Origin of the sequence: Vibrio sp. SCSIO 43155 (genome assembly GCF_023716605.1) — a bacterium.
GTDB lineage: Bacteria > Pseudomonadota > Gammaproteobacteria > Enterobacterales > Vibrionaceae > Vibrio > Vibrio harveyi.
On the sequence record NZ_CP071854.1, the window covers coordinates 55,555 to 164,629 of the forward strand.

General features: G+C 39.8%; 146 protein-coding genes (2 of these 146 running past the window's edge). 28 read left to right on the plus strand and 118 right to left on the minus strand.

The window, feature by feature from the left end; genetic code table 11:
• The 11 genes from J4N44_RS27150 to J4N44_RS27200 all read right to left on the minus strand — a co-directional run.
• A protein-coding gene (locus J4N44_RS27150; protein WP_252045897.1) for a hypothetical protein crosses the window boundary here: on the minus strand, window positions 1-60 show its beginning. 678 nt of this gene lie to the left of the window's left edge; 60 of the gene's 738 nt are visible here — the first part of the coding sequence; its start codon is at window positions 58-60; its stop codon lies beyond the left edge, outside the window.
• A 28-nt stretch (window positions 61-88) separates the two neighbouring features.
• Window positions 89-571, minus strand: coding sequence for a DEAD/DEAH box helicase family protein (locus tag J4N44_RS27155; RefSeq protein ID WP_069218408.1), 483 nt, complete (start codon window positions 569-571; stop codon window positions 89-91).
• Window positions 572-1,148: 577 nt separating this feature from the next.
• Window positions 1,149-2,399 (minus strand): DNA methyltransferase, encoded by a 1,251-nt coding sequence (locus J4N44_RS27160; RefSeq protein ID WP_069218407.1) that lies wholly within the window; start codon window positions 2,397-2,399, stop codon window positions 1,149-1,151.
• Window positions 2,400-2,680: 281 nt separating this feature from the next.
• Window positions 2,681-3,019: a hypothetical protein gene (locus tag J4N44_RS27165; protein WP_069218406.1), complete on the minus strand. Its 339-nt coding sequence runs from the start codon at window positions 3,017-3,019 to the stop codon at window positions 2,681-2,683.
• 516 nt (window positions 3,020-3,535) lie between these two features.
• Entirely contained in the window at window positions 3,536-3,916 is a 381-nt protein-coding gene (locus J4N44_RS27170) for a hypothetical protein (RefSeq protein WP_141698688.1), read from the minus strand.
• A gap of 53 nt (window positions 3,917-3,969) precedes the next feature.
• Window positions 3,970-4,533: a hypothetical protein gene (locus J4N44_RS27175; protein WP_069218404.1), complete on the minus strand. Its 564-nt coding sequence runs from the start codon at window positions 4,531-4,533 to the stop codon at window positions 3,970-3,972.
• Window positions 4,534-4,582: 49 nt separating this feature from the next.
• A complete protein-coding gene (locus J4N44_RS27180; protein WP_069218403.1) occupies window positions 4,583-4,951 on the minus strand; it encodes a hypothetical protein in 369 nt (122 codons plus the stop codon).
• Window positions 4,952-5,069: 118 nt separating this feature from the next.
• The gene (locus J4N44_RS27185) at window positions 5,070-5,618 is read right to left on the minus strand and encodes a hypothetical protein (protein WP_069218402.1); all 549 of its coding nucleotides are present in this window, start codon (window positions 5,616-5,618) and stop codon (window positions 5,070-5,072) included.
• A 172-nt stretch (window positions 5,619-5,790) separates the two neighbouring features.
• A complete protein-coding gene (locus J4N44_RS27190; RefSeq protein ID WP_141698687.1) occupies window positions 5,791-6,075 on the minus strand; it encodes a hypothetical protein in 285 nt (94 codons plus the stop codon).
• A 159-nt stretch (window positions 6,076-6,234) separates the two neighbouring features.
• Window positions 6,235-6,696: an RES family NAD+ phosphorylase gene (locus J4N44_RS27195; protein ID WP_069218401.1), complete on the minus strand. Its 462-nt coding sequence runs from the start codon at window positions 6,694-6,696 to the stop codon at window positions 6,235-6,237.
• Entirely contained in the window at window positions 6,696-7,118 is a 423-nt protein-coding gene (locus J4N44_RS27200) for an Xre family toxin-antitoxin system antitoxin (RefSeq protein WP_069218400.1), read from the minus strand. Before J4N44_RS27200 ends, J4N44_RS27195 begins: the two co-directional genes overlap by 1 nt.
• A gap of 230 nt (window positions 7,119-7,348) precedes the next feature.
• Here J4N44_RS27200 and J4N44_RS27205 point away from each other — a divergent pair, with 230 nt between their 5' ends.
• From J4N44_RS27205 to J4N44_RS27215, 3 genes are all read left to right on the plus strand, one after another.
• Window positions 7,349-7,708 (plus strand): hypothetical protein, encoded by a 360-nt coding sequence (locus J4N44_RS27205; RefSeq protein ID WP_069218399.1) that lies wholly within the window; start codon window positions 7,349-7,351, stop codon window positions 7,706-7,708.
• 175 nt (window positions 7,709-7,883) lie between these two features.
• Window positions 7,884-8,453 (plus strand): phiTE_072 family protein, encoded by a 570-nt coding sequence (locus J4N44_RS27210; RefSeq protein ID WP_069218398.1) that lies wholly within the window; start codon window positions 7,884-7,886, stop codon window positions 8,451-8,453.
• Window positions 8,454-8,499: 46 nt separating this feature from the next.
• Complete coding sequence (locus J4N44_RS27215; protein WP_252045898.1) at window positions 8,500-8,817, plus strand: hypothetical protein; 318 nt, start codon at window positions 8,500-8,502, stop codon at window positions 8,815-8,817.
• A 32-nt stretch (window positions 8,818-8,849) separates the two neighbouring features.
• Here the strand turns inward: J4N44_RS27215 and J4N44_RS27220 are convergent, their stop codons facing one another.
• From J4N44_RS27220 to J4N44_RS27260, 10 genes are all read right to left on the minus strand, one after another.
• A complete protein-coding gene (locus J4N44_RS27220; RefSeq protein ID WP_252045899.1) occupies window positions 8,850-9,362 on the minus strand; it encodes a hypothetical protein in 513 nt (170 codons plus the stop codon).
• Between the two features lie 96 nt (window positions 9,363-9,458).
• Entirely contained in the window at window positions 9,459-10,352 is an 894-nt protein-coding gene (locus J4N44_RS27225; RefSeq protein ID WP_069218395.1) for a DUF4435 domain-containing protein, read from the minus strand.
• A 6-nt stretch (window positions 10,353-10,358) separates the two neighbouring features.
• Window positions 10,359-11,507, minus strand: coding sequence for an AAA family ATPase (locus tag J4N44_RS27230; RefSeq protein WP_069218394.1), 1,149 nt, complete (start codon window positions 11,505-11,507; stop codon window positions 10,359-10,361).
• 360 nt (window positions 11,508-11,867) lie between these two features.
• Window positions 11,868-12,221 (minus strand): hypothetical protein, encoded by a 354-nt coding sequence (locus J4N44_RS27235; RefSeq protein WP_252045900.1) that lies wholly within the window; start codon window positions 12,219-12,221, stop codon window positions 11,868-11,870.
• Between the two features lie 42 nt (window positions 12,222-12,263).
• Window positions 12,264-12,416: a ribosome modulation factor gene (locus J4N44_RS27240; RefSeq protein ID WP_171904764.1), complete on the minus strand. Its 153-nt coding sequence runs from the start codon at window positions 12,414-12,416 to the stop codon at window positions 12,264-12,266.
• Entirely contained in the window at window positions 12,413-13,054 is a 642-nt protein-coding gene (locus J4N44_RS27245) for a hypothetical protein (RefSeq protein ID WP_252045901.1), read from the minus strand. Before J4N44_RS27245 ends, J4N44_RS27240 begins: the two co-directional genes overlap by 4 nt.
• A gap of 362 nt (window positions 13,055-13,416) precedes the next feature.
• A complete protein-coding gene (locus J4N44_RS27250; RefSeq protein ID WP_252045902.1) occupies window positions 13,417-13,944 on the minus strand; it encodes a hypothetical protein in 528 nt (175 codons plus the stop codon).
• Between the two features lie 146 nt (window positions 13,945-14,090).
• Window positions 14,091-14,447, minus strand: a complete 357-nt coding sequence (locus tag J4N44_RS28280) for a hypothetical protein (protein WP_069218389.1) — start codon at window positions 14,445-14,447, stop codon at window positions 14,091-14,093.
• Window positions 14,437-14,928: an HNH endonuclease gene (locus tag J4N44_RS27255; protein ID WP_069218388.1), complete on the minus strand. Its 492-nt coding sequence runs from the start codon at window positions 14,926-14,928 to the stop codon at window positions 14,437-14,439. The genes J4N44_RS28280 and J4N44_RS27255 overlap by 11 nt, the downstream gene beginning before the upstream one ends.
• Before the next feature lie 7 nt (window positions 14,929-14,935).
• On the minus strand, window positions 14,936-15,469 hold the full coding sequence (locus tag J4N44_RS27260) for a hypothetical protein (RefSeq protein WP_141698685.1): 534 nt from the start codon (window positions 15,467-15,469) through the stop codon (window positions 14,936-14,938).
• A 1,129-nt stretch (window positions 15,470-16,598) separates the two neighbouring features.
• Here J4N44_RS27260 and J4N44_RS27265 point away from each other — a divergent pair.
• The 3 genes from J4N44_RS27265 to J4N44_RS27275 are packed head-to-tail and all read left to right on the plus strand — an operon-like array spanning window position 16,599 to window position 17,749.
• Entirely contained in the window at window positions 16,599-16,970 is a 372-nt protein-coding gene (locus J4N44_RS27265) for a hypothetical protein (RefSeq protein ID WP_069218386.1), read from the plus strand.
• Between the two features lie 25 nt (window positions 16,971-16,995).
• A complete protein-coding gene (locus J4N44_RS27270; RefSeq protein ID WP_069218385.1) occupies window positions 16,996-17,295 on the plus strand; it encodes a hypothetical protein in 300 nt (99 codons plus the stop codon).
• 4 nt (window positions 17,296-17,299) lie between these two features.
• Complete coding sequence (locus J4N44_RS27275; protein ID WP_069218384.1) at window positions 17,300-17,749, plus strand: ATP-binding protein; 450 nt, start codon at window positions 17,300-17,302, stop codon at window positions 17,747-17,749.
• Window positions 17,750-18,025: 276 nt separating this feature from the next.
• Here J4N44_RS27275 and J4N44_RS27280 read toward each other — a convergent pair whose 3' ends face one another.
• The 4 genes from J4N44_RS27280 to J4N44_RS27295 all read right to left on the minus strand — a co-directional run bounded on the left by J4N44_RS27280 (window position 18,026) and on the right by J4N44_RS27295 (window position 21,568).
• On the minus strand, window positions 18,026-18,301 hold the full coding sequence (locus J4N44_RS27280; RefSeq protein ID WP_252045903.1) for a class I SAM-dependent methyltransferase: 276 nt from the start codon (window positions 18,299-18,301) through the stop codon (window positions 18,026-18,028).
• Window positions 18,302-18,356: 55 nt separating this feature from the next.
• Window positions 18,357-19,037 (minus strand): hypothetical protein, encoded by a 681-nt coding sequence (locus J4N44_RS27285; protein ID WP_252045904.1) that lies wholly within the window; start codon window positions 19,035-19,037, stop codon window positions 18,357-18,359.
• Between the two features lie 198 nt (window positions 19,038-19,235).
• Window positions 19,236-20,246: a nucleoid-associated protein YejK gene (gene yejK / locus J4N44_RS27290; RefSeq protein ID WP_252045905.1), complete on the minus strand. Its 1,011-nt coding sequence runs from the start codon at window positions 20,244-20,246 to the stop codon at window positions 19,236-19,238.
• 161 nt (window positions 20,247-20,407) lie between these two features.
• Complete coding sequence (locus J4N44_RS27295) at window positions 20,408-21,568, minus strand: GIY-YIG nuclease family protein (protein WP_069218381.1); 1,161 nt, start codon at window positions 21,566-21,568, stop codon at window positions 20,408-20,410.
• Between the two features lie 387 nt (window positions 21,569-21,955).
• Here J4N44_RS27295 and J4N44_RS27300 point away from each other — a divergent pair, with 387 nt between their 5' ends.
• The 5 genes from J4N44_RS27300 to J4N44_RS27320 are packed head-to-tail and all read left to right on the plus strand — an operon-like array spanning window position 21,956 to window position 23,940.
• On the plus strand, window positions 21,956-22,498 hold the full coding sequence (locus J4N44_RS27300) for a DUF262 domain-containing protein (protein ID WP_081324157.1): 543 nt from the start codon (window positions 21,956-21,958) through the stop codon (window positions 22,496-22,498).
• 12 nt (window positions 22,499-22,510) lie between these two features.
• A complete protein-coding gene (locus tag J4N44_RS27305; RefSeq protein ID WP_069218427.1) occupies window positions 22,511-22,690 on the plus strand; it encodes a hypothetical protein in 180 nt (59 codons plus the stop codon).
• A 9-nt stretch (window positions 22,691-22,699) separates the two neighbouring features.
• Window positions 22,700-23,302, plus strand: a complete 603-nt coding sequence (locus J4N44_RS27310; RefSeq protein WP_171904763.1) for a hypothetical protein — start codon at window positions 22,700-22,702, stop codon at window positions 23,300-23,302.
• A 13-nt stretch (window positions 23,303-23,315) separates the two neighbouring features.
• Entirely contained in the window at window positions 23,316-23,672 is a 357-nt protein-coding gene (locus J4N44_RS27315; RefSeq protein ID WP_069218378.1) for a hypothetical protein, read from the plus strand.
• Between the two features lie 10 nt (window positions 23,673-23,682).
• Complete coding sequence (locus tag J4N44_RS27320; protein WP_069218377.1) at window positions 23,683-23,940, plus strand: hypothetical protein; 258 nt, start codon at window positions 23,683-23,685, stop codon at window positions 23,938-23,940.
• Window positions 23,941-24,077: 137 nt separating this feature from the next.
• Here J4N44_RS27320 and J4N44_RS27325 read toward each other — a convergent pair whose 3' ends face one another.
• The 21 genes from J4N44_RS27325 to J4N44_RS27425 all read right to left on the minus strand — a co-directional run bounded on the left by J4N44_RS27325 (window position 24,078) and on the right by J4N44_RS27425 (window position 40,795).
• Complete coding sequence (locus J4N44_RS27325) at window positions 24,078-24,740, minus strand: hypothetical protein (protein WP_252045906.1); 663 nt, start codon at window positions 24,738-24,740, stop codon at window positions 24,078-24,080.
• A gap of 159 nt (window positions 24,741-24,899) precedes the next feature.
• Complete coding sequence (locus tag J4N44_RS27330; protein ID WP_141698683.1) at window positions 24,900-25,232, minus strand: hypothetical protein; 333 nt, start codon at window positions 25,230-25,232, stop codon at window positions 24,900-24,902.
• A gap of 111 nt (window positions 25,233-25,343) precedes the next feature.
• The gene (locus tag J4N44_RS27335; RefSeq protein ID WP_252045907.1) at window positions 25,344-25,673 is read right to left on the minus strand and encodes a hypothetical protein; all 330 of its coding nucleotides are present in this window, start codon (window positions 25,671-25,673) and stop codon (window positions 25,344-25,346) included.
• Between the two features lie 33 nt (window positions 25,674-25,706).
• A complete protein-coding gene (locus tag J4N44_RS27340; RefSeq protein ID WP_069218372.1) occupies window positions 25,707-26,585 on the minus strand; it encodes a DUF4942 domain-containing protein in 879 nt (292 codons plus the stop codon).
• Window positions 26,586-26,712: 127 nt separating this feature from the next.
• Window positions 26,713-27,201, minus strand: a complete 489-nt coding sequence (gene radC / locus J4N44_RS27345) for a RadC family protein (protein WP_252045908.1) — start codon at window positions 27,199-27,201, stop codon at window positions 26,713-26,715.
• A gap of 109 nt (window positions 27,202-27,310) precedes the next feature.
• Window positions 27,311-28,030, minus strand: a complete 720-nt coding sequence (locus tag J4N44_RS27350; protein WP_252045909.1) for an HNH endonuclease family protein — start codon at window positions 28,028-28,030, stop codon at window positions 27,311-27,313.
• Between the two features lie 31 nt (window positions 28,031-28,061).
• Window positions 28,062-28,244, minus strand: coding sequence for a hypothetical protein (locus J4N44_RS27355; RefSeq protein ID WP_069218369.1), 183 nt, complete (start codon window positions 28,242-28,244; stop codon window positions 28,062-28,064).
• Complete coding sequence (locus J4N44_RS27360; RefSeq protein ID WP_069218368.1) at window positions 28,241-28,507, minus strand: hypothetical protein; 267 nt, start codon at window positions 28,505-28,507, stop codon at window positions 28,241-28,243. Before J4N44_RS27360 ends, J4N44_RS27355 begins: the two co-directional genes overlap by 4 nt.
• 19 nt (window positions 28,508-28,526) lie before the next feature.
• Window positions 28,527-28,736: a hypothetical protein gene (locus tag J4N44_RS27365; RefSeq protein WP_081324156.1), complete on the minus strand. Its 210-nt coding sequence runs from the start codon at window positions 28,734-28,736 to the stop codon at window positions 28,527-28,529.
• A gap of 96 nt (window positions 28,737-28,832) precedes the next feature.
• On the minus strand, window positions 28,833-29,531 hold the full coding sequence (locus tag J4N44_RS27370; RefSeq protein WP_069218367.1) for a hypothetical protein: 699 nt from the start codon (window positions 29,529-29,531) through the stop codon (window positions 28,833-28,835).
• Complete coding sequence (locus J4N44_RS27375; RefSeq protein WP_252045910.1) at window positions 29,528-31,216, minus strand: hypothetical protein; 1,689 nt, start codon at window positions 31,214-31,216, stop codon at window positions 29,528-29,530. The genes J4N44_RS27370 and J4N44_RS27375 overlap by 4 nt, the downstream gene beginning before the upstream one ends.
• On the minus strand, window positions 31,209-31,883 hold the full coding sequence (locus J4N44_RS27380; RefSeq protein ID WP_252045911.1) for a hypothetical protein: 675 nt from the start codon (window positions 31,881-31,883) through the stop codon (window positions 31,209-31,211). Before J4N44_RS27380 ends, J4N44_RS27375 begins: the two co-directional genes overlap by 8 nt.
• Window positions 31,884-32,105: 222 nt before the next feature.
• Entirely contained in the window at window positions 32,106-32,297 is a 192-nt protein-coding gene (locus J4N44_RS27385; protein WP_069218362.1) for a hypothetical protein, read from the minus strand.
• Window positions 32,298-32,310: 13 nt separating this feature from the next.
• Window positions 32,311-34,605, minus strand: coding sequence for a conjugative transfer system coupling protein TraD (gene traD, locus J4N44_RS27390; RefSeq protein ID WP_252045912.1), 2,295 nt, complete (start codon window positions 34,603-34,605; stop codon window positions 32,311-32,313).
• A gap of 9 nt (window positions 34,606-34,614) precedes the next feature.
• On the minus strand, window positions 34,615-35,445 hold the full coding sequence (locus J4N44_RS27395; protein WP_069218360.1) for a DUF2859 domain-containing protein: 831 nt from the start codon (window positions 35,443-35,445) through the stop codon (window positions 34,615-34,617).
• Entirely contained in the window at window positions 35,445-36,239 is a 795-nt protein-coding gene (locus J4N44_RS27400) for a hypothetical protein (protein ID WP_069218359.1), read from the minus strand. Before J4N44_RS27400 ends, J4N44_RS27395 begins: the two co-directional genes overlap by 1 nt.
• Before the next feature lie 14 nt (window positions 36,240-36,253).
• Window positions 36,254-37,336 carry a hypothetical protein gene (locus tag J4N44_RS27405; protein ID WP_252045913.1) on the minus strand — a complete coding sequence of 361 codons (1,083 nt, stop codon included), beginning with the start codon at window positions 37,334-37,336 and terminating at the stop codon, window positions 36,254-36,256.
• 10 nt (window positions 37,337-37,346) lie between these two features.
• Complete coding sequence (pilL2, locus tag J4N44_RS27410; protein ID WP_069218357.1) at window positions 37,347-37,775, minus strand: PFGI-1 class ICE element type IV pilus protein PilL2; 429 nt, start codon at window positions 37,773-37,775, stop codon at window positions 37,347-37,349.
• An 874-nt stretch (window positions 37,776-38,649) separates the two neighbouring features.
• On the minus strand, window positions 38,650-39,681 hold the full coding sequence (locus tag J4N44_RS27415; protein WP_069218356.1) for an AcaB family transcriptional regulator: 1,032 nt from the start codon (window positions 39,679-39,681) through the stop codon (window positions 38,650-38,652).
• Between the two features lie 18 nt (window positions 39,682-39,699).
• Window positions 39,700-40,416, minus strand: coding sequence for a hypothetical protein (locus J4N44_RS27420; protein ID WP_069218355.1), 717 nt, complete (start codon window positions 40,414-40,416; stop codon window positions 39,700-39,702).
• 43 nt (window positions 40,417-40,459) lie between these two features.
• Window positions 40,460-40,795 carry a hypothetical protein gene (locus J4N44_RS27425; protein WP_069218354.1) on the minus strand — a complete coding sequence of 112 codons (336 nt, stop codon included), beginning with the start codon at window positions 40,793-40,795 and terminating at the stop codon, window positions 40,460-40,462.
• Between the two features lie 18 nt (window positions 40,796-40,813).
• Here J4N44_RS27425 and J4N44_RS27430 point away from each other — a divergent pair, with 18 nt between their 5' ends.
• Complete coding sequence (locus J4N44_RS27430) at window positions 40,814-43,333, plus strand: TraI domain-containing protein (RefSeq protein ID WP_252045914.1); 2,520 nt, start codon at window positions 40,814-40,816, stop codon at window positions 43,331-43,333.
• Between the two features lie 28 nt (window positions 43,334-43,361).
• Here J4N44_RS27430 and J4N44_RS27435 read toward each other — a convergent pair whose 3' ends face one another.
• Both J4N44_RS27435 and J4N44_RS27440 read right to left on the minus strand, forming a co-directional pair.
• Window positions 43,362-43,880 carry a hypothetical protein gene (locus tag J4N44_RS27435; protein WP_252045915.1) on the minus strand — a complete coding sequence of 173 codons (519 nt, stop codon included), beginning with the start codon at window positions 43,878-43,880 and terminating at the stop codon, window positions 43,362-43,364.
• A gap of 76 nt (window positions 43,881-43,956) precedes the next feature.
• The gene (locus tag J4N44_RS27440; RefSeq protein ID WP_069218351.1) at window positions 43,957-44,433 is read right to left on the minus strand and encodes a hypothetical protein; all 477 of its coding nucleotides are present in this window, start codon (window positions 44,431-44,433) and stop codon (window positions 43,957-43,959) included.
• A gap of 309 nt (window positions 44,434-44,742) precedes the next feature.
• Here J4N44_RS27440 and J4N44_RS27445 point away from each other — a divergent pair, with 309 nt between their 5' ends.
• From J4N44_RS27445 to tusA, 3 genes are all read left to right on the plus strand, one after another.
• Window positions 44,743-45,279 carry a hypothetical protein gene (locus J4N44_RS27445; RefSeq protein WP_069218350.1) on the plus strand — a complete coding sequence of 179 codons (537 nt, stop codon included), beginning with the start codon at window positions 44,743-44,745 and terminating at the stop codon, window positions 45,277-45,279.
• Between the two features lie 533 nt (window positions 45,280-45,812).
• Window positions 45,813-46,073: a hypothetical protein gene (locus J4N44_RS27450; RefSeq protein WP_069218348.1), complete on the plus strand. Its 261-nt coding sequence runs from the start codon at window positions 45,813-45,815 to the stop codon at window positions 46,071-46,073.
• Between the two features lie 56 nt (window positions 46,074-46,129).
• The gene (tusA, locus tag J4N44_RS27455; RefSeq protein ID WP_252045916.1) at window positions 46,130-46,357 is read left to right on the plus strand and encodes a sulfurtransferase TusA; all 228 of its coding nucleotides are present in this window, start codon (window positions 46,130-46,132) and stop codon (window positions 46,355-46,357) included.
• A gap of 69 nt (window positions 46,358-46,426) precedes the next feature.
• Here the strand turns inward: tusA and J4N44_RS27460 are convergent, their stop codons facing one another.
• Window positions 46,427-47,821, minus strand: a complete 1,395-nt coding sequence (locus J4N44_RS27460; RefSeq protein ID WP_069218346.1) for a DNA cytosine methyltransferase — start codon at window positions 47,819-47,821, stop codon at window positions 46,427-46,429.
• Between the two features lie 120 nt (window positions 47,822-47,941).
• On the opposite strand from J4N44_RS27460, the gene J4N44_RS27465 reads away from it, so the two are divergent.
• The 3 genes from J4N44_RS27465 to J4N44_RS27475 all read left to right on the plus strand — a co-directional run bounded on the left by J4N44_RS27465 (window position 47,942) and on the right by J4N44_RS27475 (window position 49,111).
• Complete coding sequence (locus J4N44_RS27465) at window positions 47,942-48,304, plus strand: hypothetical protein (protein WP_252045917.1); 363 nt, start codon at window positions 47,942-47,944, stop codon at window positions 48,302-48,304.
• 80 nt (window positions 48,305-48,384) lie between these two features.
• Window positions 48,385-48,879 carry a hypothetical protein gene (locus J4N44_RS27470; RefSeq protein WP_069218344.1) on the plus strand — a complete coding sequence of 165 codons (495 nt, stop codon included), beginning with the start codon at window positions 48,385-48,387 and terminating at the stop codon, window positions 48,877-48,879.
• A 4-nt stretch (window positions 48,880-48,883) separates the two neighbouring features.
• On the plus strand, window positions 48,884-49,111 hold the full coding sequence (locus J4N44_RS27475) for a hypothetical protein (RefSeq protein ID WP_069218343.1): 228 nt from the start codon (window positions 48,884-48,886) through the stop codon (window positions 49,109-49,111).
• Window positions 49,112-49,340: 229 nt separating this feature from the next.
• On the opposite strand, the gene J4N44_RS27480 is transcribed toward J4N44_RS27475, so the two are convergent.
• Window positions 49,341-49,688 (minus strand): hypothetical protein, encoded by a 348-nt coding sequence (locus J4N44_RS27480; protein WP_141698680.1) that lies wholly within the window; start codon window positions 49,686-49,688, stop codon window positions 49,341-49,343.
• A 681-nt stretch (window positions 49,689-50,369) separates the two neighbouring features.
• Window positions 50,370-50,858 (minus strand): hypothetical protein, encoded by a 489-nt coding sequence (locus J4N44_RS27485; protein ID WP_069218341.1) that lies wholly within the window; start codon window positions 50,856-50,858, stop codon window positions 50,370-50,372.
• Window positions 50,859-51,121: 263 nt separating this feature from the next.
• On the opposite strand from J4N44_RS27485, the gene J4N44_RS27490 reads away from it, so the two are divergent.
• The 3 genes from J4N44_RS27490 (at window position 51,122) to J4N44_RS27500 (ending at window position 52,618) form a co-directional block, all read left to right on the plus strand.
• Window positions 51,122-51,523: a hypothetical protein gene (locus J4N44_RS27490; RefSeq protein WP_069218340.1), complete on the plus strand. Its 402-nt coding sequence runs from the start codon at window positions 51,122-51,124 to the stop codon at window positions 51,521-51,523.
• Window positions 51,524-51,533: 10 nt separating this feature from the next.
• Entirely contained in the window at window positions 51,534-51,734 is a 201-nt protein-coding gene (locus tag J4N44_RS27495; RefSeq protein ID WP_069218339.1) for a hypothetical protein, read from the plus strand.
• A 128-nt stretch (window positions 51,735-51,862) separates the two neighbouring features.
• Window positions 51,863-52,618, plus strand: a complete 756-nt coding sequence (locus J4N44_RS27500; RefSeq protein WP_252045918.1) for a hypothetical protein — start codon at window positions 51,863-51,865, stop codon at window positions 52,616-52,618.
• 140 nt (window positions 52,619-52,758) lie between these two features.
• Here J4N44_RS27500 and J4N44_RS27505 read toward each other — a convergent pair whose 3' ends face one another.
• Window positions 52,759-55,788 (minus strand): Tn3 family transposase, encoded by a 3,030-nt coding sequence (locus J4N44_RS27505; RefSeq protein WP_252045919.1) that lies wholly within the window; start codon window positions 55,786-55,788, stop codon window positions 52,759-52,761.
• Between the two features lie 153 nt (window positions 55,789-55,941).
• Between J4N44_RS27505 and J4N44_RS27510 the strand changes: the two genes are divergently transcribed.
• Complete coding sequence (locus tag J4N44_RS27510) at window positions 55,942-56,556, plus strand: recombinase family protein (protein ID WP_252045920.1); 615 nt, start codon at window positions 55,942-55,944, stop codon at window positions 56,554-56,556.
• A gap of 91 nt (window positions 56,557-56,647) precedes the next feature.
• The gene (locus tag J4N44_RS27515) at window positions 56,648-57,760 is read left to right on the plus strand and encodes a tyrosine-type recombinase/integrase (protein ID WP_069218337.1); all 1,113 of its coding nucleotides are present in this window, start codon (window positions 56,648-56,650) and stop codon (window positions 57,758-57,760) included.
• A 49-nt stretch (window positions 57,761-57,809) separates the two neighbouring features.
• Here J4N44_RS27515 and J4N44_RS27520 read toward each other — a convergent pair whose 3' ends face one another.
• The 9 genes from J4N44_RS27520 to J4N44_RS27560 all read right to left on the minus strand — a co-directional run bounded on the left by J4N44_RS27520 (window position 57,810) and on the right by J4N44_RS27560 (window position 66,770).
• Entirely contained in the window at window positions 57,810-58,238 is a 429-nt protein-coding gene (locus tag J4N44_RS27520) for a hypothetical protein (protein WP_141698679.1), read from the minus strand.
• Between the two features lie 17 nt (window positions 58,239-58,255).
• Window positions 58,256-58,534, minus strand: coding sequence for a hypothetical protein (locus J4N44_RS27525; RefSeq protein ID WP_252045921.1), 279 nt, complete (start codon window positions 58,532-58,534; stop codon window positions 58,256-58,258).
• Window positions 58,535-58,633: 99 nt separating this feature from the next.
• On the minus strand, window positions 58,634-59,095 hold the full coding sequence (locus J4N44_RS27530) for a hypothetical protein (RefSeq protein ID WP_252045922.1): 462 nt from the start codon (window positions 59,093-59,095) through the stop codon (window positions 58,634-58,636).
• Window positions 59,096-59,187: 92 nt separating this feature from the next.
• The gene (locus J4N44_RS27535) at window positions 59,188-59,862 is read right to left on the minus strand and encodes a hypothetical protein (protein ID WP_252045923.1); all 675 of its coding nucleotides are present in this window, start codon (window positions 59,860-59,862) and stop codon (window positions 59,188-59,190) included.
• A gap of 677 nt (window positions 59,863-60,539) precedes the next feature.
• Window positions 60,540-61,742, minus strand: a complete 1,203-nt coding sequence (locus J4N44_RS27540) for a coiled-coil domain-containing protein (protein ID WP_069218332.1) — start codon at window positions 61,740-61,742, stop codon at window positions 60,540-60,542.
• Between the two features lie 242 nt (window positions 61,743-61,984).
• On the minus strand, window positions 61,985-63,046 hold the full coding sequence (locus J4N44_RS27545; protein WP_252045806.1) for a coiled-coil domain-containing protein: 1,062 nt from the start codon (window positions 63,044-63,046) through the stop codon (window positions 61,985-61,987).
• A 209-nt stretch (window positions 63,047-63,255) separates the two neighbouring features.
• The gene (locus tag J4N44_RS27550; protein WP_069218330.1) at window positions 63,256-64,644 is read right to left on the minus strand and encodes a GlyGly-CTERM sorting domain-containing protein; all 1,389 of its coding nucleotides are present in this window, start codon (window positions 64,642-64,644) and stop codon (window positions 63,256-63,258) included.
• A 303-nt stretch (window positions 64,645-64,947) separates the two neighbouring features.
• On the minus strand, window positions 64,948-65,790 hold the full coding sequence (locus J4N44_RS27555) for a hypothetical protein (protein ID WP_069218329.1): 843 nt from the start codon (window positions 65,788-65,790) through the stop codon (window positions 64,948-64,950).
• Window positions 65,791-65,825: 35 nt separating this feature from the next.
• Window positions 65,826-66,770, minus strand: coding sequence for a hypothetical protein (locus J4N44_RS27560; RefSeq protein ID WP_252045807.1), 945 nt, complete (start codon window positions 66,768-66,770; stop codon window positions 65,826-65,828).
• Between the two features lie 212 nt (window positions 66,771-66,982).
• Between J4N44_RS27560 and J4N44_RS27565 the strand changes: the two genes are divergently transcribed.
• On the plus strand, window positions 66,983-67,795 hold the full coding sequence (locus tag J4N44_RS27565) for a hypothetical protein (RefSeq protein WP_252045808.1): 813 nt from the start codon (window positions 66,983-66,985) through the stop codon (window positions 67,793-67,795).
• Between the two features lie 153 nt (window positions 67,796-67,948).
• Window positions 67,949-69,415, plus strand: a complete 1,467-nt coding sequence (locus J4N44_RS27570) for a DNA cytosine methyltransferase (protein ID WP_252045809.1) — start codon at window positions 67,949-67,951, stop codon at window positions 69,413-69,415.
• Window positions 69,416-69,521: 106 nt separating this feature from the next.
• Here J4N44_RS27570 and J4N44_RS27575 read toward each other — a convergent pair whose 3' ends face one another.
• Window positions 69,522-70,871, minus strand: a complete 1,350-nt coding sequence (locus J4N44_RS27575) for a hypothetical protein (protein WP_252045810.1) — start codon at window positions 70,869-70,871, stop codon at window positions 69,522-69,524.
• A 164-nt stretch (window positions 70,872-71,035) separates the two neighbouring features.
• On the opposite strand from J4N44_RS27575, the gene J4N44_RS27580 reads away from it, so the two are divergent.
• Together J4N44_RS27580 and J4N44_RS27585 are read left to right on the plus strand one after the other, a co-directional pair.
• Complete coding sequence (locus J4N44_RS27580; protein WP_069218304.1) at window positions 71,036-71,536, plus strand: hypothetical protein; 501 nt, start codon at window positions 71,036-71,038, stop codon at window positions 71,534-71,536.
• A 36-nt stretch (window positions 71,537-71,572) separates the two neighbouring features.
• Window positions 71,573-72,091 (plus strand): ADP-ribosyltransferase-containing protein, encoded by a 519-nt coding sequence (locus J4N44_RS27585; protein WP_069218303.1) that lies wholly within the window; start codon window positions 71,573-71,575, stop codon window positions 72,089-72,091.
• A gap of 57 nt (window positions 72,092-72,148) precedes the next feature.
• Here J4N44_RS27585 and J4N44_RS27590 read toward each other — a convergent pair whose 3' ends face one another.
• The 4 genes from J4N44_RS27590 to J4N44_RS27605 form a co-directional block, all read right to left on the minus strand.
• Window positions 72,149-72,481 (minus strand): hypothetical protein, encoded by a 333-nt coding sequence (locus tag J4N44_RS27590; protein WP_069218302.1) that lies wholly within the window; start codon window positions 72,479-72,481, stop codon window positions 72,149-72,151.
• 59 nt (window positions 72,482-72,540) lie between these two features.
• The gene (locus J4N44_RS27595; RefSeq protein ID WP_069218301.1) at window positions 72,541-73,068 is read right to left on the minus strand and encodes a hypothetical protein; all 528 of its coding nucleotides are present in this window, start codon (window positions 73,066-73,068) and stop codon (window positions 72,541-72,543) included.
• Between the two features lie 85 nt (window positions 73,069-73,153).
• Window positions 73,154-73,621 carry a TetR/AcrR family transcriptional regulator gene (locus tag J4N44_RS27600; protein ID WP_069218300.1) on the minus strand — a complete coding sequence of 156 codons (468 nt, stop codon included), beginning with the start codon at window positions 73,619-73,621 and terminating at the stop codon, window positions 73,154-73,156.
• Window positions 73,622-73,699: 78 nt separating this feature from the next.
• Window positions 73,700-74,491: a hypothetical protein gene (locus tag J4N44_RS27605; protein WP_069218299.1), complete on the minus strand. Its 792-nt coding sequence runs from the start codon at window positions 74,489-74,491 to the stop codon at window positions 73,700-73,702.
• A 273-nt stretch (window positions 74,492-74,764) separates the two neighbouring features.
• Between J4N44_RS27605 and J4N44_RS27610 the strand changes: the two genes are divergently transcribed.
• On the plus strand, window positions 74,765-76,078 hold the full coding sequence (locus J4N44_RS27610) for an EAL and HDOD domain-containing protein (protein WP_081324155.1): 1,314 nt from the start codon (window positions 74,765-74,767) through the stop codon (window positions 76,076-76,078).
• 184 nt (window positions 76,079-76,262) lie between these two features.
• Here the strand turns inward: J4N44_RS27610 and J4N44_RS27615 are convergent, their stop codons facing one another.
• The 52 genes from J4N44_RS27615 to J4N44_RS27870 all read right to left on the minus strand — a co-directional run.
• On the minus strand, window positions 76,263-76,469 hold the full coding sequence (locus J4N44_RS27615) for a hypothetical protein (RefSeq protein ID WP_069218297.1): 207 nt from the start codon (window positions 76,467-76,469) through the stop codon (window positions 76,263-76,265).
• A 9-nt stretch (window positions 76,470-76,478) separates the two neighbouring features.
• The gene (locus tag J4N44_RS27620) at window positions 76,479-76,943 is read right to left on the minus strand and encodes a hypothetical protein (RefSeq protein WP_069218296.1); all 465 of its coding nucleotides are present in this window, start codon (window positions 76,941-76,943) and stop codon (window positions 76,479-76,481) included.
• An 8-nt stretch (window positions 76,944-76,951) separates the two neighbouring features.
• On the minus strand, window positions 76,952-77,524 hold the full coding sequence (locus J4N44_RS27625) for a hypothetical protein (protein ID WP_182039543.1): 573 nt from the start codon (window positions 77,522-77,524) through the stop codon (window positions 76,952-76,954).
• Between the two features lie 9 nt (window positions 77,525-77,533).
• On the minus strand, window positions 77,534-77,830 hold the full coding sequence (locus J4N44_RS27630) for a hypothetical protein (RefSeq protein WP_252045811.1): 297 nt from the start codon (window positions 77,828-77,830) through the stop codon (window positions 77,534-77,536).
• A gap of 11 nt (window positions 77,831-77,841) precedes the next feature.
• Window positions 77,842-78,078, minus strand: a complete 237-nt coding sequence (locus tag J4N44_RS27635; RefSeq protein ID WP_252045812.1) for a hypothetical protein — start codon at window positions 78,076-78,078, stop codon at window positions 77,842-77,844.
• 18 nt (window positions 78,079-78,096) lie between these two features.
• Window positions 78,097-78,585, minus strand: a complete 489-nt coding sequence (locus tag J4N44_RS27640) for a hypothetical protein (RefSeq protein ID WP_252045813.1) — start codon at window positions 78,583-78,585, stop codon at window positions 78,097-78,099.
• 14 nt (window positions 78,586-78,599) lie between these two features.
• Window positions 78,600-79,517, minus strand: a complete 918-nt coding sequence (locus J4N44_RS27645; protein ID WP_252045814.1) for a hypothetical protein — start codon at window positions 79,515-79,517, stop codon at window positions 78,600-78,602.
• A gap of 54 nt (window positions 79,518-79,571) precedes the next feature.
• On the minus strand, window positions 79,572-79,829 hold the full coding sequence (locus J4N44_RS27650; RefSeq protein ID WP_252045815.1) for a hypothetical protein: 258 nt from the start codon (window positions 79,827-79,829) through the stop codon (window positions 79,572-79,574).
• 11 nt (window positions 79,830-79,840) lie between these two features.
• On the minus strand, window positions 79,841-80,209 hold the full coding sequence (locus tag J4N44_RS27655; protein WP_252045816.1) for a hypothetical protein: 369 nt from the start codon (window positions 80,207-80,209) through the stop codon (window positions 79,841-79,843).
• A 245-nt stretch (window positions 80,210-80,454) separates the two neighbouring features.
• On the minus strand, window positions 80,455-80,775 hold the full coding sequence (locus J4N44_RS27660) for a hypothetical protein (RefSeq protein WP_252045817.1): 321 nt from the start codon (window positions 80,773-80,775) through the stop codon (window positions 80,455-80,457).
• A 46-nt stretch (window positions 80,776-80,821) separates the two neighbouring features.
• Window positions 80,822-81,085, minus strand: a complete 264-nt coding sequence (locus J4N44_RS27665; protein ID WP_252045818.1) for a hypothetical protein — start codon at window positions 81,083-81,085, stop codon at window positions 80,822-80,824.
• 17 nt (window positions 81,086-81,102) lie between these two features.
• Window positions 81,103-81,417: a hypothetical protein gene (locus J4N44_RS27670; RefSeq protein WP_252045819.1), complete on the minus strand. Its 315-nt coding sequence runs from the start codon at window positions 81,415-81,417 to the stop codon at window positions 81,103-81,105.
• A gap of 9 nt (window positions 81,418-81,426) precedes the next feature.
• The gene (locus tag J4N44_RS27675) at window positions 81,427-81,993 is read right to left on the minus strand and encodes a hypothetical protein (RefSeq protein ID WP_252045820.1); all 567 of its coding nucleotides are present in this window, start codon (window positions 81,991-81,993) and stop codon (window positions 81,427-81,429) included.
• A 35-nt stretch (window positions 81,994-82,028) separates the two neighbouring features.
• Complete coding sequence (locus J4N44_RS27680; protein WP_252045821.1) at window positions 82,029-82,517, minus strand: hypothetical protein; 489 nt, start codon at window positions 82,515-82,517, stop codon at window positions 82,029-82,031.
• Window positions 82,518-82,795: 278 nt separating this feature from the next.
• Entirely contained in the window at window positions 82,796-83,101 is a 306-nt protein-coding gene (locus tag J4N44_RS27685) for a hypothetical protein (protein WP_252045822.1), read from the minus strand.
• Window positions 83,102-83,464: 363 nt separating this feature from the next.
• On the minus strand, window positions 83,465-83,911 hold the full coding sequence (locus J4N44_RS27690) for a hypothetical protein (protein WP_069218486.1): 447 nt from the start codon (window positions 83,909-83,911) through the stop codon (window positions 83,465-83,467).
• A 407-nt stretch (window positions 83,912-84,318) separates the two neighbouring features.
• Window positions 84,319-84,762 (minus strand): hypothetical protein, encoded by a 444-nt coding sequence (locus J4N44_RS27695; RefSeq protein WP_252045823.1) that lies wholly within the window; start codon window positions 84,760-84,762, stop codon window positions 84,319-84,321.
• Between the two features lie 17 nt (window positions 84,763-84,779).
• The gene (locus tag J4N44_RS27700; RefSeq protein ID WP_069218483.1) at window positions 84,780-85,004 is read right to left on the minus strand and encodes a hypothetical protein; all 225 of its coding nucleotides are present in this window, start codon (window positions 85,002-85,004) and stop codon (window positions 84,780-84,782) included.
• 55 nt (window positions 85,005-85,059) lie between these two features.
• Window positions 85,060-85,374, minus strand: a complete 315-nt coding sequence (locus J4N44_RS27705; RefSeq protein ID WP_069218482.1) for a hypothetical protein — start codon at window positions 85,372-85,374, stop codon at window positions 85,060-85,062.
• 9 nt (window positions 85,375-85,383) lie between these two features.
• Window positions 85,384-85,836 carry a hypothetical protein gene (locus J4N44_RS27710; protein ID WP_069218481.1) on the minus strand — a complete coding sequence of 151 codons (453 nt, stop codon included), beginning with the start codon at window positions 85,834-85,836 and terminating at the stop codon, window positions 85,384-85,386.
• 88 nt (window positions 85,837-85,924) lie between these two features.
• Window positions 85,925-86,245, minus strand: coding sequence for a hypothetical protein (locus J4N44_RS27715; protein ID WP_141698694.1), 321 nt, complete (start codon window positions 86,243-86,245; stop codon window positions 85,925-85,927).
• A gap of 812 nt (window positions 86,246-87,057) precedes the next feature.
• Entirely contained in the window at window positions 87,058-87,792 is a 735-nt protein-coding gene (locus tag J4N44_RS27720; protein ID WP_252045824.1) for a hypothetical protein, read from the minus strand.
• 70 nt (window positions 87,793-87,862) lie between these two features.
• Window positions 87,863-88,138 (minus strand): hypothetical protein, encoded by a 276-nt coding sequence (locus tag J4N44_RS27725; protein ID WP_069218476.1) that lies wholly within the window; start codon window positions 88,136-88,138, stop codon window positions 87,863-87,865.
• Between the two features lie 141 nt (window positions 88,139-88,279).
• Window positions 88,280-88,789, minus strand: coding sequence for a Fe3+-citrate ABC transporter substrate-binding protein (locus J4N44_RS27730; RefSeq protein ID WP_252045825.1), 510 nt, complete (start codon window positions 88,787-88,789; stop codon window positions 88,280-88,282).
• A gap of 311 nt (window positions 88,790-89,100) precedes the next feature.
• Window positions 89,101-89,349, minus strand: coding sequence for a hypothetical protein (locus J4N44_RS27735; RefSeq protein WP_069218474.1), 249 nt, complete (start codon window positions 89,347-89,349; stop codon window positions 89,101-89,103).
• Between the two features lie 288 nt (window positions 89,350-89,637).
• Window positions 89,638-89,940 carry a hypothetical protein gene (locus J4N44_RS27740; RefSeq protein ID WP_069218472.1) on the minus strand — a complete coding sequence of 101 codons (303 nt, stop codon included), beginning with the start codon at window positions 89,938-89,940 and terminating at the stop codon, window positions 89,638-89,640.
• A 9-nt stretch (window positions 89,941-89,949) separates the two neighbouring features.
• On the minus strand, window positions 89,950-90,147 hold the full coding sequence (locus J4N44_RS27745; protein ID WP_069218471.1) for a hypothetical protein: 198 nt from the start codon (window positions 90,145-90,147) through the stop codon (window positions 89,950-89,952).
• Window positions 90,147-90,407: a hypothetical protein gene (locus J4N44_RS27750; protein WP_069218470.1), complete on the minus strand. Its 261-nt coding sequence runs from the start codon at window positions 90,405-90,407 to the stop codon at window positions 90,147-90,149. Before J4N44_RS27750 ends, J4N44_RS27745 begins: the two co-directional genes overlap by 1 nt.
• 274 nt (window positions 90,408-90,681) lie before the next feature.
• A complete protein-coding gene (locus J4N44_RS27755; RefSeq protein WP_069218469.1) occupies window positions 90,682-90,960 on the minus strand; it encodes a helix-turn-helix domain-containing protein in 279 nt (92 codons plus the stop codon).
• An 18-nt stretch (window positions 90,961-90,978) separates the two neighbouring features.
• The gene (locus J4N44_RS27760; protein WP_069218468.1) at window positions 90,979-91,332 is read right to left on the minus strand and encodes a hypothetical protein; all 354 of its coding nucleotides are present in this window, start codon (window positions 91,330-91,332) and stop codon (window positions 90,979-90,981) included.
• 57 nt (window positions 91,333-91,389) lie between these two features.
• Window positions 91,390-91,635, minus strand: coding sequence for a hypothetical protein (locus tag J4N44_RS27765; RefSeq protein ID WP_069218467.1), 246 nt, complete (start codon window positions 91,633-91,635; stop codon window positions 91,390-91,392).
• A gap of 19 nt (window positions 91,636-91,654) precedes the next feature.
• Window positions 91,655-92,002: a hypothetical protein gene (locus tag J4N44_RS27770; RefSeq protein ID WP_069218466.1), complete on the minus strand. Its 348-nt coding sequence runs from the start codon at window positions 92,000-92,002 to the stop codon at window positions 91,655-91,657.
• Window positions 92,003-92,275: 273 nt separating this feature from the next.
• Entirely contained in the window at window positions 92,276-93,469 is a 1,194-nt protein-coding gene (locus J4N44_RS27775; RefSeq protein ID WP_069218465.1) for a hypothetical protein, read from the minus strand.
• A gap of 18 nt (window positions 93,470-93,487) precedes the next feature.
• Window positions 93,488-93,652, minus strand: a complete 165-nt coding sequence (locus J4N44_RS27780) for a hypothetical protein (RefSeq protein WP_171904768.1) — start codon at window positions 93,650-93,652, stop codon at window positions 93,488-93,490.
• Window positions 93,653-93,744: 92 nt separating this feature from the next.
• On the minus strand, window positions 93,745-94,770 hold the full coding sequence (locus J4N44_RS27785) for a hypothetical protein (RefSeq protein ID WP_252045826.1): 1,026 nt from the start codon (window positions 94,768-94,770) through the stop codon (window positions 93,745-93,747).
• Between the two features lie 346 nt (window positions 94,771-95,116).
• Window positions 95,117-95,671 (minus strand): porin family protein, encoded by a 555-nt coding sequence (locus J4N44_RS27790; protein WP_069218463.1) that lies wholly within the window; start codon window positions 95,669-95,671, stop codon window positions 95,117-95,119.
• 2 nt (window positions 95,672-95,673) lie between these two features.
• Window positions 95,674-96,219, minus strand: a complete 546-nt coding sequence (locus J4N44_RS27795; protein WP_069218462.1) for a hypothetical protein — start codon at window positions 96,217-96,219, stop codon at window positions 95,674-95,676.
• Window positions 96,219-96,833 (minus strand): YajG family lipoprotein, encoded by a 615-nt coding sequence (locus J4N44_RS27800; protein ID WP_252045827.1) that lies wholly within the window; start codon window positions 96,831-96,833, stop codon window positions 96,219-96,221. Before J4N44_RS27800 ends, J4N44_RS27795 begins: the two co-directional genes overlap by 1 nt.
• 15 nt (window positions 96,834-96,848) lie before the next feature.
• Window positions 96,849-97,610 (minus strand): sigma-70 family RNA polymerase sigma factor, encoded by a 762-nt coding sequence (locus J4N44_RS27805; protein WP_069218460.1) that lies wholly within the window; start codon window positions 97,608-97,610, stop codon window positions 96,849-96,851.
• Entirely contained in the window at window positions 97,607-97,984 is a 378-nt protein-coding gene (locus J4N44_RS27810; RefSeq protein WP_069218459.1) for a PilZ domain-containing protein, read from the minus strand. The genes J4N44_RS27805 and J4N44_RS27810 overlap by 4 nt, the downstream gene beginning before the upstream one ends.
• Before the next feature lie 14 nt (window positions 97,985-97,998).
• Entirely contained in the window at window positions 97,999-98,967 is a 969-nt protein-coding gene (locus J4N44_RS27815) for a hypothetical protein (protein ID WP_069218458.1), read from the minus strand.
• Entirely contained in the window at window positions 98,964-99,488 is a 525-nt protein-coding gene (locus tag J4N44_RS27820; protein WP_069218457.1) for a hypothetical protein, read from the minus strand. The genes J4N44_RS27815 and J4N44_RS27820 overlap by 4 nt, the downstream gene beginning before the upstream one ends.
• A gap of 8 nt (window positions 99,489-99,496) precedes the next feature.
• Window positions 99,497-100,054 (minus strand): type II secretion system protein, encoded by a 558-nt coding sequence (locus tag J4N44_RS27825; protein ID WP_069218456.1) that lies wholly within the window; start codon window positions 100,052-100,054, stop codon window positions 99,497-99,499.
• 216 nt (window positions 100,055-100,270) lie between these two features.
• On the minus strand, window positions 100,271-101,308 hold the full coding sequence (locus tag J4N44_RS27830; RefSeq protein ID WP_069218455.1) for a type II secretion system F family protein: 1,038 nt from the start codon (window positions 101,306-101,308) through the stop codon (window positions 100,271-100,273).
• On the minus strand, window positions 101,308-102,951 hold the full coding sequence (locus J4N44_RS27835; RefSeq protein WP_069218454.1) for a GspE/PulE family protein: 1,644 nt from the start codon (window positions 102,949-102,951) through the stop codon (window positions 101,308-101,310). The genes J4N44_RS27830 and J4N44_RS27835 overlap by 1 nt, the downstream gene beginning before the upstream one ends.
• A 122-nt stretch (window positions 102,952-103,073) precedes the next feature.
• Window positions 103,074-103,952 carry a hypothetical protein gene (locus J4N44_RS27840; protein WP_069218453.1) on the minus strand — a complete coding sequence of 293 codons (879 nt, stop codon included), beginning with the start codon at window positions 103,950-103,952 and terminating at the stop codon, window positions 103,074-103,076.
• Window positions 103,953-105,155, minus strand: coding sequence for a hypothetical protein (locus tag J4N44_RS27845; protein ID WP_069218452.1), 1,203 nt, complete (start codon window positions 105,153-105,155; stop codon window positions 103,953-103,955).
• Complete coding sequence (locus tag J4N44_RS27850) at window positions 105,156-106,655, minus strand: hypothetical protein (protein ID WP_252045828.1); 1,500 nt, start codon at window positions 106,653-106,655, stop codon at window positions 105,156-105,158. It abuts the gene before it with no gap.
• On the minus strand, window positions 106,655-107,782 hold the full coding sequence (locus J4N44_RS27855) for a hypothetical protein (RefSeq protein ID WP_069218450.1): 1,128 nt from the start codon (window positions 107,780-107,782) through the stop codon (window positions 106,655-106,657). The genes J4N44_RS27850 and J4N44_RS27855 overlap by 1 nt, the downstream gene beginning before the upstream one ends.
• Window positions 107,775-108,752 carry a toxin co-regulated pilus biosynthesis Q family protein gene (locus tag J4N44_RS27860; RefSeq protein ID WP_252045829.1) on the minus strand — a complete coding sequence of 326 codons (978 nt, stop codon included), beginning with the start codon at window positions 108,750-108,752 and terminating at the stop codon, window positions 107,775-107,777. The genes J4N44_RS27855 and J4N44_RS27860 overlap by 8 nt, the downstream gene beginning before the upstream one ends.
• Window positions 108,753-108,759: 7 nt before the next feature.
• A complete protein-coding gene (locus J4N44_RS27865) occupies window positions 108,760-109,071 on the minus strand; it encodes a hypothetical protein (RefSeq protein WP_069218448.1) in 312 nt (103 codons plus the stop codon).
• On the minus strand, window positions 109,071-109,075 hold the end of the coding sequence (locus J4N44_RS27870) for a lysozyme family protein (protein WP_069218447.1). It continues 550 nt past the right edge of the window; the window shows 5 of its 555 coding nt (coding positions 551-555); its start codon lies off the right edge, out of view — the gene reads right to left on this strand; it ends in the stop codon at window positions 109,071-109,073. Before J4N44_RS27870 ends, J4N44_RS27865 begins: the two co-directional genes overlap by 1 nt.

Below are 109,075 nucleotides of genomic sequence, written 5' to 3' on the forward strand. Positions count from 1 at the left end.
TTCTAGGCCTTGAGCTGAAATTCGGTCGCGGATGTACTTAGGGAATATATTTTTACTCACATTTTTCTCCTGTAATTTTTAAAAGGCTTTATCGGGCGAGCCTTAACCCTTTTGTGCGATCTAGATTGAGCCATACCCCTTTTTCTGGTTGTTCAACCAAATCAAAGGCGTTTTGCAACAGGCCCACAATAATTGTGCCACACTCGGACAATTCAGCAATACGTTGTAAGCTCATATTATTTATGAATCCAATTTCATCGATTACATATGTTTTATGGGGGTCATTAAGTAGGGGTGTAATATCTATCAGTTTGTCATTTTTAAGTAAATCAAGAGTATTGATGGATATAACATTATTGCCTTCAATACTAAGCAGTTTAGCTAGTCCAGTTTTACCAGAACCGCTCTTACCTTCAATAAATATCGGTATGTTGATGCTTTTTCTTGTATGAGTTTCTACTATTTGATACATCAAACTTAGATGCTGAGAAAAATCGACTTTTATGGGTTGTTTTTCGGGTAAGCTAGGTTCATAGATTACAGAAGTTCCTAGTATAGTCATTGACGTCATTTTGTGTTCCTTACCTAGTTCGGTCCAAAGGGACAATCTCATCAAGAAAAGCCGCTAGCACCCGCCCTATGGGTCTTCACTGAAAGATTTGATACGCAAGCTAACTAATAGTGGTGCCTACTTTAAGTTGGTTCTCTTTCCAACGTGTGGACTTGCAGAGCTTGATGGTTAGGCGTTTTTCATGGTTAAAGATTGTTTGAATCCTTCAGTTCGAATTGCTTTTCTGAGGTTGGTGAAGCTGAATTAAATTACCTAGCGGGAACGTATTGATTGCATGTCCAATATTCATACAAATCCCCCTTTCTGATATGCGACCATTTTAACGATTAAAAATATAAAAAAAGTCAGTAAATACCGAAATGAGACTTCATAGCCAGAAGGATGCGTAATTTGGGGGTTTGTTAGAGAATAACGTACATTTTGGAGGTTGATGACCATGAAAAATGCAATTTATGTTCGTCTTTTTACGGGGTTTTGGGGTGAGAATTAAAGTTCATCACTAATAATAGAGTAAGAATGTTATTACTTACTCTATTTCATTGGGATTATCTCTGTAAGAGAATGGCGTAAATCGTTTTTAAAAGTTCAATCGGTATTTGTCGCCAAGGAAGGACGGATTAAACCAGACGTCGTCGCCAAACTTGCGGAATCGTATGAAGCTTTGTTGAATGTATTCCATAATCATCTCGGACACGATCCACTTTCTTTCTAGATCCTCACTTGCCTCGCCAACAGTGCATGTGCCGCCGAAGGGGTCGTATGCAACCTTTCCAACTGGGCACATGTACTGGATTAGGAAGTGCGCTAGTTGATATGTCATCTTTGCCCCATGAATCGGGACACCGATAGATCGCGCAAACCTGTTAACAAGCTCACCGTGTTTACATTTGTTGCTAAAATACTGTACGTTGCTTGGAATTTTCCCTTTAGATAGGTCTACTTTCGAATAGTCTCCTATCTTTTGACGGTGAGCTCCATCTGAAGTGATTGAGGTTGATCTTGACCCACCGCTAAGAACAAACTTTTTGTAGCTGTCTTTATGTTCTATTCGAACTCGAGAGTTGTCTATCATCAGTTTGAGTGGATTTGTGGTGAAGTGAAGAACGAAGTCATACCCAGCTTTAAGAAGTAGTTTTTTTTTGCAGGCCCACTCAGTAGGGGTTGGTGGTTTGTTCGTTTCGATGACCATTCGGTCGCAAAGAAAAAAACCTTCATCTACCATCATGAGGGTAAGCCTTTCAATATGAGTTTTTCGGGCTGGCATTCCTTGGATGAACGAATCTTGCCCCAGTTGCAGTGCAATAGAGGCTCCATCGGCAAGCTTTGGCTTGATTTTCTTCATTACATTGATGATAAACTCGCACCATTCTTTTTCTTCCGAAATTCCGCCGTACAGACGTGCACGATTAAGAATGTAGGGCGGAGAAGTAATGACTAAGCTTATCTCTTCATTGATTAGTTCATTGTCGAAAACACTTTCGGAGCGAGAGCAAATCATGACCCCCATTCGGGTACTCATTGCAATTACACTTTTGCCTTCTTTGATCGCATGTAACCTGTTTCTGGCCGTTCCAATTAGTTCCCAGCATCCACGCTCTACCCTTCTAAGTATTTTCTGATTCTTCATATCTTGTTGAAGCCAACGGAGTTTGCGGTAGAAAAGGTTTATACCCTTCTTCCCCCCTGTACCGTCGTAATAGTCCATAGGATTAATGCCTAATTTTTCAGCGACCGTTGAATATAGGGTCTGTTGGTCAAGTTCTCCACCAGCTTCTAGGTAGGCTTCTTCTATGGCCGGAAACAATTGTAACTGTCCTAACTCTTTCATAGTGTTAATCCGTTATCGTTAGTATTTGTTTCCTATTGTATGTTCGTGATAGTTATACGCAATTTCGAGTTTGGAAGGGTGATGATTACTTAATTGTTTAGAAAGGTGGGCAGTTAATGAGGGCACTATAGGCGTAACCTGTCGGTGGTTGGCTAATGCATCGGTAATCCATTGAACGGTCAGGCTATCCGATTCTAGTCGGACCCGAGTCAAGGCGCGGTTTGAGCTCCTTCCGAGTTCCTATAGCCTATAGTGCAAATTTGTAGCTTAAGATGTGGTCTTCATTTATCTAGGGACCGAAGTGCCTCCCCTAGTAGTTCTTCGGGAGAAAGGTTAGCTTTTTTATGTTTGATTGTTTCAACTTTTATGGATGTTAAATCTTCTTTAGACCTCCCTTGCCCATCAAAATATTCTTGGCGACGTCCATAAGCAATGTAAATGTTGTTTGAAAGGATTGTCAGTTCCGTCTCAGAAGCCTCAATGGTGCTGAGTTTCTTCTTTAGACCTTCGTACATTGTATCAAGACTTTCGTCATTCTTTGCTTTGGTGAAATGGCTGTAGATTTCTGCGATTGAACTTTGGGTTGATAACTCAAATTTTTTCGGTGTGGTCGATTTCATCTTCTGGTTATGTATGTTGTCCTGATAGTTTCATTTTACATGAAAAAACGGAGTTGTATGTGTCAGAACTTTGTTGTTCTATGCGTGTCATTTCATGCTTTTGACCTAAGCCGGTATTGATATCAAAGGCTGGTGGCTTCTGGGGGCAAGAGTAATTCTAATTGTTATGTGTAGAACATTGGGATGTCGGTTTATTGTATGGTGGCAATTGCACAGCAATATGATGTAGATCTTTCACAAAATGAGGATTAATATCCGAGGTGTGCACTATCTTTTGTGCATAACTAGTTTAAAGCGTCGACTAGTAAATGAGCTACGAGTTTTAGGGGGTTCCTTGGAGCTCTGACTGTTAAAACCTTCCTATATTAGCAGCGGTAGGCTGTAAGCGAATAAAAAGGCTTTGCTATGGATGAATTAGATAAAATTTGTGATGGTTGTGCTCACCCGATGAGTGCATGTACTTGTCCTTACTGTGAAGAGTGTGATGAAAAAGAGCACGAATGTATTTGCGACTAGTTATCGCAACTCTCTCAATGCGTTACAAGCAATTTGGTCAATAGCTCGTTTCGCTTGAGATATTCGCAGTTCAATAAGCGCGTTAAAGTAGGCATCAAATTCAACAGTGAGCTTGGTGCCTAATGTGAAATCCATTCCAGAACCTCCAATATCAATAAGCATGTTGTTCGCTGTTGCGCAAAGATCGAATCGATTATTCGCTTCTTCAATTGTTAAGAACCACTCTAAAAACTCTTCATTTGTACAGTTCGTGCCTTCAATGAAAATCTCAAGACTATCGGGCGTCGTATCAATTATGTAGTTGCCGTCTTCATCAACGAAGCCGTGTGAGTTGGGGCCCAGTTCAATCTGATTCACCACTATTGCTGTTCTCTTTGTCATTTTTCTCTCAGTATTAAAAAAGGTCCCTGGGTGGGACCTTTTGGTGTTAATGGCTACTTCACTTGATTCAAGAAGTCTTCTTGTAACTTCAATTGAATCTGTTCCGATAGACCATTGGTATTGGTGTTGACTAACAGATCGCAAAGTTCTTTTAACTTTTGTTCGCTGTCATTAGTTTCAAGAGTAATCACCAAACAATCCTTATCATGAAAATACTTGTTTACATCGATGTCCACTAATCCGTATTCATCGTTGCAAATGCCAAGGTTTGTTCTGAGAGTGTCTTGTTCCTCATCTTCTTCATCAAATCCGATATAAACGAAGACCGTTGCATCTGATTGGTTTGGCAAACTAAGGCCAGTTATTTCAAACGACGGACACTGATCATTGTGCCAACTCATGTCCTCAAACCTATCTAGAGTTTCAATAAAGGTATTCGGGAGTTTTTTGAAGTAATCAAAACCAAATTCGTACTCCCATTGGCGGCTTGTGTCGCGCAATGCATCTCGAGCGATGTCCCCTTTCTGTTCACTGGATAAGCTTCGAGAACGGCATTTGGTGAGAGCTGTACGTAATTTATTTATGATCACTTCAGTCGATATTGCTTTGTAGGCCATGATATTTTTCCTCTGTAATTAATTAATGGTTAGTTTTTTTCTTGCTAAGTTACTTTACGTAGCGGTTAGCAAAAATTGCTGCCATAGCTTCTTCTTTTGATTTGAAATCTGCACCGATTAGCTTCTGAGTTGATTGAACATTGATAAAGCCAGACCAATACAGATCCCCCTTCGATTTTGATGCAATCCCACAGCACTTTTCATTGTTGAATAAGTAAATAGGACCGCAATCAAAGCTTGGTTCGCTAGTTTTGTAGGCCCAAACAAACTCGTCGTTAGGTTCGACGATAGGGCTCGCTATCGCTGTAAAGGTTTTTGCCTTGAACTGAGAAAAGAACCGCTCTTCAAGTGGACCTCGATCAGCTCCTTCACGGAAGCAATTACCTTGGCAAATGCTTTCAATGCAATTTCCACACATAAATATTTTTCCCCTATAGTTATTTAAAGTAAGACCTTATGGACTAAGTCAAAAGTAACTCTGTTTGTAGATATAGTCAATTTATCGAGCGTGGTTAGTTTGAGGTGTTAATACCAGTTCAATTTACTTGAGGTTCATTGGGCGCATGTTCATTAGTAACAAGCTCGCAATCGTTAATACCTGCCATGCTCATTACTTCAAATAAGGCGTACTTTTCCAAATTGGATAGACATTGATTAATCTCAATATCTATTAATGGTGTGAATATGATTTCTTGCTTGGAACTGCTATCAAGGATTAGCGCGGTGATCTCATTTGTTAGGAGCTTCGAGTCACTGTGTAGACAGTCAATGAAATTCATTTTTACTCGACGCGAAACATTAGCATCACTGCTGTATTGACGTTCAAGCCGTAGTTCAAAGGCGGATTGGCTTGAATAGATCGTGATCTTTATGGTCTCAAGGAACTTGCGATTTTTGAGAACTTTAGACGCAAAGCTTAATCCTATACATGCTAAAGCGATAGAACCTACCATAAGGAGCATCTGGGCACCTACCTCTTCGAATCTTGGTGAAGTAGTGTTCTGGAAAAGGAAGTGTGCGATTTTATCACTAAAGCCTGCGGTAAGAGCAGAAGAAACAAATAGGATTGGTTCATATATCTTCATTACAAAACTAGGTCCCACAAGTGGTTTATGCAACTAAGTTTACAGGTGGTCGTGTTAATTTCTTACTAATGAATTATATATATGAGACATCATAGACGCAGAAGCGCTATTTCAAATTTTATTGAGTGGTAATTATTAAAAGCTCTCTACCATAATGATAGAGAGCTTTTTCTTAGATTATTCCACATTCTCTTGCTTCGTGAGATATAGCGCAGAGAATGTTATGAAGTCCTTTCGAACCTTGATACGGGTTGTGATTACGCGATACGCGAATTGTCGAGATGTCTGAAGACAGTTCAACTAAACGATGTAAACCCTTATGAAGCTGCCCTTTGCCATAAAGGCTTAAAGACTGCTTGATGTATTCTTGAGTCTCTGGTGTCCAAGCCAAAGCTAAAAATACAGTGTCCAAGTCATTAATTAAATAACTTAATGTAGTTGATGGTTGTACGGCCATGTTTTCCCCTTTAATCAATTGATAATGTAACTCTTAGTGAGTGAACGGGTTCATCATAATCATTTGATAGGTTAATAACCAGATAAACTCTCAATTTGATGGGGATATGTATTCGAGTAACCGTATCGGATTGTTTTTCAATCCGATACTTAATGGCTTTTAACGGATCATCTTTTGAATGCGAGAATCGTAGTAGTATTCTTTAGTCTCGACTATAGAAAGGCGATGAAAGTCTTTATGGAGTGGGTTGATAACGTAGTTGTACTCATCACGAATAATTGCGCTTGGGATCTGTAGCAGCAAGTATTCATTGTCGGAATAAAATGACGCACTAAACGTTCTCGCTACACCAGTGTCCGGCAATAAATCCCATCCCTTCGGTAGCTGCGCTTCCGTGTATCGAAGTATAGGCGCATCGTCGGGCACCCAAATCGTCATCATGTTTAGTTTTGGCATATCTTCGATGGACTCATGAACTAGGCGTTCTAATGCTGCTAGGGAGCGAGATGAGGCCGTGTAACATGCTAGAGTTCCCTGAATATGCCAACGGCCTGATCCGAAAAGACCACCTTTACCAGATAGATCCGCATAACTTGCATGTGATAGCCGGTAAATTTCCATTAAGCCACCAAGCCGTATTTTAGTTTGTTGATTTCTTCTAGCACAATGTTAATACCGGTAACGGTATCACACAAAGATAAGGGGGTTGAGTTCCCTAGTGCCGCAGAAGGTCTCATAAACCAACGCTTACGCTTTTCAACATCTTCAAAATACTCATCTGCTTGTCGGATTAACTCAGTCAAGATCAGAGTATGTTCTGAAGACGCAGGGCTTAACGGTGCGTCATTTTTGGATTTTCGCTGAAGAGTGCGAATGCTCTCACCAATGATGACGGCGAATTCTTTTTTGGTAACACCTAGGTATTGGGCGCTCACTTCTAACATACTAGAAGGAATGCCATTCCTAATTAGTTCTAGGCTTTGTGTGACAGTTGACATATCACCTCGGTTCCCGCCTAGAATTTTGTATGCTTGTTCATACATGACCATACCTCCTCTTGGTAAGTACATTAAGAATAAGCGACATTTGTCGTTACTTCAAGTTGCTTTTGGCGCATTAGGGGGTGGTGTGTTTGGTTCAAGCGTTGATAGTTATACCCTGAAAGCGTATTTATTAAGTGCCTTACATATGGTATTTTTCTAAGTCATTGTGCTGTAGCTTTGCACTTTGACCATTAAATAATTACAGGTGAAAACTATAAAGGAGTTTAGCTATGCCTCTAGAAGAGCGCTCGCTAAAAATACAAGCAGAACTTGATATTGAGTTAATCTATATAAGTGAGATTGAGTCTGGGTATGAAGTTTTTATTCAGCTCACTAACGGAGCTCGATACACTAGCGTAAAGACCTTTCTTGAAGCACCCTCTTCCAATATTTCTAAATCCGATGCAATGCAGTTTTGTATTGCGTATGCGACCAAGGTTCGGGATGGGGGTTATGATGCAATGAGTTATGGTGATTGGTACGAACAGTGCCCCGCTCCTGATTCTGAGATAAGTAGGACCTTAATATGTAATGAGTCTTCCCTTATCTTACCTCAAGAGGCTCCAATCTATCACGGTTTGCCCTTTTGATTCTAAAGCCAGCTATTATGCTGGCTTTTTTGTGCTACCCCACTTTAGCCTATCCAACTAGGTTGGCCGTTTAACGAGATGATAAATCCCATATATTTGAGTTGCATATTCAATATCATAGGTATAATTACGAAAAATTATCTACTACCAAATTGGACGCAAGTTAAGGGGAAATATGGAAGTAAATGTTGGTACCTCAGTCAAGATTACTCTTACAAATTTAGATAAATTAGACCCTGTTACAGTTTTTCTCGAAGAGTTTAGTTCAAGGCAAGGTCGTATTGTCATTCACTGTTGGGGGAAGGCGTGGGCAGCTTTTTGGCCGGCTATGGGGGATCGAGGGATTGCCCGTTTTTTTGTAGATTCGGATAATCCATATCTTGTTAAAAATTTAGATAGTGAGCTAAAACAAGAAATTAACGATTATGAAGCACTTCACCTTTTGCTTGTAAAAAAAGTAATAGAGAAGCTTTCAGGTGACGATCTGAGTGAAGACGATGTCTATTACTTTGAATCAGTAAAGTCAGCTCTTAACAATGATAAGGCTACTTTCTGTGATGATCGAGAGGCTGAATTCTGGTGCCATGAGAACACTGAGTATCTTTATAGTCTTCTCGGTGATGAATGGTGGGATCATATCCCCAAAAAATCGAATCACGAGTACCAATACCTTTGTCGTATTATCGACGTAGTACGTGACGGGCTTAAGGAATACATCAAAAGCAAGTCCGATCAACCGATGTAAGAGGACCTGATAACCCTCAATCTAAATGAAGCATAAAGGTAAAGTCATGCGCTATTACTTGGTAACATCTCATAGATACCCTAAGTTCTATGATCTCGCTGGTTCGATAATCGAGGTTGAACTAAATTATGTCGACACTAAAACGATTTCTGAAATTAATGATAGTGGTGAATTGGTTCACCATTCGTTCGGAGGAACGCCACCAGTGGTTAATGGTGTGTGGATGGTTGATTCTGTGGAAAAGGCTTATTCTGAGTTGAGTAGACGTGGAATATATCCTTTTGCAAGCAAAGTCGCTGCTAAGGAACATGCTAAAAGACTTGATTTGAAAACGTTTAAGTATTTGCCTGTTGCAATATGCTAGATGCTTGTAAAAAGCTGAGCTAATGCTCAGCTTTATCTATTCAACGATACGCTTAGCTTCGATTTCCAGCTCTCACCAACATCCCTCATCTCACCAGAAAAACCGCCCTCTCCATTTTTATTGATAGACAAATTCTGATGTCCTACTAGATTTCCCCAAAGTTTATCTCGCTCTTTGCTTTTCTCGCTTGCTAATAAAGAGCCAGAAATATGTTGAGGGCATTGTCTCACCATTTTAGGGATAAGGGAGAACATTGTGTGGAAAACAAACGACCCAAGCCCTACCGACCGCCATGCTAGCGGTAGAATAAAGTCGTTAATATGAACGTTGTAAACTTTACCTGATTCGTATTGGAACGATTCAAAGTGATAAGTGCCTAGGCTTTGATTTTCGAAACCAGTATCAAGATTGATTGCAATATCGATACAAAAAAGGTCGTCATTGAAATTTTCAAAGTACACAGTCTCAAAGGTGACATAACACTCTTGCTGAACCTGGTGGCATCTTATTGTGTAATTATAAGTTTGAATCACTTTAGTGCTCATGTCGCCCTTCTCAAATGTAAACTAGCGTAGACACATGACGGTGTGCCTCATTCCTTTTGAAATGAGGCACACCGTTACTCTAGCATAGGGCTTAAGCTATGCCACTTCACCAACCTCAGTAGCGGTCTCGATTAGTGAGGTCATTTGTTGATACAAGTTAGTTTGGGCAAAGTTTTCCTTCGTGTACTTACTTCGAAGGTACTTCTCTACTCCCTTATCAGTGACGTTTCTGTCCGAGGAAAAGGGCTGCTTAAAAACTTGAGCCAACAATTGGCAAAAGTCATGTCCATTTGCGGTCTGATACAAGCAATGTCCAACACTGGTTAACTCATAATATTTAGAGAGTATATCGGCTCGGTTGTTTTGTTCACCCCTAGGACTGCGTTCTATGGCCGAATCAACCAAAGTTTCAATGTTGATTGTTAGATCGAAGCCATTAATCGCCACTGCACCACAAGAAATGTAGTTCATGGCTTTGAATCTAACGTTCAAATCAAGTAACCGACACGCAAGTTTTATGAGTCCAATTTGATTACATACGTTCATCAAATCATGCATTAGCTTTTGACCAACCTCATCGATTTTCATGTGCACCAGAGAAGCTGTTCTAGTGTGTTCAGTAATAAAATCGGTCATGAATTCATCATGAAGCATCATGATTTCGGAGTCATGTACGTCAGTCAAGAATGTATCGGTGTATGTTTTTTCTAGTATATGATCGAAGTCAGCATCGACAATACCGTAAACCTGATTTGAAATGCGAGTCTTTAGCTTTCTCACCGCATCTATAACTTCGACCTTACCACTTGCCGGAGTACAGTAAAAGAAGTCGGTATCTCGCAGTACCATGTTAAACAGAGTGATATCGGAATCGCCTTCAACAATAAAAATTATTTTATTGCCAACTTGGTCGGTCTGGACCTGTAAAAGCAGAGCGCTGAATTTGGTTTCATCGCTACGCTCTCTAGTTGCATTTCTTAAGCTCGACATATCTAGTTACTCTTTGCAAATCACATGCTTGTCAAAGAGGTCTACTGAGCTTTCCCATTCATCACCGATAACGTCAGGAGAATGAGTTGTTACGATTAGCTGCGAGTAGTGATTGAACTTAGATATCAGAGAAAACTCATTGAGGAGGTCTCTCTGCCATGAGATGTGTAGTGATACCTCTGGTTCGTCAATTAAGATTGTCGCCCCATTTTCAGCTTTGAATATTAGGTCGAAGAAAATTGATACTTGGTTCTTCTCACCAGAAGATAGTTTGTTAAGAGGTATATTTGCGCCCACATGGTTAAAGAACGCAAAACCAAAATCTGGATTAATTGTTAAGGTTTTGAAAGAAAACTTTTTCTTTGCAATTAGTTCAGAGAACATTACTAAACGTCCGACGAAGTCTTCGTGTAACGATACTTCATAGAAGATTTCGTCCAGTTTTTCTCTCAAGTTAATGGTGTGATCTAGTACGAAGCCTAAGTCAGATAATTCGAGATACTTGCTCGACTTTGGAAGAAGTCCGAACTGAGAGTATGGCTTTAATCTATCTTGTAGACCAACGACTCTTTGTTGAAACATTTCCGGTAGCTGGTTGTTTTGAATTACCTGTGTTTTTTCGGAAATTGACGAAAACAAATCTACTGCCAATTGGTCAAGCTTATTTAATTTTGCTTGAGTAGATTTCATTCTCTCTTCTAACAGTTCTCGTTGTCTAGCAATGATGCTAAATGTTTCGGATTCATCATTGAGATGGACAGAGTGAATGAGAATTGAGCAAGCTCTTGTGTCATCAAACACTCTTTCCTCAGATTTTTGTTGAGTTGAATGCGTTATGATCTTTTTTGAGTCATGAAGGAATGACTCAATTTGTAGGCCTGATGAGGTGTTTAAGTAACGTACACGACCGAAATTAGTAAACAATTCGAAAGTGCCGAAGTTGATTTTTGCTAATTCTTCATAGTTATTAGAGATAGCATTATGAGTCAATTTGAGAAGCATGGTCTTACCATAGCCATTCGGACCGGTAATAACCACATGCTCGGACTCGGGCAATTCAATGTCGTAGTTTAAAAAGCCAAACAGGCGCTCAACTGATATTTTTTCTATTTTTAGGTACATTTTTTTATTTGCGTCTTGAAAATTACGCCGCATTGTACCACCAGCAGCACTGTCGTAAAGTGCATATTAATGCTGAATTGAGGGTGTTTATTACAATTAAGCTATGGTGTTGTTTGCTGGTGGAAAAGGTTAAAACCTAAACCTTTTCCCAGATCCATTCTCGACCAAGCTTTCTCGTGACCGCAGCTTTTGCTGAGCTTACCTTTGTATAGTATCGGGGGAACCATCCATCGTAGCGTTCGGTCCCATTGTGCCGATTCGCTGGCACTATGGTTAATTCCCACTTATTATCAATGTAAGTAAGGTACAGAGTCTCATCACCTAGCTTTTGTGTTTTCAGGGAGTGCCTTGACATTACTTTGTCCCGTTTCTTAATGTAATCTGCTATTTACCCTAATTACCTGAATTCACGGTACTTTGTTTTGGGTTATTGCTTAAGAATGATGGTTTTTCTCGGATTCTTTCGCGTAAAGCTGCGATCTCACTTTGAGATAGATGCCCATATCGCAGCTTGAACACATCCTCTAAACCTGCATCTTGAAGTTGAAGCCAGCCTATGACCCAAAAGTCCCTCTTCATTTCCTTATGACAGTTAGCGTTTAACCATTCGCATAGCTCTCTAAATTCATCTAACCTTTTTACCGGTGTCCTGCTATTAGAACGGTCTAGAGCCACGACTAAGTCTTCATATAGTACAACTTTCTTTTTGGGTACATATCCCAGAATGTTCATCAATTTGTCAATCATAGATGCCTCATTGCTTGTTTAATCTGCACGTTCGTCTGGGGTTTAAGCTTGTTGATCTTGGTCTTCTTTGGCATCCTCCCATCCATCTGACCAGTATTCAGCAGAAATACCGTCGTATGGGTTTGAGAGTTCGGGTACGTCACTTAGGAAGGCGTTGTACCCTTCCTCATAGATAATTCGTTCTTCTTCGTTCATTCGCGGATTTCTTTCGTCTTAGTTGTTTTATGGTCAATGGTCTGGATTCTATATGGCTTGAGTAGTCTTAAGACTTCTCCAAGACACTTATTAGCCCCTCCGACCATTTTTGATGTCTCAAGATTATGGATTTCATTGGCTAATCTTGGGGCCTCTAATAAATCTCCGTGCTTTGCGCACAAATTATCGACTAAAGATGTAAGTTCTGACGCAGAAGAATTCCCCCACAGTAATGAACTTGTACCATGTCTTTTCACCACTTCGCCGATTACCGAAATGATGGCCTCTTTTTGATAAACATATTGTTTGTTCGGTTCCCGCAAATATTTTTGTTGTGACTCGCGCATTGCGATCATAGCGGTGAAGTTTAATACACTAACGTGATCCTTGTTAGAGAGCGCTTGATTACGCATGGTGTAAAGCTCGCTAATAGTACAGACATCATTATTCCACCAACCTTTGCGCCCTTTCTCCCGCGCTTCGGACAATTTTGATGCCATAGCGCTATTGGCAGCTATAAGTAGCTGCTTGTCAGCAAAGATTTCACCATCATCACTATTTGATGCCCCAATGTTTGTATCGTTAATTAGGTTCATACAGCTATTAAAATAGTCTTTTGGTTTCTTACTAACTTTCATCGCAACTCCTTGTTCGGCGGTCACTAATTATTAGGTTTTTGTGTTGAAGGTGGGTGGCAGTGTATTGCCAATTGCTATTGTGTTTGTGTGGGGGCTTGTTGTTGTTCTGATAACCTCAAGAGCTTAAAACAATAACACCCAGTTAGAACTGGGTGTATTGTGCTTTACTTTTGAGGTATTCATCATGTACCAAGGGTGTCAAATCCTACATACGTAACGGTACGTGACTAGCGTACGTGAAGTAATCTACACCTTATGTACTGTGATGGCGAACTTTGAATTATTGTTCTGTGACTTCATAGCCATACACTTTAAGCGTGTTTCAATTTTCATCTAGACTGGAAACTCGCGATCGGAGTACATTAGCTAAGTTTCGTAATACACAAGCGCATGTTAGTTTCAACCTGAATGCACTTTTCACCTTTCTCCATTTGAATTCGTACATTACTTTCATTTGATTTAGTCTTAATACTAGGAAGTTCAGCTCCCGTAGTGGTTTTCATTTCCGTAATTTCACTGAAGGTACTTTTTACTTTAACGAGCAGTTCATTTTTATTGATTTCTGTTAATTCTAAAGTGCCTTTTATCCCAGTTTCAAAGCTGCCATATTCAACCTGAGGCTTTGGTTCTATACCGAATAATTTGTTATACCACTTGTATGTTAAAGTTGAACTTTTTATGTAAGAGTGCTCTTCAATAGCTGCAAAAGGATTGGTTGAGTCAGTCATTGTACTCAGATTGGTGGTTGTTTCTTGATTTGATTCTCCACTGACTGAAATTCTTACATTGTAAGTTGTTGCCTCCATGCTTTTATGACCATGTTCGTAAGCGTCACTCGCTGCGGAAGTCAAAGGGGACAAAATCATTAATAATAGGATGCTGTATTTCATAATAACTCTTTGTTATCTGCTAAATTTTTAACCGTTAGGTTCACCCTCAGGTGTACCCTATTTCTCTATTGTTGTTTAAAGCTCATTAGGAATGTTCTAGCCGTGCAGTGTACCCCCTTCTCTGTAGAAACGTGCGCCCCTTGTGGTTAAGATAAATCCATTCTGGTTAGAATTGGCTCATCACAATTTGGACAGTCGCCTAAGCTCATAAGCATGTGTTTATGAAAGGACCACGACTGGACTAAGTGAAAGTCCGAATCATCTAATGGTTGGAAGCCTATTGAATCAACTTCCCCTGTAATGTCATAAAACTTATCTTCGATTTGAGTGATAACGTGATTCTTTTCCTGATTTATAAGAGGCGTAGCCGTGCCATAAAGGCTCTTTAGGAGCTGGTGGAATCGATAGCAAGATCCATACATGAAGATCGTTTTGAAGCTTGGATCAGTATTGTTTAGTTCTTCTATGAAATTTAGGGGATCAATCATTTGATTATTTGCCATGTCGGGGACTGTAGTTGTATTGTGCCTCAGCTCTTTTTCTTAGGCATATGGCCTCGAAGAAGTCCCTCGAACTACCTAAATATTTCTGCTTATTGCCAGTGCCGATATATGCAGTGTAAGTGCCTTTGCTAAATTTAACGCCAGTGACGCCTGTCTTGTTACGTTTGCTCTTAGCCAAGTTCCTTTGGGCCACACAGTTATCTCCTCTTCGCAAGTTACACCATGCGTCATTCAAAGAGTCGCCATCAATGTGATCTATAATGAACTCAGGGAATTTTCCAGTCATTATCGACCAAGCAATTTGACCAGAAGTGTATTCTGCTCCGTCTACAACTATCCGCCGCCAAGTATTGTCTTGTTTCTGCTTTACGCATCCGGCAACTAAATTTGCTCTACGCCCCCGACCAGGTTCCTTCCAGTGGATCACACCTGTTTCTGGGTCGTACGTCAGTTGATTTTTAATGAGAGTCGCGACTTCCATGAGCCTATCACCGTTTTCTTGCAGCTAGTTCCGTTACTAATCTGATCATTTCCGTCTTTCCGAGGCGTGGAGGATGAATCAGTATTGAATCTCGAGGTAGTCCGTTTAGGGTGGCTAGTTCTTCACGGTTTTTCTTCCAGTTATTGACTTGAATTCCATCAATTGACCATCTTTCCATGTCGAACGGGTGGTGGTGGACCTCTAAATAAATCCCTTCTTCGACTTTTCGGCAATGTACGATCGCTTGAATACTTTTTTTTCTATCGGTTGGTAATTGAAATCGAATTAGTTCAAGAATTGCTTCGTTAATGTCATCGGCTTTTAGGGGAGCCAGTACAAGGGAATGCTCTGCATGATTTAAAAGCTCATTTAGGTCTTTGGAGGCTCTTAATTCTTTTAATACGACAGGACTCTTAGCTAGCTTTAATTTAATGAACTCTTGTAAGGCGAGAGTTTTTCCGCTGCCGCAAGGTCCACTAAAGATGATACCCCCTCCCTCGCAATTTATACCGGTAGTTAGTTTAGAGAGTTGGTCGTTCATGAACGAAGACATAATATGAAATCCAAGTTGGTTAATAGATTTAATTTAACGTTTTGGATCTGGCTTGGCGAATGGTTGGTGGTTTTGTGTGATTTCATAGTCATCAAAAAAAGGTCGCCGAAAAATCGGCGACCTTTGGGGAGTTAATCCACATGACATAGAATTAAACCCTAGGGTGGTCATACACTAGACCATTTTTTTCCTATAGTTCATAACTGTATGGGTTAATGCCCATTAGTATCGAATTAAAACGAGTTAACTCGAAGTAACAGTCCAGAACAATCCGATTGTTCAATGAAATGCAATCAGAAGTTAGAGACTTTAAAACGCTCGACTAGTGAGCTTTCACATTATTAATGTGCTTAAATATTTTTCCCCTGTAATAAACTTTATAAGATGCAATAGCAACACGACAATCTTAGGTTTATTGACCTGAAAAATCAAACGATTGGATAAGAATAGATGAGATTTATCACTGGGAGTGGTTCTTTCATAAGTCTTTCTTTTCTCGCAATGGCAATGCACTCCCGAGTGGCTAAGAGCAAACCTGCCCGTCTCTGATAGATACTCTTACCACCCTCATATGATCTTCGTACAGCAAGAGTCTTCGTCAATGATTAACAAAATGCATGAAAGGAGAGACCTTCTTAGTTTAAATCTCTATAAATCAATATGAGTTTTATGATTTGTTGTTATATTGAGTGCATATCTATCTATGATGTCACACAAATTTATATTTTTTCTTCTGGTTCTTAATTTAGTGTGTTTATATATGGTCAAGCGAAACGTTTGTGTTGTTCAAGCCACTATGCATTGTTTCGCTCTAGCCAACTGACGTTATTAGGGGTATATACCCTACAAGCCACCTCCCCAGGTGGCTTTTTTCTTTTGAAAAATAAATAGTCTAGTTATGGCTATGTTGTCACAACTATTTCTACCTCTTTCTTTTTGAGCTTCTATCTTTGCTTTAATTATGAAATTATATGTTTGTGCGGGTAAGGATACCCCACTAACATCACGCAATATGAAGCGATATTTCAGTCGATATTACTTCCTAAAAAGGCCGCTACGTTGTAGTGGCTTTTTTGGTTTAGGGGCTATTAAACATTCAAAAGGTAAAGGTCGGGCAATGAAAAGTAATGCAATCAAAAAAATCAGTATCATAACCCTCTCAGCTCTTTTAGCGTCTGTATTGGTGCTTGCCGGACAAGTTGCCCAGTTCGTTGTTAGTGTCAATGATACTCGCGACCACGCGATCAATCAGTGGAATCGAGAGAACCCCGAATTAGTTGAGTTATCCAATTCATTTGTGCGCGAATGTTTAAGTTCTCAAAGCTCTAAAGGAAGAGATTTAGAATCAGAATTGAAAAATGATGCACCGTACGTCTCGATTGATGAGTGTGGCGATCGCCTTGGTGCGCTTGATTTGGTGTCAGCAGTCAGAGTTTCTGAGCAATCGCTGAAGACATTTGCTTGGCCGCTTTCCATTTTTGCTGATTAATTAGCAGGCCCACGGAGATATATGGATGAAGATTGTTTTCAAGGCGAATGAGGGGGCTACGGCACTGAATCCCCTCGCTATGGCTACTAAGTCTGAAGTCATTCAGGTGCTTGAGTTAGGTTCTGGTTTTAACCTGTCCACACAACAAAAATTGGTTGCACAAGATGCTCTTGACAACCTTATTGCAGATACGCCTAACACAACTATTCGAGATGTGATTGGTTTGTTTAAGTCGGTTGAGGCTTTAACTCTGTTTGCTAATCGATGTGAGTTGGTATTTTTAGCCGGTGGTGACTTGGCTCCATTGTTCCAAGCTGGAAGGTAGAAGTATGCTTGATGAAATAAAGGCTCTGGTCGAAGACCATTCCATTACGATTGTTACTGGGCCAGCATGTTCTGGGAAGACATGGTTGATTAGTAATTTTAGAGATGAAAGCTACTTGATAGATAACAAGAGTGAAGCGATCTCTTCTGGCAATGGGAGTATTTCCTTGAGCCAGTTTTTGGAAGCATCAACCACCAACAAGAAGTTTGTTGCGATTGATGAGGCTCAGTTAATTAAGGGGCATCAACTCATAGAGTTGGCTAAATTGTTACTAGACAGAGGGCAAAAGGTTATTATTGCATGTCAGACCGTTGAGTTTATACCAATCTTGGAGTTGGTGGGTTTTTGTGAGCATATGAACGATGTTTCTATTGCACATATTGCTTTAGATGGTTGGGACGATTCAACCGCTCACCCTACTTCCTTTAAGCTTTGGCCCCTCATCAGCAAGTAGCCTACAAGTTGAGCGTATTGGTTGGTACCAATGTTAAAAGAACGGCCCCTGAAGGTGAGCCGTTTTTTTGTTTGTAGTTAAGATGGTTGGGAGGGAATTGCCTCACTTCATTTTCCCCTGCCATCGATGACGACCGCTTTCCTCTACCTTTGGCTTTTAAACTTGGCAAATAGAATTGCTGTGAGTACCGCACACACCAATAGACTTAACCAAAACCAACCGTCTGTTAGGAAACTAGCACTTGAATTAAATATCACGATATTCCCCCATATAACTTCACTGTCCCTTCCCTTCCCTTCTTATGAACGGAACCGTAGAAAGCCCATTATTAAGTAGCCAGTTCCTTACCTCTTCTTCGGTTAAATGAGGTTCAACAATAGCCCAACGAAACCCTTGTCTAGACCATTTACCACCAGCCCTTTTGAATTCAACCTCATCTACGTAAACGACTACGATCTCATTACCATCAGCGGTTTTCTGTGGATAGCGTTCTATTTTGTCCTTGGTACGAATTGTCAAAGCTTCGTTGTACGTGTAAATATTAGCATCCAACTTACTTTCCCCTTCTTAAGCATTTGTTTATTCGTTGTACTAGAGAGATTATCAATCACAACCGGTAGCATCCCACCAAAACTATAACGCCGATCAAAACGTATCCGATCACATGTTTTTTTTCGTTGTTTAGGTAGGTACATATAGCATGTAAGAAAATCGATAGCGAGGCCATCGGAAGCATGAATTCTAGTTTGTTTGTACTTATTAGGTAGTTGTGTTTGGAAATGAGAATAAATACAACCAAACCATAATTGTAAGCGAGTAGTATTGATCGAGTGTAGTTGAAAAGTGTTTCACATTTAGAATCCCGACTAGATAAGAGGTAAAAAGAGTTGGTTATCAAAAGAGCCAATACCGTAGCTGCTAAGGAGAACTCCCCAAGACCTTCTTTAGCCAGAACGTTGAGAGTTGAGCTCAATACCACATCAAAATTTGCCTCTTTAAATTTGGTAATGCCTATAATGCTGCCGCCTACTACAAGAGCAGCTAGTAGTGCCAAGAACCCACAGATATCTTTCAGATTTATACCAGTATGGTGGTCCAGACTCTCATTAAAGTTCAAAAGTTTTTGATATCCGCACTGCTTTCTGACCTCTATTAACTTTTGAGAGGTCGACTCGGTCCCCCCGAGCTCAATACCACACGACTTACATGTTTTTATTTGTGTTTGTTCGTTTTTGTCGATTGGACCAATTTCTTTTTCGGCGCTTGGTCGAACGTTCGCGTCGATCATTGTTCTATTCCTTTTGTTGTTTAGGTGTGTGCGCTTTTAAAGTGATAGAGCCTCGCTGACGAGTGCGAGGCTTTTGGGTGTGTTAAAGCACTAGAAGTTGAGCAATAGGCCCAATATGCACTAAGCTACCAAAATAGATGCTTACGCCTTGGGAGTCATAAGCACCAGTGTGTATTTTGGCGGTAGAATTTTCCGTGTCTATTGTTTTTTCCCTTTTAGTTGCTGTTCGAGCATGAGTTTTAAGTTTGGAGGGATGCCGACAATCGTTAAACGTTCGGTTTCAGGTTCGTAGAGAACTCGTTCGCCGAGCAAACATGCATCAAACGTTATATTTAACCCGCCCCCCGCTCCAACGAACTTGTTCAGTTTCTTCGTTATAGATTTGCTCGCTGGAAACTCGGCTTGCAGTTCGTATCCATTTTCATCAGTAAACTCTGCGAATGGTTTAAAGTGATCACAAGGAATTTCATCAGACAATTCTTTTATGACTACATCGTCCCCATTTTTAGCTTGTTCTTTGCAGTAGTTAACAACCTTCGTTTTGAGGCTGAGTTCTTCATCCCTGCTTAATTTTGCTTCAGTGCAAAAGTCGGAGACCGCTTGCACGAGAGTCGAGTTTTGTTCTTTGACGTTTAGACCAACTTCTGCATTCAGAAAGTCTAAAAAGAAGTCACTAACCTTCCTGCCTACTCTACCATTAATAAATGACAGGTATCGGTTGCTGTCGTTTGATGTGTTCATTAATGATAAGTCAATCCTTGCTGCTATGTCGGTGCTTTCTAGAGCTAAGTAGTCGGTAGGATCGATATTTAAGCCTTCAGTAACCTTTAAGCTCATAGCACAAGGAATAATCCCAACATATAAGTAATCCGTCGCAAGAGATTGGTATTCTGCCATGACAATTAAACCAGTGTCGGCAAAGGGGTACTTGTTTAGCTCTTCAAGCAACCGGTGGCTGCTAGTGATTGAAAAGTCGAGGTATGTTCGTTTTCCAGTATCGTACTCGGATAGCCAGTTTTTAAAATCAGACTCAGCCTTAAGTACCCCGAATCCTTTTGAGGGTTTATTGTTAAATGTGCGATGAAGAGTCGCAATAAGTTGCTCGGTCGATTGAGACACTTCCAAAAGTTCTGAGCGAGTCTCGAGAATGATCTCATCTTCTTTCTTTGATAGCTGGTGGAGCGCTATGTTTTTTATATGTAATGACATAAGTTTCTCTTTTAAGTTTGGATATGCCGGAGCTCATTTCGAATTGCTTCGGTTTCAAACACAGCATAAAGAAGATTCTCAATACGCAAGAGGTTACGCATCAAATTTGAATGTATGGGAGGAAGTTCATTTGGGTAAATATGCGTATTGCACGAACTGTTTTACTTTGACTCAGGTTTTACCTTATTCATTTCCTTTTTTACGCGCTTCACTGTTGAACGTCCTTTACCAGTATATTGCGCAGCTTGGTTGATAGAGCGCCCTAGTTCTATACAAGTGACAATATCTGCGTGTTTAATTAGGAAGCTGTCAGTGCTCATTGTGGTACCTTTAGGACGCCCAAACTTTCCGTTTTCGCGTTGGGTTAACTCGATCCCTCGTTTAGATGCAGCTAATCGTTTCGCTTCATACCTCCAACGTCCAGTAACAATAAATCTTTCCTCCTTGCTGAAAGGTTCTAGGTTGTTAGTTAGCTTGGTAAATTCGGTTTTCAAGCGCTTTAGCGATTGATTATCAAGTACCAGGTATTCTCTGTGTGTACCTATGCTCGCTAAGTAACTGCTGTAACGGTGAAAAACGTACTTTTCTACGTGCCCAGAATTCGCAACTTTGCGTAAAATGGTGCTCTTTATTACGTCTTTGCCAGTCGCTTTCTCTAGTTCGATTGTCGTTTCTTTTAGGCGCTGTTCTGGGTCTCTCGATGTTCTGCCAACCTTGTGAATGATGCTGTGATCCTGTAGATGGTACTCAAACAGATACAGTGATGCATTGAGAATAGACTGTTGTCGGTGCGACTCCATTTCGAGCCACGCTTGGTGTTTTGTGCCTTGTTCAATTGCTTCACGTAAGGAGTTAACGCGAATCTGAAGAGTATTTCGCATCCACTTACTAAAACTTAGTAGCGGTAAAGTGCCAAGAATGGTTCTCGCTGTATCCGTAAAAATGAGATTGTCGGTCCAATCGTCACGCTTAAATAGATCTTCTTTTACTCGTCGGGGAAAGTGATGTAATCCAGATTTAAACTCTTTGAACACGTTTGGTGATTTACTATCAGCTTGATAGCCGTCCTTTAAGGCCTCAATGATTTCTACTGAATAGTTGAGATGAAAGTGATGCCAAGCTGGGATTTGAGGGAGTTCGTTGAGGCTTTCCTTACACGTTTCCCCGTCGTGTCTAAAGTGTTCAGATTTTGTCTTTCCTTTCACTGCGATCAAGGGGCGTTGGCAGAATGGGCAGAACAAATTACCTTTTCCTGATTTCTGCGAGCGAATGTGGTGATAATTACCACGACTATCTTTACCAAGGCTTAGATATACAGACATATAGAGTTATACTTTTTTGGACCTATTGTGATTCAAGTTTATATGGGGTCAAATAAGTGTGCAAGATTTGGCTTTGTTTTTAGTTGCTGCGTGCAATTGCTAAATCCTATTGTTCAATTGAGACTCTTTCGTGGTGTATGCCCTTTTAGTGTTCACATATGATCTAATTGCGTATGTTGGAGTTGGCTTTATAGTCAGGCGGGGATGAACCAAAACACATTATTTTTTGATTGAGCAATAACTTAAAATCAGGGTTGTTAAATCCCCGTTTTGCAACATTGTAAGTAGTAATCTGGTGGGGTTGAACTACCAAAACCAGAATGGCATATGCCTTTGCCAACAGGCAGAGGGCGCAAGAAACGCGTAAATACTAACTAGAGGGAAATTATGCATATTCCGCCTCGCCAAAAAGTAGGTCAGCATAGAGCTTTTGATATTGAGCATTTGCTCTATTGTAAGAAGAAGGCTGAAGATTATCAGTGTTCATGGTCTTCTCGTTCAGTCATGGGAATACCTCTGCCAGACTGGCAACGCCCATTTGAATGGAGTGAAATTCAACAAGAGCGTTTTATAGAGTCTATTTACCTAGATTTGTATCATGGTGTTTATGTTCTTAACTCTACGGACTATGTGGGTTCGGAAGCCGTGCCTAGAAAGTTTTCAGGAGCGCTCTTAGATGGTCAGCAGCGCATTACCACGATAGAGAAATATCTTAATGATGACTTTAAAGTTTTTGGTGCGTACTGGTCACAGCTATCAAAATCTGAACATCGTAGATTTTTAGATGCTCCATTTCACTGTATTGAAGTTAGCATTTGGGATGAAAATGAGCTACGCCTGTTGTCAGATCGTTTAGCTTTTGGGGGGACAGCACATATTGATGAGTATCGTGCTACTCAAGGTTATAACTATCAAGGGAAAGAATCTTAGAGGATGAGGTCTATGGACATTGAAAAAATTAAAGCTGAAGCTCCCGAGAACGCAGCCTTTTGGTCGCCTGTTGTCGGGCAGTATTTTACACTTCAATTTATGAGTCTCGCCCCTGCTTTCAAAGGAAAGCTAATCCAAGTTGACGAAGACTTCCGTGGTGAGCTTATCCCACTAACGAAGTTACGAGGGTAAATGAGATCTATGAACTCCTTAATTAATTTAGAACTTCGTACGAATAACTTGGATGCACTTAGAGAAAAGATAGCAATTGAGCAGGGGTGTCAAAAGTACCCACATTCAAAAATAAAAGTAGGTATATCTCTCTATAAAGTAGATGTTGCTGAGTGGGACGACGGTAGCACGTCAATTAGTATTGATGAGTGGTTAGTTCGTTCAATTAAGCGAAGGCGTGGGACGCAAACCGCTATGGGAAAAAGGCGCGTTGGGGATGCATATGGTGATACTGCTCCACTCTATGTCAATGTTACAGCAAAAATTAAAGGTGTAACTTGGGTTAAGCAGTCAAGAATGGCTAATGACTTTGGGTGGTCCAAAAGCATTCCCAAGGGCTATAGAGAGCAATTTCAGGTCGGTGCAAGATTGCCCCTCGGTATCTTTACAACGCCTCTTGCTGCGCTTAAATGGGCGCTTAAAGACAACGAGCGAGAACTTGAGCGTTACCATGATTATCGTAATAAAGTAACGGATGAAGCAGAAATAGCGGAATGGGATGAGGAAATAAACCATAAAACTAAATCAGTCCGTATGTTGAAAAGTCGAATTAAGAAGTTCACCTCGAAGTAAGGGAAAAAGGAACATGAAAAATCTTGAAATTGTTACTCATGAAGAATTACCACAAGTGAGGTCTTTGCTGCTTGACCCCCTTGTGAAATTAACCTTTGACGCAGAGCTTCAAGAGATGAAAGTTAGTGTTACGACAACGCGAACAACGGCCACTGTGCAGGTTGAACAAACAGTACCAGTTAGCGATTTAGTCCACTCTGCTCGAATTACTGACGAAGGTCATGTATTCCCAGTATTGAGAGCTGAGAGCTTTAGTGTTTATATCTCATTTGATGACCTTCAAGGTTATTTAACTGCTTGTGAACTTTGCGGAATAGAACCTGACTCGGAAGTGTATGAAAACGCAAGAGCAGCAGAAGCGGAATCGTAGGGGGAAAGTGATGCTTAAGCGATTTTTAGCAAACTGGTTGCTGACAACTACCGAAAAAACAGTGTTTGATGGTGTTGTTGGTGTGCTCGAATTACATATTAATCAGTACAACCTCAGGTCAAAATCTCCCGCCGAAAAAATGAAAGTCCCTCAGTTTGTTTATGACGAATACCTTGCTGAATCACATCGTAAAGGTGTTAATCAAACTAAAACATTTGCAGGCGTACAGATTAGCGTATCTGAAAGCAACCGTTTCGAATTAAGCTAAGGAAAAAGGAAGCACTAGTGACGCATACTCACTTGCTTCCTTCTTTTTCTATTCATTTTTACGTTTAAAAATGCAATTTCTCAGGTGTTTTCCCCGTATTTTTTCTAACTCCGTCGTTATATATGCATATTACATGGCTATTTGATTAGATTTACTAGTTTGTTGAAGGCTTTATTCCGGTCTGCCTCATTTGCAAATTCGTATAGTTCTGCCTGTTGCTCCCCTCTCTTAATAGCAAGGCCGAACATTTTGTAGTCAGCACCAAGTCGAGCAAATTCGCGATCGGTTTTCTCAATAGAGATATTCAGTTCTTCTCGCAACGTATTTGTATTTATAGCTGGCGCATCGGCTAAAAATGACTTTATTGAATACTGGATCTCTTCATTACAATGGTAACTAGCAAGAGCTCTAATTGCTGAGTCATCGATGAACCCAAGCTTACTGTTTGCCCCAAATTGATTTTTACTCGCTAAAGAACAAAAGGGTGCTCTTTTGCTCTCAATTTCTTTTCCACATTGCTTCAATTCATGATTTGTATCGAACCGATACATCGCTTCTAGGATGCCAAAAGGACTTTGATAGGTGTCGGCAAAAGGTGCCGAGTAAGCTTGTTTTACAATCACAGAGCAATTTAAAGTTTCACCTGCCCTCGCGCTCTTTAAGACCTCAGTAAAATCAGCAAATACTTTTGGGGTTACACTTGGCAGAGGAGGCTCTTTAACCTCTGAAGAGTTTGCGAACACGCATGTTGTTGGGATTATTGCGCTTAGAAACGCACAAATGATGGTTTTCTTTGTCATTACTATTCCTTGTTTTAGTGTGAAGAGTTAGGTGTACCCTTAAAAAAATAGTTGGTAAACTTTTGGCTTTAACTGGTAAATATAAGGAAGAATGTTTACCAGTGTCTATTATATTGATTTTATTTCAATAACTTAGATTGGTAAGTGGTGGTAAGTCTGTTATAGCTGGTGTTCTGGTCCCGCCGCTTGAATAGAACTACCGCAGTGAACATAACGGAGATTCCCAAGGTTTCCTTGTGCATCTTTAATAAGTCCTTCAGCAAGACTATTTAATGTCTCTTTATCGGGTACCTGACAGTCAAGCTTATCGGCAGCTAGTGCAATAGAATGCTGTAGTATGGAGTTAAGCTGATGAATTGTAGATGGGGATGAATCCCAACCAGGTTCAAGTTCAAAATCGACATCGTAAAATGGGTCTTCCCAAAATTGCCATTGACCATCATTCATGTCCATGATGCCGGAGCTCACAAAAATGGCGGTGATTGACCGCATGTAACCGCACATTATGGCAGGCATTCTCCCATTTTCTGTTCTGTTAAAAAGCACAAATCTTTGAGTCATTGTCTTATGTTTCCGATGTTTGTTGTTAGATTTATATTGAGGTCAATCCCGACTTTTTTGCGGTACTTTCTTGTCTCCACCAGCTCTGTAATCATTAGATAAAGCTACTGTTTCCATGCTTACACGATATAAACCTGTGGGCAATGAGCTGGACGGCATCAATACACCAATCGTCGCAGTTGTTTTGAGGGGGCGACTGGTAAGAACGCGAATAACATGTATGGCAGACTTAATGCGAGCTCTCGCAACTTCATTTGAGCGGTATTTCCAATATAAGCTGATGGACTTAAGCATTGAGATATTAGCGTTTTCTTTATTCCCATAGTGGTGCCTAAGTACCGTTTTAGGGTTAAAGACTTTGAGTAATGGCATGGTTTCCTCTCTTGGTAGTGTTCTGGTGGTTTATTAGGATGCCGGTAGCGCTTTTGTTCGAGCTAATTGGTCGTTTAAAAGACTAGTTATTGATTCGCTAAAAATGACATGTACGGTTTTCTTCTGATAAAAGCGAAACTCTATTCCGTGGGTTTTGATGGACCTGATCGCACAGTAATCTAAATCGACACTTTCTATCTGGTCGGAAAGTTCATCCCAGATGCCGTTCCTAGAGATGCCCTTTTCGTCAAATGTAAGTTTGTTAGCGAGCACCCAGTGCCAAATGACTGTAATTAGTGATTCCAACCCTTCGTGACGCTGTAACTTAAAGCGGGAGCCATACTCGAAAAAAGCACCGTTGATGATGATTTTTTTTGCAAACTTCCTCTTGTTGTTTGATGCATACATACCAGACAAGGAGGTAAAAGTATCAATAAGAGATTGCATCAAGACGGTATCTCGATTTTCATAAATACCTCCCAGAGTGGACTCTATGACATCAAGGCAAAACGGAGCCGGTGATAGATTACAGTCGTCCTTGAAGGATTTTTGCTGCTTGTTTGACATGAGTTTAAAGATGCCTAAACGGTTGAAGAGAGTAATCCAAAGTCGACCGTCTACGGTCTTTCTTAGAATGTCTCTTATCTCTGACTCTGATTTGTGTTGGATTGATGCCTCTTTAGGCCGAACGCGATATTTAGTGTCTTCCCCAAGCTCTTTAGATATTAAGTGAAATGTTATGTCGAACGGATCGAGGTATCCGCTGTTGTCTTGAGGTATTAGATCATCTATTGATGAGCATACTCTTAATGCTTCTTGGTGGAATAAAATAGATTTGAGATTAGCTTCTATGAACTGATTTCTAAACAGAACTAGTTTGTCGATGACTTTTTGTTTTACTAATTGAGACATAAGATAGTTTCAAAGGATTTGACTTCCAATGAAGCTAACATGGGATAGAAGAGACGCAACTCAGAGTTGCGTCCTTCCAATATAGCGTGGAACCTTTCTGTTGGAGAGAAAGAAATACTAAGGAGTATTAAATCCATCCTCGCTCAGCAAAGGATGTCGAACCTTCAGTGCCAACAACGATGTGATCAAGAACGCGAATGTCTACTAAACTTAAAGCGTCTATTAAACGTCGAGTGATTCTTCGATCGGCTTGGCTGGGTTCTGGGTCTCCCGATGGGTGATTGTGAACTGCGACTAAACTTGCTGCGTTGTGTTTTAGCGCTGTTTTTACCACTTCTCTAGGGTAAACTGAAGAAGCGTTAATAGTGCCTACAAACATCTCTTCCGATGTGATAACCCTATGTTGGTTGTCTAAGAAAACGACAACAAATACCTCTCGTTCATAACCTTGGTATAGGTTTTGTAGGTATTCGCGAGATTCCGATGGTGAAGTTAAGAGTTGCCCCTTACTAAACTTGTTTCTTGAAATCTCGTTAGCCATTTCGACAATTTGTTCATCAGATAACTCACCAGTTACGATGTACTTACCTGTTGTCTCGTTTAATTCAAAAGACATACTTTTTTCCCCTGTAATTAATTAATTTGTGCATAAAGCGCATCCATATTAATACACAGGAGATCTCCGAATCAAATGGTTTGTGTGGTTAATGACCGCTGAAATGTTGTCAGCTAGAAGTGGTACAGTATTTGGTTTGGATTCTCTTGTATTGAATTTTCTCATCGTTAGATAGGATTACATTGTATTTGCTAACGATCCTTTTGAACCTGACTATGTACTGGCATTGATTCTTTGGCGGGAGCCAGTCCCCAATGCCTTTAGCTCCCTTTTGGCGGTTAAGAGATGCTTCTACAGCGATCAGGTTGCTTTGGTCGTTAGCAAATGATTCTCGCTGCTCTTTGGTCCATTTGTCTGCGCCATGCTTCCATGCGAACTTTAACGGTACCACATGGTCTATGTCGATTTTGGATGCATCGTAGATTGTGTTTCCGGTGAATAGTGATGTCCATCTTCCAGATATGACTCGACAATTCTTTTTATCGTTGAAGTGTACCTGTCCTACCGATTGGCTGATTAACGCTTCTGCCCTGCTGTCTTGACAGTCATTATCACGATCGGCCCAACCGCGCCCGAACTTGTCTCGAGAGTATTCGTTTGAAGAGGCAGTTGTTTTTGCTGTGGCAGTGCTTTTGGGAAGACGTCCACCACTACTGAGGCAGTCTTCAATCGTATCAAAAGCTGTAAAGTTCTTTGTTCGGTTATAGCTAGTAGAGCTTTCGTCGTGGCAGATGCCGCTCGTGCTTAGCTTTATTAATGTTGTTGCTGCTAATGCGTTAGTGGATAGGATTGCAATTGATAGGGGTATGGTTAATGGCACGACATTCATCGGATAAGTTCCTTGTTAGGTGCTGGTGGATCTATTGCTTAGAGTTTGCTTTGAGGAATTCATTGTCGACCTCTTCGCCTTTGATCGCGCAACCAAGGCTGTGGAAGAACCCTGCCATGTCCCCATTTTTTTTAACGTTAGCATCGCTCATTACTTCGAACTCGTTGGGTCTAATCTCAATAGTATGTTGGACATCTTTCGTTTTTAAATTCATGATTTTTCCTGTCGTTCAGTAATGATTGCCATGTTTTCATCAACCAGCTCTTTTGCTATGGAAATTTGTTGGCCTAGTTTGATGTACAGGACTTCCGCTGCTTCAAAAGAGAGTTCCAGTTTATGTGTATGTAAATTCCGAAGCTCTGATTCGGTGTGAGTAATAAGCTTGTCACTTACAATCACAAGCTCGACACCTTGGATATGCTCCACAGCATGTGTTTTCGTGTTCAACTTTACTTCCACGTCCTCTATAAATGCCATCGCTCAAATACCCCTTTTGTTATCGGTTAATTAAAGACACAGAGAACTTTGCTGCATCCGATTCAGAAAAGCCACCGAGTTGGTAGGGGCCACTTTTACACGCGCCGCAATACCAACCATTTTTAGTTCTGAACGCTTGGGATGATGGGATGTGGCTAAAGAGTTTATGATGCATTTCTTTTGCTTCGCATTTAGGGCAAGGTGGCGGGTCCCAATTCGGTATTTCCATTTGCATCTCCATAAATTAAGCTTTGTATTTGCTCATGTGCAGGAGCAATATAATAGAAAGTATATTGACTTAGCATATCATTTATATTGCTTTAGGCTAGCTCAATAAGTAGTGGTGAATTTCCTTGGCTACTCTTTTCTTTTCAAACTCAGGCAGTAGAACTAACGTGTTTTTTATCGTCGCTAAAGACATAACCTCGGTTGCAAGCTGGAATTTTGCATAAGCCAAGTCATTGTCTTTGTTTTCTACATAATTGCAGGGATGAGGACCTTCAACCTTTTGCTTCCAGTTTGGTAAGGTCTGCCACTTGGAATGGAGTAATGCAGAAATTACCTCTTCTGAATATGGAGGGATGTCTACACCAGGGTAAAGCATGTCTAGGTTCCATTTTTGTGGCTCTCCCTTTCGTTTGGCTTGCTTGATTTGGTTGTATGGCAGGGAGTTGATTAAGCAATCTTTGCTTAGTTCCTCACGTATTACAAAGGAGATCCTAAATCGTTGAGTAAGCAGCCCAAATTTCTCTATAGCACCAATAGCGCTCCTTAGGCACACAGCTTGATCTCTAGGTGAAAGTTGGGTGTTTATCTCGAGAAGGCCTAAATCTTCAAATGATCGAGGACATAAACTGACACGCTTTCGAATGAGGTCATAATAATGCCTTTTCTCATCCACGAGCGCCCTACGTCGTGCATTATGTTGACCGATGACGAAGACACCTTCTTGCTCAACGTGAGAAGTTAATGCTACCTGCTCAGCCACGACCCCAGTCCAGTAGTTGTAATTTTTAGTTGTCATGATGCCACGGCCCTATCTCGCTTTATTTTCATTAGTGTTCGTTTGAACCAGTTTTCATTTTTAGATGGTTGGTTTATGTTGGTGACGGTCAGTTGCTCCTGACTCTCTTTGGTCGCTTTGGCTAACTTGTAACGCTGTCGTCCGTTTGCGACTTTTTTAAGCTCGGCGTTAACATCGAAGTAAGTCCTTTCACTTTTCAATCCTGCTTTCTGCTCTGTTTCATTGAGGCGTTGCTGAACACTCCCGACTCGTTTAAGTAAACTGAGGTAATTACTTGTTATCGCGAACTCTTCTGTGATGTTTTTTGACACCTCTCCCATCACTTCAGCACTAAACTGGCGCTTTTGAGTTATTTGGATTGCTCGCTTGGCTTTGTACTTACTATCTATCGTTGTCGAGACTTGTTTCATGTCGTCATTAAACGACCGCACATTTTGGTTTAGGTGCATTTCAAGTCGAGTATTTATATTTGTTGGTACCGTAGCTCGAAGACCAGTTTGAAATTTTTTCCACTTACCGGCTTTAGAGCAGTAGATCATTGCTAGAACCCAGAGGACTGAGTTCTCTTTTCGTGACTCTAATACTTTGTCATCTTTATGAACGACCTTTTCGAAGCGAAGGTTTGCTGTGACGACCTTATTGCATTTCAGTAGGCCAATGGCGTCAATGAGCAATAGACACGCCCAGTAATAGTCACGTTCAGAAACAGGTAATCTTCTAGCAAACCTGATCAACGAGTCTTTGCAATGTCTTTTGAGCCACATGTAGGTATCTGATGTCTCTTCAACAATCAGGAAGAGTGACAGTATCATGGCGTCTAACTGTTGATTGTGTTTAGTTGCCAAGTAACGAGTCAGGGATTTCTTGAGAGTTCCTAGGTCACGGTTTTTGGCCGCTTCTTTTGCTAATCTCGTGAAGAGCTTGTCATTCTCCCTATTGATGGCCTGTAAGTTAAGTAATGCCATTACGGCGTCACCATTGTTGTTTTCCGACACAGCCTTTCGAAACCTGTACTCTTGACACTCCTTGATATAGCGATTTTTCTTTAGCAGTAGCTTTATGCATTTTTCGGTGTCATCAACCTTTAAATCAGTAGTCTTAAAGGCGAGCTGATAAAGATGGTAGGCGACCATTCCATCTAGCTCGTCCCGCTCCGCAATAGCCTTGAGGGCATCGCGATATAAGTTGGGATTTCTATTTTCCAACAAATTGAGAAGCATGTGTCGCGACCCTTTGCTTGGGTTGATGGCGCGATAAAAAATTTCTTCATCCAAGCCTACTCTAGCAATGTCGACACGCTTTAATAGGTCGCCAGACTTAGTAGTGAGGTTCTTGAGCAGTTGTTTGCTGATTAGGCTGTTGATGTATACGTCATAATGCAGGCTTTGTGATCGTTCCTTTCCACCATAAAGATCATCTGTTGTATACCCATCTAGAACCATCACCCAATAAAATTCAGGAGAGCGGCGGCTAATTAGGTCCCTAAAGAGTTGATCGATGCGTTCGTGAACATGCTCGTTGTATTCAATTACTACTACACCGTAATCGGACAGTTTGTTTTCAGCCAAAGACCTCTCTAATTGACCAAGCATCATGTAGTTCGGATCATGCCCAATATCAGAAAGGGTGTTGTTCATAAGTGTGCGGCGAGCTCTATCGTTATAGACAGTAACAACATCAAACATGAAGCTCCCCCTTGCAGTGGCTCTTTTGAGGGCAACGGGCGCAATCAGCCGATTTGGAGTGCTTTAGTTTTCTCCCCTGCTTGTATCGAATCACATTCGTTATAGCCTTGCGGTGTTTTCTTAGTAACTTCGCGTTCGACTTTGTAAGGTCTTTGTCCCAAACAACTGTGCCGTCTTTTAGGATCACACCACCTGTCGTGATATTGAACTTGCTACGTGCGGCCACAGCCCCTACTTCTAGTTGGGCAAAGTCCGAGGCCATTGGAAATGAACGGCTCTTAAGTTCAAATATTGCCTTACGTCCATCGCTCAGCTCATATATGAAGTCAGGTTTACTAACTGCGCCACTTCGTCTATCGACGAGTAAATCACTATCTTTACCTGTGTCAGCATAAAGCAGCTTCCCTCTGAAACCGAACTGTGTTTCAGGAAGAGGAAAGAAGCTTCTCCATAGCCTAAGGAGAAATGTTCTAACAATACTTAAGACGACGTATGTGATGTAAAGACCGGCGAAAAGTAAGGTTAGCGACTTAATTAATCCAGTATTGGCAACGTGGTACTCAAATACTTCACCTATAAAATTAACCCACTCAAGCGTGAACGCGATGATTGGGAGGGATGAGTTTACTCCTGCCTCAATAGGAGTTACGGAGGTTATTATTTGCAACGCAACAACCTCCAAATAGCTCTCAGTATGCGTACTAACCAGTTGTCCGGTTTGGCAATCGCATTGCGAGTTATGGTTTCGTGGACATTATTTCCTTTTTTGATTGCATACAGAGTGTGGTCGCTGTATATCCGATTTTTACCAAGCTCGTAAAAGTGGGTGCAGCGTGTTGCCGCCCCCACTTCTGAAGCGCTAAAGAAAACCTTGTTAGACCTTTTAGCTTTATTCATCGACTTTACCAGCAGTGGATTTTTTGGAGGTTGTTAACCGTGTTGTTGGTTTTTGAGTGGTTGACAACTCTTGTTTTGATTCTCCTTGGCTAGCGAACTGCTCTGTCATTACGAGAAAATCAGACCAAATTGTGGAGTGCTCGGCGCTCCACTTCATGGTTGGGTTGCTTGGTATGTTGCTCATCTTAGATTCCTTTCTAATCAAAACCGTCGAAGCGGTCTTCACGTTCGTATTTTTGTTCCATATCGTTCAACATCCGCTGCATGGACGGAGGAACGTACCCTGCCACTTCCCGTAGTAATGGAAAGCGCAGCTTCACAAGGCGGTTCGCATTGAGTAACCCAAACGCTTGCCCTTTAGGAAGTTGAAGTATCATTTCTGGTGAAATAATCGGCTCTACTGCATCTACCTTGACGCTGTAGTTTGACCTAGCGTTAAACCACCCTGCCTCTTCCGAGTTAGATTTGCCTTGTGACTCGTCTTCGTCATCACTGACTATTTGTGCCCCTTCCGAAGAGGTTGCAGTAGTCACGTCAATTCCTAGCAACTCTGATTTCGCAATTGCTTGTGTCAGGTATTCAGCCGTATCTAAGGTCTTTACACGTAACATGAAGGTTGAGTTGAAGTTACCTAAGATAACGCCTGCTGCTTCCTCTGAACCAACAGCATCCTTGATATCTGAAATGGTCTGGCTGTAACAGGTCAAACGAGTACCACTACCTGCTGAACGGTTAAGAAGACTAATGAATGGCTCACCACCACCACCACCCTTAGCTACGGCGTGAAACTCATCGATGTGAATCCATATTGGTTTGATGTTTGTTCTATCAAAGTCCTGCATCCCCTTATCTATACCGTGCTTATAGTATTCGCCAGAGTTTGAGAGGAGGTCTTGGAAAACCATTGATGAAGTCGCTGTAGCGATTTCATTATCTGACATTGCATCAAACAACATGGCTACGACAGCATCTTGTTGGATTATCTGTTGCCAGGTGATTATTGGTCGTTCATCTAAAACGTCGTTGTAATTTGGAGAAAGAAGTTCAGCAATATCGCCGGATGTAAGTTTTGTCAGTAGAGGCAACAAGCTAGCAGTGATCTTGTTGTAGTAATTCATCTCATTTTTCATGGCCGAACGCATACCTTCCATCGTGACATCCAGTTTCTCTGGATTTTCGAGGAAGTATTGGTCGAGCAAAATGCTGCGAGCGACCATTTCTTTTGAGCGACCTTTGAAGTGTGGAGGAATTGACATTCTCACTTCAATTTCTTTCCCATCAACACCTATGCGCGGCGGTGGGTTCTTGATGGCATCAACATGCTCTCGCCAGTCGTCAATGTTTCTGTCGAGGTACCACTCTGAATACTTCATGTAGATGATTTCAAGGTCTTCAATATAGCGTTTGAGCAATAGGAATGTTGGCTTCTCGCCAATAGCCATCATGGCGTTAGTAACAATCAACAGAAATCGCCATGCGAAGTCCTTGAACACGCCAGAATCACCACTACCTGCCATTTGGCTAGACAAGCGTGAGGCTACCGATGTATTACGACTAAATGTCGCCACTGCATTGTAACGAGCAGATATTTCTGGAAAGCCTAGTGCGAAGACGTAAAATTGGTTCTCGCGACCATTACGCTTACATTCTGCCCACATTCGAGCTAACAGCTCTGCATCACCTTTCGGGTCAACTAGTACAACCGGACTTCCACCTCTAGCTATATCTTGGGAAATGAAAAATTCTAAGAAGCGGCTTTTACCCGTTCGGCTTGCACCAAACACCATTGCGTGACCGTTGCGTTCATCTAAAGATATGTATTGATCTTCTTCATCTTCATAACCGCAGGCGTGAATGCGGGTGTCCCCACCAACAGGAGGATGTGGTGCTAAATGATTTTTTATCGCGAGCTTGTTTAACAATTTCGCGGTTGATGATGCAGCAAACTTTTCAAGATGAGGCTGAACTGCTACGGGAGAGTACAATTGCATGAGGTCAATGACCGTGTGTTCTCTCTTGCTAGTATATCGAGCCTTTCTCGCTTCCCATCTATACGGCGGAAGGTTTTTTCTTTCTTCATTGGCTACTTTGTTTTCAAGTCGCCTTGCCTTATGAAAAGCTTCTGGCAGGGCGTAATATTCCTTGTATTGTTCTTTGTTTGCGTCCCACATGCGCTGAGCGTGTTTAGACGTCCAAACAAAGCCTTTACCAATCCACGTCTCTTTACTGTTGTGTGGGATATCAGCCATTGTCAGAAAAAACGGTTCAATATCATTCAGTGACTTTTGGTATTTACGAACTTTGTCACCTTGTTGAATTCGGATGTAGCACCATACGGATAAGCCAACGGAATATGCTATCGAAATGCCTTTTGGTAATCCGAGTAGTGGACCTAGCGTCATAGACGAAGCAATCAAAGGAATTAACGCCACCGCTTCAGTGTATTCATAGATTGGTCGTAATCGACCTTCTAGTTGTCTTTTAGTACCCATACCAACTCTCTATTGAAAGATCCCATTTCTAGTCATCAAAACCGGATAGAAGTCGACACCAATTTCCGCCATTGCACCCTCTGCATTGATAGGTAGTATTTGTAGTTCTGGATACTCCCTTCGGAGTGCATCGTAGTCCGTCATCGAGTCGACCTGTGTAAGAAGAACAATTGAGCCATTGCGTTTTACTTCTTCACGATTGAGTCGCAACCATTCCAGTGAGTAGTTGTCCATTCCAATTACTGCTAGAGGCATGTTGAGCGCATTCTCATAGCCTTCGTTAACTTCTAAGTAATCCGCCGGCATCACTCTTGGTTTGATTTTTTCAGGCGATACAGGAAAGATCATTTGCTCGTAGAGGTTGTAGATTTCTTTTTTTGTTACCTGACCATTGAGCATCCGATTGCTCATCTCACGTTCAAGCAACTGCTCCTTGCTTGCTTTGATAGGTGGGTAGTTCTCTGGGTCAATTAATGATGAAATGCTGGTGGTATTTTCATTGTTATCAACCAGAACTTTTGTAGTGGCTTTTCCCGCGATTTGTTTAATGCCCGAGTAAATTACACTTCTAACTATCGTCTGATTCATTTCAAGCATTGTTTTCTTGTCCATGTACGTATCAGGTAGGTACTCCAATACCTTTTCCGACAAAGTTAGGTCCACATCCAACCCTTTGTATTTTTCTTCAAGCTCTTGCTTTTGTTTCTTGGCTAAGTGGTCTTGGTAGGATTTGTACTCTGGGTTAATGATGTTCGAGCTCGCACTGTCTTCATACGCAGCGTGAGCATTTGTCATTGAGTTGAGGACCAACAACCCCAAGACCAAAACCTTGAGCTTCATTAGTCACCTCCAAAATGAAAAACTTTAGTGGAGTGATCGTTCTGTTGGACTAAGAACGGCGTCTTTTGACCAGCTACGCGAGCGTCAAAAAGCGCTTCGTCTGTTGAAAAGACAAAGCGATTTGGGTCGACGTTATTACTGATACCTAAATGGTCTCGTAGGGTTTGCTCAGATAGGTTATTGGCTCCCTTAATGTAGACATCCATCTTAACTTTGATTGGTGATTTCGATGTCTGTTCGCGCACCCATTGAATACACTCTGACTGGCAAGTGTTCAGATCTACGTAGAGACTTCTTAGTTCTAGCTTACCCTTTGGAAGAAGCTTACTTACGCTCCCTGTTTGTCTTGGGTCTTTGCGTTCATTAGTGTATGCATAACCCTCTCGAGATAGCATGACCTTTATGTACTCATTGCCAGCACCTTGAAATTGAACTTCCCTAAGTCTTCGGTCTTGTTCAAGTTCATTCATTATCTTGGCGTAACGCATTCTTTCTTTATGAGTCTTAGCTAAATTTCCAAGTACAATTGGAGGATCTAACTCTGGTGTCCATGTGCCCCTTGGCATGTACTCCATGACGTATTTATATTTCGCATAGTCGGAGTTTGATAGGTTCCAATTTTTTGCGCGAACCTTGTCTTTTTTAGTCAACTCGATATCTATGTCATCAACCTTGTAAGCTTCTTGATTGGTTTCATTAGTCGTGATTTCTACAATCATTGGCGGCAAGTAAACCGCATGAGCAGTTGATGTGGTCAAAGCCGCAAGAGCTATTGGAAGAATTGCTTTATTCATGGATGCTCCCTTTTCTAATTAGGCTTTACCATTGTGTAAACTTTGAGGCCGTCAAGGCTTGTTAGTGTTATCGAGGTTCCATCAATTTCGGTAACAGAAACTTGGCCTAAACGCTGCCCTTTAGTTATTTGAAATGTTGAACCAGCATTGTCCGTAAGGACAGCAATGTGTTGAGTTGACCAGGGAAATATGTTGACAATGGTGAGCCCACTATAGGAACTGATTTCTTGTCGAATAACTTGTGGTTTTTCTGGTGCTTCAATGACACGTTTTTGGATGACTGGTTTGGTTGTTTTTTGTGTTACGGTTTTTGATGAAGTGGAATCACTAGTGGGTTGTGATTTAAGCTTTTTAATCTGCTTATTTGTCGATGACATTTGTCGCTCAAAACTCTTAATGGTTCCTAATTGCTCATCCACACGATCATTGACCTTTCCAATACGTCCAAGTAATCGACTTTCTGTTTGACCGAGTAATGAAGTTAGTTCGTGTTGCATTGTGGTTTGAGAGCTCTCGAACTTATCAATTCGGGTATTGAGATCATTACCAAGTAGCGCTAAGTCGGAGGAGTTTTTGCTGATTAAGTCTCGGTATTCGATTGAGTCTTTTGAAAGTTGGTTTAACTTTTCGATGATGTCGTTGTTTGTGAATAGCTTCTCTAGATCGTTAATTCGAAGTGCGGCCTCACTGATTCTTTTGTTTTGTTGGTTGTCTAACTCAGAGATAACTACTTCTGGTTCGGCAGAATTTGTTAAACGAATGATGTAGTCATTGATGATGCCGGTTTCGTAACCTAGCCATACAACTCCGCCAAGCGCACCAAGAACAAGAGTAGAGATGATCGTTTTTTTGATAACTCCACCTTTTTTTCTTTTGATTGGTTTTTCTTCCGATAGCTGTTCAGTCATTGGTGATGTTGCTTCGAGTTCTGTTTGCTCTTGAGTGTTTACTGCCTCATTGGAGAACTGGCCCTTTGATTGAGTTTGGGGCTCATGTTCTTGTTCAGGGTTAGGTTGATGTTCCTTCTTTTGATCAATTGGGCACACATTATTTGTTGGTGGCATTTCAAAATTTTTGTCGCTCATTGCCTGTTCCATTTCTTGTCTCTTACGAAGTTGGGTTTATTGATAGTTCGCGCTTAACGTGATCAACAGTTACGTTGAATCCGGTACCAACAAGTACGTCGACGATTTGTATAACTGATGATTGTTTGAAGTCGCGATGAACTAGAGGAATCTCTAGCGTATAAAGGTGTAAGGTCTCTTCGTTAGTCGAAGAAAGATCTTCAAGCTGATAGCCAGAATTTTGGAGGACATAATTGATTGCTTGCCCAACGTTTTTGATCGTCGTAGGTATTTGGATCGAAGTGATCGTTTGGAGTGGGTATTTTTGTTCGTAGTTGGTGTCAATAACAATTGCTGTGTAACCGTTGTTTTGAGATTGATAAACTTGTTCGTTGTTATCAAAAGTCTCAGCGTTAAGTGATCCACTCAATAACACCGCAACAAACGAACTAATAAATTGCTTACTGTTCATTGTGAAAAGGTTTCTCCGTAAAAGATATTTGTAGTCGACTAGCGCACCACAAATTTAAAAGCCCAAAAACGACAAAACCCGCAACCTTCCTAAGAAGATTGCGGGTTTCGTTTGTCACGCGAAAGCTTTTAATTTCGCGATGTCTTCGAAAATAGAACTTGCCACCATTGGAACATTAAATAATGAATCCAGAGTGGTTCGTTGCTCTTCGCCTAGTGCACTTTATTTCGCTCATCCCTACTGTTCAAAACGAAAAACACGACTTACACACTCGCGTTAAAATATGCATATAGCATCTTGAACGATTTTTAGAGGGCATCACCCTACCCGTCTATTCTACCTAATGTGGCAGAGATTTAAAAGATGGATATATCTTATCGCTATATAACCCAATATATCTTATATAGCCCCGTCACCTATGGCTTCACACACATTTTGTGGCGTTTAGTTTTTATAGAAAACCTCGATTATTTCATGAATCATGCGACCAAATTTATCGGTTCGTTTCATGATATATGAAATCATGGAACCATATTTTCATGTTTCATGTAACCAACATCATGATTCATGAAACCTTCAGGGTTAAAAAGGTTTAAATCAAATCATCGAGCCTCATAATTTCATAAATTATGAGACCAAATTTGAGGGAATGTTGCACGATTCATGAAATCGTGAAACAAAAAGTGGGGCTTATGGAGGGAAGTTTTATAATTTCATAAATCATAAAACCTATTGAGTATTTCAAATAAGTTTTGCTAGTGATTTGGTATGCAGGGAAATCAATAAATAATGCAGTACGCTGGGTGGTATAATTGTGAGGGTAAAAAAAAGCATCGTGTATTAAGATGCTTTTTTGTCGTGGCAAAAAGAATTTCTACGCAGTCTTTTTGTTGTTTGTTTCTTCTGGTTTCGCACCAGTAAGATGCTGTGCGAGAGTTTCAAGGTGTGGTCGAATTTCTTCCATTGAAGAGTGCTTACGACCCGCAATTGGTGGCGCGAATGAGCTGCGGTTCGACATCAATAAAACATCTGGGCGCAGAATTAAGGATGACTTTTCTGTAGCAAATTCTGTTAGAACACGAACCCCTTGTGCCGTTTGTAAAGCCAAATCTTTTCGCGTAACAGGTAGGTTACGGTAACGACTAGCTAGAGTAACAATATGTCTGAATTTTCGAATAGCACCTGTTTGATAAGTTCTTGCTTCACGCTCGTTAATTACTGCCTGAGACTTTGCTATGTTTACAACTCGATGTAGGTTGTCAATCGACTTGGTTATCCACAAAAGGTGCATTGTTAGTTGGTTGCGAAAACGAGGGCTAATCGTTGTAAGAAAATCCGATTTTTTGATGTTTAAAGACGCCTGGTTTGAGCGAAACTTTGTTGCCATTCGTTGCTCAATACCATCTGTCTGTGCGTGAATATTTTCCAATAACTCGTTTGATTGATCTTCGATTTCTCTCAGTAAAGAGTCGGCGAATGGATTATCTGCTTTAGCATTATCAAGTATTGTAAATAACTTAAAGTCGAAGCCTTCTAGTCCAGTGACGTGAATTGGTTTACGACCGTCGTTTTTTTCAATTTTTCGGTTAATTAGTAGCTCCGCCGCTTCTTTCGTGTAGTAGCCGACAGTTACTTCAGGTTTCGTTTTGGATGTGCGAGGTTTTAGGTCTCTTAGTGCATCAAGGCCATACTGATCTGTTTCACCACGGTTCTCTACTTCTTGTGAAGCTTCATCATCATCTTGATTCTCTGTAACTGTAATTGGAGCTGGTTTTCGAGCAGAATCGGCTAGAGCTTTTTTCACTCTTTCTTGTTCTGATTTCGTAACTTCCGGTACGTTGTCTTGAGTCTTTTCATCTACTTGATTGTTTTGAATCAAGCTAGCTAGATCGTCATTCATTGTCATGTGAATTTCCTTAAAGGGTTATAAGTAATGTCCAACATGCTCTGTTGAGATAGAACATATTTGGTCCAAAACTTTCGGTTCAGTAGATTGAAGGGAAATGTACTTCACTCTATGTTCTGAGGTTTCTTGGTTTTGAATGTCCAATAGGGTTGCTACAAGAGCACGGTGCTCATTTAGGTAAGAGCGATTGAGGAAACTTAATTGTTCTTCATTCTGCTTGTCTGTTCCTTGGCGTCCTGCGATCCGTTGGTAGTGGTCTTTAAAGTGATCATAAATTTCTTCCTCTAGTAACGCTCTAGCAAGATTCCGAATGGACATTTTGCTGAGTTGACTTAAAGCGATAAATGAAGCAATTGATGAGCACAAAGAAGCGACTTCACAATGCTTGGTAAGAGACGTTGCTTTAATTCCAGTGTCACCTGTTTCTAGTCCCAGCATGTTTGTAATTTTGGAGACCTTTCGCAACTTGTAATCAATGTCTGAAACAGTTGTATTAATACCTGATAATCGAAGCCATTTTGCAGCATCTCGATTGCTTCTACTAAACAGCCTGTGCAGTTCTATTACTTGTCTGAAAGTGACGGATTTAGGTGCAACTTCGACAATTAACTGAATTGATTTTTTGTAACGAGAACGTGTGCCTTTGGTGATGTCAGCGCGGAGCCACGGCTCGATGCTGCCCTCCGAAATACACTTAGCAATAATGTTGTGAATCTTGTCTGCTAATGGAGTCATTTGTTTATAGTTGCCTGTTAATTATCGTTGTCTACATGTATTATCACAGATTGCTGATAACTTCAGAAATGGCGTTATCATTTAAACCAAGTTCTTTAAGACGCTGAACTGTTTCTGAAATAATTTCGTTGACTTGTAGCTCTTTCATTTCTTGGTCATCAAAAAACTTATCAGCTTCTTTCGTAGCTTCATTGAGTGCAATTTTTATTTTTTCAAAAGTTGCACGGTCCATTTTTTTGAAGATACCTAATAGGGAGCGTTTGCTCTTTAATGCAGAGATTAGTTTGTCTTTTTCTTGCTTTCTTTGACCTTTGGCCGGTGAAGAACGAGTATGTGATTGTTGCTGTAAGTCGCCTTCAGCAGCGTTATTTTTTTCCATAATATAGTAGGTCCTATTATGAGTGGTGGATTCATAGATAAGATAATAAGACGAAACCGACCTAAAGTCGATCAACAACCTGTGTCATCACATATTGTAGATTTTAAAGGGTCTATGTCGTCACACTTGAGTGAGGGGAATATCTTCTTAGATGGAGCCACCATCTTGGAGAGACCAGAGTTGAAAACATTGGTTATAAAAATACGGGAAACGGTAGAAGTCTCTCCTGAGTATTTTGATAGTCATTACCTTCCGGTCTTAGAATCGTGCGCCTCATATTGCCAAAATGCACACGCCTCAGCAGGCTATCACCACGCCTTTCCTTACGGTCTAATTACACATCTTTTAGAAGCTAGTTTGTATGCTTTACGGAAGAGTAGAGCTAACTTATACAACCCAACTAATAGCGAAGGTAAGGTGGACGATCTTAAACATGTTTATGCTTACGTGGTTTTTGTTGCGGCTATGCTTCACGATATTGGAAAAATCATTACTGATGTTAGATTTTCTATTAAAAGTAATGATGGTCGCTTTGTACCGTGGAGTCCTTTATCTTCCCTACCCCCACCCGAATCTGCAAAAATTGAATATCGAATTGACAGGAAAGTTCGTAAGAGTAATCAACAAAACTTGTACTTGAACAATTCGCATCAATTAGCATCGCCTGCGTTAATCACGAACATTGTTCCTAAGTCCTCTCTTCAATGGATCGCATCGTTTCACCCAAAGGTAGAGCTTGATTTCTTACATGCTGTTTCGGGCGATTATGGTAATGCCAATGTTATAGGCGTTAGTGTGCGCGAGGGTGATCAAATTAGCACGTCTAAAGGCAAATCGAATGTGCAAGAGATATCAAATCCATCAGACAAAAATGTAAAGCTCCGAGATGTTTTAATTCAAACTTTCATGAACCCTCAAACAAACGGTTTGATTATAAAAGAGAATGGGTTCAGAAATTATGCACGAGTAGAAGACCGTATTTTTGTAGCTGGTGATGCTTTGAAAGTAGCGATCCAGAATTTGTGTAAAGGGGCTGGCATTTCACTACCAGACCACACGTCCACATTTGAAGGTATGATCACTGATTTCTTGACTATACCGGCTCCCTCTGGGGATACGATGTGGTGGGTACAATTTGCAAAAAAAGGTGAGCCGAGAGATAAATCAAAGCGTGAGATCAAGTGCTTCGTTTTTGATGCAAAAGTTTTTAATCCAGACCATTCGATTCCAAATGAAAGTATAGAGATTCACCTTGGTGATGGAAGTTTAAGTGAAGAAGATTTAGCAGCTCGTAAGAAGCTTGAAACAGAGGAGTTGTTATCATCAAGTGGCGTTTCTGTGTCCCCTACCGTAATGATGGAAGAGGAAGATGATTCTGAATCCTCAAGCGCGATTTCAAAAGGTGAAAGCCCGAAAAAACAACTCAAGGAGAACGAGAATAAAAAGGTGATTGTTGAATCCGTAGATTCAAAAGCTAAAGAGCAGGATTCAAAAAAACCGAAACCAAAGTCCAAAGACAAGCCGCAGGTTAATAAGGATAGTTTGCGAGGATTTTTGAGTAGTGTCGAGGTTGTAGAAGATGTAAAGCAAAACTCGAATGCTGATGAATCTAAACCAAAACATTCTGATTCTAAAAAGGTAGAAGTCGCGACGTCCGGCCAAGAAGGGGAAATCAAGAAAGGAACTGGTGATGTAATTCCACCAGCCCAAAAGGTAAAGCGACGTAAAGGCAGAAAATCCACTTTCTCTGATATTGACGAGTTAGGTCCGAATACCTCTACTGTTCAACACGAAAAACGAAAAGCTGAGGAAGTAACACAGGAAGATGTAGTTGATACTGTCACCCATACATCTAATGAGGTTCTACCAGAGGTAATTGTCGAAGATGTTATGCCTGAAGAGTTGGATTATACCGACTACGTTTTGATGTCGGCGAACGACTTACTGTTGATGCCAAATACCCCTCCTACCGTTTCGGAGAATGAACCTGGTACCTATGAAGGTCTCGGAGATACTTCGTTCTCTTCTTTGGCCCCAAGCCTGCATATGAAGGTAATAAATGCGCCACGTTGGATAGAGTCTCAAAATAAGCCTTCAATAGCGTCCATCAACGAAATGCGAGAGTTATTCCGTTTCCTTCAACAATCATTAGACGCAGGGTCAATCAGGTTTAACAACAAAACAAGTTGGCTTCATAAAGTTGAAGGTGGGATCTTTATAACAACTCCTCGAGCATTCAATAGCCCAAGCCCATTGAGTGTTAATAAAAAGTTTGAGCACATAATAAAGAACTCCAACTTTTTGGGGAGATTCATGATGGATTCGAAATCAGCAGATCATAATGTTGTTCGAGCGGGGTTGTACAAGAGAGATAGGAAGAAAGATACGTATAGGTTTGTTGACTATCTTTGGGGGTTCTATTTACTCACAGACAGTCACTTCAGGCTTCATCATAATGGTAAACCCCTCAAGTCTTCTATGTATTGTAAGGTAGATGAAGATTCGGTTAAGGGGCTGACCCACGCATCAACGCAATAATCAGATGAGGTGGTAAAGGGGTTCCCCTTTACCACTCATTTTTGCTTTTATCGATGAAGGATTGAATGTAGTTCGCCATTCCGGTTGCACCCTGTTTCGCAAAGTGGTTGCGCCAATCGCCAAAAAAATTCGGGTAAATTGGAATTAAGGGTTCATCACGATTTTTGCGCACGTAATTCTCAATCATTGATTTTACTGAGTTGCAAGTGACGGGTACTTCGTCACTAAACTTTTCAACTACGTCAAACGCTTTGCTCATACTGATCTTTCGATAAGAAATGTTTAAAGAATCGGCATAGCTATTTCTGTTGTTACTATTAAATGCATCAAATAGAAATGCATGTTTCCAAGTGTTAGTTCTTATCCAATCTGAGGAGTCGGTCGAATTGCCACGATAAATTTGGTAGCAGAGTAAATCATCTGTTATCAAGAGCAATGGACGGTAGCCATGTTCGAATGTATCAGCGATAAGGCATTCTACAAACTTTGAATCGATATAATTGGATTGGTTAACTAGCTCTGGGAGTTTAACGTTAAACTCGTTCATATTTATCCCCTGTAATCATTTGAAGTTGCTATAAAGCTGTATAGATTCTACTCAGAATCTATCAACTTATAAAGCTTTATCGTATGTTTTGTATTGGCTTACTCTCTTGTGGTCTTGGGATAGCTCTAAGCGTGTTCATTATGGAGTTTGTATCAACGTTGTACCTTTCGGCCAAGGGCTTGGTACATAGTTGAAGTAAATGGAATTGGTCATGATGTTTAACAACTATCGAGTGTTTGTCTTCATCACCTATCGTTAAAAGAAAGGAATTATCCTTATTTCTTAATGCATCCAGTGATTTCTGATTATGGAAATGAAATGCAACTTTATTGGTTATCCCTAGTAGGAAAGTCACAAACTGTACTAGTTCTGTTTCAGGCTGCAAGGTGAATTGAATTTTATTCCGCCAATTGGCACGATGTGATTTGTCATCAAGTTTCTTTGCTGCTTCTATGTATATAGTGTTATTGCCTTCTCTGTTTGGCCCTCTTTTGAACTGAAAGGTAAATTTGTTGCTATATATTTCTACTTGGTTCCCATAAAAATCAGTCACAGAACCACCTCCCTTATAAAGTGTATATTTTCATTTTAGACTCAGTCCGAGTCATAGCAATACTTATTGTCTGGGAATGGGGTAAATCTGTCACCGTCTGATTTTTTCTAAGTTGATAACCCGAAAATAGTTTGCGTTATGGTTGTTTACCTCCAAAATGCAAAAAAATAATCAATCGTAACTCATTGTAATTAAAGCACAAAATCACAACCAAGAGTTTGAAGACCATTTTTTTTTGGAATGGTAGCAAATTAGAAGGATGGTGTTGTTATGATATTCCTAACTTAACGGATTTATGAGGACGTTCTAATGATTAAGTCTTTATTGCACAAACTAATTCATGGTGATGCTGTTAATGTGGTTGATAAAGCTTTTAACTACATAGAGCGTCAAACTAAACGTGGAAACTATCTAAACCGAGTTATTATAATAGAGGGTGGCTCTCAAGAAGAGCGTTTGGATTTGATCAACAAGCTCTCTCTGCGTGACGGTGTAACGCTTATTGACTCTTTAACACAAATAGAACGTATTGGTGATGGAGGTTTTGAGGCCAAGATCTTAAAAGATGCTGATTACTTGTCACCAAATCTATTAGAAACAAGCAAGTTAATGGTTGAAAAGCGCATCTATGAGGGGCATGAATTTACTGATTCACAGGTTGAAGCATTAAACCCATCGGTTTACTTGCAATTTCGCGATGGCTTGCTTATAGACAACTTCGACCGTCAATCTGTAATCGTCAAGGACGACCGAGATATGCAGGAGATTGCAAATAGAATTGGTGCGGCTGCGAAGAAAACAAGCTCTCCCAAAGTGAGTAATTCGAACTCTCTAGCCTTTGGTTAATAGCGATGCTTCGACATAAAGACCAAACCCTTAGCTAAGGGTTTGGTCTTTTTTTTGTTTTTTACATTTTGCTAAGATTTGTTCTATCTTCCCTTCTAAAGTAAGTATGCCCTGGTGGCTGCACTATATAGATGAAGAATTTTGTATGTTGTTCGCCTTTGTCTACAAATAAGTCATAAATGGAGAGGCAATCGAGCTGATGTTTAACGCTTAACGAAGACTTCATGAAGCTTACGAAGTCAGAAGCAAAACTTCTACTTGCGCCCTCGGATATGAGGGCCTTCTCGATATGGTACCAAGACCCTCCATGCTGTGTTGCAACAGTGATTAGTTTTCTAGTGTTCATTCTATTAACCGTTTGTTGTAATTTCATCATTATAGATGACAGTAAAATGCCGGTGACTTTGCTAAAGCTGATTTTCATTGAGGTATTGTTTCATTAAGAGGTGCATGGCGTTGACCTAGGACCTTGCATAAGGTATTTTTTTTAATGTCACATCGGTGATCTGTTAATTAATCAAAGGGGAAAAATCATGTCGAGTAACCTGACAATCTCAATATGTAATCTTGAACTTAATCTCATGGTATCAATAGCAAAGCAACGCTATACCACTGTCGAAAACGAGAGTGCAACATTTGATCTTGATGCTATGAATATAGGTTTCGACTTAGGAAGCCGAAAAATCGCATTGACAGTTACCATGCGCGAATCTTTGCAAAATATAAAAGTCATAAATCCAAGTATTTATAAAGCTTTTGTATACGCATATAACGGTTCATTGAAAGCAAACTAATAGAGGGATAACGTCATGAAATTGTCTAATTTGAGTACACTTTACTGGGAGGTTCTATGAACGATCTTGAGCTACTGGATTGTGTAGGTTTGAATTGTCCAGAACCGGTTATGATGTTGCGTTCTAAAATTCGCAAAATGGAAACTGGGATGACTTTGTTAGTAAAAGCGGATGACCCGTCAACTTCTCGTGACTTTCCGGCTTTTTGTACTCATATGGACCATGAACTTCTTGAACAAACTCAAGATGGAAAGGTCTTCTCATTCAAAATAAAGAAGGGATGAGTGTAAGGATGCGTATGAGTTTCCTTTAATTGTTAAATGAAAAAAGCCTCCAAATTTGGAGGCTTTTGATTATGCTGCACTTGGCAGTTCTTGTTTGTAAGCCCAATTTTTCAGAGCAGTCCCTAAATGGCAAGCAAGGTCAGAAAATGCAGGCCACGTTACAGATTGTCCTAAAATCTCATGTGCAATAGTGTTTGATACACCTGCGATTATCTTTTCAGGAATCTTTTTCAGGCGACAGTGCTCTTTTGGGGTGAATAAACGTTGAAGTTTATTGTTTAGACTATTTACCAACATCGGCTCTGTAGATCGCCATTTATGATAAAGACGACCAATCGTGCCACATTTTGGTTCATCACCAGTTAACAATTGGCGTTTGAAGCCTTTTGAGTTAGCTGCATCTCTAAGGGCTTTAGCTTCAAGGTAAGGTACCTCTCGATACAAGCTTGAATCTAAAGGGATTGGCTCCAAAATTGATTTGATATTAGGTTCTTTCACCTGTGAAGGCTTAAGAGTTGAAATATCAAACTCGGTGATCCCTTTGGAAAGCGCTACAACAGCTAATCTTTTTCTATCCTCGAGACAACCAAACTGGTTCCCTCCAATGGTAGTTTCATAAGTGTTATACCCAAGATCAGCCAACACACCACGTATTACAGCCATACTAGAAGTTGAGGCATATTCTTCAACATTTTCGAGTATTATGTAACTCACGTTTAGTGATAGAACAAACGTCAAGAAGTAGAAAAACATTGAACCTGCATCTACATGCTCTTCTGCGCACTTTAATTTATTCTTACTACGACCTGCACGACTTGCACCAGTGCAGGGTATACCGCACACTATACCATCAACCTGTGTTGAAACATTTCTGAGCATGTTAATGTGGCTAATGTTCCCTTCGATAAAGAGGGTATCCTTATTAAAAAGCTCTGGATTGTTTCGCATTGAGGTATCGAGATAGACATTTTCTAACTCATTAACAATTGAACATGAAGTAGATATTAGTGAGCGTTTGAAGCCATCATGACAAGCTGTATCCAGTACGCCACCGCCGTGAAACAAACTACAATAGGTCAGCGCTTCGCCGTTACGGAGTTTACGTAACAAGCGAGACTCCCTTAGAAATTCATTTTTAGGCTGGTGGTGCAAAGTTACAATTATCTTGTTTTCTTGAATCTGAACGCGAACCAATTGCCCTACTTCGAATTTTTCTTCAAGAAGGTCAGACTTATGGTCGATTAATGACTTTGTCGGCTTAGAGTCGTTATTGCGATCTTTAGCAGTTACTTTGTACTTCCCGTTAGGGTCTACAGTAAACTCGATCCCGTCATCATTGGAGGCTTCACTAACATTAAAGCGAGAATCGGGTAAGAACCCAAAGCGCTCCAATTTGGCCCCAACCATCCAAAGTCTTTTTCTTCCCTTGTTAAACCCAATACTAAGATTGTGAATAATAGCCATAATTTTTCCCCTGTGATTAATTAAAAGATGTCATAGACACTTTAAATCTACCAGGAGTTGTCATTTATTTCCAGAGTTTTGGACGGTACAATGTGTGACAATCTATATGTAGGAGTAAGAATGAAAAAGTCTAGTTTTTTAGTGGCGTATTTGCTTGTGGTCGTACCTTTTTTTACGTGCAGCAAAGAAAGGGTTTCAGTTGATGAAATTGAGGAAGCAGCTCGTATGATGTGTGACCCAGCTCAGCTCTCTCAAAACAATTTCAACAAACCCATTAGAGTAGATGTTAGTGGTAAGAATGAAGACCAAATACAAGAAATGAAAGAATCTCTCTATCGATCGTTTGAAGATGTAAGGCTAGATGGACAAACTATTTTATTAAGTATTCCCAAAGGAACGAGTCGCTTAAAAGACTCACAGGAGTCAAAATTCAAATCTTGTTATAGTAAAACAAAGGCATTATTGATTAAAGCTCATAGGTAAGTATCATTTGATTGTTAACTTTAATTAGCTATAATTATCTAGCTAATTCAGCACATTTAATTAACTAAAGGGGAAAAATCATGGTTGTATCTAACCTGCCATTATCAAACCATATTCAACTATTATCCGAATCAGGTGATAAGTTGGAATGTAATATTTCTAACAGAGATTTAGACCTTTGTTTTATTGGAGAAGGTACTAACCTTTTTGGTGGGGCATATGCTCGCTTCATTACTCTACATGAAATAAACAATGTAAAGTATATTTGTTTTTCAGATGACGACGATACATTTTGTAGTACGGATATTAGTGATTACGAACGAGTCTCAAAAAATCTGAATAAAGCACTAAACTGGCATAGTAGAGTTCGTGGTATTGAAGGTGTGTATTTCACTTCTCACATTGGTAGAACAGTCAAAAGCAAGCCCTCTTGCTACTATTTGGACGCTTACTTTCCTTTTTCGTGGTTTGATAAGATTAAGGACAGCAACCAAATGGCTTGTCTTCTTGCCAAGTCTGATTTCAGCTCGAAAGAAGCAATATTTTCTGTAATCGATGAACTTGTAGAAGGGTAAACCGATGAATGAATCATTATATTGCGGTTGGAAGGTTGAAGTTAAATTGAGTGGTTTTGGTGTATTTCCGGCCTATGTTAGAAGTGCAAACAACAAGAAAGGTAAGTTTTCTGTGCTTCATGCAAGCGGTGGAATGGTAGTATCAAGATCAGATATTGTAGGCATCTTAGATAAACACAGATGTAAGTTCGATGTTGTCTTCGAAAAAGCAATGTCGCTAAGAACACATTAAACAAAAAGGTCCCCTTCAGGGACCTTTTTTATTATGAAAAATTTTCTCCTATGATTATTTAACAAAACCTGATAAGTCAGATTTTTTGTGTTTATGTGAAAGCAAAATCGACCAACCAACGAAGACGATCAACAATATCATCATCCCTGCCGGACTTAAGAAATTATTCAAAAATTCACTCAAGTTAAACGGCGAAAATTCACCTAACCCAAACACAGTCTTCATAATCCTACTCTCCATCCTCTTTATTTATCCAATTTACAATAGAGAAGCCAATTGCTAATGTGATGATCAACATTAGTAACTTACCTCCTATACTTGCTGGTGGTTCCATCATATATGGTCCCACTAAACCTAATGCTAATCCCGTAAAGTCAAACAACTCTGGGCGGTCCACATTAGGTATAAATATTGAGATTGCAGCAATTAAGCTTGCACTCACAATTAAAAGGATTAGAGGAATGAGAAGCACTTCTTCTGGGACTGTATACAACTCCAAAGTTGAAATATGTCCCAGTGCAATACCAACACCTGCAAAGGCTAGATGGTATAACGCTTTAATTTCACGTTTCTTCAATTTCATCACCTCTATTTAGTTCATTAAATTCACCAAATAAACGGGACAAAAGGAATAGGTACAACGAAAACGGTTGTACGTTTTATCTTGCAGTTTTCCCCTATAACCAATTGGCACATTCATTAAAAATGAATAAATTCATTGTACACTACATCGTCATTACCTCAAGTCAAATAAGCTCATTGACATTCAATGTCACACAAACTTAGTTCTAGTTTCTATGCCCCCTCTCGCAATGATATGCATATCAGTAATATACCGTGTTGAGTTGCTTCTGCATTTTGCTCTCTACCCCGCCCTTCGAAACACATGTTCTCTGAGTTTCTTATTGAGTGAAGTTTTTGAAATAGTGTACAAAGTTTAATATTCCAATCTTGGCTTTGTGTACAAACTTTCTGGCCTCTGAACAAACTTTTTTGTTCCAAGACACTAAAATGATGACGTTCCATAATGAATGATATTTTTTGCCTTATAATACACATTATATGGCAATAGCTCATTTAGGAGTCAGCCATATGTCATTGATATTAAAGAGTTTAATGTTTGAGGTGTTTTTTTGCTCGTCAAGTGGTTTAGTTATTGTTGTAAGTGACGTTGTAACACTTTTATAAAATGGAATTTTACAGTCTACCCTTATAAAAAAACCACTGCCGATAAATGCAGTGGTTCTTCATAATGGGTCTAGAATTCAATTTCAGAATCAAAATCTGGGAAAGGTTCGTCGATACAAAGGCCAACATGAGTTTGAATGTTATTCCTCGTAAACCAACTTTCAAGCCTCTTGATTTCATCTCTTATGACCCGCTTTACATTTGGGTAGAAGAAAGCGTAACTATTAGAAAATCGAATACGATCGGTATTGAAATACCTTTCCCCTCCGAGATAACTAAGTGACACTATTTCTTCATGAGTAAAACTGAAAGAACGTCTGTCATTGATTTGTTCTTTCTTCATCTTATCCCTGAAAGCTCCGAGTTGTCCTCCGTGCTCTTTAATTACCACATTCCAATGATAAACTCTGAAGTCCGCTTCATGGATGTATGGTTCATCGAACCATAAGAACATACAACTAGGACAAGCGATATACTTAAATGAATTAAGTAAACCACTATGCTTTGCCTTTGCGGCAGAGGCACAATTTGGGCATTCCACAGTAGTATAAATTATCATAATTTTCCCCTTTGATTAGTTAATTTGCATTCATATGCATCAAATAAAAATATCAAATAAACATTTCGAACTCAAGAAACAAACTACAGCTAAACATCATGTAATGTCTCACCACAGTAAATGCAATCGCGTCCATGCATAAGTTATTGAAATAGAATATTTTTTGTGGCTTACAATTTCATTGAAAGGTAAGGGTTATTACGTTAATATGATTGTTGATTAGCTTTTGCTACACCATTAATTAACTATAGAGGAAAACTTATATGCCAGTCTCTCAAGCATCAATTAAATCTAATATTAAAGCCACTCAAAACCTTTTAGAGAACATAGATTCTTTATCTGCTGGGCAGCTTCAAGATATATCAATTCTATCGAATATCGATTTAGGTGAAGACATGTCTGATCACTATCTGGTGCAAACTCGCGTATTTATTGGTGAGGGGTCAATGATATTGAAGGATGTTGTCATTGCCATCGATTCAGTTGAGGCTGCTCGTAAGGCGATAATCGCGATTGAAGGATCAGAAGAAGACCTTGTTTTTACAGGTGATTCGGCTACAAATCGTAAAGATACTGCCAGTTACTCACCAGAGCACCAACGTCAACTCTCCCAAATTGAGAAAGTTGTCTTTCGTGAGCACTTCAACGTTGTTAACCAATTATAGGGGATAAAGCATGGATCAAATTAAATTAATAGAACACTATAAGAATCAACTTCAAAAAGTTGCAATTTCGCATGGTGTAGATAGCCAGCATTATGATCATGCTTACTTTATGCTTCGTGGAGCAAGAATGGGCATGGACGTCGCTGAGCTCACTGCATGGGCCATTAAACAGAATGACCGATTACATAAGATCGCTTTGAATCGAATTTAAAGCCAATAAAAAGCCAAACCTATGTTTGGCTTTTTTTTAGAAGTTCTGCCTTGATTGATTAACGGCTTTTTGGGTGTTAATCTTTTGAGATCTATTTTAGATATATTAATTAATTACAGGGGAAAATCATGGTTCGCTCTAACGTTAACTCATTAGTTACTGCCTTTGAAGATATGTCACACCATTTAGACAAATTGGAAGAAGGTATAAGATTTGAAAGCAAAAGACATATACAGTCTGTTAATGGCCGAGTTCTAAGTCGTATCCTTAATATGTATGACCTTGAACACGGCATTTCAAAGACTGTTGAGTTAGGTGACTTTCGCGTTTCAGGAACTAGAAGTCCGAAGTCGATAAGGGACGACGGTGCCGAACAATGGGAGTTCTCGTTTGAATTTAACGGTGTTCTTTTTGCTATTAACGTCGATGTTATTACTAGCGGAACAGTGCTAAAGAAAACGACGTATGAAAACATTGAACTAAATTCAAGCAATGTGCCCTACCCTGAATCTTTGTTGGTACCGTATTTCGAGACCTCACTTGAATCGATTGTAGACAGTTCATTGAGTGATTCACCATCCTCTCTGACTGATACACCTAAAGAAAACTCAAAGGTAACAAGTAGTCATTTTGACGACTTGATCTTGTACTGCCGCGCACTTCAGAATGAAAGCGACGCTGGACACTATTACTTGGCAACTTGTACCATGAAAGGTGATCGAACTATTCATTTTATAGCTTTCGAGGCACATGAAACGTCTGTCCTTTCAAAGATGCAGAGTCATATCATGAACCTGGATACTACTTGTGAAGATATTTCAATTAACCAACTTTCTCCATTGAGAGCTGTTGTACTAAAAGAAATATTGCCCACTTTGAAGTAAACCTAGCTTAAAAAGCCGTGACATGATTGTCGCGGCTTTTTTATACGCTCGACATAAAGAGATAGTTTCACATTGCCATAGCAATTCTATCTTGTAATGTATGATATAGGGGTTCTACGCCGGAACCCCAGATTTTTCCGTTATTCCAGTCTCAGACCAGCAATTAACTCATCCAAATCAATAATTTCATTACTGTTTTGAAAGGTATAGTGGCCGTTCAGTAAAATGTGTTGCCAGGCCACCGGTGATACCAGAGTTAGAGCATCAATGCCTTTAGTATTTCCTTCCGCTTCTAGTCGTTCTAGTAATCGTGACAGGATCGCTGAGTTGTAATAGATGATTGCGTTGGAAATTAACCGACCACATTGGTTGCTGATTTCCGTTTCTATGTCATTTTTTCCTGCTAATTCCTTCTTTCCACCTACTTTGGCTATTGCAGCACGTAACTGGTGGTAGGATTCAACCCTGTTCTGGGAGCGCCGTATATTACGTTCTAACTGCGGATCACGCAGGTACTTCAACGTGTAAATACTACGCACCAGTCGGTCATATTCGAACAGAGCTCGTCTTGTTGGATTGGTTGTTGAATATGTGCACAATTTGCGGACTAACGTTCCTTGCGTCATTTCTTTCAATCCCAGCGTAGCCACAATGCGATCAAGATTGTTTTTTTCACGACTGATAAGCTTAAGATCAATCCGCCCTGCTGGTTGAATTAGACAATTTTTATAGGCTGATGGATCTCTGCCGCAGTACAGCTCCTGTAGCTGCTTGTTCAGGTCTGTAAAATGAGGTTCAAAGCGCAAACCAAACCAGTGCAAGATCGCAAAGTTGGCTTTGTTTAAGCTGTGCATATCACCAGTGATGGCTGTGGGCTTCACCTCAGAAGTGTTTCTATACCAGATATCAAAGACATGGTGGGCTTCATAGTCGTTTGTTCCAATTAGGTAGCCGTTAATCGGAATGTGGTTGCACAGCATTGTGTAGGCGACCATGCCCTTACCTCGGCCAAAGTATTTACGCGAATGTCGAGCCTTTACTGTTGGTCGTTCAACACCATACTTCTGTCCGTCAACAGCGCCATAAAGTGTTTCGGGATCAAATGAATAGTATGGGAAAATTGGCAGTGTCTCTATCGCGTTGGTAATACAGTCATTGGCTGTAACAAGTGACGCAAAACGGAGGTATTGTTCGTACGTGCTTTCTAATACATGGAATGGAATATCGCTGGTTCGAGCCATTACATGATTACCATGATTCATTGCTTGAGCAACGATAACCGCCGTCAAACTATCGACATCAGCATTCTTTTTAGCATAACGGGGCTGTAGTGGTTTCATGGTTTGAAGAAAATTGCACTGCCCGTTAACAAAGTGAAAAACGTCAGCCACATCACAAAATGGTAGCTGTTCATAGAATCGCGTCTCTTTTGCCTTATTACGATTGACAACGGGTTTATGCCAAGTCAGCTTCTGCGTTTCTCTATCGTATATCACATGCTTCAACTTTCCCTGTTTCAGCTCGCGGTTGAATGCTTTCCATTGTCGATGCAGTTCAGACTCCAACTTCTTTAGTTGTGTTTTGATCGGCTTGTGCAAAAATGGGACATTCATTTCAGCCAGCACCGTCGCCTTTTTTCCTTCTGGTACCAGTTCATCAGAAAGATGACGATGACGGAGACTGTTATTGAGGTGAAATTCACCTGCCTGAAAGCGTTTTCTAATCTGTCGGTAGAGCCAGAACTCATAGCGCCCAGCATTCAGTCCAATGACTTCGCCACTCTCATCAAACTCCAGCAAATACGGGCGTAATCGTTTGGGTAATGTTCCCTTTGGACATTCAGTTAGTGGTCGCTGCGAAAGCGTCTGCTTTTTACTGAATACCACCTTAAGCCAGTTCATGGCTTCGACCCATGGACTATCGCTAACTACGCTGTTGAGGTCGAGCGACAGAAAGAGTGGTCGAAGGTGACGCCGGATTAATCCGGTCATACCATCGACAGCTTGCCACTGTAATGCCAGTTTGCTGACGGGTTTTACGCTCATACGCTGAGCGGTGGTTTGCAGTGTCTCCCGTGGCATAATCTTCCAAGCTCTACGGCGAACTTCGCCGAAAGTGATAAGATCTGAGACACTATCATCAACATAAAGAGACAGCAGCCGTCCAATCTTAGGCGTTTCACGCCGGTGTTTTTCTTGAACGTCAGCGAGAAGCTGCTTAGCTACACGGCGACTCTCATCCTCGAGCTTTTTTAAATGGAAAAACATGGCTTCCACCAAGTTATCGCTGAACTGACGATAACGAACCCATGCATAACACAGCAGATATAGACGCGCCTGCTCGGGTTTCAGTTGACGCAGATCGTAAACGGTATAGAAATTTGCCAGACTCGCGTAGTACAACAGGTTTTGCTGAGAAATATTCAGTGTAGGTAAAATATTGCAGGCTTTATGGTGCAGTGGCTCCAAAATGGTTCGTTTTTCCCTTTCTTGGGCCATCTGTCGCCATCCGAAGTCACGTGCATCCTGTCTGAGAATAGCAAGGCGAGAAAGGGTTTCGTCGCGTTCAATCAGCTTGTTCAAATGATCAATGGTTGTATCATCAAGTTGTTCCGTTAAAACACGTCCCAACCTCTGTCTTTCATCAGAAAGCACCTTGCTGACCAACTCTTGGAGTGTGGTATAGCCGGGGCGAATAATTTTGTTCTCGTTGAGCCAGATAATCAGTTCAGTGGCAACAAACCCAGGAGCGATATCGCGGTGGACAATATGGACAGCTTGCTGCTCAACCAGCGAAGATAATGCTGATGACCACGGACGATAATTATACAGTTTGCAGATTTTTTCTCGTTGAATATAACGTTCATATTTAGAGGGCGATTGTTCCGGAAGTGACTCACCAGGGAAATAGCGACTCAGGATAAAGTTGCAGTCGTCCCGAACATCATTCCACTCGAAACGAAAAAACAGACTTTTCGCTTTAAAATAAGCAATCTGAAGAATACAACAAAGTTGTGCATGAAGTCCTTTCCGGCTATTCGCTAACGCTAACTCAGATTCATCTAAAGCCAGAAACTCCAATCTCTGCATATCATCGAAATCAGGAATACCATACAACGCTTCCTGCTCGGCCTCTGAAAGAATACTTAAGAGTTTATTTTTTCTGGCCATTCTAGAACCTTATAAATTATAGATGTCACATTATCCTAAAATACAACCTTTACTTGTCATAGTTTAAATGACGGGTAATGTGACTACTATTGACAGTATCATGTGCCAAAATCACAATGTCACATAATCGAACGTATATGTGACAGGTGTGAAATGCTAATTGGTTATATGCGAGTATCAAAAGCCGATGGTTCTCAAATAAATGATTTACAGCATGACGCGTTAATTGCAGCAGGTGTTGATATCACCCATCTTTATGAGGACCGAGCATCTGGCAAGCGAGATGATCGTCCTGGACTCATTTCTTGTTTAAAAGCTCTCCGACCAGGTGATACTCTGATTGTATGGAAACTAGATCGACTTGGTCGTGACCTTCGTCATCTCATAAATACGGTGCATGATCTGACTGGGCGTGGGATAGGTTTGAAGGTATTGACTGGTCACGGTGCGACCATTGATACCACAACAGCGGCCGGTAAGCTTGTTTTTGGTATCTTTGCAGCATTGGCTGAGTTTGAACGTGAATTGATTGCCGAGCGAACAATTGCTGGATTAGCTTCAGCAAGAGCGCGCGGGAGAAAAGGTGGGCGGCCTTACAAAATGACCCCAGTAAAATTGCGAATGGCAATGGCATCTATGGGCCGACCAGAAACAAAAGTTAGTACCTTATGTAAAGAGTTAGGTATAACGCGACAAACGTTATACCGTCATGTTTCCCCTGATGGTCAGCTACGAGCGGACGGGATAAAGTTACTCAATCAAGAGTAATCTCACAATCGGAAAAATCTGGGGTTCCGGCGTAGAACCCCATATAGTGTAATCGAACAAATTTTAGGTTTGTTGAGACAATAGGTATTTCATGACCACTTTAAGAAAAAGCCAGCGTAGTGAGTTGTTGCTAGAAGACAACAACATTGAACAGCGATTAGCTCGACACAAAGTTGATTTTATAGCTTTGGATGGAAGTATAGACCCTGAAGAATGTGATGTTGACTTATGGCTTGAGAATTATAAACAGTTCCTTGTCGATCGCCATGCTTTAAAAGTTACAACCGTTCGCATGTTGGCTTCGACGTTAAAAATGTGGGACGCATATTGTGAGAGCAAAGGCTTATACTCATTTCCAATTCAACCTAAGACATTGCGTCGTTGGTTTGAGTTAAAAAAGAAACAACAGTATAGAAGAAGTACATTATTAGCCTACAAGGCTCATTTATCTTATTTCCATCAGAAGGTTTTTTTAGTTGAGGACCCAACGAAAAGTACAGTTGTCATGTCATATTTTCGCTCCGTCATAAATGACTTGGCTGAGACAGACGGACAGACGGAGAAAGAACGACAAGCTCTGCCATTCAGACGTCATCACTTAACGCAATTTATTGCGACCGTGCAAGACGATCCAACTTATCGTAATATGCGCGATTTGACCCTTTTAACGGTACTTTACGGAACGATGCTTCGCTTCGATGAGGTTAGGAACATTCGACTTCGACAATTGGTTACAAGACGAAGTGGAGAACTTGAAGTTATTGAGATTCAGCGTTTAACTTCCAAAACTACTGATAGTCCAGCGCCTAAGGTTTTGACCGGCGACTTTGCTACGATAGTGAAAATTTTTATAGAAAACTATTGTGCGGATTACTCGCCTGATGATTATCTATTTAGGTCTACATACGGTGTACGTAAGACAAATAGACCTATTAATGAATCAACTGTGAATAGAGTGTTTAAGAGAGCGTGGAATGCGCTAGCCCCTTCCGATATTACACCTCAACCATATACGCTAAAAAGTTGGTCATGCCATAGCTGTCGCGTTGGCGGGGCTGTGGATGCATATGAGAATGAAGGTTTGTCTGAGGAACAGATTGCCCCCCTTGGCGACTGGACTATTGAGACTCTTAGAAGATATTTACGGAACTCTTCAGTGCGAGCGGCGTCGAGCACTATCGTTCAGAAAGGAACGTTGTTGTAATCAGGATTTAGCTAAAAAAGCGAGCATAGAGCTCGCTTTTTTATTGTACCTATCGAGTAATGATGTCGTAACGAACAACATATAAATCTTCGGCATAGTAAGAGCTCGCTAAGGGCCCTTTCGAATAAATCATGGTGTTAACATCGTAATCTTTCATAACACTCATTTTTAATAAGTAATTTCCTTTTCCATATTCGAATGACATCAATGAAGACATCTCGGCAATTTTATCTGCCTGTTTTCTAAAATGGTTTCTGAAAATTACTGAACGTTTAGTTGGGTTTTTGCTTAGATGTTTTTTGTTGATCGCAGCAATGAAGTAACCTTCCCCATCTTTCATTTCAATGATAGTTGAAACCATCTGCGGCTCAAGCCACTGAGTTTCATTGTCATAACTAGCCGCACACACAAAATGTGTTGTGACAGCACTTAGAAGTATGACGATATATCTTAATGATTTAGATAATAAAGCGTTCATATTATACCCTGTAGTTTTTATAAGAAGTGTTTTAACACTTTTGATGTGCGGCTCATTAGAATGTCATAGTGACTTAATTCTAATCCAAGTTTCTGGGCCTGAACGGCTCTTTTGTCAGAAGTGAAATGGCGGTCATTAAAATCAGATTGCCATTGGTTCGCCTGGTATGGATGTAAGACATCTTGACAGCCTACACCGTCGTGAAATAGAACATTTTGAACAAAAGTCTCAGAGACTTCTATAGCTAGTTCGTTTGCCTTTTCCATAAAGTCAGATAGATCGATGCTGTATTGCATTAGTTTTCCCCTATAGTCATTTGAAGTGATTTTTTAAATCACGGGTATAGTAACATTGCTAAACCTCTTATGGAAATTTTCTGTGACAATAAATATTCGTTAGGGTGTAGTTCGATAACTTGCAGCTAAATGCTCAAGCTCTCCAAGTAAACAGACTGTTGTGTCTCTTGCTTGGGATATGATTGGAGTAGCTATGGTGATTGAGTGTACGCCGTTAAGTGAAGCAATACCTTTCCAAGCGTCAGAACTAAGTAAAACAGATTCAAGGTGTGGGTAAATATATATTTTGGGATGCCTTCCCCAACAGTACAACCCGCCATAGCGAGTTTCGGATTCACCTTTACCTGAGTGTAATTGTTGATGGTACAATCTAACTTTATTGTCTGTTAACCAGATTGAGCCATTGATGGCAACATTGAATGCAGCTTGTGTTACCGCGCTGCCTTCATTGAAGATCGCCGGTGAAAATTCGTTTAAATTAACAACCCAATGTTTTGAGGTTAGCCTTTTGGGTCCACCATTGGATTTGGGTTTGTTTGTAGCCTTTAAAAAATTGAACATTTAGTCTTCCTTGACTCAATCATATGGTAGTAAAAAGGTCAGCAACGCTGACCTATAATTTATTAGAACAATCTATCCCAAATAAAACTTTATTAAGACAAGCTCGATAAAATCTCAAGATAAGATGCCCATTTCCCAAATGTTTCCTTCCGTGTATCACGGTAGTGAGTAATCAAAGTTGAGATCTCTTCAGGTTGAAACTTAATATTCAGCCTTTCGGGGTTGTAACCGATGAAGCAGCGATTCTTTTGGCGCAAGAGCTCATAGGTGAGACATTGAGCTAATGTTTCAAGTTTGCATTCATAAAACCATTCCAAAAGCTGTTGCATCTCGCTAATAGAATCAGTCAGAAAATGATTCTTACTGCCCTTTCTGCTTTGATTAATGCCAGTGGCTACATCAAAGTACCCTCGACTTACAGATGGACAGAGCTCAGAATAGATACTCACAGCAAGATCTAAAAACTCTGATGCACTTCGGCAGGCATTCGCTTTCAACTCAAGTAAGATATGTACTTTTTGGTTGAAAAGACTTTCTGCCTCTTTGATGCATAAGTTTTCCAAATCACGGTTTGCGAGCTCAAACACTTCAAACTCTTCTTGCGGAGTCAGCGTTCTTCTGTTCATTTCGCGTTTAATCGAAAGCAACAGTGAAGAGTAAGACAGTAAAAAACTTACTTCATTTGGCAGCATCTTGGCTTTGATAAAGAAAATCTTTTGAGCTTCTTGTATCGTTTTCTGGATGTCGTTTGGTGACGCATTATACATATCGTTTTCCCCTATGATTATTTAATTGATTCAAATTTCGAACGATTAAATTATACCTCTTCAGGACCAATCTCCGCAACCTGATGAAAATCTAAGTAAACTCATAGAGAGTTACTTACGCTTTTCAATCTGTGACTTCATAGACTCGAAATTTAAGCGTATTCGAGTATATTAATTTCATCACCTAAAGTCGTTTTAAAACAAAAACGCTTTTTCCATCCGAAAGGATGTTTCGCATTGCAACCACAACACTTTGTGTTGTGGTTTTTTTTCTATGAAGTATGTCTTCATGTTCATATATATAGACAAGCTATGATCTTACGTCGGAACTCGCTGTAATCACCCAAACCAAGGTGACGGCGTAACGAGCTGTGAGGCTAAAAAATCTTAAAGTTCCTACCCCGCCATTAAAGCCCTGTGTAATTCAATGATAATTAATTATCAATTTAAGCAATAAATTGTTCATAAGATGCTCCTGTATTAAAGCGATCTTGATTGTTTAATCGGAGTGAGGTAGTAAAGCGCTAATGTCTTAGTAACACCTTGTCTATATATATGAAAGATAATGGCAAACTGAAGATTAATCTTAAGTTCACTTGTTCATAAAACAAGTGGCATTAAAAAAGGCAGCCAAAGAGGCTGCCTTGTTCTCAGAGTTTGTTCATTGGGTCATTGTTCTATTTTTGACCGTAATAGCTAACTTTAGTGATCTTCATATTACGTATTGAAGCTTTTACGACACTTCCCGAACCGCAGAACCCTATTGTGCCCTCGGCGCTCGATGCAACGGTAACTGTTTGGCCTTTATTGAATGGTGTAGAGCTAATCGAAGCGCCTGTTGCGCCCCCACAACTCCCCGCTGAAACTGAAGCTGTTATCTTTTTACCAGGTAACACTTTTACTTCTACGTTTTGGCTTGTGTAATAACCGTTGGGGTTGGTTGTTTTTTCATACGAATAAGCGACCAAGTATTCACTTACTTCTTTGTTAGGTAATGAAATACTATTCTTACCTGTACCGGTATAGACATTTACCCATCCAATATCCCCACCACCCGTGTCACCACCGCTATCAATGGCATCCCACAATTTATCATCTTCATTATTCAGATCACGAATATCGCTTTCAATTGCGGCCACATCATTCTGTAGATAATCAATATCACGCTCTGCTGTGTTCATACGATTTTTTAGACTATTAATGTCACTGTCGTTTGAAGCGATGTTTCCAGCATTCTTAGATATGTTGTTGCGGTTCGTAGCTATGTTGCTTGTGTTTGTGTTGATAAGGTTTCGATTCGACGCGATATCTGATGTATTTTCATTAATATCGCGACGGTTTGTTGCAATATCTGAAGTATTTTCGTTTATATCTCGACGATTACTTGCAATATCATTTGAGTTGTCACGAATATCTAAAGTGTTTCTATTGATATTCGAAGTGTTTCTGCTCACATCACTTTTCAGTGTTGCAATATCGCTTGTGTTTCTTGAGATGTTGTTTCGATTCGTCGTAATGTTTGAACGGTTTACGGTAATATTGTTAGCATTTGTCGTAATGTCCCGTTTGTTTGTCGCGATGCCGCTAGCATTAGTGGCAATATCAGTTGTGTTTTTGGCAATCGACTGAGTATTGACCTGAATTGAGTTTCGATTTAATTCGATGTCATCAGTATTTTGTTTGATGTCATCTTTGTTGTCAGCTATATCCGAGGTATTTCTTTTTACTCTAGTCTCGAGAGAGTCAGAGGTTACAGAAATTGTATGAACACCTTGGTCGATTTTACCATACGGATTATTCACCACTTCGGAAGAGGCTACAGCGAGCCCTCCTCCACCCAGACACAACCCTACAGCGTAAGCTAACAGTCTAATCTTCATTAGTAGTCTCTTTACATAAGTCTATTAAAAATGCACCACCCCATTTTGCATAACGCTCATGAACTGGATCATCTCATATATTAATTACTATTTATTTGGCGTGTCCAATGCGACTTTTGTGAAGTGTGCCTTGGTTGGCGTTTTGTAGGGTTGTAATTCAGTTGATTTTTGTATATTAGATTTGGGCCATAGATTTTATGAATAAAAAAGAGGACCGAAGCCCTCTTTAATCTCGTTGTTAATTAACGTCCACCGCCTGAACAGTATTTATCGTTCATATACTTTTCTTGAATGACTTTGGAATATGTTGTCGATTCGCATGACTTGATAGGATCATCCCAGTAGTAGTCCCTGAAGTAACCAATCCCGTCTTTACAACTGGAAGCACTTGTGCTCGCATACATGTAATCAGGTTTAGCCTCACAAGCAGCTTTCTCTTTAGCATAGTCCGGCTCTGACGGGCCTGAACCACTATCAATGGCATCCCAAAGTTTTTGGTCCTCACTCTTTAATTTGCTTACATCGCGCTCTAAACTATTAACGTCACTTTGTAAGTAATCAATCTCACGTTCAGCCGTTCCCATACGTGAATTCAGGCTGTTTATGTCGCGATCGTTTGCGTTAATTTTGCTGGTGTTATTCTCGATAGAAGTTTTGTTCGAGTTGATTTGGCTTGAATTAGATGCAATTTTTGTTTTGTTAGTGTTAATGTCGCGTCTATTGCTCGATATTGCTGATTTATTAGAAGATATGTTACTACGGTTGGTTGCAATATCTCGTTCATTTTGAGCAATGTCGTTGGCATTCCGAGAAATATTTGATGTATTCCGAGAAATATTAGACGTGTTTCGGCTTACATCTGTCTTCAAGGTTGCAATATCTCGAGTATTTCTCGAAATGTTACTGGTGTTACTAGTTATGCTGTTTCGGTTAGACGTAATGTTTCGGGCATTTGAAGCGATCGCATTTGCGTTCGAGGTAATGTCATTACTATTGCGAACAATACTCGCTGCATTATCTGCAATGTCGTTCGCGTTATTTTTGATGTCTAATTTGTTTTGGTTAATTTCGTTTGTGTTTATCGCGATTGCATTAGCATTGTCTGTTATATCATCAGCATTGTCAGCTATATCAGAGGTATTTCGCTTTACCCGTTTCTCTAATGAATCAGAAGTAACAGAGATTGTGCGTACGCCTTCGTCAATTTTCCCGTATGGGTTGTTTACAACACTTGATGACGCTATTGCGATCCCTAAAGGAACCGAACATAAACCAAGAGCTAGGGTTAAATATTTATACTTCATGTGTGATTCTCAACTTCTATCTAGGGGGAGTTAGATATACAAAAGCCCACATTTATGTGTGTGCTAGAAATGGATCATCACATATTCTGATTTATAACCCTAACCCTGTCCATCTACATTGTGTGATGCACATAACATTTTGCGTTGATTCATTCTGATAGGCCTCCAATAAAAAAGCTCCACGAATGCGGAGCTTTTAGTTTGTTCTATTAATGCTTTCTACGGAGCAATCCGATTAAACAAAGAAACGGAAGAATGTAAAATCCAATTGAACCACCTGAACCTCCACCATTAGATGGTTTTGTGTCAGGGTCCGGTTCAACAGGGTCCGTTGTTGTACTTTTAGCTTCGTAGGTCACTTCGTGTGATCCATTCAAAGCTACAGTGAATGTACTATCATCATTTAGTTCTCCAACAACATTAATTGTACAAACTTCTAATGGCTCTAAAGTTTGTGGACAATTATCAGTTAAAGTCGCGATACCATCGGTTACTACAGGAGTAACAACCATAGGCACGGAAGACATATTTTGGACATCCAATTGATGTTTTACACTACCTTCAGTAAGTACAACATGTTTAGGTGCGTTTAGCCCGTTTACTGTTGACTGAACCCAAGGGAGAAGTGAATCTACACCGACAAAAATACCACCATCGGAATCATCGCGAGATGCAATACCAATTAGTTGGTTTGTCTGCGTAGTAATAGCTGTGCCACTATCACCAGGGTTAACGTCACTAGTTGTTTGGTAAAAATCTAATGAACCATTATGTTCAATAGATAATCGTGTTGAATCAAAGTTAACTGAATTCAGATTTTCATCAGTACAATCAGCAAACCCTTCAGATGTTAAATAAACATTGCAATCCAACTCAAAACCAAGCTGCTTAGCAATCAAGCTGCCTTTCATCATAGTTTCAGGCTCTTGACCTGTTTCAGTCTTACCGAAACCACGAAACTCTAGTTCATCGTTAATGTTATAAATCGGTTTTGTCTTACTTTGATAGTCAGCAAGATCAAAACGGTTTTTGATAACTGGATATTCCTGAGTAGGCTCTAGTTTTAAAGTTGTACTATATGGTACATCTTTTGATAGCTTGATAAGAACAATGTCAGACATAACACCAGTGTTATGGCTAATTTTGTTGTTATTTGAACAGTTGTTACTGTCAATGCACTCTACAAAGTTAGTTACATGTTCAAATTGCTTAGCGTTTTCTAACAACAGGTTTTCACCTTCGTTATCACCACCAAAGGAGTAAACTTTACCTTCACCGCTGTAGATTAAGTTTTCTTCTTTATTCTTACCTTCAACACCTTGGTACACTTTAATATCCATACTTTCACCAAGGTAAGCAGGGTCATTTGCCCAGTCACCTTTGTTATCGGTGTAGTACGGAGTACAGTGACGTGCTGTTAAAAGCCAATTAGATGCGATTAATTGAGCTCCGCAAGAGGAGCCATCTGAAACATCAATTGTTTGTACGATGTAGTTGTAATTGTCATATTCGGTTTGAGTTACCGGAAGACCGTTTTCAACAGCGTAAGCTGCGTGTGATAGCATCATTGCTGATGCTAGTAAGGTTAGCTTTTTCATATTGAGTTACCTATGCGGCGCGAATGGCCAAGAAAATGGAGTTCTCTGATAGCTGAAACCTATACGCAATTATGGAATGTAAGTTGTCTCCTATAATCATGTGAAGTTTCGCATCTCAGAAAGGATGGATACGATCAATATCTCATATTTATAAAAACATGCAAATTATCTTTTGCTTCAAAACATACGCCGTCACAGTTTGCATTAGTTTTTCAGTTTTATTTGTGATTATTGCCAGAGAAATGGACTGCCACATCTATACATTTGCCAATAAAAAAGAGCCGAACATGTCGGCTCTTTGTCTTATTTGTACAAAATGTAATCTAAGTGGTTAAGAGCATCCCGAAAATAATCCTCAGTCAAAACTTTCGCGACTTTCTCATTTAGAGAGTAAAAATCATCAAGCCTGTTGTTAAAGTGTTTCGGCTTAAAATTGCTGTCCATTGCTGCATTTAAGATCTCAAGTGGAGATTTGGTCATATCAACTCTTGGGTCGTAGTTTTCGTCCATAAACTTGAACAACTCAATTGTTGATTGTTCTTCTACACGCTTAAAATCAAGAAGTAGACTCGTACAGTCAATTAAACACCTATCAATTGAAAAAGCCTTCTCTGACTTGTATGAAGCTGGCTTCACTCTCGTTTTTTTGTCCTCACGATTGTGATCCAATACAAATAAGTGCCTGCCCCACTCATTAAGCTGGGAGCTACATTCACTATATGTCCGAATAACCATTTCTGTTTTCTTTAAGCATGAGCTTAGAACCTTGCTGCATCTTGTAGCGATAGTTTTGCTGACAAATTCCGAGCTTATGCTAAGTTCGTCTAAGTTATCAATGTTCTGCAAAATACCTAATGTCTTCATCGGCTCATTAAGCTCTAGTATCTCCGATATCATATCTACTGAACAATTTGTAGTGAACGTAAGATACTCTGCTAAACATATAAGGTCTTTCCGCAATAATGTTGGAGTTTCACTTAGAGCTAACTCATAAAAGCCTGCAAACTCTCGACGTTGTAAAACTCTGTCAATACTTAGTTCAAAGTCCCTTGCATAAGAGAACACTCGGTCATTTGGCAGAAACAACTCACCAAAAATCCCATTTCTTTGCTTGTTAACCGCTCTGATTGCATCGTCAAAACGCATGTTTTTCCCCTATAATCAATTGATTAGTTTAAAAATTAATTTTCTACAATAAGAAGTTTCAACTTAGCACACGATTCCATAAATGAGATCATGTTTGTCCTCTTACGAGCATTGATTGAAAGTTCTGAGGCCAACACGTCAAAAGGTGCCTTTTTATGATTGATGACTGGTCGACCTCTATTAAAGTATACATCCAGAATATCCAAAGGATTACTCAAGTCTTCTGCTATCCCTTTTGCCCTACCTGACAATATATCAAGGTCTGATTTACGGATTTGCTTGTGAATGTCCTTTTTCTGCCATGTTAGGCGGTCAATCGCATCTTTATGAGTCTTATATACTCCACCTTGATAAGTACACCCTTGAGTGACTTTAGTTGAGCTTACTTTGATTAGACCATCATCGGTGATCGACCAGAAATAAGCCGATACGAGATCTTCTACACCAAGGTTAATCAGACGTTCCACAACAAATGACACATCCACGACATTAGAATAACTTAGGTAGTTATGATCTAGATGTTTGAACTCAACTCGCTCCTGATTTTTGAAGGTCAATAACCAAGTATTCTTTTGTTCAAAATCATTCAGTGGATCTCCTGCTAAAAGTAATAAATTCACGATTCGTGTATAGATATACTCATAACACTCTTTAGCGTATAGACACACTTCTTCTTTGAAGGTTGGATACGAGTTATTTAACCTAATAAGAACATCAACAACACGTCCAACATCTTCTTTATCAAAAAAGATTAGTTCGACACTCTCTTTATGAAATTTAGATGCCTTTATTGATGTTTTTGCGCCATGAGCTAGTTTTGTCATTTGTTCTTCAAATGCAATCTCAAAACGTTCAGCATAATCAAGTAAAGCCGCTCGACCAAAAGCGTGACTGAGTGGATTGAAGCTATATACAGACATAATCTGTTGTTCAATTGACTCTGGGCGTTTCACCCCTATAGATTCAAAATTAGTGAACATTTTTTCCCCTGTAATTATTTAATGATGCTAGAAAGCGCTTTTGATTTTCACACAAGCCACTTTCTTAATCAATGATGAGACGTTTTAGTTTTTACACTGTCTTCTAAGCACTGGTGTAGGAAAATCAAAAGTGCTGTGTTGAACGGACTTTCTATTAGGTGTATCTTGATTGTGTATTATTAATTCGATCAATTGACTACAGGGGAAAACTCATGACAAAAATTGTCTCAAACATTCAGTCCGTTCTAAAGGTTTCACTTAAGCACGTATCGAAACAGGGTGTAGTGTCTATACTGACGACCCAATATGTTGGTGTTAAAAAAGTTAAGAAATCAGATGTTATAACGGCTTTTTCTAAGATAAATAGTTCTGGCTTCAATCCTAGTTTGTTTGGCATGGACTCACCAGGTCCGTCTTTCGTGTGGGAGGCAGGAATGCCAGATGATTTATTGTGTGAAGTCGAGTCTTTTGACCTTATAAAATCAGTCGACGAAAATTTACCGGTTTCAGGTAAAGACTTAAATTTAATCTTGAACTATTTACGATACGGCGGAGACCCCTTCTATGAAGAGCGTTCTCAGAGTGCATTAAGAAACAGGATAAATGAATTACAAAGCCGCAGAACTGATGAAAACATCCAGTTTCTTGTTGGTGAAGTAGATGAGCAAGGTAAACTCAAAAATTTGTGCACTTACGGCGATCAACCAAAGGTAGTTTTATTTTTGATTGACCCATTTGCTCAAGATTCACAGAACCATTACGCATATCCAGATTCAAATGGTAATGCTGTCTTCGGTACTTTTAAGCAAAGTAAAGTTGATGACCAAAAAGTTGGTTGGTTTAACGTGGTCACTGATTTTTCAGGGGTTGATAATTCTTCTGACTTCTGCCTTGATGGTACATCCCTTTATGACATTAGTTGTGGTCCTGAAGATGTTGTGCACATTGAAGGTCGAGTTGAGAATGAGCTTCTTCCTAAATTGTGTGACACGATGAACTCATTTGACTGGGATAAGTATATGTAACACACCAAAAGCCTCTCAATACAGAGGCTTTTATTTTTTCTGCTGAGAAAGATAGATTTCTTTATGGAGATTCAATCGAATTGAAGGGATTCTGTTTTCATTGTATTATTTTACAGCAATAAGCAAATTATCAATTGATTACAGGGGACAACTATGATCACTGCATCTATAAATACACCAGATGTCTTTACTAAAGTTTTGACCATCATTCGTTACCAAAATGGGACTAGAAAGGTTCAAATTTCTTCGAACTTACTTGCACCACTTGGTTTCGAGAAAGGTGTTAAAGTAATAGAAAATCATGAGGGCGATTCAAATGGATACACTGTACGTTTAAGTAAGGACTTTCCATTAGTGACTCACACTAAGCGAGTATACTCTAGGACATATCCAACACGTCGTTCGAATCCATTTGAATTAACTTTCGAAACTAGTTCTAAACGGATCTTGAGCAGTATACCTGACTATGTAGACAAAGTGCATGTAACTATGACTTATGGTTTACTTCGCATCGTACCCATTTTAAACAATGTTGCCAAAAGAATTGAGGCATTCATGAAAAGGAAGAGACCTTTTTCTATATTTGGCGCTTGTACAAGTGGGGTCGACCTCCACGCTGCGAAATCTGAGGGATTTGACATTGACTCAGTCGTTGAATATCGCCCAGCCGAAGCGAGAGATCAGGGTAAAGATAGAACTGAAACCGGAATGCTTTCAGTCTTATCTAATCTCGAAGTAAAACAAGCATTTAATGAAAACATTGAAGAAATTGATGTTGAAATGTTGAAGGCTTATTATGATAAATATCCTAGCTCTCTGTTCACCATTAGTTTGAATTGTTGCGAATTCTCTAACCTCAAACCAGAATCAAAGAAGAAAGAATCCTTTGAAGATGGCACTTCTACTCTTGATATGGCTTATGATGGCCTACGAATTATTGAGAAGCTTAAGCCGCCTATGGTTTTACTTGAACAAGTAGGTGGTTTTTGGACAAATAGTGATTTGGGACGAATGTGGAGCCTTCGCTTACGTCGTTGGGGGTATCACGTTTATCAAGCAGTGTTGAATGGCTTGGATTATGGTTGTAATAGTCCTCGACCTAGGTTTTATCTGTTTGCAACAATCCTTCCTTCTGAGTTTTCATTTCCAACAGAAGAACCGCGACGAACAGTTCCTATATGGAATGATCTCGTCACCAAATATATTGGTGAGGAAGTTACGGTTGTTGAACGTGGAAAACAGGTTACTTATGTCGGAAGTTTACGCGACGTGTCTCACTCCAAAAGCTTGATGGATGGGCTTCTAGTCGGGAGAGCTCGTGTAATAGATAGAGATTCCCTCTATTGCCCTTCACTATCACGTTCACAGAGTCAAATGGCTAAAGATAGTGTGACGATCGAATACGATGGAAGACTACTATTTCCGAGCTTAGAGTTTGAGGCTGAAATTATGGGGATACCAGATTCATTCGATAATTCTATTAACAACTGTGAAGTAGCGTCTCAGATTCATGGACAATCTGTAGATTACACTCTGTACAAAAAGATAATCCAAAGTGTTAAGGGCCATATCCTTTCATTTTTGGGGGTACAAAGAGAACAATTACTATCACATTTCTAATCAAAAGCCTCTACTATGTAGAGGCTTTTTAGTTTGAAAAACAAGTCGGTGACTTTCAGTTTTCGTCTTTAATCATTTGAATCTAGAAAACCATAATCGTGCAAACTCAAAGTTGTTGCTCAAGATAACTCTCAAGTTGTTGCCCTATAGGTTGTCTATCAGTTTCTATTACATGATCAATAAAAGTCCAATCAGAATCAGTTTCATAAAAACCGTCTTCCTTTAGTTTATAGGTACCTTCTATCTTAACCACCTCTTTTACTGCACCTCTCGCCCAAGCATTAACCTCATCGATACCTGGCTTAAGTGCGTATTTAAGAAAACTCTGTAGATTCTCTTCTTTACTAACTTTTCGCTCATGTTCAACTTGGAAGTTGTGGTAGTTAGTTGTAATGATAAGTTCTTCATTTACTACTTTCTGTTTCATGTTAGTAAATGCTGAATTTATCAAGTCCAATACGGAGCTACCGACTTTAGGTTTAAACTCGACAAAAACAGGCTTCGGTTTTAAGGTAAGACTGATTTCATCTCTCTCTTTTAAAACCGATTCAACGTGTTTTAAGGCATCATCTAGCGTCATAAAGAAAGCATCAGGCATATTGTTTCCAAAACGCCCTTTGTTGAACGAAATACTGACGCACCCCATCCAATCTTTGTTTCTGCTAATGCCATCGTATGAATCCCAGTAAACAGCTTCAATTGTATTGATTTGACCAGCATACGCATTCAATAAGTGTATTGGGTCTATGTAATAACAATCGGACTTTGATACCTCGTCTCGTTTTAAAGAGAACGAAAAGGGTTCCGAATATCCATTAGAATCATGATGAACAAGAACTGGTGACTTGCACGTTAAGGATAGTTGGTTTTCACGATCACCTTCTGCAAAAATCGAATCGTTTATCACGTTGGAAATTTCTTCCGTTAGATCATAGTGTTGTTGAAAAAACCACTCTTCAATGTCTAAGTCTTTCAGTTCGTCATCCACTTCATTTCCTTTGAATATACTTATAAGCCTATTCAATGCCCCCATGATTCCCATACTCTGGTTAAAACCATGTTGTTCATCTACCTCAAAGTAACTAGTGAATGATCCCATCATTTCCCAAAAACGGTCTTTGTTTTTTATGGCAATATAAGACGCTACTGTGATGAAGTGCTCGTGTAATAGCATATCGCTTATTAACTTGTCCTCTTCGTACACAAGACCTATGCCTAAATCGAATTGAGTAATCTTATTTAGCAAACGATCCTTATCGTACTCGTTATTCGGAAAGATATTGCGATCAATACACTCAGCTTCAGTCACAGTTAAGGCTTCAAACAAGCCTTTTTCAGCGTCGAACTTTGCATAAAGAAACTCGTTGTCAATAAATGACATCTCAGAGAGCAATGCATCCCTAAACATTTCACCGTTTGGAAGTGTTTCTACCTTTGTAAAAGGTGTTTCAACCATTAGTTTTCCCCTTTGATCAATTGAATTTATTGCTAATGCAATTGAACCTACATTATCACAGTTTTTGTATTGGTGCGATGTATTGCCTTGAAACATGTAAGTGTCAGAGATACTATTCTGCTTGACTCATATTTGATTCAGACCAATTGGTTATAGGGGAAAAAATGCATAACTTTAAAATTGTTTCAACCAAACACACCGGTGGCCGCACTATCGTCCACTTTATGTTTAACAATACGCTTCTTGGAAGTGCTGACCTTGAGCTATTAGGTAATGGCCGAATGAGTCTTTACTCGTTCTGGTCTATTTCTGGCTATGGTTTAGCTCTCTTAATAGAAACGATCAAATTCTGTCAATACCATGAGTGTTGCTTAACTAAAGGCTCAGGGTTTACCTCAGAGAAATTTGAAAGGCTTTGGGGAAAACTTAGTCAACACCCCACCGTCTCCAAGAATTCCTTTGGATTAGGTCTTAAAGACTTCAGTAAAGATACATTTAAAGACTCATTCGGTAAGATAGACGGAGAAACCTTATACGAACAAACCAATCGTTCTGTTAAGTTTTTTCATTCATTTTATGAAGGCGAGAATGCTGAAGTAGCACATCAAAGATATTCCAAAGATGCTCATTTCTTTTTGGGTATGATCTCAAGCGAACAACTTTGAAATAATGCTCTTATTAACTAAATATAGGGGAAAACCGTGAGTAATAGTAATCTACTTAAACCCGTTAAAGAGAACACATGGTTTCATGGTACTCCGCATGATTTCGAAGAGTTCGATATCGAATGCTTTGGTACCAATGAAGGCCGTGGTGATTACATCGGGAAAGCAATGTTTTTTGGATTTGATGAAGAGCGAAGCATTCCTTACGCTCGAGAAAGTGGGTTCCTTTTAACTGTTGAGTTAAAAATGGAAAATCCTTTAATCATTTATCCTAGTCATACAGATTTCAATCCTTGGCTAAACATTAAGCCCGAATCTTTATCAGACTTCGAGATTTGTAAAACTATCGTCGAAAACAAGTCGTCCAAATACTCGATTGAAGCAAGAGCTAAATATATGTATGCAACTCTCTTTATGACCCCTGAAGAGGTTGCAGAGTATTTTAAGGGGCAAGGCTATGATGGTTTGATTGACTATCATTACGGTCAAGCTGGGGTCTTCTCAGCTAGGCAAATCACCATAGTTTCAAAGAAAGACCTAACCTCTGTTCATTAACTGACTTAGGCATCGACTAAAAGGGAGCCAATTGGCTCCCTTTTCTAATTCACTGTATTAGTCCACTTTTATACTAAAACCACATGCTTTACTCTCAAATGGGATTGTAACCCGCTCAGTGTATTCACAGTCTCCATTAAACAAACCAATGACCCCTTCTTCTTTTCTGCCGGCGTATAGTAAATATACAGATTTCTCTAAGGCGCTACCGACAAGCCAATACTCAGGAGATTTTACGTAATAAGAGCCAATCAAGGCATCTGGGTAGGTACCCGAACTTAGGTCTATGGTTTCACCATGCCCTACTCGGAAGGTGTTGGTAATATCGATCTGAATATCAGCGGTTGTACTCCCTGACCATAGAGCAAGAATCAAAATTGTCCATTTCATTAAATTGGTCCTAAAAAAAGAAAACCACGCTCAATATGACCGTGGTTTTAAACTAGTTGTTAAGGGAGTAATCGGCTGATTTTACTGAACAGATTACCAATTCCTCTCTTTTCTTTTTGACTCATTTCAGTTCTAGATTTTGGTAATTCGATCTCTCTCTCATGTTGAACTTGCAAAAGCTTGGAGTGGTCTTCTTGCTTTAGTTCAATCCAATTCGAGGTTGAGCGAATTCCAACTAACTCTCTTTCCAACTGAAAGTAATTGTCCTTTATTTGCTTAAAGAACGGCTGAGGTATTTCTATTGCACCAAGATGAGTTGGAACAATTAAACGTGACATGGAAGGCGATGCTACATCATGGATTAGTTTAACCAGGTGTTCATTTGCCTGCACTTTTGATTGATCCAAAAACTTGTTGTTGCTTAAGTTTGCAATGATCAGGCCTGCATTTACAGAGACTTCGGTATTATCTTTAATGATTCGAATGTAAGTGTTTCGAGCATCACTGACAAAGCCAATAGTCAGACCTTTTTTGCGGATATTGTACTCTGGGTGGAGCATTGTTGTTGAAGTTACTAACGAACTCATAGTTGTCCCCTGTAATAAATTTATTAAGTCCACAAACTATATGGATGTACCTACAAGATTACATTAGTAACTTCAGCATGTATAGTTAAGCGGCTACATTTCCGCCAACCAATCTTGCATTCTGCATGTTTTGCATCAAACAAAGGCTCGCAGAATAGTAAACTAGAGTATCTGGAAATTTATTAAATGCCTTATTCAGCTCTTCGTTTTGTAAAGTGGTCAGCCCTTTTTGCATACTCAAGAGCTTCAAAATTATCTCATTCATTAACCGAAACCTCGGGTCAGCATTTTGCTTTTTCGACCACTCAGGACCAAACCCCGTCGGGTCCATATCTTTTAGGTCCAAGAATCGGTGTTGTTCGGAGCGAACAATTGCAATGTAAAGATCGGTAATTTTCGGGTAATGATGTTGGAGGGTGGTTCGTTTGACTCCGGCTTCTTTACATATGTCAGTAATGGCGATGTTTTCTAGGCCGTTTTCAATCAGGTAGTTTGTAGAGAACTCAAGAATATACTCTTTCTTGGTTTTAAAGTTGTTTTGTTGGAAAGTCATAGGTACGGGTGTCTGCGTTGAATTTGCCAAATAGTAGCAATATGAAGACTACCTATCGTACCTATGATGTCACACATTTTAGAATAGATTTAAAAGCTCTTCATTAGCTTTACATCTTTCACACCATTCGCCTTTGCGGATTTCTGTTGTACTGCGTCTAAAGTGGTGCCCTTCTGAACAACGAAATTCTAACTTGGTAGCCGAGTTGATGAATGTTGTACTAAGTAAAACTCCACCCTTCGGTTCTATAATTGCCTTAATTTCGCTAAAGGCTTCATCTTGACGCTTTGCTTTTGTGGCCTCTGCTGTGCAAGTTGGGCACCAAGTACGGTCGTTAACAACTTGACGACCTCTAAGGGAAAAACTGTGTCCTTTTGAGCAAGTTAAATCTATATAGCTCTCAAGTGATGGCATTTCTGTACTTACCAACTGACCTTGATGTTCTTTTTCCACAAACTCACGCATCATTTCCACTGTGTAGCGTCTTGCCTTAGAGCATTTTGGGCACCATGCTCCATTGCGAACGTCATTTGCGATTGGATTCCATTTGTGACCTTTACCACACTCCAATGATATTGGGTCATGAAATCGACTAAATGGTATTTCAGGGGTAACTCTGCCACCTTTAGTAATCGCTATATGAGCTATGGTATGTGCACCTTTTATTATGCGTGTCGCTATACCTTTTTTCTGAGCTTCGCAGACCGGACATTTTACTGGTTCAGATGTTTTCAATTGCACTTTATGACCTTGAGGGCAAATTGCAGCACATACGGCTTTGGCCTCGTCAAATGCAACGAAAGTGAAGTTCATTTTTTTCAATGAAGCTTCAAACTGAGCAGTAGTTACCGCTTGTTGTTCTTCAATCATTTCTATCACCTTGTTATAAGTTTTCCACTGTAGTTATTTAAGAGAACTATTCGTCTTTTTGTCATATTCGCGAATGTTTGCCAGCATCATATAGAAAGAATCGTTCATTTCAATAGTAACACTGCGTTATCACACTTTTTCTCGACTAGATTTGGAATCTATGCCCAGTTATAAAGATAGTCTATTTCATTTTTAGCACAGTTTTATTAACATGCAATATCTGTAGCATCACAGAAAACGTTTTTCTCACATTTAAGACAGAGAAGTAAATCTATGTCACAGTATCTTGAAACTACACCTTCTATTCATTCTCAACGCCATTCTTACGCTGCTAGACAACCACTATTTACACTTGATGGCTCAATCTATGGCTATGAGCTTTTGTATAGAGATGGAGAGAAGAACTGTTTTCCCACGGGTGTAGATTCAATGACATCAACTTCAAGAATCATTGTAGAGCAAATGTTTTCGAGTGCACCTATCAATCAAAAGCACCTAGCATTTATTAACTTTGATGAACAAGCTGTTTTAGATCTAGTACCTTTACTACTACCAAAAGATCGGGTTGTCATAGAATTGCTAGAATCATGTAAACCCACTACAAATTTACTAAATTCCGTAACTCGACTAAAAGATTCTGGTTACTCTATGGCGTTAGATGATTTTGATGGAGATATAAGTTACTGGACAAAGTTTTTACCTAAAATTGACTATATTAAGATTGATATTTCGCAAACGAATTTATTTGACGCAAAATATATAATTTCGCAAGTTAAGCAAAAGCACGATATAAAATTTATTGCTGAGCGTGTAGAAACTAAAGAAGATGTTTCTGATTGCATTTCGGTAGGCTTTGATATTTTACAAGGGTACTACTTTTCTAGGCCGCAGATTTTTAGTAAAGCGTCATTAGTCTACAACAATCCTGTTGCTTGCAAACTCTACGGGATGTTATCCGACAACGATGCTGAAATTAAGGATATTGCCTCTCTCATCTCAAAAGATGCCGGTCTTTCAGTTCGACTGTTAAGTTTCGTAAACGCTCATTTTCGCTTAGAGACAAAGTTATGTTCTGTTGAACAAGCGGTCACTTTTGCCGGACTTGCTCGTGTACGCACCTTTATCTTGGCCGTATTTTTCTCAAAGGGTTGTTCAACGCTTTCTCCACACATTATGAACATCTCTGTTAGGCACTCCGAATTCATGAAATCAATCGCAGAAACCAATCCCAAACTACAAATTTCAGCGGATGATGCTTTCCTGGTCGGTTTGTTTTCTACCCTACCGGCTTTATGTGGAAATGAGTGGATGGACGTTATATCAGGACTCGGAATAAACGCTCGAATAGTTGAATCCATATCAAAAACCGGAGGTGGGGCATTACAAGAATTGTTATCGATTGCCGAGTATCTAGAGGTAGGAGACTTAAAGCGTGTATCTGAGTCGCGATTAACTCTAGACATAGACCATCACATGGTAATTGAAACGTATCTATCAGCAACTCTTAGTGCCGATTGTTTTGTCGAAGGCATACTTACGGATTATGAATGTTCCGAGTCTTCTATAACAATTAACGAGGAATTATAGAGGTAATGGATTCGGTTATTTACCATCCAACTGTTATTATCTGACGTATCAGATCTACCTCTTAATTGACTATCAATAGGTTCAGATAACGGGCTAATCGCTTTGAGCCCCATGCGTCTACTTGTACGAACATTTGACCTCCCGTCCTTCAGTGAACACAGCTACCGGCCAAGTTTCCTACACTTCAAATGTTGTGTTGTTTGTTAATAAGCTCTTTTAAATCTTCAAATGCGTTGAGTGCAACGAGAAATAGAGCAATCACAGACAACCCCTGAATGGTTACTACGAGATAACTTCCAATAACTCGCTCGTATTCAGTCACCGTTGGGAGCAGCAGAATAGGGCCAACTAGCACAAACATTACACAAAAAGTAATAATCGATGGTTTCATTAGAGTTTCCTATTTGAGTTGTGCTTGTGCGCTCTGACTTTTTGGTAACAAAAAACTGACCGTGAAGGCAGCTAAACTAATTGGCAACATCATACAAATTACAACCACTACAAATTGAGCGAATTTACTATCAGTGGTTACGTCGCCAGCCAAAAGCATTAATGGAGAAATGAGTTGAAATAGACCAAATACTGCAAGGAGTTTTGCCAGTACGTGTGCCTTTCCATGATCAAACTTAAACCCAACTAACAAACCAACAACGAACATTGAAATCCCCATCTTAGGAATCAAATACTCATTAGCTTCGAACACGTTCAACATTCTTGGTACAGTCGAATACACGTCCAAGGCGAAGTTATGTTCAAAAGCTAGTACCCATCCTCGTGCTAATGCAGCCCAAACTCCCAACATGATCAAAAAGCCGAGTTCTATGTGAGTTCCTTTCAATCGTTCAGTAAATGGTATTTTTAGCATTATTTTTCCTACTTCGATAGATGCGCAGAAAGGACATCTAAGATAATGAAAAGTAGCTCGTCATCTGTTAACCCGCTTTGCCTACCAGCCTCTAACAATCCCGAACTAAGAGCCATCAGTTTACCGGAGTTAGACAACGGGGAGTTTTCATCATAATTGAATATCAAATTGGCGTACTGGTAGAATTTTCCACCTTCATTCTGCAAGTCTCTGGATACATCTTGTAGGAAATCCGACCGTGACTTAATCATGCTTTCGCTTTGGTCTCCGTATACTTTTAAAGTATCGACGAATGCTTTTGATAGCTCCCAGAACGTTTTTTTATCTAACCCATGCTGCTGAACATGATCGGGTGACGTATAGCTGTTGATGTCCAATGCACTGATGGTAGTTGCTTTCTCAAACGAGAGGCCAGAGTGTTCTTTTAGATAGATGTTAACAGCCTCTATAAGTAAACATGTAGCTGCTTGCTTAGGGTCTGACTTAGCGACATCATCGTTGTATGAGATGCTTAACTTTGATGCAAATTGAGTGAGTCGCGGGTCAGATTTGCAATCTGGGTTATTGTGTATTCCTTTCATATCAGTTTCCTAACTAGATTTAGATTGTTCAGTTGCCATTAGAGCAACACACTTCGTCAACTCGTTTAATCGGTTGCATAAATTGCTAACATTTACGAGATCCATTAGAGCGTAGCCATTTAGAATATCTAACGCTGCGTCTTCACTTTCAGATTCAAGAGCAATTAGTGCTTTCAATGCTAATGTTTCCGTTGGATCGACTCGTTTTATCCATTCAGCCTGTAACTGATTAAACTCATCTATGGAAATGCTTGCCGAACCGTTTTCACGTACACGCTTACGTAGAGTGCTTATCATGTTCGTCATTTCATTACCCTTTAGTTAGTGGTCTGGATGTTTTTAATCGGATAGAGTTTATCCACTTTATCCATTGCCGATTGAGCAGACTTGTGAGGCTTGATTTGCTCATCCCAATAGTTGCTTGAACCTATCCAGTGAAACTTTAGTGTCTTACCGTCACTACCGTGATCCCTTGTTACAACACCACCATCACTACGTTCATATCGATAGTGTTCACCTAATCCGCAATGACATTCATGTTTAGTCCAAGACACGATTTTTCCTATATCCAGTTAACTCTCAACCGAGCTTTTAATTAGTGACGCTATTAATTTCAAATCTCGATGAACAAGGTCGAAAGTGTGTTGAGGGTTTGCTTCTATCCATTGCGAGTCTGTACTAATACGATAATCGTTTGGTTCGATAGACCATACCAGTTCGCCATCTTCCATAAAGTGACCCTTGATGTGCCAGTTGAAGGTGAACTTAGGTGAATCAGATTTAGGATATAGAATCGCTTGATGAATCAATTTGTCGATTGTTCGAGCTTGCTCTACCGAAGAAAAGAACATAATAAATGGACGATGGGCCCATCTGTTGCCACCTAATATTTTGTTGAGAAAAACACTTTCAAACTTGTAGTTTAAATGCCCCCCGCAACTTGATAATGGGTGTGCACCAATATCAAATAGGGCATCGCACACCTCAATCACTCGATGTTCGACTTTCCCTTTTTCTTTGGCTTCTGGATAGTCCCAGTAAGCGTTGAGGCTTTTAATCATAGATCTGATGTTTCCTATGCCAAACTTTCCCAATCAAAATCCAAGAACTGCACTTCTTTTGAATGAGTAATGTAAAAATTCTGTTTAGTTCTTATTCCAAGCAAATCGTACATGAACGATACATGATTCGGATCGAAAGCTTCATTCCATAAAATGTTATGGTGCAGTTGAATGTTGCGTATTATCTGTTTATCGACACTACCCGATAGAATCAATTTGTTCATTTCGGTGGGGCTGATAATAGTATCTGGATCTCGAAAAGACGTTCCCTTTAATGCCCCCTCTCCTAGCTCACGTTCTAACTCATGAACTGCATAACCATACTCATGTTGCCCTAACCATGCCTGTTGTATTTCAACTGGTTCATCACTAACTTTGTCTTTTAGAGCGTATGGGTTTTTTACATGTATACTTTGGTAGCACGTGTCAAAGTTAGGGTCATAAGCTCGTATCTGAGTCATGTAACACTCACTACTACAATAGTTTCGCAACTGGCGATGTATCAGCCGTAGAAAGTCTTCACATGCATACTCTGAGTAGATATTGTGAGTAGTAAAGTAATCGCTACTTTCATGGTTTAAGCATGGATAAACCTGAATATCATCTTGGTCTGAGAATCGACAATCAACGCCAATACTCTCGTCCATGTATGGCGTTAATTTGTGATCCATCCGTGCTCTGTATGGACTTAAATCAAGTCTAGACTTTTTAGCTAGGTTGCTGCCTTGTGGGATGTCATAATAACGCAACAATTTGGGCATTATACTGCCATGCTGTTCTTGAAAGTCACTCTTTATAGATACTGGATGAAGCTTTTCAATGCTTCGCTTTGTATCGTCATCAACGTCAAATAACCAATGGTTCGGATTGTTTCGTTCCATTAGATAACGGGCTAAACGTTTTGAGCCCCATACGCCTATTTGTACAAACATTTATACGTCCTATCCTTCGGTGGTCACTGCCACCAGCCCAGTTTCCTATACAATTTATTGATCCAACCATTCACCTAAGTGTTCGGTTTTAAAGTTATACGAAACGCCTTGTTTTTCGAGTGCTTTATGAACATCTTGTTCAATTACCTTTTGAGCAATTTCCAATAACATCACTTTTAAATACGGTTTTTCATAGACCGGTTGGACAATGCGAGCATGAATTCCAGCATCGCGAAAAGCAGAGAGCGCTATTTTCGCTTGAGCAAGTGCCTTACGTCCGTCTTCATCTGGAGGTACAAGCTTTAGGGCCATGATGTTTCCTATTAGAAAGATGTTAAGGTCACATGGCCGAAATCGTACTCCGCGAGGGTATTTACAACTCCCTCAATGCGACTTCCTAACTCTTGGTAATTCTTACTATCCCACACCAGAACTGTTGTTATGTTTTCATCTAGCTGTTGTAGATATTCCAAGTCTTCGAGGGAGTGAACTGACTGTCTGTCTTCAATTCCATTCTCTACAGAGCGTACTTCAAAGGTACATTCAACACTTAACTGTTCGTGATATGAAAGGAAGTGAAATAGCACTTGATTACTATAATCACCAGCGGGAGTGTAGTTGCCATTCCATAAGCGGAATAAGGCCACAGCTTCACCCGTTTGAGGGCAGAATAAATCTTTACTTGTACTCATTTGATTTTTCCTATTCGCCGGTGGGCCGCGCCTGCCGGTTCAGTTTTTGGCAAAACCATGCTTTTTAAGATGAAGCTCTCTGAGCAATCCGAACACACCCAGAACAACTTGGACTATAATGAATGCGGGACTGTATGACCCATCTTAAAATGCTAATAGATAAGCTAAACCCATTACGATACAACCTATCCAAATACCTGACATTTCTTTATGCGATTCCCATAGTTTCCACATATTGATGGTTCCTATTTAGCTACGCTGCGGTGGTAGTGATTCTCGATAGCCGACCAATCCACAAAAAAATCGGACTTAAAAAGCACTATTACGCAAAATGCCACTTCAGGTAATTCTTTCAGAGACAACTCACTCATAGCACAAATCTGCCCTTTAAATTTATCTAGTGCTACTTTTGGATCTTGGTCAAAGTAATTAAAGAGCTTGTCACCAACCTTGAAAGTTATTAAGCGGTTAGTACAAGAGCTTTCTGGCTCTTCGTTTGAATCCATGTTTGTGACATTAACAAACAAGAAATTCTGATTGGGTAAGTCAATTTTGATTAAGTTCATGTTATCGATGTTTCCAATGTTGAGTTACTGAGAAAATGGCTAGTTTTTAAAGCTCTTGCTTGCTCTTTAAAGCATCTAATGAGTAGTGTTTAGCTTTAATATCATTAATCTCAGCCTCTAAGTTTGATGACAACACCATTGCTTTTTGAATTAAGTCATCGCTTGTTGGAGACATGATTGCAACATCTTCAGAACCACAACAAAAGTGAATCCCATCATCGTCACCTGTGTAGTCTAAAGATACGCTGTGCTCATCCATTAAAGAGGCTAGTTTCACCATAAAACTTGATAATTTCTGCTTCTCTTCCATAATCCAATTTTCCCACGTTATGAATTTGATTGATTCTGCGGTTCTTGCTCAGTGATACCAAGCAAATCCTTTAGCAACGAAAGTCGAAAGGCTTCCCTGAAATCTAACTCCATATCACCAACGCTGCTGACGAATTTAAGCAATGCTGTTTTTCGTTTATCCACATTATCTTGAACGAGTTCTATTGCTGAAATGGCTGCGTGAGCTGCTTGCGGCTTATCTGAAAAGTCATTAGCTTCGATCAAAGCATACATTTCATCGTAGTTTCGGTTATTGCTTGCAGTAACGATTCTTTTAAGTAACTCCCATGACGGGCTGCTTGTTCCAGACATCTGATTTTCCTACTTGCTTACCGACTCTAAATAGCTACCAATGATACGGTGTGATTCATCCCAATCGTTAAAGTCTAACGCCAGTCCGGTACGGGTCTCCATTAATGTGTTCAAACGGCTTAAAGCCTCATCACTTGCTACCTCTTCATAATGGATTGGGCTATCCATTCTTGGTCTAATACCTTTTTGCTGCCTATATTCAACCTGAAGGTTTTGTGCTGTGATAATTGAGTCCACTAATCTAAGTTTGTAACTCGTTATAGTGAGAGTCGCCAGCATAGAAAACGCTAACAATACAGCTAATGTTATTGTCGTAGATTCCTTAGAAGCAAACTTCTTAAAACCCGAAAAATTCAATTTCTGAGCCCTAAAATTCATAATGAAGGCGTATACAGTCAACACAAATAGTAGAAAAGAGGTCTTCCCAACAGGTAAAGCATCAATAGTTGTATAGTTCCACGTATCAAGTTGCGGAATAATTTGGTTGGGCCTACTCCAAACTAGCAACGTAACTCCCAAAAAGCAGACAATAAACATAATGTCTGGTAGAAATCTTCTTTGTTGTTTAGTTAACACACCGTGTTTCCTTCATGTTACTGCTCAATATAATGTTACTTAGTGGAACTCATTAAAGAGTGAGCTTCAACCATTACCGGAGCATTCATAATTCTCGTGTAGTCCGAATCTGCTGAAGTTATGGTCAAAAAAGCTGCCACATCGAGTTGCTGTTCATAACTTAGCCCGAATTCAACATTTCCAGCTAAGTATTTTTCGATAGTCACGATATGCTTGGCCAACTCAGTGTCTCGAATTCTATATTTATACTGTTGTATCTCAAAAAGGACCTCTGGTGAACTAACTCTACTTTGAAGGCGCTTGTGGTCAGCTAGTATCAACGTGGCATAATCGTTCAATATTTCAGTATTATCCTCGTTGAAGTCGATCAAAGAGTGAGCTGTTACCTCCATATCTAACCGTGTCATGATTCGTTCAAATGCTTCTAGATACTTCATCATAAAGTGGTATGTCGGTGAGTCCCGCCTCGATTGCAAATTCTGGTATATTGTTTTTAGTGCAGGGTTATCGGTTTTATATGCCATAAATATCTCAGATTTTCAGTATCAAAAACATGTGACCAATCGACAGTTAATGTTCCGCTTTCTTAATTCAGTTTCAAATGTAGTGCCGATGAGTTGTTCTGCTGTGTTCTTTGCTGTTTCTAGGTTCGAGCTAGCGCTATGGTAATCCTGTGCTCCACCATTAGGATAATGACGATCCATCGCTATCCGCGTTCTGTAGTGCGGCAGCACTCAGTTTTTTAAATGCGTCATTAACGCCTTTTGTATTGATATCAACCATTGATGTTTCCTTATCCACATTACAGTTTTTTCAGTTTAGTAATGAAAGCCTTTAGCGCTACATATTTGTATGCAAACACTATCTGCATTAGTAGACTTGAGGCTAAAATTACTACCGACTCCATAATGCGTATATTTTGGCTAATTAGACTGACCGCACCTAAAAAGAATAGAAAACTAAATGCGAATGAAAATGGAAGTTGTCCCCAAGCCATGAGCAAATTAGCAACACCGCCCCTTTCGCTACGGACTTTAAAGCCGTCATAAAACAACCAAGAGAGAAGTAGGTAGAACAATGATATTGTGATTGTGAGTAAAACTTGCATTTATGGTTCCTATCAAACCAAGACGCTATACATAACGCTTTCAACGTAATAAAGAACCGCGATAGCTACAATAGTACCTGTCAAATATCAGCATAGTTGATTCCTTTCATTTTCCTATTACGCATTGCGCTTGTCGTTTGCAGTCGATGGTTTACCATGTTCGTATTCGACTTGCTCCCAAATGTTAGCCTTAGTACCTACGATCAAAAATTCCTCTTGAACAGTTAGTTTTTATCAACTCTAGACTCGCTGTTAATTCTGACTTCATGTTGTTTCCCATTCCATAAGGCGACCTCCCATATCGGTTCTTCGTCAGACTTAAATTTTACCCAGTACCAACCTTTAGTTCGTTTCATACAATTCCTATATAGAACTAAGTTGCGTAATTACGTTTTTGAAGGACAGAATTACTGTTACTGAACCAAGAGCGATCAACGGTACAAATCTAAAATACCCTAACCACTTCCCTTTAATGAATGCCAAAACAAAACAGTATGCAGCTATTAATGCGATAACTAACCCTTGAATGAGCCAGTGAGTTTCTGTCAAATCACTTGCCTGAACCTTGAAGAGCAGAGCTGTAAAGAACGCTATAGCGAAAAATGCCCCATAATGCAGAGCTTTAGTTGGTCTTATTGAAAAAACTAAAGCTATTGCAATAAGATAAGGTTTGCTGAATACCCCTTGAAAACCTGAAACTGTAAAACAGATCTGTATCAAACAAGCCATTGCAAGCCCAACGGTAAAGGTCAATACATCACGATTCTGTTTCTTAACATCAGAGGGAATTTTTGTTGCATCTGTATTCATCAGATCTCATTACTCCTTAGTTGCTAGTCTGGATAAGTGATGGGAAATCTTGTTAAGCAAGGCCACTTTTGATTTTTCCTAATTAACTTTTACTCAAAAACTGCTGTAGTGGCATTTTAAATACGTCTTCAAAGCACTTATCAGCAATCTCTCTACTTTTATCTGTGAGGTTGAAAGCTAGTCGCCCTGTAGAGTCATCACGAATGCGAATTAACATTCCATGCTCTACCAGCGTTCTGCACGTTCTGTTATAGTTCTTCTTGTTAATCTCACAGGTCATCGCAGACCGTTCAATCAAGTCAGCAAGTGTAGTGCTAGGAACCGAAAAAGCACTACAGCAATTGTTAGAGCAATGATTTGATGAAAATGCACTTTGTTTAGCTACATTTGATGTTTCCGATCTCTTATCAATTCCAGCTTTTACATATCTCTAATTGATTAGGACACTTAGGGATCTTTACAACTACTTGGCCTTCGTTGTTATACCCAAGCGTAATCTGCCCTACGACATCAGAGTGGATTACTCCTTCTTCGATACTCAACCCAGCCATTGCCGAGTTATACTTGTCATTGGCCTCTTTCTGATTTGATGTTACTGGTGATATATATGGTGGGGCGCTATCAAACCCGTTTTCATCGAAAAACAGATTCTGCCACTCTATAACGTCAAACCTATCTGTCCATTCTGGGTCTGAACTAGAAGCTTGGAGTTGGTTCAAGTTAGCGACTAAAGCCTCTATTTGGACTTTAGCTCGCTTGTTCAATTCAAAATCATTTTTTTCACATCCTGTTATCGTTGCGCCCAAAAAAATTGCGGTAGATGCACTTAACAATGAAGTTAGTTTTTTCATTCTTGTTTCCTATCCTCCTACCAAAGCCACACAACTAAGCATCCGACAGTAATCAGCGGCACCATGCCTATAATTACGCTCTTAATCTTGGTTATCTCTCCAAAGAGAAAATGTTCAACTTGCTCATTTCTGCTTGAGGAAAACAAAGTTACAACTATGCACAACATTCCACTTCCAATTAAAATCCAACCAGCTAAATTGATTATAAATACATCAAACGCAGCAAGTTCCTGTTCAGTCATAGTTTCCTCTCAAATATTCCGGTCTTAGTGAGGGCATTGGCAACCTTGATGTTTCCTACTTCGTATAACAGAGTAGCTTGTGTTCTGTAGCACCCTCTATAAATTGGCCGAGAGAATGCGGTTTTTTTGTCTGATTAACTTTCTCTACGGTTTTTTCTGAAAAACTCAGTGAGTGTCGAATTAACAACTCAGCGAGTTGTTCCGCTTCGGCTTCATTTATTTCGAGTAAGTGAACTATTGAGGTTGCGATCTTCTTTTTGGTTTCTGGCAGCTCAAGTTCTTCATTTGAATAAAACCAGCACCCCAATCCGAACCCCAACATTCTCAAATAACACAGCAAGTTTTCTGCGCTAACCTCTAGTTGTTCCACATTTCTTTCCTATTTGGCTTTTTCAAAATCTTCGATGGCCTTTGCTAGACCATTCTCAAACATTTCAAAGGAGTGAGGCGCTGCAAGCGAGATGAATTTGGCTGGTGCGGATAGCATGTATTCCTGAACTATATCACCATGCTCACCATGCTTTGCATATAGCGACACGAAAGCGAATATGAACAATGTTACAGGGAGCCATAAGTTCATAGGGTCGTCTGGTTGACCAGAAGGGGATCTGTACTCTTCAATGAAATCTGGCACTGTTTTAAGAGCTACCCCTAAACCCAACACTGTCAACCAGATGCCACCCAACTTAGCCCAGGTGCTACCAGCATCTCCAAATATCAGTACCAAGCCGAAAATTGTCAGCGGAACTGTAATAAATAGCGAAGAAAAAACCATCCCATATACAGCACTTACACGCTTCGAATCGTTAAATTGTCTAATTGCACTCAGCATGTATACCTCCGGCTTTTAATTATCCAAATCAATATTTTGTACTTTGTGGCTGGCTATCTTGTTGCCACATCGAGCTAGGAAAATTTTCTCAATCTAGCATTAAATTATTCAATTCTTCGACCAATTCTTGGGCTTTTTGATCTGAGAAGTTCGCGGGTTTATCTTTTACTTGAAACTCAACAAGATCATGATTGATAGTCCATTCGACAACAATCGTCTCTGGAACGGTTTGGAGCACTTCAGCAATCTTTATCCGCAGTTCAATAGCTTTTATCGTGCTATCTAAAGCCTCAATATTACGATCTAAACTCTCTCCGTATGTCTCACGAGCAACCATCACTTTATCTATGTCTTCTTTCAAGCTTGTAGCGTCATCTGTACAAGCTGTAAGAGATAAAAGTCCAGTCATCAATAGTAACCTTAACTTCATAAAAACTTGCCTTTTATTCCGACTACCAACCGTACCGTATTCAATTATTATTTGGTTCAATGATTGTTTCTTAGTCTGTTTTTCTTGCACTTACAATAAATTTTGCGTCTTGAATACTTGGTTTAGGCGAGCGTTCGGAGATATACATTCCAATTGATAGGAATGTACTTACGGTGAGTCCATGTATTAACCAGTTCGTGTTAAATGTGTCGATTGACAATAGTATTAATTGCAATGAAAAAACACACCCAAAGCCAAAACCGATCCCGAAGATAAGGCTTGAAATTACATGTTCCGCTAGATCAGTTAGGTTCTTCTTCTTCCAGTCTGTAACCAACTCTGTATGAACTCTCAGTATTTGATATGTTTTTTCCGTAACCATCTTTTGATGTTTTTCCATTAGAGTTTTCTAATTGATTTAAGATTATCAGGCAGGATGACGCAATCACCTATTGGTTATCTTGCACTGACATCAAACGTTAATTTTTCGCTATAGATGGCTAATGACTAGGCGTAAATTACATTAATGGCACTAACGGTTTTGTCAGTTCTTTAACGTAAGCGAAGGGCACTCCGTTCAACCTATGAATATCATGTAACCTATTGCAAGTACCTTATCTAGATATAAAGGTAATTGCTAACAAGTCTATATGTTGTCGAGTTAGTGTAGATTTACGTCTGTTTTATACAAGGGTAAAGATTGAAAAATGAGGGCACATAGACAGTAACTCTCGAAATGTAAGTGAAAAAATTGGAGATTTACTTAGTATTCTCTAGTTATTATCGTCTACCTAATGAAAATGTAAAAAACGTAATTTTAAGAAATAGCGATAGGATACCATTTTGTGGGCATCCTTAGATTGTATCTTTGATAGTAAACTTGGCGATTTAAGACTCGCTATACAATCGTCCAATTGATTTCGATTATAAAATTCAAACTTACGCCCATTATTGCTACGCAAGGTCAAACACACCGCGTCACTTTTTGTTTTATGTTTTAATGTAAAATTAATTTCTGGGTGTAGAAGTTGAAGACGTTCAATTTCTTTCTTCCAGTACATAAATTCATAATCAACTATTTTACGTAATACTGTAACATTGTTGAGTGGATTTCTCCCCTTAAATATTTCTGCGTTGAAGTGCGAAAAAAACTTTGAGACTACCGTTCTGTGCTTGCCTACACAAATAAAGAAAGCATCTTCTACCTGATGGAAGCACATATCAGACTTATCATAATCAAATAAGTAGTATTCAGGGTTATTTTCTAATTCGCGGAGGTTTCTGTCTAACCTTTTAAGGTATTCGCCATTTAGGCAATCCCCCCACTTCATCTCTCCGTAAATCTGACTGTGCCCGATAACTTTATCTACTGGCACAGAACAAATCAATTCCTCATGACCATCCTTTAAATAAATCCCTCTATTTTCTAAATATTGCTCCATGCACTGAATTGGTTTATTAGAAAAATGAGCTGGCGACATTTTATTTAATTCCTGAATATTTGTTCTCAACTTCAGATTACTCATAACCTTCTCAATCATTCAATTGTTTTTCGTAACACACTTACGATAATATAAGGTGTAATATTTAAGTTAATTAGGACATAAAAGGAATTTTGGCTGATTTAAGGTCTTGCCATGTAATAGGTTGACCATTTTTCTTTACTGGCACTTCCATTACTTCGTTTGCAACCTCGCTCCAAAATATACCTTTTTCTTCATTCAAAAAATCAAGAATCAAAGTTCCGTCATGATGTTGTATGAACTCAAGTTGAAAGCCCTTTTCTGGTACTGTAGGCCATTTATAGCTATCGCATACAATCGCTTTTAGTTTTTCTGAAACACTTTCTACCGTAAGGATTTCATATGACATATTACTTCCTTTTCTTACAAGTTATTTTTTACAATGGTTTTAATAAGGTGAAATTCGATACTTAAATATGTACAAAAATCTTTCGTTACTGGTTGTTTGTTGCATCAAAAGCTAGATCCATTCTTAATGTTCCCCCCTTAATCAGCAGAGTTTAACAACAGGGCTTCGTCCCATAAAAACCAAAAGATCCATGTTTGATTGGTTCGCATCAATCAAAGCTTTCTTTGCCATAGTGTAAGCAGCTAGTTTTCCGTGTTTTTCGCAACTGTATCGGCGTGATTTCTTTAATGGATGACCATACCTGTCGCGTTCAGTCCAATTTGCTACAAATTCTAAAGTTAACGACTTTCTATCGCTGGCTATTCTTTCGAGGGGTTCTAGTGAGCGTGGCAGTCTAGCAAGCAACGTCCAATCACTAACCACTTTGTGCCAGAATTTTCCCCATTCTGCTTTGCCTAGTTTATTACGCTCCGTAATGGCTTTGCGAATAGCCTTTTTCTCCCCAATTCTTTTAAAGCCGATTGATTTGTAACGATATCCGCCTTCTGGTCTCGGCATGGATATCTTGAAAGCAGTTTTCCCTTTTGAAATGAATCGAAAACCTGTGTTGCTCTTAAAGTATGCAGGTGCGTGATTAGTTTCCATTTGCATTTAACGATTTTTCCGATGTTATAAATAGACCTAAACGTTAGTGTATTCCCACCAAATAGCGAGTATACCTAACCATATCAGTAAGCAAATAGATGCCAGTTTAACAATGGGTAGTAAGCGTATGTCGTGACGTTCATTTAAAGCTATGGTTGCAACTATATAGCCGTATATTTGCGATGGTCGGTACATTGAGCCTGAAATCACCCATTTTTTACCTATGACGGCTGCAAGTATGATCGTCATAATACCAAGAATTGTAACCATGATTTTTCCTTCTTGGTGATGACCAAGGCCACCATCATTTTCCAATATTAACTTGTTTTATGTTTTGACCCTTGCGTAGTCTTCGCGTTAGAGTTTTTGATACTAGAAAGTAGCCACCAACCACACCCTTGCACAATCAACAATGTTAGCAATGTGGTAAAAATATTTGCATTGAGCAAATCGACTAGAGAGGGTGTGGTTAATGCAAAACTACAAAAAATCAGCACAAAAGAAGACATGAACATTGCAAATTGTTGCTTATCAAAATTGCCTAACATTCTGTTTATAATTTTCATCTATGTATCCTATCAAACCAAGACGCTATACATAACGCTTTCCACGTAATAAAGAACCGCGATAGCCACAATAGTACCAATACCTATAATGTGCGTGGTGCGTAATTTGGCGATTACTTTAAAAGGTAACTTGAAGTTAGGTACTAAAATTGACGGAACTGTCATGAGCACAAACCCAAATAGAAAGACGGTTACGAGTGCACCAACTAAATTTCCATATTGGTAAATGTTGGATGTATAAGATCTTAGGAGAGTGTCAAATATCAGCATAATTGATTCACGAATTTCCTATATCATTTTGATGAGTACCACTAGCATAAATATCGCTGTTACAACCCCGTTAAATAACTTGGACTTTCCTCTATTGGCAGTTGTGGCTGATAAAAATGCCAGAGCCAAAAATGAGCAAAGGTTTTCAGAGTTCGTAGTTGGTTTCATCCAACCTAAAGCTGATGGAAAAGCTAACATTGTCATGACCGAATATACGAGACTAAACCAGTAGGACCTCAATTTCGCTGCATCCGACATCTCTGTGCCAATAAGTCCTAGTAATTCATTTATAATGCCAAGAGTGACCTTTATAATCGTCATGATTCTTTCCTATACGGCACGTGGTGGTGTTTGAGGTCCAAGAAGATATTCACCATCACGCATCCAATCCTGACGGCGGCCATTGAATCCTTTCATGACTCTAGGATGTTTGTTTTCATCAAGATAAACAGGCTCCGGCGACTCTTTGTCATTTTCAAAATACCAAAATAACCCTGTGTCCATTGGAATTGTTTCATGTTTAACCATTAGTGTTTTTCCATTAACAAAGTGAGTTTAGTTTTTTCGTTAAGATCGCTGTTATAACGCGATTCAAACGGTACATAGTCAAGACCGTACTTACTAGCGATTGCCTTTGCGTCCGCTAGAGCTTCTGTTAGATCGTGGTAGTTATCATCGTTAACAGGAGAGAACTGGTCACGCTCATAGATAGTGACATCTGCGAGGTCTATGACGGTGATTTTCGACGTGTTCCCGCCTTGATTAGCAATGAAGTAAATAAAATTCATAGGTCATTATTCCTATTCTGGTTCTACGTCTGTTACAACAGTCAAGCGCCCACATTTGGTATTGGCAGGAAGCGGCTTAACAAGCTCATAATTAGTCTTTGAAGTACCCGACGGAAAGTAAAATCACCTACTGCAAAAACACTAGGCGTCGCATTCATAAAGAATGGGTCAATGAATGGTGAGGAACTTCTTAGCTCTAATTCTTTAGGTACTTGTGACATAGATACATCCTACAATTTAAAGGCCGAACAACTAACACTGATTATATAACGGTTTAACCGTTATTCAAATACTTTATATAAAATTCAGACAATTGTATTCTGCTAATAAATGTACCCCATTCAACCACTACGAATGTTGCATTTTCTCGCTCGATAACAAGTTCAGGTACTTGAGCATCAAGCACTTTCTTCAACACATCTTCTGTAGAGCTGCGAGGTAATCCTGAAAGGTCACTAAGCTGTTTTAGGGTAGCTTTGCCATCCATGTATGCCAAAGCTGCTAACACAGCCCAGAGTCGGTTGTAGCTACCTTTTTTGAGGTCAAGAGTCACTATTGTTTCTCCTTCCAATTAACAATTAGATTCTGACACTAAAACTTCACGCTTCATCAATTCTAAAGCCTCTATAATTTGAGTTAGAGCAAGGCTGATGCTAGCGACATTGAGTTCGTTATACTTTTCAAATGAATACAACTCAACTTTTGATATAGCAACCATATTAATGTGATATTCGATACTGGATAGTTGTTGCTCTTCATCGTTATGAAGATCAAACATTGAGGATGTGTTGTGTAAGCTATTAGCAATAGAATTGACAAGCCCTTTAAAACGATGATTAATTATCGTTGTACATTTGGGTTCTTTGAGCTGACCATCTTCACTAATGTTTCTCAGCGTCACCATTAGATGTGAAATTGCAGCCATAAAGCTATACGTGCTTCTTTGCGAATAAGGTCTCATACATGATACTTCCAATATTGATTATTCAGCTAAAGCTGCTTTTATTTTAGATGTATTATTCTCAAAATAGCTGTACGCTTGAGTGAGAAAATCAGTATCTTCAATGCCCCAATCACGAGCTTCCTCTTGACGATAACCTGGTAACATTTCAAAAATAACCTTGGCCTGTTCTTCGGTTGCTTGCTGGTCCACTAGGTCAACTATTAAATCATGGAAGCCGACCCATCCACCTTTAAATACTTCGTCTGTTTCTTGCTTAATACTCATAAAGGTTTTTCCTATACCATTATTGCGGCTTATCCAGTGGATTTTTTAACGACCACATCTCAGAAATGTCAATTTGTAGATCAAGGTGGGATTGCAATGCTGCTTCTAAATTTTTCTTGTGCTCTAACGCACTAGCACACTTACGAGATGCAAATTTATGATCGCAGAACAGTAAGTATTCTCTATGTGACTTTAGGGAAACTACCACTTCATCTATGTCGTAATAATCTACTTGTTGACCAATAACATTCCTCTCAAGTTTCGCTATTCGGTCTAGCAATAAATCTTTAGTAGATGGCGGCAGTTCACCAGATAAAACCTTGCTACTAAACAGGGCTATTAGGAGAGCAATAAACGAAATTTTCATTTTCAATTATCCACTTGGTTAGTTCGCTTCTTTTGCATTTAATTTATTTGATTAACTGTAATCACTGTATAACGGTTTAACCGTCACATCAACAGGTTGAGTATACTTCAACCTATTTTTCTTAGGTTAAAAAGTAACCCAACAGATGACAATAAAAACGGATTTTCGCTATTCACTCGCAGGTCAGGGACTTGACCATCCAGAACCTTTTTCATTACATCTACTGTGGAACTTCGAGGTAAGCCATGTTTAATGACCAATCCAAAATTCGAGCTATAATGTGATAGGTTTAAGAAGTGAACTGTAAACCCCCATTGACGGCATTAAACTCGCCATTAAAGTATTAAAGTAGGCTCTATCATGGCCTAAAATACCCTTAGCCTGTTCTACTAGTTCGGAGTGCGTCCCTTGAGACTGTAACTTATCTATGACTTTAGAAAAGTTTGGCATGTCGAGCCATAGCTGTGCTTCAGTAATCTCGATACCTAGCGCAGCTTGTACTTGTAACATGATCCTAACCACTCGCCACTGGAATTCAGCAAACTCCCCCCTCTCTGCCATTGGAGGTAATGAGTCAAGATCAAGGCTAAAGCAAGAAACACCATTAAAGAGTTCGAATAGGTGTGTATCTTTCTGTAAATCAAACGATTCTACGTGGGTTATTGCAAAGATCGATCTCGATACACTAAGATCCAATTCTTGCTTTGTCGGCAAGACATTTTTGAAATGAAGCATGAACGTTATAAAACGAGGCTCAAGTGAAGTATGAATGTAATGATGCTGCCCACTAGAACCTCTATGGGTTATCTTGTAGATAGAATGGCCAAATTGTTTAGCTCTCGTTGCTAGACCAATGGCTTCTAGGTATTTAGAACTTTCGGTATTGTTACTGCCCTTCTCCACAAATGGCGATTCTTGTATTAGAGGGGATTTTGACACACCATAGGCAAGGCTACCGAATGAGGTGACTTGACGGCCTACTACTTGTGGAAATTCGTGCGATCTAAATTTTACTTCCTCGAAGTCTTGAGGATAAACAGTCATGTTGCCTAATGTCTCAGGCTTTTGTTGTTTGATGACGATTTCACGCTCATCGAGTTTGCGCCAATCAGAATTGTCGTCACCGTTATGCCTAAACATCAACATGCCATAAGACCACCTCAAGCTGCCGTCACCTTTAGCGTAAGCTAGAGCTGCTTCCTCAGTGTCAAACCCACCGATTAACACGGTAAAATCCCACTCTGGTTCTTCTTGAAAGATAAACTCAGCGAAATGACTATCCCAATAGCTTCTTAATTGCTTCAGTGCTTTTTCCCAAGGTAGGTCAATGCCTGAATCCTTGGCTAATTGCCTAAGAACTTGACTATGAGATAAGTCACTAGTTTTCTTAAGTCTCTTTGCTTCTTTCTTGATTTGTGAAACGGCTTTTCCATCAGGGAAACGTAGCAAATTATCAGGTGTCTGCATGGGGTATATCCTCACTATTCAATAAGCAACGTCCGACTCCTTACTCATTGATGTAAAGATAAACAATAGATAGGTGTTTAGTCTGCTGATCATACGATCTTTGCCAATTGGCAAGCCAAAGTTCGGAACACAAGCAAGCAGTTTGCTCGATTTGATAATACCACCAGTAGTCTTAATTTCCATTATTTTTGCTTATTTTCGCAGCAATGGTCGAAATATGGTGAGATAGGAAAATCGCATGACCGCTATTATTTCGCGGTCATGCGAAATGTAGTTTAGCGAGTGCAGGTATGGCCGAAGAAAAGCTGCTCAGCCATTTTGATATCGCGCAGCTTCATGGGGATATTGGGGTCGGTTAACTTGTAATGGCGCATCACCGAGTTTAGCGCACTGGTGTAAAGCAGAAGGGTGCGAATTCGGATATTGCAGTCTTGAACTGAACCTTGGCTCTGGCTCGATACCGTGTCCACTTCACCGTTAAGCGTATATTCAAAAAGTGCGGTCGCTTGATAGGACTCAGGATGGTCTAGCGTTTCCATAAGCTCCGATAGGTCGGTGTTTTGCCACTGCACTTTCTCAAATGGCAATTCAGCGTTAACCATTTGGCAGTAAAACGCTCTGTCTACATCGAGATCCAGTTGGTTGACGAAATCAAGCGGCGTCCATTCCCAATGCGTTTGAGTCACTAATTTGGAATAGGATGGTTTGTCGATTCGCTCAGAAACATGAAATCTATGAGTGGAACTAAACTGCATTAGCCACGCTTTCAACTCAAGCCAAACAATATTGTAAGGCTTGTCACCTCCACCCGAAAATCCATCGAACTTAAAATCAGCGTGCCAATCATCGCCCCTGTATCGCGCCGTTCTATGTGGGTGTTTGACTTCCAATTTAAAGTCAGAGAATTGCATAAAACGTTCTATTAATCGGTTATATGTTGGATGACATAATAGGGTCTCGTACACATGGCTAGGGAGTAAACTGAGATTGATTTGCAATGATGAAGTAGTGTCTTTAGGTGGAAAGCCTCTAGCCTTGTTAACCAAGTCAAAATAATCGTTAGACGGTTTGAAATGACTATCCAAATAGATTTGTTCTTCCAAAATGGATGCTGATACAGCTTGTCGCTTTAGTTGTTCTACGGCCTTGTCCCAAGGTAATGCTATACCGTTTTCGCTTGCACATTGTTTCAACGCTTCGGTCAGCGTCATGTCTTTAGATTTTCTTAGACGTTTCGCATCTTTTTTAACTTGCTGCGCAGAACGCCCTGATGGAAATTTAAGGTTAGATAGATCGCTCATATATGTGCTTCCATACTTTTCAGAATCCAATGGCCGACTCACTGAACTCTAGAATGAAAAACATACTGAGTAAGTGAAAGTTTTAATTCAGATAACACGAAGCGGTCTTCGCCAAAGATCGGCTAAACAAGCGGTCTGAATATCCGCTCTGCCAATTACAATAGCAGAGCGGATCTATATATCAACATGTTTTTGGATTAGATTTGCTTATATCTGTTTGGCAGGTAGTTTTGACCTTGTAGGAAACTCGCATTAACAAGTTAACGCGAGCTTGTGAAAACAATCTTTTAATTAGATACCGTCGTTTCTTAACGCATTGTGAATTAGGTGTATGCCGTATTAAAACTTAAAAACGGTAGCCTAATCCGACACTAATAATATTCATGCTTGATTTATCAAACAAGTCGTCAGTCATGAATACGTGTTTCGCACTAATATCCAAATGCATCCATGTTCGAGGTATTGCTAACTGAACCCCAGCCCCAAGAGAAAACCCATTGTATGTGTCTGATGTTGTCGAAGTAACTGCACTCGAAGTTTTAAGCTCATAAGATGAATAACCAACCGTTGGGTAAAGTCTGAACCAACGGGCTGTATCGGGTTGATAAACTACTGCTAACGAAATGTTATAGGCCTCATCTTTTACATTCAACTTACCGGCTGAGTCGTCTTGTTTGTTGTAATCAATTGTTGCGCCCATACCCCACTCAGATTTGTTAGGTAGGTATAGATAAGATAAATTCAGACCAGGTACATCCATGTCTCCCATTAAACCATCGCTTATATACAATTGTGAGTAACCAGCACTAATGTGATGAGCGCGATGTTCTCTTACTTGGTCAGCGTATGAACTTGTTGATAAAAGTAAACCTAAGCTTGCAATGATTAATTTGTATTTCATTTTTAATATCCCGTTTCAAATTTGGCATGTATTTCCGATGGATGTCCGTTTTGCATTTTTATAAAGAAGCTATTTTTCCCTCGATAATATGATGCATTTATCAAAGTTACACCCCCTTCATTGACTGTGAACCATGCTTTATCATTTGGTCCTTTCATCTGGGGGTACAACGCTTCAAGTGCCATATTCACTTCATGGAAACTTGCTTTAGTTGTTAACCCATATTCTTTAGATAAGCATTTTTCTAGTTCATGAAGTCTTGAGTTGTTCTTCGGGAGTGATGCTGTTAAAACATTTCCATTAGGCAAAATTGCAACCAGATCTGGATAGAAAGCGACTTCAGGACTCCTACCCATTGCTTTACTGGTTGTTACTAAATAAAAATCACAATTAAAGTATTTATCTACAAATCGATTCTCTACTGGGGTGCTTTGTACATGTGTATTTCCATGTACATAATCTGAGATTTTCTGTGATACGAATTCGTTTGCTTGTGATGGCAATGAAACAACAACGAACCAGATTGCTAAGAAATGTTTAAAGTTCATTAAAATGCCTTTTCTGGATAAATTGTCTGCACATTATTAGCTAAGAACCTTACTAATTCAGGGTCCTTAATAATTTCATCGACAACTTTTTGAGCAGTTTTATTGATAGTCCCAGAAATATCCGAAGCTGTGGGCTTTCCTACTGCTTGGTAGGCCGACTTACCTACGTATGCTTTTTTGAAAAATCTCTTATCTGAAGTTTTGGTAGAGATTTCAATCCGCACCATTGCTCGGAGAAGGTCATTAGTGTCAGCAAATACATTATATTCCTGTATCTCTACTTTATATTCAGGTACATCATCGTCATCTTTGATTGTAAATCCTTGTGATAACAAGGTTGTCTCAAACACGTCATAAAACATTTCGTCAATCGACTCTGCGGATTCCATTATGAGTAAATGTTCTTCAGCTTCGTCATCAATTTGCGCTACAAATTTATAGTTTCGTGAGTCAACAACCGTTAATTTTAAAGGGGCATCCTGCATCTTTATTTTAGTAAAGCGAGGGGCGGTTAATGAATTACTTGGTTCATATCTCGGTTGTTCTGAAAACGTTGAGCACCCTGATATTACAGCGGCCAAAACAAGTGCATATATTGTATTTAATTTCTTCATTAGTGATTATCCAAGTTACATTAATTGACCAATGTTAATATTCTTCATTTCAAAACACTCCCTAATGTGTCTGCAAACATTTGATCGAAGCCTATAAATCATTGTGTCGCTGAGACCTAGAACACTTTGGTCACATGATTGCAGTTCTGTTTTTAATGTTGTGTCATTTTCTATTGAGCGGAAGTACGCTTTAGCTACTTCTTGTTCTTTATCACTTAAATGACTTATTGATTCATTGACGATCTCAATGACTCCATCTCTTTCAACTTCTTTTATAAGTTCTGTGTCGGCGTCACCAGATGTATCAATTTCATCGTTCCATTCAAGTTGAGAACCATGATGATATAGAACTTGTACTAACCACTTGAGGCATGTTCCTGTGTGGTGGGTGAGTTCAAATTTGGCGCAGTATTCTTCAATACTTCCACCTTCAATTTCTTTATACTTATTGTAGCCCCTAGCAAGCTGAGCCATGTTTTTATCAACTGTTACTAGCTTCTCTTTGCTGAAGTTAGCTATTAGTGATTTGATAATTCTTTTTGATGCGTATGTCTGAAATTTCACACCTTTTCGCGGATCAAACCTATGAACAGCTTCTATTAACTCAAGATTTGCAATGCTTTCTAAATCCTCATAAGAATTTGACCTCCAACTAGATACTTCTTCAAGACACCAAAATACGATACAACGATATTCTTCAATAAAGCCTTTAGGGTCATCTCGGTATAGTTGCATTTCGTTCGATGTTTCGATCTCTTGTGTGGCGAAGTTAGTCATAGAAATAGCTGTAATTCTTCTTTCGTTAATGGGTTCTTTAGTTGAATTCCAAGTTTTCGCTTTCCATCACTTAACGTTGGCGTAATCCATTGAAGAGTGGCTGGTTTTTTCAAGCTGATCGGCAAGGAAATGAAACTCACATAAACTAACTCTCCAATATAACCATTCCATATATCATCAGTTTCTAAACATGCCCCATTAGGGCTAATATCTAGAACCCTAAAGTCTTTTCCTTTGAAGAAGGCAAACAACCTTTCTCTTGAAAGATTAGCGAAGTGTTCCTTTTCCAATAATAAGCGTTGCTCTTTACGCTTTTCCCCTTCTACTTGTTGTCTTAATTGCTCAATGTTTTGTTGTTCTATTTGATTGTTCATTTATAAGGCTCATTTTATAAATCACACCATGTGAAGTAGCCTACAGAGCCACGATGGTGCCAAGTACGGACACTTGCGCTATGTGTTAGGTCTAGTGCCGCAAATCGTAGGAAAACAGTCCAAGTTGAAGAACCACTATCGGTATACCAGGTGTCAACGTTACCGACTTCGGTGTATTCAGTGTCGTAACCAATACCTACTAAATATGTTGTAATTGTTGGTGTGTAGCCAGATGGGCAAGTTGGCTTAGAAACTGGAACGCCCGCGCTACTTGTAACGATTTTGGAACCATTCTTTAGCAAACCAGTAATTGCAGTACGATCGGTAATGCCGGTATAACTAACGTCAACAACATTATCTAATGTAGCTGTACCACCATAATCCCAATCGGTTCCTGTCATATCTCTATCACCGTCCCTAGATACGAAACCATCCATCATTAGAGCTTGAGATGGTCTGTCGATCGCATAAGTTACTTGACCTGATGCGTTTTCTAGATAGCCAAAAAGTCTGCTAAGTTGTGAGCGAAACCTTCTGCGCATATCCTCACGACTTTCTGTAGATAGGTCGAAGCTAATTACAGCTTGTGGGTACCCTTGAGCATCTAACCTTCTAGAAATCGTAATTTCTTCACCGCTTCCTGTCCCCCAAGGTAGTACAGTGCTATCTACACAGAGACCATTTGCTTGGTCTGTACCAGAACAAGTTGGTATATAGCCGGCGGATTGTAGTTGGCTCATCGAAGAGGGGTAATTGTTTATATCTGTAGCATTTAGTCCAGTAACTAACATTTGGTCCATGTAATATTGTTGGAGCTTATTAATTACTACTTCAATTCTGCTTCTCGCTGTTTTTGCAGTTTCATTCTTTGCTTTAATCCCTTCGAGGAGAACCCATGAGGTCATCATCATCATAACTACCGTCATGGCGATCATCGTTTCGAATAGTGCGAAGCCTTTGTTATTTACTTTTGTTTTTATCATGAGGTACATCCATTCGAGTCGAGGTTTACGATAATCGAGTTCGAGGCTTCAAATGGCATTTCTTTTCTAAAAATTATGGTGTCTGAATCGGGAGCTGAATACACACCATTGACTGTCAAATAGTCAGATGAGCTCTCGCCTATCAAATCCACCTCAATTTCCATAGCTAATTGTGTTCGAGCTGTATTTGCGAGTCGAATAAATCGAAATCTCGCGGTCGATACACTTAGCCAACCATCTTCTGTTACGTGTTGCGGTAAGTAACTTTCTAAATCAGTAAGAGTTGGGTTTATTGTCGAAGTTGAAAGGCAACGAGTGTTTAAGCTTTGCTGCGAGTATTCGTTCCAATAGAACGTTTCCATTGCATCAAAAACAACTTCTGAGAAAAATTTTGCTTCATTGTGCTTTTGTATTTTCGAAGCGATCATTGCTGTACTAGATGCTATCAAGACGGTAACTAATATGTAGATGGTTAGACCAAACTGGACATCTGTAAGCGCAAATCCTCGTTGCTTGTTCATTGTTGCGCCTACATTGTAAGAGTAACTGTCGTACCAGTAACATCTAACGTATTACAGCTATCAGATGAGGTACAGTTATCGTCTGTGATTGGTGCAAGTGAATCTGCAACTTGTAGTACGTAGTCCGAATCGATACCTGTAATAGCAATATCAATTAATGATGCATTGGTATTTACAGCTACCGTATAGTTTCCGCCCCACGGGTTAGCCGCTACAGCGTCGTTTGATGGGCCACATAAAGTGTTTGTTAGATAGTTTCGAGTACACAAGTCGCCATGTGTAATGCCGGTATAGTTGGTTCTCTGACCTTTCCAGCTACGAGCAGCGTTTTGAATTTCACTGATTTGGGAGTTGAGCTTAAACATCTTGTATTGATGCATAATCGGCGGTACTGCCAAGAAAATGATATATGCTACAAGGAGGAAAATTAGGATTGCAAAACCGTTATCAATAAGAGCGTAACCAGATTGCTTATTGCGAGGCGTAAACTCGCGTTTCGTTACAGTTTCTTTAAGCACAGTGTCACCATCCTCTGGTGGCAAGTTAGCCATTTGATTTGTTTTCATTAGTTTCATCTCAAAGTGGAAGATAATTAATTAGATACACATTCTGTGTATTCCAATGTTATTTTCTTGGACGACAACTAGCAATTTTTAACACTTTTATAGCCGAAGTTTGCACCTAATAAGCGTCCAAACAATGCATTGTCACAGAAAAACAAAACCCACATACCAAGGTTTTAATCTCCTTTTCATGTGGGTTCGCATTTTCTACATTGTTATTTATACGCCCATCGATGAGGCCATGCTGAAAACTAGCAAGAAGACACCACCGAAAACAAGCATCATAATCATGACAGCAATGATCTTAGCGATACCTGAAAAGTAGTTGGTTGTTTTGAGAGTTGAGGCCTCATAAAGAACTCCGTGTTCATTGGCCGCTCGTTCCAATAGCGTTGAAGTTTTAATCGCCTGATTGTTCACTCGCCCTATACGTGATTGGACCCTTTTATTAAGTAGTCCAGTATTGAATAGGCTACCGATGTTACCACCCTGATTGGATTCAGTAAGTTTCTGGACAACAACATCTAAATGGGATTTAAGGTAAGGGTTAGCAGTTTCCCTAACTATTCTTATTGCTTCATCAATACCCACATTCGCCTTTAATAGTTGCGATACTGATAGAAGCATTTGACAAGAGACCAACAAGCTATATTGCTTGAAAATGGGTAATTCATCTAAAGCAGACCGTAATGAGCCAGTCATATATACCAGTAACAGTCGAATAATAATTGGAAATACAATGAGTATGCTTAAATATAATGCCTTGAATTGAGCAAAGTGTAACCCTACTTCACGGGCATACTGAGAAATAGCCGGCCATCGGTTTATTGGCATCATTTCTTCTAATTGCGGAAATACAAAACTTGCGATGACGGCCACTAGAGCACATGACCCTGTAATTAGAACAACCGGTTGGAACATCTCTTTTTTAAATGACTTTGCTGCTTGTGTTGACGCCTTGATTGAGTCTCGAGCGAGTTCACAGCCTTTCGCTAACTCACCTGCCTTCTCACCAACGACAATCGCTTGAAGTGGAACTTTTGGTATCCACCCTTTTAGGCCATCCGCAATGTTTTTACCATTAGCCATACTTTGCTCAATATCTTGAGCAATTAGCTTTTCAGTAGCATTCCCAAATCTCTTGAAGTCATCGACGATCACTTGAGGCGAATCGCCATATTTTAATAGTTGACTTAAATCTGTTAAAAGGTCTATCTGCTCACTACTGGTGAACATATATTGTGAAAATCGTCCCATTAGAACTCTCCCCACATCTCATCGAACATTTCGTCAATTGGTTTTTTGTTCAGATTTGAGAGTTCCCTTTCTACTGAACGTATATCTGCGATACCGCTAAAGATTTTTTGAACACCATGATCTTTAATCGACGGCCAGTTTCTTTCTTTTAAGTCTCTTTCCCACGCTGCTAAATCAGACTTTTTAATGCAGTCACGCGCATAATCGTCAAGCAGTACCATTTCAAATAAAGCTGTTCGACCTTTCTCGCCTTTAATGCAGTGTTGGCACCCTTTACTGTTTTTAAATTTAATGTTCGATTTAACCCGTTTAACTCTTTCGATCATTTTCGAAGGTTCATCATTTTTAAATCGTCTACCATTATTTATTTCATTTTCTATCAGCGTGTTCACCTTAGTGAAAGCTTCTTGTAACGAATCTTCAAGGTCGCTGTAATGGTCTTCAACATATTTGTATGATAGGTGACAAGTGGGACAAATTTTTCTCACTAGGCGTTGATGTGCCAATGCACTAATAACACCTTTTGAACCTAGAAGTGCGGGATTGATGTCCATCTGTTGCATCAATTCACCTACAATGTCTAACGCAGAGTTACAGTGCAACGTAGCAATCGCAATTTGACCTGTATTTGCCATACGTAACGCAGTTTTAGCTACTTGGTGATCTCGTATTTCACCAATGAATACGACGTCAGTATCGTTTCGAAGCAATTTTTTACCAAAGTACGCAAAGTCCTTAAAGCCTGCTACGTCTTCAGAGATTCTTGCAGTTGGGTTTACACTTGTTTGTATTACGTTCTCTGGTGCTAAGTTCCATTCGACTGGGTCTTCAAGTGTATGAAAGAGCCTGCTTTCATCAGTCGCAGCCCAAAGTATTGCAGAACATATAGTTGTAGTTTTACCAGAGCCAGTTGGGCCGCTTAAGAAAAATGCCCCCTGGTTTGCCATCAGTGTTTCTTCTACGTATTTTTTATGCCCTTCAGTTAACCCCAAGTCATCTAATGAAGGAGTGTTACTGGCATCTGGGCTATCCAAGTTACGAATGGTCGCTTTCGAGCCATCTACAGTATTGAGTTGAGATATACGCCAATCATAATCATGTTGAACATCATCATTCTTGGTAAGTGGTAAAGAAAAAGTAGCATCTAGATCGGATTTTAAGCTGTATCCCGTAGTTTGACCCATTCGCATAAAGGCATAGCTGAGAATATTCTCGCCATACTCCCTGCTCTTGTTTGGGATTAACTGAGTTAACGCACCATCTATTCGTCCTTTAAAGATAGTTTCTGTATCAGTAACAATTACATGAATATCAGAAGCTTTTTTATCTAGTGCAGTCGTAAGAAGTGAGCGTAAATCATCACCAACCTTTGTTTCGTCTTTCTTTCTGGTAAGTTTTGATGAGTTATTCTGCACAAGAAGTGATAGTTCTCGTTGTACTTCCTCTTGAGTAACATGAACTATTTTTGGTTCTTCACCATAAAACACACCGTTAAAAAGTTCACTATCACTTTGGAATATGGCTGATAGCTCCTTTAGGTGCGGAGAGTGAAGGTCAGAAGTTTTTATTTCACCTTTGTTCGTGAATACAACAACTCCAACTTCCTGTAACCTTTCTATAATTTCTGGTTTAACGTGTCCCATAACACCTCCGTAATATGCATTGTCACATATTAAATGGCGAAGGTTATTATTAATATTGATTTGACATTTATCGCCGAAGTTTGCACCTAAAAACGTAAAACCCCACCGGTGTGGGGTTTTTATTAGTTGTTCTTTTCGGCTAGCTTCCTAAGCTTAATTGCTGCCACGCTGTTTGGTTTAGGCTCTTCTGCCACCTTTTCATCTTTTTCTCTTAGTTTAGCTTGAATGCCGGTATTTACTCCGATCAATCGGGCATAACCAGTTGGTTCATGCAATACCCGAACATATTCTGAGGTAATGTCCGTAACAATTTGAGGACCAAAACGAACGTTTACGTCAACTGGTAAGATTCCGTCACCATTTTGTAGCCACACATTGTATTGACCATTTGAATAGGAGAAAGAACTAATGGAAATATCAAAAAACTCTCGAGGTGGCGTTCTTTGTCGAATTTGTTCTTCTTGTTTGCTCTCTTTTTCAACTGTCGATGTATCAGCAATCTGTGGTGCTGCGGTTTTTGCTACAAGAGTGGCTGGTACTTTACCTTGCGTTATGCCGCGCACATTAGCAGTGTTGCTTGCGGCTTCACTGACACCATTGTACTTACTCGTTTCAGAAGTTAAGCGAGCAATCTCTTTAATATGCTTAGCTTGTTTAAGCTCGCGATCTCGTTCTCTATCTTCTGCTAATGATTGAAGGAAGTCGAGGTCGCTACCCGTTAAAACCGGAAGTTCTTCTAATGTTAAGACTTCTGGTTCCTTGATGATAATCTTGGGTTGTACGTCAAGTGGAGTTTCAATTACCGAACCTTGAGCATCATTGCTTTTACTTGTGATTACCGTATCTGTTCGTGAGTCTTCTTTAACTACTGACTGTGTTTGATTAGCCTCACTTATGTTATCAACGCGCCTATCTGGTTTCTGATTGCCAACTTTTAACGCCACGATCACCGTTACGGCAGCAAATAGGCATGACAGTTGAATTTTGGTTTTCTTTTCCATTTATCGTTGTCCTACAAAAGTGAATGTTAGCTTTAGATTGAGTTTGTTGGAGTTGTAATCCATATCTAGTGCGCTTATATAAATTGGCAACCCAGCCGCTCTGCGGCTTATAAGTCCAACATAATCAAGGTCCACATTAGGCAACATAACCTCACCATTCTGTATTTCAAAGTTAACAAATCTTTGTGGTTTTGATGTTTTTAAACTTGTCGCTCCTAGGTCTGCTAAGAAATCTAAAAACGGATCACGAACTTCCGCTAATTTCGCTCTTTTCCCTACTAGACCTAAACCATCTGGTTTAATGGGCACATGCATCGTTATTGCTTGCCCATCAATGTGAATATATTTCCCATTCGGTCCGGTCAAGAGAACATTTTTGGCGTCTCTAATCTTACCTATGTGGCTTCCCCCTGTAGGGGTAATATTTCCACGTAATGAATTACCTACAAATGTTACCTTAGACATTTGCCAATTTCTTGGTAATGCTTCAGGTCTCAATTTGATAGCCATTGGCTGCAAGGCGTATAGCGCTCGAGCAAGAGAAACCCTTTGACTTTGCTCTGCCCGAAATTTTTCATAAGGGTCGACAGTAATTGGACCTTCCGGCTTGACTACAATATTTTGAATTTCCTGCTTCACTTCTTCAGTGTTTAAATTGTGAATCAACAAACCAGCAATGAGTACGCCACCAGCAATACTTGCAGCAAGTGCTTTTAGTTGAAAAATACGCTTTAAGTTTTTGGTATAGGAACTTTTGGGTACCTCAAAACTTGGTAGCTGAAAGAGTGATTCAGAATTGTACTCAGCAAGGTCTACAATTGGTCCCGAGCCGCATAAAAAAGTTAGGCCTTTGAATGGCTCTTCTTTTCCAACGTACTCATCTTTATCTACCGGCTTGAATTCACGGGGAACCCACCCTTTAACGGTCAAAACCCAACAAGTGCCCTGCCTTTCCTCTACAACAGTGAAGTCGCCACTTGAGGCCACGATAATGCCGAGATTTCGGATCTCGGTAAGCATCGGTTCAATACCAATTCTTGTTGGCAATTCACTAGCATAACGAATCAGATACCCATCACGTTCAACAAACAACTCATTTTCAGAAGGCTTCTTGTTGCTTAAGGTTTTCTTAATTGCACCAACTTTCTGTTTTGATTGACTTAAGTTTACCCTCTGAATCGAAATATCAATGTTGGTTTTCAATTACCCTTTCTCCATTTTACGAGTTGGCGTTAATAGAACTAAGGTGTTTACAACCCGTCGCTCACCCATATTGCCAGGGATTACTTCTGCTGTTGTTTGCTTTTGGCTTTGTTCAACAACCTGTTTCATTTGAGTAACGATGATTGGTTTGTTGTATTCGTACTTACCTTCAACATTGAATCGAGATTGTCTCGTACGAGGTTGTGATACTTCCGCGCCGGAGATCTTTTGTTTGTCAAAGTAGACAAATTTAGAAAGAGTACCGTTGATACGTAAATAAACATGGTTTTCGTGGATTGAAGGAATAACTAGCATTTTCACACCATCTCTGACAGAGGATGTTTCAATCTCCACTTTTGGACCCACAGAGTCTTCGTCATATATTGTTGATGTTCGAGACACGTAAGAACGAATATCTGATAAGTCGACTTCTTGTGACTTCTGGTTTAGAGCTTTGATTGTCTGCTCTGTTGTAACTGAAACTTCACCGTATTTACTCATCATTTTAAGTAGGGCTGTAGAACCTTCCCAATCACCACCACCAGTAAATCCAATTCCGGTTCCATTACTTTCGCTCAAACTCGGCGCTGTTGAGATTAAGTTAAGATAACTATCGCCAGTTAACTTTGATAACGATGCTTCAAGACCGAATTCACTTCCCTCTTCCAATTGCCATTCAATGACTTCAACTTTTAGAACAACCTCTTCTGACATCTGGTCAAAAGCTTTATTCACAAATGTTCGTACATTTTCCATTAGTGATGGAGTGGTTCGTACTACAATTGATGACATCCCTTTAATCTCAGATACAGAGCCAATCAAGGTGCTATCATCATTCGCTACCGGATCAGCAATAATTGCTTTTATGCCATCTGTAATTTGAGTGGTCAGGTTGTAATCTTGGTATCCTGCCTTACTGAATTGTCCATCGTCCCCGCCGGTAGTTGAGATGCTACCTTCCATAGCTTGGGTATTACCCGTTGTTGTCCCACCATCAGAGCCGATTTGGTAAGACATTTCACCCGAGATTGCAGGTAACGTGAAGGTCTCAGATACGTAGCGACGGACAAAGACCTTATCTTCGGTCATCTGGAAGAAGACATCAGCTTGAAGTCCAAGCATTTTTAAGGCCGTTTCTTTTGTGCCCGTATGATTTAATGAAACTCTTAAGTTCGGGTCAATGTCAAAGTCGTACTCAGGAGTTACTACGCCTTTAGTAATTTGGTCGACAACAATACTTAACGGCGTTTTATCTGCTGTTATAACTTGTTCATCATCTAGCCATGAAATTGGGCTCTCTTTAACAATCGCTTCAACATTGATTGGTGGCGTTTCAACATCCCTTACTTGGCGGTATTTGTATGCTTCTTCAGCACTATGAATGTAATCCCTTTTCTCTTGAGCGGCCTTTTCGAACTCCTTGTATTTTACCGCAGTACAGCCCTGCATTAAGAAAATTGTCGATAGAGCAAGTAGTAATTTCTTTTTTAAGGGGGTCATTATGCTTTATCTCCAACAATGAAAATCTGGCGTTTAGGATGGTATAAAGAAGCTTTAACTTTTGGGTATGGCTTCAGAAATTTTTGTAGTGCTGAACGGAAGTTTCCTGCTTCAGTAACAACTAAATAATTAAATGGAACTGGGTAGTTTGATGTTAAGTAAAACTCTTCATCTGCTTCCCATTTGTAGTGATGTGCAATGCGTAAATAATTTGTCAGCAAATCACCCTTCTGAACCTCAAACATTGTTACAGGTAGAATTGAGGAAGTTATTATTGCTGTTTTATCTTGTTTATCTACTTCAATACGCAAAGTGAAGTTTTCTTCAGGTGGGGTATTTTCCAGTGGTTCAAAACCCGCATCTAGAATTCCCGTTTCTTTTGGCATTGCCTTGTGAGATAGCTGCTCAACGATATGGTCGATAGCCTTATCAAAGGTACTTGTGATTACATGATCTTGGTCGATTTTCTGTGATAGTCGCCAGGAATGCTCTTCATCGAGCAGTTCTCCGATTTTTTTGTAATTCTCATCGTTAAGCCAACGATATAAAGCAGCTTTGTACGTCTCACCCTTGATCATTACGTATGTGTGTACATCGACCTCCTCTACTGAGGTGATGATGTTGTTCTCTTGTATTGGTTCGGCAACCTCAATTGAACGAGCTGGTGGAGCCTCAATTGGAAGGATTCTTGTCTCTGATGACTTAACTATCGTCTTAGAGGCTGAATTTGAGTTGTAAGCGGTCGCTTGAGCCGGCTTCCCACTTTCCGATGTGTATTTAGTGTTTGTTATACCCGTATTACTTTGAAACGTTGCTGAGTTTTTCTGTTTCTTTTGGGTTTGTGGTGGCGCACTAGTAATTTTGAAATGAGGTTCGTCTTCTTTCTTATCAAGTGTACTTTCATTCAAATCCACAGGTTCGATATCAGACAGAGCATCGATGTCGACCTTACTTGGACCGGTTTTGTATTCTGTAGATAGCACAACGAGGTCATCAACCGCTGGTTGATTCATGCTGTATAGATTTTCTGGTACATCTTTAGATTTTGTTGTAGTGACACACCCAGAAAGTAGTGCAACAGTAACACTGGCGCTTAATAGTGATTTTAGTTGTTTGCTTTTATTCATTAATCTTAGGTCCTACATAAAGTGTATTTACACTCGATTTGTAGTTAAACGTCAGGGGATATCCCGTTGAAATGTGCTTAACTGAATCCATGAGTCTTGAAGAAATGATCGTTCTGTACCCTTCTTTAATTCGATAAATTGGCGCTTCATATACAAGCTCTACACCATATTGGTCGGCCAAACGTTGAAGGTTTCTTTTAGTGTCTGTGGCCTCAACATCGAATGTAAACAAAGGTTCATCTTTGGAATACGAATGGAATGCAATTGTGTTTTCTTGAGGGAAAAGACGGTACTGAATATCGGTCCCTAATACGTGTGTATTAACATTTTCCAATAATGCTTTTATCGCTAAGATTGGAGAGCGTTCGAGTAGAGAAGAGGTAGCTCGATGTTTTCTATTCAAAGCTTTTATCTGTGCGTCCTGTTTGATGTACCAAACAATATTGGAGTACCCAGCATCATATGCCCATGCATTCAAAGTATCTTGGACAGACTCGCCCTTGTAGATTGGAAAATCTTTGATAACACCGTTTGCTTTATCTTGGTTAAGTTTTTTCTCTCCAATCTCCATCGCGCTTTGACTTGCCCTGTCAAATGCGGGTTCGAATTTAGTCGTAACCTTGATTCTAGTTGAGTAGGGTTCGACAAAGATTCGGTTCATATCTTCTCTATAAAACGGAAGCAAACCTGTATCTTTGAAGAGTTCAAGATATGCAGCTTGTGGGTCTTTTTCTGGAATGTAGATTGACCTAGTACGTAAGGTTCGATAATCCCAAGGCTTTAAGTTTTCATTCCACTCAATACCGGCGACTCCAAGTTCAACAGCAAGGTCTGATGCAACAAGTTGGATCTGATTATCTTTAGGCACTTTGTACTCTCTAAGTTCAACCACCTCAGACTCAGGGGCGGTAGCACAACCCATTAATGTGCTTGCTACAGCTATCGATAATAAACATTTGGCTCTATACATAATCTTTCTATAAACGAGTTAATAACTTGCTAAATATGCGGTGGACAAGGGAGATACCCTTCGCTCTTTGCATCCAATTGATAGCTTCACTATCGACGATCCGGTACTTCTGGACTCCGGTAATTAATTGAAAATATTCTGTCGCTTCATTTAAGCTATAAGGTGTGGGTATCAATAATCCAGAATCTAAAGTAGCTTCAATTCGAATGTCTTTCTTCTGCCGAAAGCCAATGTGGTAAATACCACTAACACTAACTATCAAAGGCTCACCTTCTAACCTTTTAAATGCTTTACGTTCGATGTAAGAAGGTCTTAGCATCAAG

Excerpts from the sequence above, each read along its gene's own strand:
- J4N44_RS27155 (WP_069218408.1), bottom strand. The coding sequence starts at position 571 with ATGACGTCAATGACTATACTAGGAACTTCTGTAATCTATGAACCTAGC.
- J4N44_RS27160 (WP_069218407.1), bottom strand. The coding sequence starts at position 2,399 with ATGAAAGAGTTAGGACAGTTACAATTGTTTCCGGCCATAGAAGAAGCC.
- J4N44_RS27165 (WP_069218406.1), bottom strand. The coding sequence starts at position 3,019 with ATGAAATCGACCACACCGAAAAAATTTGAGTTATCAACCCAAAGTTCA.
- J4N44_RS27170 (WP_141698688.1), bottom strand. The coding sequence starts at position 3,916 with ATGACAAAGAGAACAGCAATAGTGGTGAATCAGATTGAACTGGGCCCC.
- J4N44_RS27175 (WP_069218404.1), bottom strand. The coding sequence starts at position 4,533 with ATGGCCTACAAAGCAATATCGACTGAAGTGATCATAAATAAATTACGT.
- J4N44_RS27180 (WP_069218403.1), bottom strand. The coding sequence starts at position 4,951 with ATGTGTGGAAATTGCATTGAAAGCATTTGCCAAGGTAATTGCTTCCGT.
- J4N44_RS27185 (WP_069218402.1), bottom strand. The coding sequence starts at position 5,618 with ATGAAGATATATGAACCAATCCTATTTGTTTCTTCTGCTCTTACCGCA.
- J4N44_RS27190 (WP_141698687.1), bottom strand. The coding sequence starts at position 6,075 with ATGGCCGTACAACCATCAACTACATTAAGTTATTTAATTAATGACTTG.
- J4N44_RS27195 (WP_069218401.1), bottom strand. The coding sequence starts at position 6,696 with ATGGAAATTTACCGGCTATCACATGCAAGTTATGCGGATCTATCTGGT.
- J4N44_RS27200 (WP_069218400.1), bottom strand. The coding sequence starts at position 7,118 with ATGTATGAACAAGCATACAAAATTCTAGGCGGGAACCGAGGTGATATG.
- J4N44_RS27205 (WP_069218399.1), top strand. The coding sequence starts at position 7,349 with ATGCCTCTAGAAGAGCGCTCGCTAAAAATACAAGCAGAACTTGATATT.
- J4N44_RS27210 (WP_069218398.1), top strand. The coding sequence starts at position 7,884 with ATGGAAGTAAATGTTGGTACCTCAGTCAAGATTACTCTTACAAATTTA.
- J4N44_RS27215 (WP_252045898.1), top strand. The coding sequence starts at position 8,500 with ATGCGCTATTACTTGGTAACATCTCATAGATACCCTAAGTTCTATGAT.
- J4N44_RS27220 (WP_252045899.1), bottom strand. The coding sequence starts at position 9,362 with ATGAGCACTAAAGTGATTCAAACTTATAATTACACAATAAGATGCCAC.
- J4N44_RS27225 (WP_069218395.1), bottom strand. The coding sequence starts at position 10,352 with ATGTCGAGCTTAAGAAATGCAACTAGAGAGCGTAGCGATGAAACCAAA.
- J4N44_RS27230 (WP_069218394.1), bottom strand. The coding sequence starts at position 11,507 with ATGCGGCGTAATTTTCAAGACGCAAATAAAAAAATGTACCTAAAAATA.
- J4N44_RS27235 (WP_252045900.1), bottom strand. The coding sequence starts at position 12,221 with ATGATTGACAAATTGATGAACATTCTGGGATATGTACCCAAAAAGAAA.
- J4N44_RS27240 (WP_171904764.1), bottom strand. The coding sequence starts at position 12,416 with ATGAACGAAGAAGAACGAATTATCTATGAGGAAGGGTACAACGCCTTC.
- J4N44_RS27245 (WP_252045901.1), bottom strand. The coding sequence starts at position 13,054 with ATGAAAGTTAGTAAGAAACCAAAAGACTATTTTAATAGCTGTATGAAC.
- J4N44_RS27250 (WP_252045902.1), bottom strand. The coding sequence starts at position 13,944 with ATGAAATACAGCATCCTATTATTAATGATTTTGTCCCCTTTGACTTCC.
- J4N44_RS28280 (WP_069218389.1), bottom strand. The coding sequence starts at position 14,447 with ATGGCAAATAATCAAATGATTGATCCCCTAAATTTCATAGAAGAACTA.
- J4N44_RS27255 (WP_069218388.1), bottom strand. The coding sequence starts at position 14,928 with ATGGAAGTCGCGACTCTCATTAAAAATCAACTGACGTACGACCCAGAA.
- J4N44_RS27260 (WP_141698685.1), bottom strand. The coding sequence starts at position 15,469 with ATGAACGACCAACTCTCTAAACTAACTACCGGTATAAATTGCGAGGGA.
- J4N44_RS27265 (WP_069218386.1), top strand. The coding sequence starts at position 16,599 with ATGAAAAGTAATGCAATCAAAAAAATCAGTATCATAACCCTCTCAGCT.
- J4N44_RS27270 (WP_069218385.1), top strand. The coding sequence starts at position 16,996 with ATGAAGATTGTTTTCAAGGCGAATGAGGGGGCTACGGCACTGAATCCC.
- J4N44_RS27275 (WP_069218384.1), top strand. The coding sequence starts at position 17,300 with ATGCTTGATGAAATAAAGGCTCTGGTCGAAGACCATTCCATTACGATT.
- J4N44_RS27285 (WP_252045904.1), bottom strand. The coding sequence starts at position 19,037 with ATGATCGACGCGAACGTTCGACCAAGCGCCGAAAAAGAAATTGGTCCA.
- yejK (WP_252045905.1), bottom strand. The coding sequence starts at position 20,246 with ATGTCATTACATATAAAAAACATAGCGCTCCACCAGCTATCAAAGAAA.
- J4N44_RS27295 (WP_069218381.1), bottom strand. The coding sequence starts at position 21,568 with ATGTCTGTATATCTAAGCCTTGGTAAAGATAGTCGTGGTAATTATCAC.
- J4N44_RS27300 (WP_081324157.1), top strand. The coding sequence starts at position 21,956 with ATGCATATTCCGCCTCGCCAAAAAGTAGGTCAGCATAGAGCTTTTGAT.
- J4N44_RS27305 (WP_069218427.1), top strand. The coding sequence starts at position 22,511 with ATGGACATTGAAAAAATTAAAGCTGAAGCTCCCGAGAACGCAGCCTTT.
- J4N44_RS27310 (WP_171904763.1), top strand. The coding sequence starts at position 22,700 with ATGAACTCCTTAATTAATTTAGAACTTCGTACGAATAACTTGGATGCA.
- J4N44_RS27315 (WP_069218378.1), top strand. The coding sequence starts at position 23,316 with ATGAAAAATCTTGAAATTGTTACTCATGAAGAATTACCACAAGTGAGG.
- J4N44_RS27320 (WP_069218377.1), top strand. The coding sequence starts at position 23,683 with ATGCTTAAGCGATTTTTAGCAAACTGGTTGCTGACAACTACCGAAAAA.
- J4N44_RS27325 (WP_252045906.1), bottom strand. The coding sequence starts at position 24,740 with ATGACAAAGAAAACCATCATTTGTGCGTTTCTAAGCGCAATAATCCCA.
- J4N44_RS27330 (WP_141698683.1), bottom strand. The coding sequence starts at position 25,232 with ATGCGGTCAATCACCGCCATTTTTGTGAGCTCCGGCATCATGGACATG.
- J4N44_RS27335 (WP_252045907.1), bottom strand. The coding sequence starts at position 25,673 with ATGCCATTACTCAAAGTCTTTAACCCTAAAACGGTACTTAGGCACCAC.
- J4N44_RS27340 (WP_069218372.1), bottom strand. The coding sequence starts at position 26,585 with ATGTCTCAATTAGTAAAACAAAAAGTCATCGACAAACTAGTTCTGTTT.
- radC (WP_252045908.1), bottom strand. The coding sequence starts at position 27,201 with ATGTCTTTTGAATTAAACGAGACAACAGGTAAGTACATCGTAACTGGT.
- J4N44_RS27350 (WP_252045909.1), bottom strand. The coding sequence starts at position 28,030 with ATGAATGTCGTGCCATTAACCATACCCCTATCAATTGCAATCCTATCC.
- J4N44_RS27355 (WP_069218369.1), bottom strand. The coding sequence starts at position 28,244 with ATGAATTTAAAAACGAAAGATGTCCAACATACTATTGAGATTAGACCC.
- J4N44_RS27360 (WP_069218368.1), bottom strand. The coding sequence starts at position 28,507 with ATGGCATTTATAGAGGACGTGGAAGTAAAGTTGAACACGAAAACACAT.
- J4N44_RS27365 (WP_081324156.1), bottom strand. The coding sequence starts at position 28,736 with ATGGAAATACCGAATTGGGACCCGCCACCTTGCCCTAAATGCGAAGCA.
- J4N44_RS27370 (WP_069218367.1), bottom strand. The coding sequence starts at position 29,531 with ATGACAACTAAAAATTACAACTACTGGACTGGGGTCGTGGCTGAGCAG.
- J4N44_RS27375 (WP_252045910.1), bottom strand. The coding sequence starts at position 31,216 with ATGTTTGATGTTGTTACTGTCTATAACGATAGAGCTCGCCGCACACTT.
- J4N44_RS27385 (WP_069218362.1), bottom strand. The coding sequence starts at position 32,297 with ATGAGCAACATACCAAGCAACCCAACCATGAAGTGGAGCGCCGAGCAC.
- traD (WP_252045912.1), bottom strand. The coding sequence starts at position 34,605 with ATGGGTACTAAAAGACAACTAGAAGGTCGATTACGACCAATCTATGAA.
- J4N44_RS27395 (WP_069218360.1), bottom strand. The coding sequence starts at position 35,445 with ATGAAGCTCAAGGTTTTGGTCTTGGGGTTGTTGGTCCTCAACTCAATG.
- J4N44_RS27400 (WP_069218359.1), bottom strand. The coding sequence starts at position 36,239 with ATGAATAAAGCAATTCTTCCAATAGCTCTTGCGGCTTTGACCACATCA.
- J4N44_RS27405 (WP_252045913.1), bottom strand. The coding sequence starts at position 37,336 with ATGGAACAGGCAATGAGCGACAAAAATTTTGAAATGCCACCAACAAAT.
- pilL2 (WP_069218357.1), bottom strand. The coding sequence starts at position 37,775 with ATGAACAGTAAGCAATTTATTAGTTCGTTTGTTGCGGTGTTATTGAGT.
- J4N44_RS27415 (WP_069218356.1), bottom strand. The coding sequence starts at position 39,681 with ATGACAATGAATGACGATCTAGCTAGCTTGATTCAAAACAATCAAGTA.
- J4N44_RS27420 (WP_069218355.1), bottom strand. The coding sequence starts at position 40,416 with ATGACTCCATTAGCAGACAAGATTCACAACATTATTGCTAAGTGTATT.
- J4N44_RS27425 (WP_069218354.1), bottom strand. The coding sequence starts at position 40,795 with ATGGAAAAAAATAACGCTGCTGAAGGCGACTTACAGCAACAATCACAT.
- J4N44_RS27430 (WP_252045914.1), top strand. The coding sequence starts at position 40,814 with ATGAGTGGTGGATTCATAGATAAGATAATAAGACGAAACCGACCTAAA.
- J4N44_RS27435 (WP_252045915.1), bottom strand. The coding sequence starts at position 43,880 with ATGAACGAGTTTAACGTTAAACTCCCAGAGCTAGTTAACCAATCCAAT.
- J4N44_RS27445 (WP_069218350.1), top strand. The coding sequence starts at position 44,743 with ATGATTAAGTCTTTATTGCACAAACTAATTCATGGTGATGCTGTTAAT.
- J4N44_RS27450 (WP_069218348.1), top strand. The coding sequence starts at position 45,813 with ATGTCGAGTAACCTGACAATCTCAATATGTAATCTTGAACTTAATCTC.
- tusA (WP_252045916.1), top strand. The coding sequence starts at position 46,130 with ATGAACGATCTTGAGCTACTGGATTGTGTAGGTTTGAATTGTCCAGAA.
- J4N44_RS27460 (WP_069218346.1), bottom strand. The coding sequence starts at position 47,821 with ATGGCTATTATTCACAATCTTAGTATTGGGTTTAACAAGGGAAGAAAA.
- J4N44_RS27465 (WP_252045917.1), top strand. The coding sequence starts at position 47,942 with ATGAAAAAGTCTAGTTTTTTAGTGGCGTATTTGCTTGTGGTCGTACCT.
- J4N44_RS27470 (WP_069218344.1), top strand. The coding sequence starts at position 48,385 with ATGGTTGTATCTAACCTGCCATTATCAAACCATATTCAACTATTATCC.
- J4N44_RS27475 (WP_069218343.1), top strand. The coding sequence starts at position 48,884 with ATGAATGAATCATTATATTGCGGTTGGAAGGTTGAAGTTAAATTGAGT.
- J4N44_RS27485 (WP_069218341.1), bottom strand. The coding sequence starts at position 50,858 with ATGATAATTTATACTACTGTGGAATGCCCAAATTGTGCCTCTGCCGCA.
- J4N44_RS27490 (WP_069218340.1), top strand. The coding sequence starts at position 51,122 with ATGCCAGTCTCTCAAGCATCAATTAAATCTAATATTAAAGCCACTCAA.
- J4N44_RS27495 (WP_069218339.1), top strand. The coding sequence starts at position 51,534 with ATGGATCAAATTAAATTAATAGAACACTATAAGAATCAACTTCAAAAA.
- J4N44_RS27500 (WP_252045918.1), top strand. The coding sequence starts at position 51,863 with ATGGTTCGCTCTAACGTTAACTCATTAGTTACTGCCTTTGAAGATATG.
- J4N44_RS27505 (WP_252045919.1), bottom strand. The coding sequence starts at position 55,788 with ATGGCCAGAAAAAATAAACTCTTAAGTATTCTTTCAGAGGCCGAGCAG.
- J4N44_RS27510 (WP_252045920.1), top strand. The coding sequence starts at position 55,942 with ATGCTAATTGGTTATATGCGAGTATCAAAAGCCGATGGTTCTCAAATA.
- J4N44_RS27515 (WP_069218337.1), top strand. The coding sequence starts at position 56,648 with ATGACCACTTTAAGAAAAAGCCAGCGTAGTGAGTTGTTGCTAGAAGAC.
- J4N44_RS27520 (WP_141698679.1), bottom strand. The coding sequence starts at position 58,238 with ATGAACGCTTTATTATCTAAATCATTAAGATATATCGTCATACTTCTA.
- J4N44_RS27525 (WP_252045921.1), bottom strand. The coding sequence starts at position 58,534 with ATGCAATACAGCATCGATCTATCTGACTTTATGGAAAAGGCAAACGAA.
- J4N44_RS27530 (WP_252045922.1), bottom strand. The coding sequence starts at position 59,095 with ATGTTCAATTTTTTAAAGGCTACAAACAAACCCAAATCCAATGGTGGA.
- J4N44_RS27535 (WP_252045923.1), bottom strand. The coding sequence starts at position 59,862 with ATGTATAATGCGTCACCAAACGACATCCAGAAAACGATACAAGAAGCT.
- J4N44_RS27540 (WP_069218332.1), bottom strand. The coding sequence starts at position 61,742 with ATGAAGATTAGACTGTTAGCTTACGCTGTAGGGTTGTGTCTGGGTGGA.
- J4N44_RS27545 (WP_252045806.1), bottom strand. The coding sequence starts at position 63,046 with ATGAAGTATAAATATTTAACCCTAGCTCTTGGTTTATGTTCGGTTCCT.
- J4N44_RS27550 (WP_069218330.1), bottom strand. The coding sequence starts at position 64,644 with ATGAAAAAGCTAACCTTACTAGCATCAGCAATGATGCTATCACACGCA.
- J4N44_RS27555 (WP_069218329.1), bottom strand. The coding sequence starts at position 65,790 with ATGCGTTTTGACGATGCAATCAGAGCGGTTAACAAGCAAAGAAATGGG.
- J4N44_RS27560 (WP_252045807.1), bottom strand. The coding sequence starts at position 66,770 with ATGTTCACTAATTTTGAATCTATAGGGGTGAAACGCCCAGAGTCAATT.
- J4N44_RS27565 (WP_252045808.1), top strand. The coding sequence starts at position 66,983 with ATGACAAAAATTGTCTCAAACATTCAGTCCGTTCTAAAGGTTTCACTT.
- J4N44_RS27570 (WP_252045809.1), top strand. The coding sequence starts at position 67,949 with ATGATCACTGCATCTATAAATACACCAGATGTCTTTACTAAAGTTTTG.
- J4N44_RS27575 (WP_252045810.1), bottom strand. The coding sequence starts at position 70,871 with ATGGTTGAAACACCTTTTACAAAGGTAGAAACACTTCCAAACGGTGAA.
- J4N44_RS27580 (WP_069218304.1), top strand. The coding sequence starts at position 71,036 with ATGCATAACTTTAAAATTGTTTCAACCAAACACACCGGTGGCCGCACT.
- J4N44_RS27590 (WP_069218302.1), bottom strand. The coding sequence starts at position 72,481 with ATGAAATGGACAATTTTGATTCTTGCTCTATGGTCAGGGAGTACAACC.
- J4N44_RS27595 (WP_069218301.1), bottom strand. The coding sequence starts at position 73,068 with ATGAGTTCGTTAGTAACTTCAACAACAATGCTCCACCCAGAGTACAAT.
- J4N44_RS27600 (WP_069218300.1), bottom strand. The coding sequence starts at position 73,621 with ATGACTTTCCAACAAAACAACTTTAAAACCAAGAAAGAGTATATTCTT.
- J4N44_RS27605 (WP_069218299.1), bottom strand. The coding sequence starts at position 74,491 with ATGATTGAAGAACAACAAGCGGTAACTACTGCTCAGTTTGAAGCTTCA.
- J4N44_RS27610 (WP_081324155.1), top strand. The coding sequence starts at position 74,765 with ATGTCACAGTATCTTGAAACTACACCTTCTATTCATTCTCAACGCCAT.
- J4N44_RS27615 (WP_069218297.1), bottom strand. The coding sequence starts at position 76,469 with ATGAAACCATCGATTATTACTTTTTGTGTAATGTTTGTGCTAGTTGGC.
- J4N44_RS27620 (WP_069218296.1), bottom strand. The coding sequence starts at position 76,943 with ATGCTAAAAATACCATTTACTGAACGATTGAAAGGAACTCACATAGAA.
- J4N44_RS27625 (WP_182039543.1), bottom strand. The coding sequence starts at position 77,524 with ATGAAAGGAATACACAATAACCCAGATTGCAAATCTGACCCGCGACTC.
- J4N44_RS27630 (WP_252045811.1), bottom strand. The coding sequence starts at position 77,830 with ATGACGAACATGATAAGCACTCTACGTAAGCGTGTACGTGAAAACGGT.
- J4N44_RS27640 (WP_252045813.1), bottom strand. The coding sequence starts at position 78,585 with ATGATTAAAAGCCTCAACGCTTACTGGGACTATCCAGAAGCCAAAGAA.
- J4N44_RS27645 (WP_252045814.1), bottom strand. The coding sequence starts at position 79,517 with ATGTTTGTACAAATAGGCGTATGGGGCTCAAAACGTTTAGCCCGTTAT.
- J4N44_RS27650 (WP_252045815.1), bottom strand. The coding sequence starts at position 79,829 with ATGGCCCTAAAGCTTGTACCTCCAGATGAAGACGGACGTAAGGCACTT.
- J4N44_RS27655 (WP_252045816.1), bottom strand. The coding sequence starts at position 80,209 with ATGAGTACAAGTAAAGATTTATTCTGCCCTCAAACGGGTGAAGCTGTG.
- J4N44_RS27660 (WP_252045817.1), bottom strand. The coding sequence starts at position 80,775 with ATGAACTTAATCAAAATTGACTTACCCAATCAGAATTTCTTGTTTGTT.
- J4N44_RS27665 (WP_252045818.1), bottom strand. The coding sequence starts at position 81,085 with ATGGAAGAGAAGCAGAAATTATCAAGTTTTATGGTGAAACTAGCCTCT.
- J4N44_RS27670 (WP_252045819.1), bottom strand. The coding sequence starts at position 81,417 with ATGTCTGGAACAAGCAGCCCGTCATGGGAGTTACTTAAAAGAATCGTT.
- J4N44_RS27680 (WP_252045821.1), bottom strand. The coding sequence starts at position 82,517 with ATGGCATATAAAACCGATAACCCTGCACTAAAAACAATATACCAGAAT.
- J4N44_RS27685 (WP_252045822.1), bottom strand. The coding sequence starts at position 83,101 with ATGCAAGTTTTACTCACAATCACAATATCATTGTTCTACCTACTTCTC.
- J4N44_RS27690 (WP_069218486.1), bottom strand. The coding sequence starts at position 83,911 with ATGAATACAGATGCAACAAAAATTCCCTCTGATGTTAAGAAACAGAAT.
- J4N44_RS27695 (WP_252045823.1), bottom strand. The coding sequence starts at position 84,762 with ATGAAAAAACTAACTTCATTGTTAAGTGCATCTACCGCAATTTTTTTG.
- J4N44_RS27700 (WP_069218483.1), bottom strand. The coding sequence starts at position 85,004 with ATGACTGAACAGGAACTTGCTGCGTTTGATGTATTTATAATCAATTTA.
- J4N44_RS27710 (WP_069218481.1), bottom strand. The coding sequence starts at position 85,836 with ATGCTGAGTGCAATTAGACAATTTAACGATTCGAAGCGTGTAAGTGCT.
- J4N44_RS27715 (WP_141698694.1), bottom strand. The coding sequence starts at position 86,245 with ATGACTGGACTTTTATCTCTTACAGCTTGTACAGATGACGCTACAAGC.
- J4N44_RS27720 (WP_252045824.1), bottom strand. The coding sequence starts at position 87,792 with ATGAGTAATCTGAAGTTGAGAACAAATATTCAGGAATTAAATAAAATG.
- J4N44_RS27725 (WP_069218476.1), bottom strand. The coding sequence starts at position 88,138 with ATGTCATATGAAATCCTTACGGTAGAAAGTGTTTCAGAAAAACTAAAA.
- J4N44_RS27730 (WP_252045825.1), bottom strand. The coding sequence starts at position 88,789 with ATGCAAATGGAAACTAATCACGCACCTGCATACTTTAAGAGCAACACA.
- J4N44_RS27735 (WP_069218474.1), bottom strand. The coding sequence starts at position 89,349 with ATGAAAATTATAAACAGAATGTTAGGCAATTTTGATAAGCAACAATTT.
- J4N44_RS27740 (WP_069218472.1), bottom strand. The coding sequence starts at position 89,940 with ATGACGATTATAAAGGTCACTCTTGGCATTATAAATGAATTACTAGGA.
- J4N44_RS27745 (WP_069218471.1), bottom strand. The coding sequence starts at position 90,147 with ATGGTTAAACATGAAACAATTCCAATGGACACAGGGTTATTTTGGTAT.
- J4N44_RS27750 (WP_069218470.1), bottom strand. The coding sequence starts at position 90,407 with ATGAATTTTATTTACTTCATTGCTAATCAAGGCGGGAACACGTCGAAA.
- J4N44_RS27760 (WP_069218468.1), bottom strand. The coding sequence starts at position 91,332 with ATGGCTGCAATTTCACATCTAATGGTGACGCTGAGAAACATTAGTGAA.
- J4N44_RS27765 (WP_069218467.1), bottom strand. The coding sequence starts at position 91,635 with ATGAGTATTAAGCAAGAAACAGACGAAGTATTTAAAGGTGGATGGGTC.
- J4N44_RS27770 (WP_069218466.1), bottom strand. The coding sequence starts at position 92,002 with ATGAAAATTTCGTTTATTGCTCTCCTAATAGCCCTGTTTAGTAGCAAG.
- J4N44_RS27775 (WP_069218465.1), bottom strand. The coding sequence starts at position 93,469 with ATGCAGACACCTGATAATTTGCTACGTTTCCCTGATGGAAAAGCCGTT.
- J4N44_RS27780 (WP_171904768.1), bottom strand. The coding sequence starts at position 93,652 with ATGGAAATTAAGACTACTGGTGGTATTATCAAATCGAGCAAACTGCTT.
- J4N44_RS27785 (WP_252045826.1), bottom strand. The coding sequence starts at position 94,770 with ATGAGCGATCTATCTAACCTTAAATTTCCATCAGGGCGTTCTGCGCAG.
- J4N44_RS27790 (WP_069218463.1), bottom strand. The coding sequence starts at position 95,671 with ATGAAATACAAATTAATCATTGCAAGCTTAGGTTTACTTTTATCAACA.
- J4N44_RS27795 (WP_069218462.1), bottom strand. The coding sequence starts at position 96,219 with ATGAACTTTAAACATTTCTTAGCAATCTGGTTCGTTGTTGTTTCATTG.
- J4N44_RS27800 (WP_252045827.1), bottom strand. The coding sequence starts at position 96,833 with ATGAAGAAATTAAATACAATATATGCACTTGTTTTGGCCGCTGTAATA.
- J4N44_RS27805 (WP_069218460.1), bottom strand. The coding sequence starts at position 97,610 with ATGACTAACTTCGCCACACAAGAGATCGAAACATCGAACGAAATGCAA.
- J4N44_RS27810 (WP_069218459.1), bottom strand. The coding sequence starts at position 97,984 with ATGAACAATCAAATAGAACAACAAAACATTGAGCAATTAAGACAACAA.
- J4N44_RS27815 (WP_069218458.1), bottom strand. The coding sequence starts at position 98,967 with ATGATAAAAACAAAAGTAAATAACAAAGGCTTCGCACTATTCGAAACG.
- J4N44_RS27820 (WP_069218457.1), bottom strand. The coding sequence starts at position 99,488 with ATGAACAAGCAACGAGGATTTGCGCTTACAGATGTCCAGTTTGGTCTA.
- J4N44_RS27825 (WP_069218456.1), bottom strand. The coding sequence starts at position 100,054 with ATGAAAACAAATCAAATGGCTAACTTGCCACCAGAGGATGGTGACACT.
- J4N44_RS27830 (WP_069218455.1), bottom strand. The coding sequence starts at position 101,308 with ATGGGACGATTTTCACAATATATGTTCACCAGTAGTGAGCAGATAGAC.
- J4N44_RS27835 (WP_069218454.1), bottom strand. The coding sequence starts at position 102,951 with ATGGGACACGTTAAACCAGAAATTATAGAAAGGTTACAGGAAGTTGGA.
- J4N44_RS27840 (WP_069218453.1), bottom strand. The coding sequence starts at position 103,952 with ATGGAAAAGAAAACCAAAATTCAACTGTCATGCCTATTTGCTGCCGTA.
- J4N44_RS27850 (WP_252045828.1), bottom strand. The coding sequence starts at position 106,655 with ATGACCCCCTTAAAAAAGAAATTACTACTTGCTCTATCGACAATTTTC.
- J4N44_RS27855 (WP_069218450.1), bottom strand. The coding sequence starts at position 107,782 with ATGAATAAAAGCAAACAACTAAAATCACTATTAAGCGCCAGTGTTACT.
- J4N44_RS27860 (WP_252045829.1), bottom strand. The coding sequence starts at position 108,752 with ATGTATAGAGCCAAATGTTTATTATCGATAGCTGTAGCAAGCACATTA.
- J4N44_RS27865 (WP_069218448.1), bottom strand. The coding sequence starts at position 109,071 with ATGCTAAGACCTTCTTACATCGAACGTAAAGCATTTAAAAGGTTAGAA.